The 115,343-nt window shown below is 38.7% G+C and carries 117 protein-coding genes and 2 pseudogenes (2 of these 119 cut by a window edge); 75 read left to right on the top strand and 44 right to left on the bottom strand.

The window, feature by feature from the left end:
• The 4 genes from AB1471_RS07730 to fumC all read left to right on the top strand — a co-directional run.
• Window positions 1-1,196 carry the 3' portion of an ABC transporter ATP-binding protein gene (locus tag AB1471_RS07730; RefSeq protein ID WP_367779165.1) on the top strand. The gene continues 562 nt to the left of window position 1, outside the view, so the window shows 1,196 of its 1,758 coding nt (coding positions 563-1,758); its start codon lies off the left edge, out of view; its stop codon occupies window positions 1,194-1,196.
• Window positions 1,193-3,211 (top strand): ABC transporter ATP-binding protein, encoded by a 2,019-nt coding sequence (locus AB1471_RS07725; protein ID WP_367779164.1) that lies wholly within the window; start codon window positions 1,193-1,195, stop codon window positions 3,209-3,211. The genes AB1471_RS07730 and AB1471_RS07725 overlap by 4 nt, the downstream gene beginning before the upstream one ends.
• Before the next feature lie 163 nt (window positions 3,212-3,374).
• A complete protein-coding gene (locus tag AB1471_RS07720) occupies window positions 3,375-3,953 on the top strand; it encodes a uridine kinase family protein (protein ID WP_367779184.1) in 579 nt (192 codons plus the stop codon).
• Between the two features lie 285 nt (window positions 3,954-4,238).
• Complete coding sequence (gene fumC, locus AB1471_RS07715) at window positions 4,239-5,630, top strand: class II fumarate hydratase (RefSeq protein ID WP_367779163.1); 1,392 nt, start codon at window positions 4,239-4,241, stop codon at window positions 5,628-5,630.
• Window positions 5,631-5,783: 153 nt separating this feature from the next.
• Here fumC and AB1471_RS07710 read toward each other — a convergent pair whose 3' ends face one another.
• The 4 genes from AB1471_RS07710 to AB1471_RS07695 form a co-directional block, all read right to left on the bottom strand.
• Window positions 5,784-6,926, bottom strand: coding sequence for an ABC transporter ATP-binding protein (locus AB1471_RS07710; RefSeq protein WP_367779162.1), 1,143 nt, complete (start codon window positions 6,924-6,926; stop codon window positions 5,784-5,786).
• A 128-nt stretch (window positions 6,927-7,054) separates the two neighbouring features.
• Window positions 7,055-7,954, bottom strand: coding sequence for a helix-turn-helix domain-containing protein (locus AB1471_RS07705; protein ID WP_367779161.1), 900 nt, complete (start codon window positions 7,952-7,954; stop codon window positions 7,055-7,057).
• Between the two features lie 136 nt (window positions 7,955-8,090).
• Window positions 8,091-8,273 (bottom strand): hypothetical protein, encoded by a 183-nt coding sequence (locus AB1471_RS07700; protein ID WP_367779160.1) that lies wholly within the window; start codon window positions 8,271-8,273, stop codon window positions 8,091-8,093.
• A gap of 48 nt (window positions 8,274-8,321) precedes the next feature.
• Window positions 8,322-8,543, bottom strand: a complete 222-nt coding sequence (locus AB1471_RS07695) for a DUF5342 family protein (protein ID WP_367779159.1) — start codon at window positions 8,541-8,543, stop codon at window positions 8,322-8,324.
• A gap of 286 nt (window positions 8,544-8,829) precedes the next feature.
• Here AB1471_RS07695 and AB1471_RS07690 point away from each other — a divergent pair, with 286 nt between their 5' ends.
• On the top strand, window positions 8,830-9,969 hold the full coding sequence (locus AB1471_RS07690) for a DUF445 domain-containing protein (RefSeq protein WP_367779158.1): 1,140 nt from the start codon (window positions 8,830-8,832) through the stop codon (window positions 9,967-9,969).
• Window positions 9,970-10,048: 79 nt separating this feature from the next.
• The gene (locus tag AB1471_RS07685) at window positions 10,049-10,417 is read left to right on the top strand and encodes a YlbF/YmcA family competence regulator (RefSeq protein ID WP_367779157.1); all 369 of its coding nucleotides are present in this window, start codon (window positions 10,049-10,051) and stop codon (window positions 10,415-10,417) included.
• Between the two features lie 51 nt (window positions 10,418-10,468).
• Here the strand turns inward: AB1471_RS07685 and AB1471_RS18340 are convergent, their stop codons facing one another.
• Together AB1471_RS18340 and AB1471_RS18335 are read right to left on the bottom strand one after the other, a co-directional pair.
• Window positions 10,469-10,954: a methyl-accepting chemotaxis protein gene (locus AB1471_RS18340; RefSeq protein WP_437342347.1), complete on the bottom strand. Its 486-nt coding sequence runs from the start codon at window positions 10,952-10,954 to the stop codon at window positions 10,469-10,471.
• Between the two features lie 264 nt (window positions 10,955-11,218).
• Window positions 11,219-11,647 (bottom strand): annotated as a pseudogene (locus tag AB1471_RS18335) (protoglobin domain-containing protein); the annotation flags it as partial.
• Window positions 11,648-12,116: 469 nt separating this feature from the next.
• Here AB1471_RS18335 and AB1471_RS07675 point away from each other — a divergent pair.
• Window positions 12,117-13,625 carry a coproporphyrinogen III oxidase gene (locus AB1471_RS07675; protein WP_367779155.1) on the top strand — a complete coding sequence of 503 codons (1,509 nt, stop codon included), beginning with the start codon at window positions 12,117-12,119 and terminating at the stop codon, window positions 13,623-13,625.
• A gap of 114 nt (window positions 13,626-13,739) precedes the next feature.
• Window positions 13,740-14,534, top strand: coding sequence for an enoyl-CoA hydratase (locus AB1471_RS07670; RefSeq protein WP_367779154.1), 795 nt, complete (start codon window positions 13,740-13,742; stop codon window positions 14,532-14,534).
• A 64-nt stretch (window positions 14,535-14,598) separates the two neighbouring features.
• Here the strand turns inward: AB1471_RS07670 and AB1471_RS07665 are convergent, their stop codons facing one another.
• Window positions 14,599-14,784 carry a YhzD family protein gene (locus AB1471_RS07665; protein WP_367779153.1) on the bottom strand — a complete coding sequence of 62 codons (186 nt, stop codon included), beginning with the start codon at window positions 14,782-14,784 and terminating at the stop codon, window positions 14,599-14,601.
• A 154-nt stretch (window positions 14,785-14,938) separates the two neighbouring features.
• Here AB1471_RS07665 and AB1471_RS07660 point away from each other — a divergent pair, with 154 nt between their 5' ends.
• The 5 genes from AB1471_RS07660 to AB1471_RS07640 all read left to right on the top strand — a co-directional run bounded on the left by AB1471_RS07660 (window position 14,939) and on the right by AB1471_RS07640 (window position 19,782).
• The gene (locus AB1471_RS07660) at window positions 14,939-15,838 is read left to right on the top strand and encodes an ABC transporter ATP-binding protein (protein WP_367779152.1); all 900 of its coding nucleotides are present in this window, start codon (window positions 14,939-14,941) and stop codon (window positions 15,836-15,838) included.
• Window positions 15,822-17,099 carry an ABC transporter permease gene (locus AB1471_RS07655; RefSeq protein WP_367779151.1) on the top strand — a complete coding sequence of 426 codons (1,278 nt, stop codon included), beginning with the start codon at window positions 15,822-15,824 and terminating at the stop codon, window positions 17,097-17,099. The genes AB1471_RS07660 and AB1471_RS07655 overlap by 17 nt, the downstream gene beginning before the upstream one ends.
• A gap of 169 nt (window positions 17,100-17,268) precedes the next feature.
• On the top strand, window positions 17,269-18,486 hold the full coding sequence (locus AB1471_RS07650) for an MFS transporter (protein ID WP_367779150.1): 1,218 nt from the start codon (window positions 17,269-17,271) through the stop codon (window positions 18,484-18,486).
• Between the two features lie 36 nt (window positions 18,487-18,522).
• Window positions 18,523-19,476 carry a 3'-5' exoribonuclease YhaM gene (gene yhaM / locus AB1471_RS07645; RefSeq protein WP_367779149.1) on the top strand — a complete coding sequence of 318 codons (954 nt, stop codon included), beginning with the start codon at window positions 18,523-18,525 and terminating at the stop codon, window positions 19,474-19,476.
• Between the two features lie 114 nt (window positions 19,477-19,590).
• Window positions 19,591-19,782 carry a sporulation YhaL family protein gene (locus tag AB1471_RS07640; protein ID WP_367779148.1) on the top strand — a complete coding sequence of 64 codons (192 nt, stop codon included), beginning with the start codon at window positions 19,591-19,593 and terminating at the stop codon, window positions 19,780-19,782.
• Between the two features lie 218 nt (window positions 19,783-20,000).
• On the opposite strand, the gene AB1471_RS07635 is transcribed toward AB1471_RS07640, so the two are convergent.
• Entirely contained in the window at window positions 20,001-20,885 is an 885-nt protein-coding gene (locus tag AB1471_RS07635; protein ID WP_367779147.1) for a peptidylprolyl isomerase, read from the bottom strand.
• A 201-nt stretch (window positions 20,886-21,086) separates the two neighbouring features.
• Here AB1471_RS07635 and AB1471_RS07630 point away from each other — a divergent pair, with 201 nt between their 5' ends.
• Window positions 21,087-21,176 (top strand): YjcZ family sporulation protein, encoded by a 90-nt coding sequence (locus tag AB1471_RS07630; protein ID WP_367779146.1) that lies wholly within the window; start codon window positions 21,087-21,089, stop codon window positions 21,174-21,176.
• Window positions 21,177-21,396: 220 nt separating this feature from the next.
• Here AB1471_RS07630 and AB1471_RS07625 read toward each other — a convergent pair whose 3' ends face one another.
• From AB1471_RS07625 to AB1471_RS07600, 6 genes are all read right to left on the bottom strand, one after another.
• A complete protein-coding gene (locus AB1471_RS07625; RefSeq protein WP_367779145.1) occupies window positions 21,397-21,588 on the bottom strand; it encodes a hypothetical protein in 192 nt (63 codons plus the stop codon).
• 144 nt (window positions 21,589-21,732) lie between these two features.
• The gene (locus AB1471_RS07620; RefSeq protein WP_367779144.1) at window positions 21,733-22,290 is read right to left on the bottom strand and encodes a DUF3267 domain-containing protein; all 558 of its coding nucleotides are present in this window, start codon (window positions 22,288-22,290) and stop codon (window positions 21,733-21,735) included.
• A 343-nt stretch (window positions 22,291-22,633) separates the two neighbouring features.
• A complete protein-coding gene (locus AB1471_RS07615; RefSeq protein ID WP_367779143.1) occupies window positions 22,634-23,224 on the bottom strand; it encodes an HTH-type transcriptional regulator Hpr in 591 nt (196 codons plus the stop codon).
• A 245-nt stretch (window positions 23,225-23,469) separates the two neighbouring features.
• Window positions 23,470-23,847, bottom strand: a complete 378-nt coding sequence (locus tag AB1471_RS07610) for a YtxH domain-containing protein (RefSeq protein WP_367779142.1) — start codon at window positions 23,845-23,847, stop codon at window positions 23,470-23,472.
• A gap of 327 nt (window positions 23,848-24,174) precedes the next feature.
• Entirely contained in the window at window positions 24,175-24,693 is a 519-nt protein-coding gene (locus AB1471_RS07605) for a tryptophan transporter (RefSeq protein ID WP_367779141.1), read from the bottom strand.
• A gap of 116 nt (window positions 24,694-24,809) precedes the next feature.
• The gene (locus tag AB1471_RS07600) at window positions 24,810-25,235 is read right to left on the bottom strand and encodes an HIT family protein (RefSeq protein WP_367779140.1); all 426 of its coding nucleotides are present in this window, start codon (window positions 25,233-25,235) and stop codon (window positions 24,810-24,812) included.
• 142 nt (window positions 25,236-25,377) lie between these two features.
• Between AB1471_RS07600 and AB1471_RS07595 the strand changes: the two genes are divergently transcribed.
• Both AB1471_RS07595 and AB1471_RS07590 read left to right on the top strand, forming a co-directional pair.
• Window positions 25,378-26,127, top strand: a complete 750-nt coding sequence (locus AB1471_RS07595; RefSeq protein ID WP_367779139.1) for an ABC transporter ATP-binding protein — start codon at window positions 25,378-25,380, stop codon at window positions 26,125-26,127.
• Window positions 26,111-27,334 carry an ABC transporter permease gene (locus tag AB1471_RS07590; protein ID WP_367779138.1) on the top strand — a complete coding sequence of 408 codons (1,224 nt, stop codon included), beginning with the start codon at window positions 26,111-26,113 and terminating at the stop codon, window positions 27,332-27,334. Before AB1471_RS07595 ends, AB1471_RS07590 begins: the two co-directional genes overlap by 17 nt.
• Before the next feature lie 190 nt (window positions 27,335-27,524).
• Here AB1471_RS07590 and AB1471_RS07585 read toward each other — a convergent pair whose 3' ends face one another.
• Entirely contained in the window at window positions 27,525-28,697 is a 1,173-nt protein-coding gene (locus AB1471_RS07585; protein ID WP_367779137.1) for a M20 family metallopeptidase, read from the bottom strand.
• Window positions 28,698-28,987: 290 nt separating this feature from the next.
• Here AB1471_RS07585 and liaF point away from each other — a divergent pair, with 290 nt between their 5' ends.
• The 3 genes from liaF to AB1471_RS07570 are packed head-to-tail and all read left to right on the top strand — an operon-like array spanning window position 28,988 to window position 31,487.
• The gene (liaF, locus tag AB1471_RS07580; protein ID WP_367779136.1) at window positions 28,988-29,785 is read left to right on the top strand and encodes a cell wall-active antibiotics response protein LiaF; all 798 of its coding nucleotides are present in this window, start codon (window positions 28,988-28,990) and stop codon (window positions 29,783-29,785) included.
• An 11-nt stretch (window positions 29,786-29,796) separates the two neighbouring features.
• Window positions 29,797-30,831, top strand: a complete 1,035-nt coding sequence (locus tag AB1471_RS07575; RefSeq protein WP_367779135.1) for a HAMP domain-containing sensor histidine kinase — start codon at window positions 29,797-29,799, stop codon at window positions 30,829-30,831.
• 11 nt (window positions 30,832-30,842) lie between these two features.
• Window positions 30,843-31,487 carry a response regulator gene (locus tag AB1471_RS07570; RefSeq protein WP_367779134.1) on the top strand — a complete coding sequence of 215 codons (645 nt, stop codon included), beginning with the start codon at window positions 30,843-30,845 and terminating at the stop codon, window positions 31,485-31,487.
• A gap of 141 nt (window positions 31,488-31,628) precedes the next feature.
• Here AB1471_RS07570 and AB1471_RS07565 read toward each other — a convergent pair whose 3' ends face one another.
• Window positions 31,629-32,138: an antibiotic biosynthesis monooxygenase family protein gene (locus AB1471_RS07565; RefSeq protein ID WP_367779133.1), complete on the bottom strand. Its 510-nt coding sequence runs from the start codon at window positions 32,136-32,138 to the stop codon at window positions 31,629-31,631.
• A gap of 255 nt (window positions 32,139-32,393) precedes the next feature.
• Here AB1471_RS07565 and hemE point away from each other — a divergent pair, with 255 nt between their 5' ends.
• The 4 genes from hemE (at window position 32,394) to AB1471_RS07545 (ending at window position 36,530) form a co-directional block, all read left to right on the top strand.
• Window positions 32,394-33,425 (top strand): uroporphyrinogen decarboxylase, encoded by a 1,032-nt coding sequence (gene hemE, locus AB1471_RS07560; protein ID WP_367779132.1) that lies wholly within the window; start codon window positions 32,394-32,396, stop codon window positions 33,423-33,425.
• Window positions 33,426-33,512: 87 nt separating this feature from the next.
• The gene (hemH, locus tag AB1471_RS07555) at window positions 33,513-34,472 is read left to right on the top strand and encodes a ferrochelatase (RefSeq protein ID WP_367779183.1); all 960 of its coding nucleotides are present in this window, start codon (window positions 33,513-33,515) and stop codon (window positions 34,470-34,472) included.
• Between the two features lies 1 nt (window position 34,473).
• Entirely contained in the window at window positions 34,474-35,913 is a 1,440-nt protein-coding gene (gene hemY, locus AB1471_RS07550) for a protoporphyrinogen oxidase (protein ID WP_367779182.1), read from the top strand.
• A 116-nt stretch (window positions 35,914-36,029) separates the two neighbouring features.
• Window positions 36,030-36,530, top strand: coding sequence for a FixH family protein (locus AB1471_RS07545; RefSeq protein ID WP_367779131.1), 501 nt, complete (start codon window positions 36,030-36,032; stop codon window positions 36,528-36,530).
• Window positions 36,531-36,606: 76 nt separating this feature from the next.
• Here the strand turns inward: AB1471_RS07545 and yhfH are convergent, their stop codons facing one another.
• Window positions 36,607-36,735, bottom strand: a complete 129-nt coding sequence (gene yhfH, locus AB1471_RS07540) for a protein YhfH (protein WP_367779181.1) — start codon at window positions 36,733-36,735, stop codon at window positions 36,607-36,609.
• A gap of 179 nt (window positions 36,736-36,914) precedes the next feature.
• Between yhfH and AB1471_RS07535 the strand changes: the two genes are divergently transcribed.
• The 5 genes from AB1471_RS07535 to AB1471_RS07515 all read left to right on the top strand — a co-directional run bounded on the left by AB1471_RS07535 (window position 36,915) and on the right by AB1471_RS07515 (window position 41,946).
• Window positions 36,915-37,682, top strand: a complete 768-nt coding sequence (locus tag AB1471_RS07535) for an MBL fold metallo-hydrolase (RefSeq protein ID WP_367779130.1) — start codon at window positions 36,915-36,917, stop codon at window positions 37,680-37,682.
• The gene (lplA, locus tag AB1471_RS07530; protein WP_367779129.1) at window positions 37,666-38,655 is read left to right on the top strand and encodes a lipoate--protein ligase; all 990 of its coding nucleotides are present in this window, start codon (window positions 37,666-37,668) and stop codon (window positions 38,653-38,655) included. The genes AB1471_RS07535 and lplA overlap by 17 nt, the downstream gene beginning before the upstream one ends.
• A 171-nt stretch (window positions 38,656-38,826) precedes the next feature.
• Complete coding sequence (locus AB1471_RS07525; RefSeq protein WP_367779128.1) at window positions 38,827-39,393, top strand: TetR/AcrR family transcriptional regulator; 567 nt, start codon at window positions 38,827-38,829, stop codon at window positions 39,391-39,393.
• A 297-nt stretch (window positions 39,394-39,690) separates the two neighbouring features.
• On the top strand, window positions 39,691-40,920 hold the full coding sequence (locus AB1471_RS07520; RefSeq protein WP_367779127.1) for an NADH:flavin oxidoreductase/NADH oxidase family protein: 1,230 nt from the start codon (window positions 39,691-39,693) through the stop codon (window positions 40,918-40,920).
• Between the two features lie 249 nt (window positions 40,921-41,169).
• Window positions 41,170-41,946, top strand: coding sequence for an enoyl-CoA hydratase-related protein (locus AB1471_RS07515; RefSeq protein WP_367779126.1), 777 nt, complete (start codon window positions 41,170-41,172; stop codon window positions 41,944-41,946).
• Between the two features lie 37 nt (window positions 41,947-41,983).
• On the opposite strand, the gene AB1471_RS07510 is transcribed toward AB1471_RS07515, so the two are convergent.
• Complete coding sequence (locus AB1471_RS07510; protein ID WP_367779125.1) at window positions 41,984-42,541, bottom strand: helix-turn-helix domain-containing protein; 558 nt, start codon at window positions 42,539-42,541, stop codon at window positions 41,984-41,986.
• Between the two features lie 130 nt (window positions 42,542-42,671).
• On the opposite strand from AB1471_RS07510, the gene AB1471_RS07505 reads away from it, so the two are divergent.
• Complete coding sequence (locus AB1471_RS07505; RefSeq protein WP_367779180.1) at window positions 42,672-43,385, top strand: AzlC family ABC transporter permease; 714 nt, start codon at window positions 42,672-42,674, stop codon at window positions 43,383-43,385.
• Entirely contained in the window at window positions 43,382-43,690 is a 309-nt protein-coding gene (locus tag AB1471_RS07500; protein WP_367779124.1) for an AzlD domain-containing protein, read from the top strand. The genes AB1471_RS07505 and AB1471_RS07500 overlap by 4 nt, the downstream gene beginning before the upstream one ends.
• 113 nt (window positions 43,691-43,803) lie before the next feature.
• Here AB1471_RS07500 and AB1471_RS07495 read toward each other — a convergent pair whose 3' ends face one another.
• Both AB1471_RS07495 and AB1471_RS07490 read right to left on the bottom strand, forming a co-directional pair.
• The gene (locus tag AB1471_RS07495) at window positions 43,804-44,166 is read right to left on the bottom strand and encodes a hypothetical protein (protein WP_367779123.1); all 363 of its coding nucleotides are present in this window, start codon (window positions 44,164-44,166) and stop codon (window positions 43,804-43,806) included.
• 233 nt (window positions 44,167-44,399) lie between these two features.
• Window positions 44,400-44,639 (bottom strand): IDEAL domain-containing protein, encoded by a 240-nt coding sequence (locus tag AB1471_RS07490; RefSeq protein WP_367779122.1) that lies wholly within the window; start codon window positions 44,637-44,639, stop codon window positions 44,400-44,402.
• A 209-nt stretch (window positions 44,640-44,848) separates the two neighbouring features.
• Here AB1471_RS07490 and AB1471_RS07485 point away from each other — a divergent pair, with 209 nt between their 5' ends.
• Window positions 44,849-45,448: a competence protein ComK gene (locus tag AB1471_RS07485; RefSeq protein ID WP_367779121.1), complete on the top strand. Its 600-nt coding sequence runs from the start codon at window positions 44,849-44,851 to the stop codon at window positions 45,446-45,448.
• Here AB1471_RS07485 and AB1471_RS07480 read toward each other — a convergent pair.
• Window positions 45,445-45,846 carry a YhjD family protein gene (locus tag AB1471_RS07480; protein WP_367779120.1) on the bottom strand — a complete coding sequence of 134 codons (402 nt, stop codon included), beginning with the start codon at window positions 45,844-45,846 and terminating at the stop codon, window positions 45,445-45,447. The genes AB1471_RS07485 and AB1471_RS07480 overlap by 4 nt on opposite strands.
• A gap of 180 nt (window positions 45,847-46,026) precedes the next feature.
• Here AB1471_RS07480 and AB1471_RS07475 point away from each other — a divergent pair, with 180 nt between their 5' ends.
• The 5 genes and pseudogenes from AB1471_RS07475 (at window position 46,027) to addA (ending at window position 56,765) form a co-directional block, all read left to right on the top strand.
• The gene (locus tag AB1471_RS07475; protein WP_367779119.1) at window positions 46,027-48,018 is read left to right on the top strand and encodes a S9 family peptidase; all 1,992 of its coding nucleotides are present in this window, start codon (window positions 46,027-46,029) and stop codon (window positions 48,016-48,018) included.
• A gap of 160 nt (window positions 48,019-48,178) precedes the next feature.
• Window positions 48,179-48,781 (top strand): annotated as a pseudogene (locus AB1471_RS07470) (TVP38/TMEM64 family protein); the annotation flags it as partial.
• Between the two features lie 66 nt (window positions 48,782-48,847).
• On the top strand, window positions 48,848-49,405 hold the full coding sequence (gene lepB, locus AB1471_RS07465; protein ID WP_367779179.1) for a signal peptidase I: 558 nt from the start codon (window positions 48,848-48,850) through the stop codon (window positions 49,403-49,405).
• Window positions 49,406-49,576: 171 nt separating this feature from the next.
• A complete protein-coding gene (gene addB / locus AB1471_RS07460) occupies window positions 49,577-53,050 on the top strand; it encodes a helicase-exonuclease AddAB subunit AddB (protein ID WP_367779118.1) in 3,474 nt (1,157 codons plus the stop codon).
• Window positions 53,037-56,765: a helicase-exonuclease AddAB subunit AddA gene (addA, locus tag AB1471_RS07455; protein WP_367779117.1), complete on the top strand. Its 3,729-nt coding sequence runs from the start codon at window positions 53,037-53,039 to the stop codon at window positions 56,763-56,765. Before addB ends, addA begins: the two co-directional genes overlap by 14 nt.
• A gap of 76 nt (window positions 56,766-56,841) precedes the next feature.
• Here the strand turns inward: addA and AB1471_RS07450 are convergent, their stop codons facing one another.
• The 6 genes from AB1471_RS07450 to AB1471_RS07425 form a co-directional block, all read right to left on the bottom strand.
• On the bottom strand, window positions 56,842-57,060 hold the full coding sequence (locus AB1471_RS07450) for a spore germination protein (RefSeq protein WP_367779116.1): 219 nt from the start codon (window positions 57,058-57,060) through the stop codon (window positions 56,842-56,844).
• Window positions 57,061-57,426: 366 nt separating this feature from the next.
• A complete protein-coding gene (locus AB1471_RS07445; protein ID WP_367779115.1) occupies window positions 57,427-57,840 on the bottom strand; it encodes a spore germination protein GerPE in 414 nt (137 codons plus the stop codon).
• Between the two features lie 2 nt (window positions 57,841-57,842).
• Window positions 57,843-58,019 (bottom strand): spore germination protein GerPD, encoded by a 177-nt coding sequence (locus AB1471_RS07440; RefSeq protein WP_367779114.1) that lies wholly within the window; start codon window positions 58,017-58,019, stop codon window positions 57,843-57,845.
• Window positions 58,016-58,561, bottom strand: coding sequence for a spore germination protein GerPC (gene gerPC / locus AB1471_RS07435; protein WP_367779113.1), 546 nt, complete (start codon window positions 58,559-58,561; stop codon window positions 58,016-58,018). The genes AB1471_RS07440 and gerPC overlap by 4 nt, the downstream gene beginning before the upstream one ends.
• 15 nt (window positions 58,562-58,576) lie before the next feature.
• Entirely contained in the window at window positions 58,577-58,801 is a 225-nt protein-coding gene (locus AB1471_RS07430) for a spore germination protein GerPB (protein WP_367779112.1), read from the bottom strand.
• Entirely contained in the window at window positions 58,798-59,019 is a 222-nt protein-coding gene (locus tag AB1471_RS07425) for a spore germination protein (RefSeq protein ID WP_367779111.1), read from the bottom strand. Before AB1471_RS07425 ends, AB1471_RS07430 begins: the two co-directional genes overlap by 4 nt.
• Window positions 59,020-59,113: 94 nt before the next feature.
• On the opposite strand from AB1471_RS07425, the gene AB1471_RS07420 reads away from it, so the two are divergent.
• The 3 genes from AB1471_RS07420 to AB1471_RS07410 all read left to right on the top strand — a co-directional run bounded on the left by AB1471_RS07420 (window position 59,114) and on the right by AB1471_RS07410 (window position 61,770).
• Complete coding sequence (locus AB1471_RS07420) at window positions 59,114-60,280, top strand: DUF418 domain-containing protein (protein ID WP_367779110.1); 1,167 nt, start codon at window positions 59,114-59,116, stop codon at window positions 60,278-60,280.
• A 67-nt stretch (window positions 60,281-60,347) separates the two neighbouring features.
• Entirely contained in the window at window positions 60,348-61,256 is a 909-nt protein-coding gene (locus tag AB1471_RS07415; protein ID WP_367779109.1) for a fumarylacetoacetate hydrolase family protein, read from the top strand.
• A gap of 142 nt (window positions 61,257-61,398) precedes the next feature.
• On the top strand, window positions 61,399-61,770 hold the full coding sequence (locus AB1471_RS07410) for a YisL family protein (RefSeq protein WP_367779108.1): 372 nt from the start codon (window positions 61,399-61,401) through the stop codon (window positions 61,768-61,770).
• A 405-nt stretch (window positions 61,771-62,175) separates the two neighbouring features.
• Here AB1471_RS07410 and AB1471_RS07405 read toward each other — a convergent pair whose 3' ends face one another.
• The 3 genes from AB1471_RS07405 to AB1471_RS07395 all read right to left on the bottom strand — a co-directional run bounded on the left by AB1471_RS07405 (window position 62,176) and on the right by AB1471_RS07395 (window position 65,499).
• Entirely contained in the window at window positions 62,176-63,555 is a 1,380-nt protein-coding gene (locus AB1471_RS07405; protein ID WP_367779107.1) for an ammonium transporter, read from the bottom strand.
• A gap of 84 nt (window positions 63,556-63,639) precedes the next feature.
• Complete coding sequence (locus AB1471_RS07400) at window positions 63,640-63,981, bottom strand: P-II family nitrogen regulator (RefSeq protein ID WP_367779106.1); 342 nt, start codon at window positions 63,979-63,981, stop codon at window positions 63,640-63,642.
• Window positions 63,982-64,155: 174 nt separating this feature from the next.
• Window positions 64,156-65,499, bottom strand: coding sequence for an MATE family efflux transporter (locus AB1471_RS07395; protein WP_367779105.1), 1,344 nt, complete (start codon window positions 65,497-65,499; stop codon window positions 64,156-64,158).
• Window positions 65,500-65,948: 449 nt separating this feature from the next.
• On the opposite strand from AB1471_RS07395, the gene AB1471_RS07390 reads away from it, so the two are divergent.
• The 5 genes from AB1471_RS07390 (at window position 65,949) to AB1471_RS07370 (ending at window position 72,129) form a co-directional block, all read left to right on the top strand.
• Complete coding sequence (locus AB1471_RS07390; RefSeq protein WP_437342342.1) at window positions 65,949-67,190, top strand: sugar ABC transporter substrate-binding protein; 1,242 nt, start codon at window positions 65,949-65,951, stop codon at window positions 67,188-67,190.
• A gap of 109 nt (window positions 67,191-67,299) precedes the next feature.
• Complete coding sequence (locus AB1471_RS07385) at window positions 67,300-68,601, top strand: carbohydrate ABC transporter permease (protein WP_367779104.1); 1,302 nt, start codon at window positions 67,300-67,302, stop codon at window positions 68,599-68,601.
• Window positions 68,601-69,443 (top strand): sugar ABC transporter permease, encoded by an 843-nt coding sequence (locus AB1471_RS07380; protein ID WP_367779103.1) that lies wholly within the window; start codon window positions 68,601-68,603, stop codon window positions 69,441-69,443. Before AB1471_RS07385 ends, AB1471_RS07380 begins: the two co-directional genes overlap by 1 nt.
• Window positions 69,444-69,475: 32 nt before the next feature.
• Window positions 69,476-71,014, top strand: a complete 1,539-nt coding sequence (locus AB1471_RS07375) for an alpha-amylase family glycosyl hydrolase (protein ID WP_367779102.1) — start codon at window positions 69,476-69,478, stop codon at window positions 71,012-71,014.
• A gap of 83 nt (window positions 71,015-71,097) precedes the next feature.
• The gene (locus tag AB1471_RS07370; protein ID WP_367779101.1) at window positions 71,098-72,129 is read left to right on the top strand and encodes a LacI family DNA-binding transcriptional regulator; all 1,032 of its coding nucleotides are present in this window, start codon (window positions 71,098-71,100) and stop codon (window positions 72,127-72,129) included.
• Between the two features lie 44 nt (window positions 72,130-72,173).
• On the opposite strand, the gene AB1471_RS07365 is transcribed toward AB1471_RS07370, so the two are convergent.
• Window positions 72,174-73,514, bottom strand: coding sequence for a CoA-disulfide reductase (locus AB1471_RS07365; protein WP_367779100.1), 1,341 nt, complete (start codon window positions 73,512-73,514; stop codon window positions 72,174-72,176).
• A 10-nt stretch (window positions 73,515-73,524) separates the two neighbouring features.
• Window positions 73,525-74,394: a DegV family protein gene (locus tag AB1471_RS07360; RefSeq protein ID WP_367779099.1), complete on the bottom strand. Its 870-nt coding sequence runs from the start codon at window positions 74,392-74,394 to the stop codon at window positions 73,525-73,527.
• Window positions 74,395-74,529: 135 nt separating this feature from the next.
• On the opposite strand from AB1471_RS07360, the gene AB1471_RS07355 reads away from it, so the two are divergent.
• Window positions 74,530-75,417 carry a YitT family protein gene (locus tag AB1471_RS07355; RefSeq protein WP_367779177.1) on the top strand — a complete coding sequence of 296 codons (888 nt, stop codon included), beginning with the start codon at window positions 74,530-74,532 and terminating at the stop codon, window positions 75,415-75,417.
• Window positions 75,418-75,501: 84 nt separating this feature from the next.
• Here AB1471_RS07355 and AB1471_RS07350 read toward each other — a convergent pair whose 3' ends face one another.
• A complete protein-coding gene (locus tag AB1471_RS07350) occupies window positions 75,502-76,311 on the bottom strand; it encodes a Cof-type HAD-IIB family hydrolase (RefSeq protein ID WP_367779098.1) in 810 nt (269 codons plus the stop codon).
• A gap of 619 nt (window positions 76,312-76,930) precedes the next feature.
• Between AB1471_RS07350 and AB1471_RS07345 the strand changes: the two genes are divergently transcribed.
• On the top strand, window positions 76,931-77,239 hold the full coding sequence (locus AB1471_RS07345) for a metal-sulfur cluster assembly factor (protein ID WP_367779097.1): 309 nt from the start codon (window positions 76,931-76,933) through the stop codon (window positions 77,237-77,239).
• 148 nt (window positions 77,240-77,387) lie between these two features.
• Here AB1471_RS07345 and AB1471_RS07340 read toward each other — a convergent pair whose 3' ends face one another.
• Entirely contained in the window at window positions 77,388-78,221 is an 834-nt protein-coding gene (locus AB1471_RS07340; RefSeq protein WP_367779096.1) for an undecaprenyl-diphosphate phosphatase, read from the bottom strand.
• Between the two features lie 144 nt (window positions 78,222-78,365).
• Here AB1471_RS07340 and clpB point away from each other — a divergent pair, with 144 nt between their 5' ends.
• Window positions 78,366-80,951 (top strand): ATP-dependent chaperone ClpB, encoded by a 2,586-nt coding sequence (clpB, locus tag AB1471_RS07335; protein ID WP_367779095.1) that lies wholly within the window; start codon window positions 78,366-78,368, stop codon window positions 80,949-80,951.
• A gap of 159 nt (window positions 80,952-81,110) precedes the next feature.
• On the opposite strand, the gene AB1471_RS07330 is transcribed toward clpB, so the two are convergent.
• The gene (locus AB1471_RS07330) at window positions 81,111-81,296 is read right to left on the bottom strand and encodes a YjzD family protein (RefSeq protein ID WP_367779094.1); all 186 of its coding nucleotides are present in this window, start codon (window positions 81,294-81,296) and stop codon (window positions 81,111-81,113) included.
• 238 nt (window positions 81,297-81,534) lie between these two features.
• Between AB1471_RS07330 and AB1471_RS07325 the strand changes: the two genes are divergently transcribed.
• The 8 genes from AB1471_RS07325 (at window position 81,535) to opp4C (ending at window position 90,234) form a co-directional block, all read left to right on the top strand.
• A complete protein-coding gene (locus tag AB1471_RS07325; RefSeq protein WP_367779093.1) occupies window positions 81,535-81,726 on the top strand; it encodes a ComZ family protein in 192 nt (63 codons plus the stop codon).
• A 227-nt stretch (window positions 81,727-81,953) separates the two neighbouring features.
• Window positions 81,954-82,889 (top strand): beta-ketoacyl-ACP synthase III, encoded by a 936-nt coding sequence (locus AB1471_RS07320; RefSeq protein WP_367779092.1) that lies wholly within the window; start codon window positions 81,954-81,956, stop codon window positions 82,887-82,889.
• A gap of 64 nt (window positions 82,890-82,953) precedes the next feature.
• On the top strand, window positions 82,954-84,195 hold the full coding sequence (gene fabF / locus AB1471_RS07315) for a beta-ketoacyl-ACP synthase II (protein WP_367779091.1): 1,242 nt from the start codon (window positions 82,954-82,956) through the stop codon (window positions 84,193-84,195).
• Between the two features lie 304 nt (window positions 84,196-84,499).
• The gene (locus AB1471_RS07310) at window positions 84,500-85,528 is read left to right on the top strand and encodes an ABC transporter ATP-binding protein (RefSeq protein ID WP_367779090.1); all 1,029 of its coding nucleotides are present in this window, start codon (window positions 84,500-84,502) and stop codon (window positions 85,526-85,528) included.
• A complete protein-coding gene (locus AB1471_RS07305) occupies window positions 85,525-86,538 on the top strand; it encodes an ABC transporter ATP-binding protein (RefSeq protein ID WP_367779089.1) in 1,014 nt (337 codons plus the stop codon). Before AB1471_RS07310 ends, AB1471_RS07305 begins: the two co-directional genes overlap by 4 nt.
• Window positions 86,539-86,565: 27 nt before the next feature.
• Window positions 86,566-88,305 (top strand): oligopeptide ABC transporter substrate-binding protein, encoded by a 1,740-nt coding sequence (gene opp4A / locus AB1471_RS07300; protein WP_367779088.1) that lies wholly within the window; start codon window positions 86,566-86,568, stop codon window positions 88,303-88,305.
• A 42-nt stretch (window positions 88,306-88,347) separates the two neighbouring features.
• On the top strand, window positions 88,348-89,313 hold the full coding sequence (opp4B, locus tag AB1471_RS07295) for an oligopeptide ABC transporter permease (protein ID WP_367779087.1): 966 nt from the start codon (window positions 88,348-88,350) through the stop codon (window positions 89,311-89,313).
• A gap of 15 nt (window positions 89,314-89,328) precedes the next feature.
• Window positions 89,329-90,234 carry an oligopeptide ABC transporter permease gene (opp4C, locus tag AB1471_RS07290; RefSeq protein ID WP_367779086.1) on the top strand — a complete coding sequence of 302 codons (906 nt, stop codon included), beginning with the start codon at window positions 89,329-89,331 and terminating at the stop codon, window positions 90,232-90,234.
• A 123-nt stretch (window positions 90,235-90,357) separates the two neighbouring features.
• Here the strand turns inward: opp4C and AB1471_RS07285 are convergent, their stop codons facing one another.
• Complete coding sequence (locus AB1471_RS07285) at window positions 90,358-90,714, bottom strand: DUF3899 domain-containing protein (RefSeq protein WP_367779085.1); 357 nt, start codon at window positions 90,712-90,714, stop codon at window positions 90,358-90,360.
• Window positions 90,715-90,991: 277 nt separating this feature from the next.
• Between AB1471_RS07285 and AB1471_RS07280 the strand changes: the two genes are divergently transcribed.
• The 6 genes from AB1471_RS07280 to AB1471_RS18575 all read left to right on the top strand — a co-directional run bounded on the left by AB1471_RS07280 (window position 90,992) and on the right by AB1471_RS18575 (window position 97,101).
• A complete protein-coding gene (locus AB1471_RS07280) occupies window positions 90,992-92,665 on the top strand; it encodes a peptide ABC transporter substrate-binding protein (RefSeq protein WP_367779084.1) in 1,674 nt (557 codons plus the stop codon).
• A 138-nt stretch (window positions 92,666-92,803) separates the two neighbouring features.
• Window positions 92,804-93,733 (top strand): oligopeptide ABC transporter permease, encoded by a 930-nt coding sequence (gene opp3b / locus AB1471_RS07275; protein WP_367779083.1) that lies wholly within the window; start codon window positions 92,804-92,806, stop codon window positions 93,731-93,733.
• Complete coding sequence (gene opp3C, locus AB1471_RS07270; RefSeq protein WP_367779082.1) at window positions 93,733-94,764, top strand: oligopeptide ABC transporter permease; 1,032 nt, start codon at window positions 93,733-93,735, stop codon at window positions 94,762-94,764. The genes opp3b and opp3C overlap by 1 nt, the downstream gene beginning before the upstream one ends.
• 16 nt (window positions 94,765-94,780) lie before the next feature.
• Entirely contained in the window at window positions 94,781-95,836 is a 1,056-nt protein-coding gene (locus tag AB1471_RS07265; RefSeq protein ID WP_367779081.1) for an ABC transporter ATP-binding protein, read from the top strand.
• A 3-nt stretch (window positions 95,837-95,839) separates the two neighbouring features.
• A complete protein-coding gene (locus AB1471_RS07260) occupies window positions 95,840-96,784 on the top strand; it encodes an ABC transporter ATP-binding protein (RefSeq protein ID WP_367779080.1) in 945 nt (314 codons plus the stop codon).
• Between the two features lie 53 nt (window positions 96,785-96,837).
• Window positions 96,838-97,101 (top strand): YuzI family membrane protein, encoded by a 264-nt coding sequence (locus AB1471_RS18575; RefSeq protein ID WP_496350330.1) that lies wholly within the window; start codon window positions 96,838-96,840, stop codon window positions 97,099-97,101.
• A gap of 29 nt (window positions 97,102-97,130) precedes the next feature.
• On the opposite strand, the gene trpS is transcribed toward AB1471_RS18575, so the two are convergent.
• Complete coding sequence (trpS, locus tag AB1471_RS07255; RefSeq protein WP_367779079.1) at window positions 97,131-98,120, bottom strand: tryptophan--tRNA ligase; 990 nt, start codon at window positions 98,118-98,120, stop codon at window positions 97,131-97,133.
• Between the two features lie 502 nt (window positions 98,121-98,622).
• On the opposite strand from trpS, the gene AB1471_RS07250 reads away from it, so the two are divergent.
• The 5 genes from AB1471_RS07250 to pepF all read left to right on the top strand — a co-directional run bounded on the left by AB1471_RS07250 (window position 98,623) and on the right by pepF (window position 104,072).
• The gene (locus tag AB1471_RS07250; RefSeq protein ID WP_367779078.1) at window positions 98,623-99,195 is read left to right on the top strand and encodes a GNAT family N-acetyltransferase; all 573 of its coding nucleotides are present in this window, start codon (window positions 98,623-98,625) and stop codon (window positions 99,193-99,195) included.
• 274 nt (window positions 99,196-99,469) lie between these two features.
• Complete coding sequence (gene spxA, locus AB1471_RS07245; protein WP_367779077.1) at window positions 99,470-99,865, top strand: transcriptional regulator SpxA; 396 nt, start codon at window positions 99,470-99,472, stop codon at window positions 99,863-99,865.
• A gap of 314 nt (window positions 99,866-100,179) precedes the next feature.
• Window positions 100,180-100,833, top strand: coding sequence for an adaptor protein MecA (mecA, locus tag AB1471_RS07240; RefSeq protein WP_367779076.1), 654 nt, complete (start codon window positions 100,180-100,182; stop codon window positions 100,831-100,833).
• 120 nt (window positions 100,834-100,953) lie between these two features.
• Window positions 100,954-102,204 (top strand): competence protein CoiA, encoded by a 1,251-nt coding sequence (locus AB1471_RS07235; protein ID WP_367779075.1) that lies wholly within the window; start codon window positions 100,954-100,956, stop codon window positions 102,202-102,204.
• Between the two features lie 47 nt (window positions 102,205-102,251).
• On the top strand, window positions 102,252-104,072 hold the full coding sequence (gene pepF / locus AB1471_RS07230) for an oligoendopeptidase F (RefSeq protein WP_367779074.1): 1,821 nt from the start codon (window positions 102,252-102,254) through the stop codon (window positions 104,070-104,072).
• Between the two features lie 48 nt (window positions 104,073-104,120).
• Here pepF and AB1471_RS07225 read toward each other — a convergent pair whose 3' ends face one another.
• The 5 genes from AB1471_RS07225 to AB1471_RS07205 all read right to left on the bottom strand — a co-directional run bounded on the left by AB1471_RS07225 (window position 104,121) and on the right by AB1471_RS07205 (window position 107,212).
• Entirely contained in the window at window positions 104,121-104,318 is a 198-nt protein-coding gene (locus AB1471_RS07225; protein WP_367779073.1) for a hypothetical protein, read from the bottom strand.
• A 214-nt stretch (window positions 104,319-104,532) separates the two neighbouring features.
• Complete coding sequence (locus tag AB1471_RS07220; protein ID WP_367779072.1) at window positions 104,533-105,405, bottom strand: ClpXP adapter SpxH family protein; 873 nt, start codon at window positions 105,403-105,405, stop codon at window positions 104,533-104,535.
• Entirely contained in the window at window positions 105,402-105,803 is a 402-nt protein-coding gene (locus tag AB1471_RS07215) for a globin domain-containing protein (protein WP_367779071.1), read from the bottom strand. The genes AB1471_RS07220 and AB1471_RS07215 overlap by 4 nt, the downstream gene beginning before the upstream one ends.
• A gap of 137 nt (window positions 105,804-105,940) precedes the next feature.
• The gene (locus AB1471_RS07210; protein WP_437342346.1) at window positions 105,941-106,606 is read right to left on the bottom strand and encodes a lytic transglycosylase domain-containing protein; all 666 of its coding nucleotides are present in this window, start codon (window positions 106,604-106,606) and stop codon (window positions 105,941-105,943) included.
• Window positions 106,607-106,624: 18 nt separating this feature from the next.
• A complete protein-coding gene (locus AB1471_RS07205; RefSeq protein ID WP_367779069.1) occupies window positions 106,625-107,212 on the bottom strand; it encodes a CYTH domain-containing protein in 588 nt (195 codons plus the stop codon).
• Window positions 107,213-107,344: 132 nt separating this feature from the next.
• Here AB1471_RS07205 and AB1471_RS07200 point away from each other — a divergent pair, with 132 nt between their 5' ends.
• From AB1471_RS07200 to AB1471_RS07185, 4 genes are read left to right on the top strand one after another with little or no spacing between them, the layout of a single operon-like run.
• The gene (locus tag AB1471_RS07200; RefSeq protein WP_367779068.1) at window positions 107,345-107,725 is read left to right on the top strand and encodes a UPF0738 family protein; all 381 of its coding nucleotides are present in this window, start codon (window positions 107,345-107,347) and stop codon (window positions 107,723-107,725) included.
• Window positions 107,726-107,771: 46 nt separating this feature from the next.
• The gene (yjbM, locus tag AB1471_RS07195; RefSeq protein ID WP_367779067.1) at window positions 107,772-108,473 is read left to right on the top strand and encodes a GTP diphosphokinase; all 702 of its coding nucleotides are present in this window, start codon (window positions 107,772-107,774) and stop codon (window positions 108,471-108,473) included.
• The gene (locus tag AB1471_RS07190; RefSeq protein WP_367779066.1) at window positions 108,470-109,264 is read left to right on the top strand and encodes an NAD kinase; all 795 of its coding nucleotides are present in this window, start codon (window positions 108,470-108,472) and stop codon (window positions 109,262-109,264) included. The genes yjbM and AB1471_RS07190 overlap by 4 nt, the downstream gene beginning before the upstream one ends.
• A gap of 9 nt (window positions 109,265-109,273) precedes the next feature.
• Window positions 109,274-110,167 carry an RluA family pseudouridine synthase gene (locus AB1471_RS07185; RefSeq protein ID WP_367779065.1) on the top strand — a complete coding sequence of 298 codons (894 nt, stop codon included), beginning with the start codon at window positions 109,274-109,276 and terminating at the stop codon, window positions 110,165-110,167.
• A 45-nt stretch (window positions 110,168-110,212) separates the two neighbouring features.
• On the opposite strand, the gene prpE is transcribed toward AB1471_RS07185, so the two are convergent.
• Window positions 110,213-110,956, bottom strand: a complete 744-nt coding sequence (gene prpE / locus AB1471_RS07180) for a bis(5'-nucleosyl)-tetraphosphatase PrpE (RefSeq protein WP_367779064.1) — start codon at window positions 110,954-110,956, stop codon at window positions 110,213-110,215.
• A gap of 130 nt (window positions 110,957-111,086) precedes the next feature.
• Here prpE and mgtE point away from each other — a divergent pair, with 130 nt between their 5' ends.
• The 3 genes from mgtE to AB1471_RS07165 all read left to right on the top strand — a co-directional run bounded on the left by mgtE (window position 111,087) and on the right by AB1471_RS07165 (window position 113,980).
• On the top strand, window positions 111,087-112,466 hold the full coding sequence (gene mgtE / locus AB1471_RS07175) for a magnesium transporter (RefSeq protein ID WP_437342341.1): 1,380 nt from the start codon (window positions 111,087-111,089) through the stop codon (window positions 112,464-112,466).
• A 122-nt stretch (window positions 112,467-112,588) separates the two neighbouring features.
• A complete protein-coding gene (gene fabI, locus AB1471_RS07170) occupies window positions 112,589-113,362 on the top strand; it encodes an enoyl-ACP reductase FabI (RefSeq protein WP_367779063.1) in 774 nt (257 codons plus the stop codon).
• A 111-nt stretch (window positions 113,363-113,473) separates the two neighbouring features.
• Window positions 113,474-113,980, top strand: a complete 507-nt coding sequence (locus AB1471_RS07165; protein WP_367779062.1) for a CotO family spore coat protein — start codon at window positions 113,474-113,476, stop codon at window positions 113,978-113,980.
• Window positions 113,981-114,178: 198 nt separating this feature from the next.
• Here AB1471_RS07165 and AB1471_RS07160 read toward each other — a convergent pair whose 3' ends face one another.
• Entirely contained in the window at window positions 114,179-114,694 is a 516-nt protein-coding gene (locus AB1471_RS07160; RefSeq protein WP_367779061.1) for a CotY/CotZ family spore coat protein, read from the bottom strand.
• Window positions 114,695-114,858: 164 nt separating this feature from the next.
• Between AB1471_RS07160 and AB1471_RS07155 the strand changes: the two genes are divergently transcribed.
• Both AB1471_RS07155 and spoVAC read left to right on the top strand, forming a co-directional pair.
• The gene (locus AB1471_RS07155) at window positions 114,859-115,290 is read left to right on the top strand and encodes a sporulation protein (RefSeq protein ID WP_367779060.1); all 432 of its coding nucleotides are present in this window, start codon (window positions 114,859-114,861) and stop codon (window positions 115,288-115,290) included.
• A 9-nt stretch (window positions 115,291-115,299) separates the two neighbouring features.
• Window positions 115,300-115,343: the beginning of a stage V sporulation protein AC gene (gene spoVAC, locus AB1471_RS07150; protein ID WP_367779059.1), read on the top strand. 424 nt of this gene lie beyond the right edge of the window; 44 of the gene's 468 nt are visible here — the first part of the coding sequence; the start codon lies at window positions 115,300-115,302; its stop codon lies beyond the right edge, outside the window.

Raw genomic sequence — 115,343 nt, 5'->3', positions numbered from 1 at the left:
CAAGCGCTCAAAATGCATTTGGTGATTTAAATGACCGTGTTTTAGAGTCGGTTGCGGGTGTTCGTGTCATTCGAGCATATGTACAAGAACGTGCAGATGAAAAACAATTTTTGGAGGGTACAGAGGATGTATACCAAAAAAATGTGAAGGTTGCGTTCATTGACTCTCTCTTTAATCCTTTAACAAAAATTCTAACAGGGATAAGCTACATGATTGGACTCGGCTATGGTTCTCATCTTGTCTTCACCCAAACAATCACATTAGGAGAACTTGTCGCATTTAATGTCTACTTAGGAATGTTGATATGGCCGATGTTTGCGGTTGGTGAACTTATTAATATTATGCAGCGTGGAAATGCGTCCATGGACCGTGTGAATGGAACATTAAGCTATCAAGAAGAGGTTGTCGATATCGAGAATCCAACGAATGCATCGGCATTGTCTGCCATTTCTTTTTCAAATAGTGGATTTCAATATCCGTCTTCAACAGTGAGGAATTTATCAAATGTTAATGTCACTCTTAAACAAGGAGATACACTTGGCATTGTTGGTAAAACAGGGAGTGGCAAAACGACATTCGTTAAGCAACTATTAAAAGAATATCCAGTGGGTGAAGGGGAAATCTCGATAGGGGATGTGTCTATTGATCAGCAAACAAAAGATCATGTACGTGCTTGGATCGGCTATGTCCCACAAGATCACGTGCTTTTTTCAAAAAGTGTGAGAGAAAATATTTTATTTGGATCAGATGGTGCCACAGAAAAAGATGTGATGGATGCGCTTAGAATGGCGCATTTTGGGCAAGATCTTCAGATGCTGCCAGAAGGTCTTGAGACACTTGTTGGTGAAAAGGGTGTTGCACTGTCAGGAGGACAAAAGCAACGAATTTCCATTGCTCGTGCCCTAATAAAAGATCCAGCTGTTTTAATATTGGATGATTCTTTATCTGCGGTCGATGCGAAAACAGAAGCAAATATTTTAGATAATATACGAAGAGAACGGAGCGGCAAAACGACAATCATCACTACTCATCGTCTATCTGCCGTTGAACATGCAGATTGGGTGATTGTACTTGATGAGGGTCAAGTCGTTGAAGAAGGAACTCATGATCAACTGTTAGCGAACAAGAAATGGTACTTCCAGCAATATGAGCGACAGCAGGTTCAAGAGTCACTTCTAGGGGAGGTGCGCTCATGAGTGTAGGAAAACGATTATATCAGTATGCATTATTTTTTAAGAAAACAATTATTTTGGCGCTGTTAATGCTGACCGTTTCAGTAGGAGCAGAGCTTGTAGGACCATTTATTGCTAAAAAAATGATTGATGACCATATTTTAGGGATCGAGCAGCCTTGGTTTGAATCAGATGATACAAAAGATGCTGTTTCATATGACGGTACATTTTATAAACGTGGAGATTATTTTGAAGAAGGAGAAGGTCGAGGACAAGAAGCACGAATTTATCAAATGGGTACACGATTCTTCTTTGTCGATGAGCCTGATGCTTTTTCTGGAGAAGGAGAACGATCTTTTGACAATGGTAAGCTTACTTTTTCTACTCAAGATGGTGACATCAAGTTTGGAGCACAAGAGCTTTCAGGTAAGGAAGTTTTAGCCTTTTACCAACCAGAAATACCAAGGATCATCATGCTTGTTCTACTATACTTTGTGTTAATGGTAGTGGCAGCAATTTTTCATTTTGGGCAGGGTTATACGTTGCAGCGATCAGCGAATCGTATTATTCAAAAAATGAGAACAGATTTATTCAGCCATATTCAGCGGTTGCCAATCAATTACTTTGATAAATTACCAGCGGGCAAAGTTGTAGCAAGAATTACCAATGATACGGAAGCCATTCGTGAATTATACGTTCAAGTACTGTCACAATTTTTCTACAGTGGTGTGTATATCACAGGGATTTTCGTAGCCTTGTTCATCCTTGATCCAAAGCTTGCAACGATTTGTTTATTGTTGTTACCAATACTGTATATATGGATGGTCATCTATCGTAAATACGCATCGAAATACAATCATGTTGTTCGTTCAAAAGTGAGTGAAATCAATGCATCAATATACGAATCCATTCAAGGCATGACCATTATTCAAGCGTTTCGCCGTGAACAAAAAAAACAGCAAGAATTTGAGAAAATGAACGATACACATTTTAACTATCAAAATAAGCTACTAAGCTTAAATTCATTGATGTCACATAACCTCGTCTCAATTTTGCGTAACATCACTTTTGTGACATTTATCTGGTATTTCGGTAGCGGAGCAATCGGATCAGAATCAGTTGTAACGGTGGGTGTTTTGTATGCATTCGTGGATTACATTACGCGTTTGTTCCAGCCAGTTACAGGCATTGTCAATCAACTTGCGAATTTAGAAATAGCTTTAGTTGCGGGTGAACGCGTTTTTGAACTTCTTGATGAAGAAGGAGAAGAAGTGAAAGATAGCAGAATATCTCGCTATAAAGGTCACGTTGAATTTGACCGTGTGTCATTTGCGTATAAAAAAGAAGATTATGTACTAAAGAATTTATCGTTTGAAGCAAAGCCTGGCGAAACCATCGGCTTAGTTGGACATACAGGCTCAGGGAAAAGCTCCATTATGAACTTATTGTTCCGCTTCTATGATTGCCAAAAAGGGGAGATTCGAATTGATGGAAAAAACATCAAAGAATACCCTCGACAGACCATTCGTGATCACATGGGAATTGTTTTGCAAGACCCATATCTCTTTACAGGTACAATTTCGTCCAATGTCAGTCTCAATGATTCTCGAATATCACGAGACAAAGTAGAACAAGCGCTGAAAGATGTTGGAGCGGACCGCGTATTAAAACATCTTGAACAAGGATTGGATGAGCCGGTAATTGAAAAAGGAGGCACGATGTCATCAGGGCAGCGTCAACTTATTTCATTTGCACGTGCACTAGCATTCAATCCGAGCATACTCATTTTGGATGAAGCGACATCCAGTGTCGACACAGAAACGGAATCGATCATTCAAGAAGCGATGGAGACGTTAAAAACAGGTCGCACAACTTTTATTATCGCTCACCGTCTTTCTACGATTAAGAATGCAGATCAAATTCTGGTTTTAGATCGAGGGGAGATTGTTGAAAAAGGATCGCATGATCACCTAATGGCTCTTAGAGGTAAATATTTTCAAATGTATCAGTTGCAACAAGGGAATATGCAGGTGGGGTAAACAAAAAAGCGGTCGGGATTTTTGCGGACCGTTTTTTCTTTAAGAACTCTTATCTATGTCTACAAATTTTTATCAAACGTTATTTATGGAGGAGGTACAAAATGAATATATCAGTGAAAGGTCTTTATGAAAAAATGATTGGAAAAAAAAAAATAAAAAAACGATTCTAATTGGTATAGATGGTTGTGGAGGAGCAGGGAAAAGTACTTTAGCCCAAGCCTTTAAAGAAGTTAACTCGGAGAAAGTTTCTGTAATACATATGGATGATTTTTATAAACCTTCCAAACTTAGAGGATCTATAGAAACAAACGACATTGGAGGTAACTGGGATTGTGAGCGTGTAAGGGAACAAGTATTGCTTCCTTTAAGTAAAAACCAAAATACTCAATATCAAAGATATGACTGGCATGAAGACGTGATGGCAGAATGGCATGACGTACTTTCAGGAGGCGTTTTAGTTATTGAAGGATGTTATTCTCTAGTTGAAGAACTAGAGAGTTACTACGATTTCAAAATTTGGATTGATAGTCCTAGAGATTTAAGACTGGCTAGAGGTATTGAACGTGATGGAGAACAAAAGCGTCACTTATGGGAAAAAATATGGATGCCAGATGAAGAACTTTATATAGAAACTCAAAAAACAAAAGACAAAGTAGACTTAATTATTGATGGAGCAGGTAAACAATCTAATATTAAAAAGTTAGAAATTAACGTTTTAAAAATTAATACCCCGTTCCTTTAAATTGTAGGCATGGATTTTTTAATAAAAGTGCCTATATTTCCTGCATGAAAAATTTTTATATTACCATTTTCACAAAGAACCTTTGTCTTATCAATTGACACTCATTCTGATTTAATTCAGCTTTCGCGGAAACGTTTTTTACTTTACTTTTAACATGATATAGTTATAAACGAATCAGTTTTCACCTAAGTGTGGTAGGCAGTGTAGAAAACGAAAAAACTCCCCTAGGTGGACTAATTAGGTTAAAATGTAAGCATTAAAACGTTTGTAAGGAGGAGATCAGCAGTGGATTTTCGTATTGAAAAAGACACACTAGGTCAGGTTCAAGTTCCTGCAAGCAAGTATTGGGGAGCACAAACTCAGCGAAGTAGAGAGAATTTCTCGATTGGTATTGAGCAAATGCCGATTGAAGTTACGTATGCTTTTGGTGAACTAAAAAAGGCAGCGGCTATGGTCAATTACGATCTGGGTAAATTATCATTGCATAAGCGAGATGCAATTGTGAAAGCGTGTAATGAAATTATTGATGGCGAATTAGATGATCATTTTCCTCTTGTCGTATGGCAAACAGGAAGTGGAACACAGTCTAATATGAATGCAAATGAAGTCATCGCTTATCGAGCAAATTTTTTTCTTGAAGAGCAATCGATTGGTGAGCGTGTTCATCCCAATGATGATGTTAATTTGTCACAAAGCTCCAATGACACGTTTCCAACCGCCATGCATATTGCAGCATATAAAAGTATTTGTCAAACGGTATTTCCGAGTTTAAAAAAGTTAACCGATACGTTTTTTGAGAAAGAAGAGGCGTTCAAAGAAGTAATTAAAATTGGGCGCACTCATTTACAAGATGCCACTCCACTTACATTAGGTCAAGAAATAAGTGGATGGCGTGCGATGCTTCAAAAATCGCACAACATGATTCAGGAAGCAAGTAAGCATATTTTGTGTTTAGCAATTGGAGGAACAGCGGTTGGAACAGGGATCAATGCTCATCCTGAATTTGGTGAACGTGTGGCAAAGCAACTTGTTCTACAAACAGGCTTCCCTTTCCATTCATCCGATAATAAATTTCATGCATTAACGAGTCATGATGATATTGTTCATGTGCACGGAGCGTTAAAAGCATTGGCAGCAGACTTAATGAAAATCGCGAACGATATTAGATGGTTGGCGAGCGGACCAAGAAGCGGGATAGGAGAAATCAGGATTCCAGCTAACGAGCCAGGAAGTTCCATCATGCCAGGTAAGGTCAATCCTACACAAAGTGAAGCGTTGACGATGATTAGTGCACAAGTGATGGGTAATGATGCAACGATTGGCTTTGCAGCTAGCCAAGGAAACTTTGAATTAAATGTTTTTAAACCTGTGATCATTTATAATCTTCTTCAATCCATGAGGTTATTAGGGGATGGAATGAAGACGTTCAATGATAAATGTGCAGTAGGTATTCAACCGAACGTTGATGTGATTGCAGGTCATGTGAATCATTCTCTGATGCTGGTTACAGCGTTAAATCCACACATCGGTTATGAAAAGGCAGCGAAAATCGCGAAACTTGCATTTGAAAAAGAGCTTACGTTAAAAGAAGCTGCGATTGAAACAGGGTATGTGACAGAAGATCAGTATGAGCAATGGATTCAACCGATCGATATGGTCAATCTAGATCGCACATAAAAGTGACTAAAATGAAAACGAGATGAGCTCTTCAAAGAGTCCACCTCGTTTTTTATGGTTTGCAATGTATATCCTCGACTAATTCCAGTGATTAGCCGCCTATTCATAAGACACTTCCTGCTGTGGAAAAGAACGCCCCGTTTGAAACCCGTCTTATGCTTGTTGGGCCAAAGGAGATTCTTCCACTTTTGTTTGCTGCTTATGAATACGTTGCTCGTTTTCAACATCAAAGAAGTGACACTTGTTCATGTCGAATGCAAGTTCAACTTGTTGTCCTGCTTTAATGTCGGATCTTGAATCCACACGTGCAACAAATTCTTGCTCGCCGATTTTTGAATAAAGCATAAGTTCAGCACCTGTAAGCTCAGAAACATCAATTTCAGCAAGGAACTTTGAACCAGTTGATGCTTCAAGGAAAAGAGGTTCATCATGAATATCTTCCGGACGCACGCCTAGGATAATTTCTTTTCCGACGTAACCTTGTGCACGAAGTGTTTTCATTTTACCTTCAGGAACGGCAAGTATTTGTCCTTTTACTTCAAAACCTTGATCTGTCAATGAACCGCTAAAGAAGTTCATCGCAGGTGACCCGATAAATCCACCAACAAATACATTTTCGGGGTTATCGTATACTTCTTTTGGTGAACCAACTTGTTGAATTAAGCCATCTTTCATAACAACAATACGTGTTGCCATTGTCATTGCTTCAGTCTGGTCATGTGTGACATAGATCGTTGTTGTTTGTAGACGTTGGTGAAGCTTTGCAATTTCTGCACGCATTTGAACACGAAGTTTTGCATCAAGGTTGGATAAAGGCTCATCCATAAGGAACACTTTTGCGTCACGAACGATCGCGCGTCCTAATGCAACACGCTGACGTTGACCACCAGAAAGCGCTTTTGGTTTACGATCAAGTAGCGCTTCAAGTCCAAGGATTTTTGCTGCGTTTTTAACCCGTTTTTCGATTTCAGCTTTGTCAAATTTACGAAGCTTAAGACCAAACGCCATGTTGTCATATACGCTCATGTGAGGATATAGTGCATAGTTTTGGAATACCATCGCGATATCGCGGTCTTTAGGCGCTTTATCATTTACACGCTCTTCATCAATGTAAAAATCTCCTTTTGAAATTTCCTCAAGCCCAGCGATCATACGAAGAGTTGTTGATTTACCACAACCAGAGGGACCAACGAACACGATAAACTCTTTATCTTCAATATGAAGGTTAAAATCAGATACTGCTACCACGTTTTTATCGTATACTTTGAAAATATTTGTTAGTTTTAACTCTGCCATATGCCATACCCCCAATATGTATTGTTTAACCTAAAACTAATTGTACAGAATAATGTAAGCCCTTCCAATGTGAAGTGTGCACAAAAAAAATAGAATGCCTTTCGTCAACATGACGAGCATTCTATTTGCTAATTTTGATTTTTCCATTCCTTGCATGCTAAATAGGCGATAAGACTACCGTGGAACGACTTAAGGTCAATCGCTGTTCGGTCTGAGAATTTATCGAGCCGATATTGAAGACTATTCCGGTGTAAGTACAATCGTTTCGCAGTGCTACTGACATTAGATAAGTTTTCAACAAAGGTTTGAATGACATTGGCCAGGTCAGGATCTGTTTTAAATGTGTCAAATATAGTTGAAAACAACGATCGTTTTTCTACATCTGAAAAATGTTTCAAAGCTATTATTGGAAGCATTTCTTGAGCAGTTACAACGGTCGGGCGTTTAATTTGATTTTTGCATTCGATGTACCAAGATATTTCCTGTAAAAGGGTTTCTTTTGTTTCATGATCTATAGTATGAAACGATCCTACATAAAAATGTACTTTGATATTGACGTCGGTTTCCAATGCTTGAGCAGCAGAAGAAAGTTCTTCGATAGATAATGAGTTTTCACATTGTCGGTCGATTACATAGCCATTTAACGTATCTTGATAAACGATCGTCGAATCATTAGAAAACACAAATCGCAATGGGTCATCTGTTTCTACAAGCTCTTGATTGGATGCAAAAGAAAACAACACAATACGGAGAAGTGTTCCGTCCGGTAATGGACATTCTGAAGAATCACCGAACAAATAATGGTTCCAAGCAGCTTTTTTCCCTACACTTGGAGCAATGGCAGGCTCAAGTATGAGGTCAATTAAGTCTAATTCTTTCGTGGTTATATCTTTTGTTGGAAATCCAATCGTTTCGTTTGTTTGTGGATCTCGATACCACTTAAATGGGTTATTATTTGCCGTGTATAATCGTTGATCTTCCTGTCGCGCATTTGGATAGTGCTCCAACAATTTTTGTATGACTGACATTCTACATCATCCTTTTAAGTAATGACTTAATTGTATAGAAAAAAAAGATGTGTGAAAAGATCTAGTAAGTAAATAAGTTCAAGGTAAATTAATCATCAAAAAAGCGACTGCCGGGACAATCGCTTTTTTGGGGCCTTTATGACCCAGAAGGTGGTGCTTCTTGCTCCTGATCTTTTGCTTCTTCCTCAATGTTTGCGAGGTGATGAAAACGAAATACGGATCCACCAGACATTCCTTCATTGATAAAGCGGTCAATGTCAAGATAGGCTTTATCGCGACCTTCGTGACACGTATCGGGCAAAAACGATGGCTTAGACATCATGACACCCCCTAAGAAATACTATGTGTAACTTAAAGGGAATCTATACTATTGATCATCATATACATGATAAAGCATGAGTTCATGAATTTGTTTTTTTACATTATTCTCTGCTTCTTCAGTAGAAAATGAATGGTTAGAGGTCCATTCAATGCTACCAGCCTTATGATACATACCTGAAATTTGTTGTCCTTCAAAGGTAAATGAAAAAGTCCAACCGGGCAATTGCTTATTTTCAAACATCGATTGAAAGTGAAAATGTTGAATCATGTCAAACCCCCCGTTTCGTTTGTAGTAATAGATTTAGTATATCATGCAACGAGGTAACTGTTTATTTAAAGCAGTCTAAGTTGGTAACGAAAAGATGTCTTTACAGATGAAATGAAAAAAGAGGTCGAAGAGGGATATCCAGCCTACTAATATGAACACCTTCTCACCAAAACAAATTTAATCCTAAAAGCACGAAGGGAGGACCTGATTCAACTATTTCCACACTTTCTGCTATACTGAGAAAAACGTTACAAATGTAGCGAAGTTTAGCGGAAGGTGAAGGGATATGGGAACTTTTTGGACGTTAATTATGATGATTGTGATTGGTGCTGCAATCGGTGGAGTTACAAATTCACTGGCCATTAAAATGCTATTTCGACCTTATAAAGCCGTTTTTATTGGACGATGGCGTGTACCTTTTACCCCTGGTCTTATTCCTAAAAGAAGAGAGGAATTAGCTAGACAGCTTGGTCTGATGGTCGTGAATCACTTACTGACGGCTGAGAGTCTTAAGAACCGCTTTTTAAACGATAAACAAGAGGAAGCATTGACAGGATGGTTGCAACAGAAAAGTGACCGTATATTTAAGTCAGAAGAACCAGTACAAGCTTGGCTGGATCGGTTTGACATTGACTCACCCGTACCCTACGTTGAAAAATCAATGGACACGTGGATTGAGTCACAATATGAAACAGTTAAAGAGCGCTATAAAACGAAAACGATTCGCGAAACATTGCCCAATCGTTGGATTGTTCGTTTAGACGGGAAAGTGGATGTAGTCACCTATTACATTCTGGATAAGGGAATCGAATACTTTTCATCCGAAGAAGGAAAAGACCGAGTGCGTATCATGATCGAAGACTTTTTAAAAACGCGTGGAACGTTAGGTAGCATGATCCAAATGATTATGGGAAACACATCTCTCGCTGATAAGGTTCAACCGGAAATCATAAAATTTTTGAAGCATGAAGGAACACATAAGATCCTCGAACAAGTTTTACGTAAAGAATGGGAAACCGTGAAGGACTGGCAATGGGACCGTGCATTTTCCATTGTGACAGATCAAGACTTAATTGTGCGACTTCAACGTTTATTAAAAGAAAGAATTAATCTTCATGAATGGTTGGAACGCCCACTTGGACAGGCAACCGCTCCTTTAGAAGAAGGCATTGTTCAAGGTTTAATTCCAAAGATGGTTGGGCTTACAAGAGGTATGCTGTTAGAAAAGGTAGAGCAACTTTTATCGAAAATGGAACTTCAAGAAATTGTGCGTGAGCAAGTGGATTCATTTGAAATTTCCCGTCTTGAAGATCTTATATTAGGGATCTCAAGAAGAGAGTTTAAAATGATCACGTATTTAGGTGCAGTACTTGGAGGAATAATCGGTCTCCTTCAAGGAATTCTTGTACTTTTTGTTATAGTATAATACAATTTACTAGTAACCATGTTTGATCTCCCTTTCAATGGGGAAGAGGGTAAGTGTGATTAAAAAGGAGGTTTTACAGTTGTCAATTAATCTGTACGATCATGCAAACGAAATGGAGCGTGCGATTCGTCAAAGCGAAGAGTTTACGCAATTAAAGGCAATGTATGATGCGGTGAACAAGGATGAATCCGCAAGAGGTATTTTTGAAAACTTCCGAGACATTCAGTTGGGTCTTCAAGAAAAGCAAATGAGTGGGGCAGAAATTACAGAGGAAGAAGTGGAGCAAGCACAAAAAACAGCTCAACTTGTTCAACAACATGAAATTATTTCAAAGCTAATGGAATCTGAGCAACGCATGAGCATGCTGATTCAAGAGCTAAACAAAGTGATTATGAAGCCATTAGAAGAATTATACGGATCAATGGAAAAAGACGGTAATGTGCAATAATTTCTTTCTTAATAAAAACAATCCGAGCAGGTTAAACTGCTCGGATTGTTTTTATTGTTGTTCTAATGATACAGCAGCCTCTGCAACTTCAGATGCTTCTTGTGAAATATGTTCCAAAACGGTGACAAGGCCTTTAATATCTTGATCAATTTGACCGCTTTGAGATTTTAACTTCATCATGGATTGCAAAATCTCATTAAATGACATGCTTGTTGACAAAATGCTATCCCGTTCGGCTTGGAATAAGTCTTTTAATTCTAAGATAGAATCCTCAATTGTTTTTGTCTTTACATTCGTATCTTTCAGTAAGTCATACACTTGGCTAACTGACTCTTTGGTGTGTTCAGCGAGCTTCCGAACTTCATCTGCTACAACAGCAAATCCTTTTCCATGTTCTCCTGCACGGGCTGCTTCAATTGAAGCGTTTAAGGCCAACAAATTCGTTTGATCAGCGATCGAGGTAACCATATTCGCAACTTCAGAAATTTGTCCGTTTAAATGATTGAGCTCGCGAATATTCGTTTCTGTCGTTTGCATTTTCGATGAAATTTGTTCGCTTTCCAGCTTGGTTTTTTCAAGTTTTTCTTGTTCTTTGGTTGTTTGTTGTTGTAATGTATCAGCAATTCCAGTACCACTTTGTGATAAGATTGCAAGCTGATCAAGCGATTCTTTCATGCTCCGTACGTTCGAACTTGTTGATTGGCTACTTAGAGAAAGCGTAGCAGCACTGTTTTTTAGTGTCTGAAGGAGTTCTTCTAAGCGACTTTGTTCTGTTCTAAGTAGGTGATCTTGCTGATTTTCATATGATTCAAGAACAATTTGCATTTCAAGATTTAAAACACGAGAAACCGAACGTAAAATGTTGAACTTGTCTTCTTCTGAAAAAGGAAGTTCTTCTATAATTGATATAAACGTGTTAAGTAAATCTTGAAAAGAAGCAATGTACCATTTGGGATCAAGCCCAATATGTAAATGAACGACTGCAATTCGTTCGCGCTGTTTCAAATAGGCCTCATCAATTTTCCCACTGAACATTTCTTGAATATGTACGTTTAATGTTTTCTTTAAACGTTCAATTGTAGTATGATCTTTGATGATTTTCGATAAGATTGGTTCTTGACCGATTGTGTTGTAAAATTGTTCTACAATAAAGTCTATCTTTTCAGAAACAAATGGTTGAAACACGACCAATCGTTGCAAATCTTCTTTTTTAAGTTGAATGATACTCATTTGTCTTGCAGTCGTTATTTGTGCTGGCGTACTGATTTCCACAGCATTTGCTGGCTGTTGTACGATGAGGTCGGCAAGAGAGTTTTTTTTCACGTTGTTGCTTTTTGAAGACCATGGCCATTTCATGAAGTAAATCCTCCTAAGACAAGTCTGTTTTCTTATATCGACTTCGAAGTCGTACTGCTAAAGCTTTATACCGTCTTAATTTCATTGCTTGACAACAAGCATAAGACGTGAAAAAATATCTCATTCTATAGTGGAATTGCTGAAAATCATTACCAAAAAGAAGAAATCCTTCCTCTATAATAAAGGATAACAAGAGAAAGAATCAACTACCAGAAGAGCTTTCAACTGTACTTCGTGAACTTCAAGTGACGAAACATCTTCACCAAGCAGGAAGCGACAAGAACTTTAACTTTTCCTCTTCCATATACACATAAAAAAAGCTAACACCAGAAAGGTGATAAAATTGACTATTATTGTAAAAGGGCTTAATGATCAGCGCTATGAACGAACATTACAGCTCATTGCTAACTTATTTTATGAAGATACAAAGCTTACGATTTCAGATGAGGTCGAAGAAGACGCATTGGTCGTGAGCATCAAAACGGACATAGAAGGAAATAAAATAACTGCTTATGCTGAATTGGAAGATCCTGTATTAACAGCAAAGCGTTCTGCACAGTACATTGAAAAAGAAACCGAGAAAGAAAGCTTTAAACAAAATAAAAACGCTGTTTCACACGTGTTTTTGTCTATCCTTCAAGAATATACGGGAATCACCCAAAAATGGGGTGTGCTAACAGGTATTCGTCCAACTAAGCTAATGCACAAGCAGAAAATGTTAGGCACATCTGTAATTGATACACGAACTCATTTAAAGCAACAGTACTTAATCACAGATGAAAAAATTGATTTAATGGAGCAAATTGTTGGACGCCAATTAAAGATGATCCCAGATTTATATGAGCTGCAAGATGAGGTCAGTATTTATATTGGAATCCCATTTTGTCCAACAAAATGTGCGTATTGCACATTTCCTGCTTTTGCGATCCAAGGGAAGTTAGGGAAAGTTTCTGCTTTTCTCGCAGGCTTACATTATGAAATACAAGAAACAGGTCGATGGTTAAAAGAACGTGGTGTAAAAATCACAACGATTTATTTTGGTGGAGGAACGCCCACTGCAATTACAGCAGAAGAAATGGATGCACTATATGATGAGATGTATCGATCATTCCCTGATGTAAAAACCGTTCGAGAAGTAACTGTGGAAGCTGGAAGACCTGATACGATTTCACCAGATAAATTAGACGTCTTAAATAAATGGGAAATTGATCGAATCTCAATTAACCCACAATCTTACACAGACGAAACATTAAAAGCGATTGGACGCCATCACACAGTACAAGAAACCATTGATAAGTTTCATTTATCCCGTGAGCATGGAATGAATAACATTAACATGGATTTGATTATTGGTCTTCCTAATGAAGGAGTCAGTGAGCTTCAGCATTCGTTAAATGAAACAGAAAAACTTATGCCCGAATCAGTTACAGTCCACACTCTTTCATTTAAACGTGCGTCAGAAATGACATTGAATCGTGACAAGTACAAAGTGGCGGACCGCAACGAAGTGGAAAAAATGATGAATCTTGCTCAGGAATGGACGAATGATCAAGGATATGTTCCGTATTATCTATATCGTCAAAAAAATATTTTAGGGAATCTCGAAAATGTTGGCTATGCCATGCCAGGAGAAGAAAGCCTCTACAACATCATTATCATGGAAGAGGTCCAAACGATTGTAGGACTAGGATGTGGAGCGGCAAGTAAATTCATCGACCATGCTACAGGAAAAATTACGCATTTTTCCAATCCGAAAGATCCGAAATCGTACAACGATGGGTTTATGGATTATACAAAAAAGAAGATTGATTATTTAGAAGCATTATTTCCGAAAAAAGCGCAAAAATCCTAGGTATCTTACTTAATTGGAACGAATGAGACTAAAAATTTCTAAAAAATTGCAGGAGTTTCATCATCAAACCTCGAAATAATGAATGAACATTCATTTTATAAAGGGGATGAAATCATGGCAATTAAAACAAATTATCAATCTGTAAATGTTGAAATTGAAGGAGAAGTTGGTTGGATCTCTCTAAATCGACCTAAAAGCCTAAATGCGTTGCAAAGTGATTTGATGCTTGAACTAGTCCAATCTTTAAAAGAATTAAATCGAGATCCAGCTATTAAAATTGTTGTGTTAAGAGGGGAAGGACGAGCGTTTTGTTCAGGTGGGGACATCAAGACGATGCTCTCCATGGATGGAGAAGATAATTTTCAAAAAATCATGGATGTTATTTCTGAGCTATCGATGACTCTTTATACGATGGATAAAATTACAATTTGTTCGATTCACGGTGCTGCAGCCGGACTTGGGTTAAGTATTGCCTTAGCGAGTGATATGGTCGTAGCCGAAGAAGGCAGTAAAATTGCAATGAATTTTATTGGAATCGGACTTGTTCCTGATGGAGGCGGTCACTTTTTCTTAAAAGAGCGTCTTGGTGAAAAAAAAGCAATGCAACTTATTTGGTCGGGTGAGGTTATGAACGGTCAAGAAGCATATGCAATTGGCTTAATTGATCGTGTGGTTGCAGAAAATAAAGGACTAGATGAAGTGAAAAAATTAGTACATAATTTCCAATCGAGTCCTATAAATGCAATGTTGGAAACAAAATCGATTCTTCGACTTGGACAATCACGTGAATTGAAGAAATTTCTTGAAGCAGAATTAGAAGCTCAGTGGCGTATGCGCCAAACGGAAGATCATCAAGAGGGAATTAAAGCGTTTGTTGAGAAACGCAAACCAAACTTCAAAGGGAAATAAAAATTAGGAAGGCTGCCAAATGAATAACTGGCAGCCTTTTGTTATTTAACTCAGGCTTTAGCACTTATGTATGAAACAGTAGCAGCTTACCTTTTGGCGATACTAAGCGGTGTGTTCGCTCAGACAATTTTTCTTCCTCGAAACGCTTTATTCCGATTTTCTTCGCTTGCTCATCTTTTTCAGATTCAAATGATTCTTCAAAAAGAAGTGTTCCTTTTTCATCAAATGCCGTCATTTTATAAATACCCATGGATCCCATCTCCTTGTTCATAAGTGTAAACGCTTCCCTAATATTCTTGCACACTTCATTTGAATTAGTAAAGATAGGGAGGGGAAGGAAAAAAATGAATCTTTTACCTTTTTAGTTCGTATGATATGTTAGTGAAAAGCAAGGAGGGTTTATCATGACATTACATATTAAAAACGTGACAAAACGATTTGGTGATCACGTTGCCGTTAATAACCTGTCGCTTACAATCCCAGAAAAATCGATGTTTGGCTTTTTAGGTGCAAATGGGGCGGGGAAAACAACAACATTTCGTATGATACTCGGTCTAATAGATGCATCTGACGGAGAAATCAAGTGGAATGATCAATCGATTGGGTACCACAATAGCAATGAAGTTGGCTATCTACCTGAAGAACGAGGTCTATATCCAAAAATGAAGGTAAAAGACCAAATCGTCTATTTAGCTAGATTAAGAGGAATGGACAAAAAATCTGCAGAAAAAGAATTAACATACTGGCTCGATAGATTTAATGTACCTGAGTATGAAAATAAACGTGTGGAAGAATTATCAAAAGGGAACCAGCAAAAAATTCAATTTATCGCAGCCATCTTACATAAGCCATCTTTATTAATTTTAGATGAGCCATTCAGTGGTTTAGATCCAGTAAATGTTGAAATCCTTAAAGAAGCCGTGCGTGATATCCAGCGCCAGGGTGCAACGATTGTTTTTTCAAGTCACCGCATGGAGCATGTTGAAGAGTTATGTGAAAGTTTGTGTATCATTCATAAAGGATCAACAGTTGTTCATGGCGGACTACGAGAAATCAAACGCTCATTCGGCAAGAAAAACTTGTTGATTGATACTGATTTTGACTTGACCTACTTGTCATCTTTCCCAGGTGTTGTGAAAGTGAAAGAGCGCATGGATGGCGTAGAATTACAAATCGAAAATGAAGCAGTCTCTCAAGCTATTTTAAAAGAAATAAACTCAAAAGGGTTTATTCGACAATTTTCTCTAGAAGAACCTTCACTTAACGACATTTTTATCGAGAAAGTAGGTGCTTCCTTTGAATAGGTTTGGTCTCATTATAGCTAAAACATATGTTGAAAAATTTAAGTCAAAATCATTTCTGATTACAACTTTTTTATTCATGCTGGCCATAGTAGTTGGAACGAACTTTCAAACGATTACTGATCAGTTTGGTTCAGGGAGTGATAGAGAAAGCGATGGGTGGAATATCGTCATTTATGATGAAGAAGGCCGTATTGCAGCCGCAGTAGAGCAGCAACTATCGATTGTAAATCAAGATATTACGATCGAACAAAGTGATGCCTCTCTTGCTGATCTTGAAGACCAAGTAGCTGCTGGTGAGTATGATGCTTTGCTTGCGGTATCATTACAGGATAATGGCAAGATTACAGCGGATTATTTGTCTGAGTCATTAACTTCCAGAGCTTTCTCAACTGATCTACAACTGACTCTTCAAACGATTCAGTCAAACTTCGTAGCAACAGAGCTTAATTTAAGTGCTGATGAGCTTGCTATGTTGAATATGCCAGTTGCATTTGAACAATCCTCTTTTTCTGATACAGCAAAATCAGAAACAGAACTGAATGAAGCGCGTGGTCTTGTGTATATTATGATTTTTGCTATTTACATGTCTGTACTGATTTACTCAATGATGATTGCAACTGAGGTTGCTACAGAAAAGTCATCTAGAGTAATGGAAATTTTAATCTCAAGTGTCTCGCCTGTTCAACAAATTTTCGCGAAGATTCTTGGGGTGGGATTGTTAGGATTAACTCAGCTTGCGATTTGGGGCACAGTTGGTTTTGCATCTGTTCAATTAAGCAGTGACTCGATGGAAGGAGGCTTATACAGTCTTTTTGATTTTTCAAGCAGTAGTATTGAAACGTTTCTTTTTGGGATTGTGTTTTTTCTTCTTGGCTACTTCTTGTTTGCAACGCTCGCTGCGTTTTTAGGGTCGCTTGTAAGTAGAATTGAAGACCTTCAGCAAATGCTGATGCCGGTGACTTTATTGGTTGTAACGGGAGCAATGCTGTCATTTTACGGGCTTGCTGATCCGGAAGCTAGTTTTGTTACGATCACTTCCTATATTCCATTTTTCAGTCCTTTAGTGATGCTTACACGTGTGGGTATGCTAAATCTTCCATTGTGGGAGCCACTTTTAGCTATCGGATTAACCGTCGTGACAATTATTATTCTAGGTTGGTTCGGGGCGAAGGTGTATCGCGGTGGCGTTCTTATGTATGGCAACAGTTCATCCTTTAAAGATATAAAGAAAGCATTGATGATATCAAAGAAAGAAAAATAAAAAATCGGTCCTTGTGGCCGATTTTTTTAGATTTGAATTCGGTTCTCTGATATAAAAAACAAGAATGTGCGTTCTTATTTTTGTTTGCTATACGGATGATTGTTTTGAGATAGCTGATTAAGGTATGATAGAAACATAATGTTAATAGAGAATGAAAGGAGTTGAATGAATGAAATCTGGTTCGAAAAAAAAGAGAACGAAGCAGGGACCCTTATTATTACTTAGCTTTAATTTATTTATTGTAATGGTAGGGATAGGGTTAGTTATCCCAATATTACCGTTTTATGTTGAAAAATTTAACGCAAATGCACAAACGTTAGGTTTCCTTGTTGCCGTATTTGCTTTTATGCAATTTTTATTTTCTCCAGTGTGGGGAAAGCTGTCTGATAAGATTGGACGAAAACCACTCATTACGATAGGACTCCTTGGTTTTGCAATAGCAGAATTTATTTTTGCTTTTGCTACAGGGCTTTGGATGTTGTTCATTTCTAGAATGATGGCTGGAATATTCGGTTCGGCACTTATGCCAACGGCAATGGCCTACGTCTCAGATGTAACAGATGATAAAAGTCGTGGACAAGGTATGGGTACTCTAGGTGCTGCGATGGGGCTTGGGATCGTTGTTGGACCTGGCATCGGGGGATGGTTAGCTGAATATGATTTATCATACCCGTTTATGTTTGCCGGGATAGCTGCTTCGATTGCGGCCGTAGTCTCAGTTATTTTTCTTCCTGAATCGTTTACAAAAGAACAACGTGAGGCATTAGGCCACGAGCCAAGAACAAGTCAATTTGAAAAATATAAAACGGCGTTAAGCAGTCCCGTTGGTTTTTTACTTATTCTTGTTTTTATCATGAGCTTTGGCTTAGCTAATTTCCAGTCGATATTTGCCTACTACGCGCTCGAAAGATATGGATATGGTCCGCAGCAAGTTGGTTTAATTATCCTCTTTGTTGGAGTAGTAGGCACGCTTGTTCAAGGTGTGGGCGTTGGTCGAATGACCCGCTGGCTTGGGGAAGAAAAAGTTGTTACGATTGCACTGATCATAAGTGCAGTTGGCTTTGTTATTATGACACTTGCAGAAACATTTGTTATGGTCATTGTAACGGCGAGTATCTTTTTTATCGGAAATTCATTGCTCCGTCCCTCACTTAATTCCCTCATCTCGAAGCTTGCGGGTACGCGACAAGGGATGATTATGGGGTTAAATAATTCATTTTTTAGCTTAGGAAACGTGGCAGGACCTATTGTAGCGGGAACATTATTCATTTGGAACATTCATATTCCGTATTTGTTTGGTGCTACGGTCATGATAGTAGGTCTAGTTGCCACACGAATTTGGATTGCCAAAAAAGCTAAGCATATAGTGGGTATAAGTCATAGTTAAGTTAATACATAGTTGTTTTTTAAAGGAGTGGAAAGAATGAACGGAATTACGTATCTTAATGCAGGTGACCCGGTGGAGCAATTTTTATTGATCAAACAATCTACAAAAGGTGTAACAACCACTGGTAAGCCTTTTTTAACGCTTATTTTACAAGATAGAAGTGGAGATATTGAAGCAAAGCTTTGGGATGCAGGAGAAGAGGAAGCAAAAAAATACCCTGCACAGGCAATCGTTAAAGTAGCGGGTGAAATTCATAATTACCGTGGGAAAAACCAATTGCGACTTCGAAAGATTCGACCAGCTATGCCTACAGACGGTGTGTCCATAGGTGAATTTCTAGAAACAGCACCAGTTTCAAAAGAAGATATGATGGATCAGCTCACTCAATATATTTTTGAGATGAAAAACCCAACCATTCAACGTCTCACACGTCATTTAGTGAAAAAACATCAAAAGGAATTTATGGAGTTTCCTGCAGCTACGAAGAATCATCATGAATTCGTTTCTGGGCTAGCGTATCATGCCCTTTCCATGCTTCGTATAGCTAAATCACTAACTGAACTATACCCTTCTTTAAATAAGGACTTACTCTATGCTGGCATTATTTTGCACGACATGGGGAAAGTGGAAGAGCTATCAGGACCTGTATCAGCAACGTATACTCTTGAGGGAAATCTTCTTGGACATATCACCCTCATGATTAATGAAATTGGAAAGGCTGCCGATGAGCTTGAGTTAAAAGGAGAGGAAATTCTCATGCTTCAGCATATGGTGCTTTCTCATCATGGCAAAGCAGAATGGGGATCTCCAAAACCGCCGATGATCCGTGAGGCAGAGATTTTACATTATATAGACAATCTCGATGCCAAAATGAATATGATGGATCGTGTATTAAATCGCACGAAATCCGGTGAATTTACAGAGCGAGTATTTGCACTTGAAAATCGTTCTTTTTATAAACCTTTAATGTACGATGAAGGAAATGAATAAAGAAAATGCACTCTCTTGCTATGAGAGTGCATTTTCTTTTAAGTACAAGCATAGGCTGTCCATAACCAATTAAAACAAGCGATCTATTTCATTGCTTGAAAAGGAGGAGAAAAAATGTTTCCTTTATGGATAGATTTAACAATAGTTGGCATTGTACTAAGTGCACTTATGATGGTGCGAGCAGCTTATGCTGAAAAAAAGGTTGAAAACGAATGGATCGAAGAACATGGTCAAACATATATTAAACGTATGGTAGATGAAAAGGCGAAGAGACGAAGAGGTATGCTTACAAGAGAAGAAGAGTAAATAATCATTAGAAGTAAGGACAGAAAAAGAGCTGGCGCGCTGCCGGCTCTTTTTCTGTTTAGGAACCATATTTTAAATAACTTTGATAAATACATATGGAATCATTTTTCATTCAGCACACACGGCTAACCTTCTATAGATGAAAACAAGCTATCTAGAGATTAGCGCCTTATGCTTGTCTAGGTTGAACGAGCCTCTTACTCTCTTGTTCAAGTTGTTTACTCTTCGTCATCACCTTCAACATCGTCATCATCTTCTGAAGTCCCAAGAAGAGCATCAAATGTATTAGCGAGATCTTTATCTTTTACATCAATATCAGCAGCACTTAATTCTTTTTGAATGATTACATCGATTGGATCAGCCTTACCTAATTTTAATTCAAGTTCGATTTGATCACGTATTTCTTCAAGATCAGCTTCACGCGTTTCAGTTACTTCAATAATATGCCAACCAAAGCTCGATTGTACCGGTTCACTAATCGTGTTTACTTCTAAGTCAAATGCAGCTTCTTCAAATGCAGGATCCATTTGGCCAACTCCGAAAAAGCCAAGTTCGCCACCGTTTTCTGCAGAACCATCTGTTGAATACTCTTCTGCTAATTCAGCAAAGTCGCCACCCTCTTCAAGCAACTCTTTCACTTTTTTAGCTGTTTCTTCATCTTCAACTATTATATGTCGTGCATTGACTTCTGTTTTAATGCGTTCATACTCGGCTTGAACTTCTTCTTCAGGTACTTCAATATCAGCTATACTTGCATTTGTTAGAAGTTTATTAAATCGAACCTCTTGACGGAGAGATTCTTCAGTATATTTTTCCATTGCAAGGGCTTCTTCGAATTGTTCTTCGTCGTCAAATCCTTCTTTTATCGCATTCATTTCAGCGTCTACCTCTTCATCAGTTACAGGGTATTTTTCTTGCAACACGGCTTCAGTCATCATAGTTTCAAGGGTTGTTTGACCATATGAATCCTTCATTTGTTGATACAATTCTTCTTTTGTTATATCACCCACAGATGAAGAGACAAGTACTGTTCCATCATCACTGCACGCAGCAAGACCTGTGACACCAACTGCTAACGATACTGTTGCGATCCACTTTTTCATTTAATTCCTCTCCTTATGCTGTTATGTACATGTTGAAAAAACTACAAATACTACTATACCATACATCGCCAATTCGTTGAATATTTTTACAAGGGCTCTTTTATCATTATTAATTATTTCAAATTACTTAACAATCCGTTCTGATGCCCATTCCAATGCTCCCCTGGTTGAATAGCATAAATAAGAAAGAGAGGAGGGGGAATGATGGAACAAGGTGGGGGCTTTGCGTTAATTGTTGTAGTGTTTATTCTATTGATCATTATTGGATGCTGTTGTTCTTACGAAAGATAAAAAAAGGGCTGTCGAGAATTTTTCGACAGCTGTGGTTTTCTTCAACGAACAGACTAATGGGACCCCTAAAAAGACTGGTGACAGTTTGACTGGTGTAAATATCCATTAGTCAATTAGTATTTAGAAAAAACGAACTGACTATTATAGTCAGTTCGTTTTAATTAAGATTAAATTTCACGTTTGAGGAAGCTGTTATTAAGCTTCCATTTTTGAATATTAATTATGTGTATAAAACCTCAACATATGATGAAACTAACAAGATCAAAATAAGAATATTGATCGTTCGAAAAACTTTTTGTTGCCGCTCATCGGGGATTTCTTTTTGCACACATAATTTATTGGTCATGCTATTGATCGAATAAAATATAAAAACGGTAAACAAAATAAAAAATAATACAACAACGGAGACCATTGCCCAACCCCTCCTATTCTCTAGTTACTACAATACCAAAAAATGAAATGAAAAAACAGAGTTACGTTTGTTTTATTGTGAAAGAACAAAAACCCTCTATTTATTCTACTGTAAGATCAGAAGAATAATAGAGGGATTTGCCACTTATACATGCATTTCTACATTTTTTACGGGGACTAATATTTCATAACCCTCATCATATTCTTCAATGAACGCACCCTTAGGGGACTTGATTAAGCACTTGGCGTATAAGAAGTCTACTAAACATATTCCACTATGATAGGCAGTTAACATCGTGAAATAATGCGCGTAATTTGGAAAAGTTGCAGCTCCGATTAAAAGTACTCCGTTTATCACAACAAATGGTGAAATCAGTGCCATGAGAAATGCTAACTTAGGAATTGGCTTTTTTACGCGTATAGACATGATCGGCACAAAATAAAATTGAAAACGTGTTCGAATCTGTATTTCGTTTATATACCGAATCAAAGGAAGTGCATGAAATAATTTATGGAGAGGATACATTAAAAAGAACCCAATTATAAAAAGAGAAAAATAATGATCATAAAAAACTGTGTCCCTAATGATTTGATTTACTATGTGTAGAAATGAAAAAACAGTCAGAACTAGGATCGTAGATAACATGAAGATCCGATAAAATCCATACTGTTTTTTTACATTTATTGATTTCCAACAATGCATATAATCACCCTCCAATTTCGACGATGAATGTTGTCTTTTTAAGGAAAAATTCATCTATGTAATATCAGCAATGTGGCTCAAATAACAAGTCCATCGAAGTCGTCATAAGCGAACAACCAAGTGGGCTAAAAGGAAAAAGCGCTTAATGTTGTGAGTCTTATGTTTGTCGAGAATGAAAAGCGGCTTGCGTTTTTGTTTCACCTGCAAAGATACTTTACTCCCGTTGATCCGAAAAATCAATAGCTTTTCTGATAAATTTTTAAAAAAATAAGCCACTCATTTTGAGCGACTTAGATTAGGAGTAGATAGAGTAAAAAAATCAGTAATGATAACTGGTTTCAAATTAAGAGGAAGAGGCAATATCCTCAATGGAAGAGGACTCGTTAGCTTTGAGAATTTTTCCTTCTTTTTCAGTGAATTCGCTTTCAATATTGTGGAATGATTTTTCGAAAATTTTCATAAAATCATCGCCATAAATATTTTTGATTACGGCTGTCATTTCAATCATTTCAGGGAATTTTCCATAAAGCTCGCGAAGCGGACTTGCACCCTGAAATACTGCGTGGTTCTTGGGATCAAAATTCTGCATTAGCTCAAGTAGCAGAGACTCCCCTTTTTCTGTCAACTTAATATGCGTATTTCGTTTGTCGTTTTCTCTTTTTGAGAATTGAAGAAATCCACGCTCTTCTAGTTTCTTTGAGAAATTGAAAGCTGTGGATACATGCATCACACCAAATTTAGCAACATCGGAAATCGATGCTCCTTTTAGGTGGTAAGCAATCCATAAAATATGATGCTCGTTAATATTAAGGTCGTAAGGTTTGATCCATTGTTGCCAGTCTTTTTCAATTGATTTCCACAGGGCCTTACTTAATTGTGCTATCCGTTGACTAAATAACATGGCTTCTTTCATGGTAAAGGGTTGTTCATCCAAATGTTTCACCTACTTTGCAATGAATTGGCTTAAGTATGTTTTCAATTAACTGATTAATATTATAGCAATAAAGTAAAAACAAAAAAAGTACGAATTGATTTAACTTTCCAATAAAAAAAGAAAGTTGGCTAATCATTCCTAACAAGGCATATGGCTCACAAACAAAATATAACTATTCACCTAATTTGCTTAGACCTGTGCTCAATAAAAAAAACAACCTCAAATGAGATTGTTTTTGAAAAAAGTTAAGTTGTTTGTGTGTTGTTTTGATCTTGATTGATCGTGCGTTCGAGTTCTTCCATCGTTGCTTGAATTGCAGCAAGTTCTTCTTGTAAATTGTTGATTGCGGGATCGGACTCTCGTTTCCAATCTTGAACGGATTCCTTTAGCTCACCAACCATGGTTTGGAAAGAGTCTTTTCCTTCTTTTGAAACTTGTTGAATAGACTCTTTCACCTGTTGCAGGTTCATCTGGATTTCAAGCATGTGATCAGACCAATGATCTGTAGTATGTTTGATTGTCCCGCGTAATTCTTTACCTGATTGTGGGGTGGATAAAAGTGTACTGGACGCCCCGGCAACAAAACCTACTAAGAGTCCATACGAAAGAAATTTAACATTCATTAAAAACACATCCTTTTGTGAGATTTACTCGTTTTAATAAAGAAAGATGAAACATAAGCTAGAATAATGAACCCCTTATCTAAAGGAGGAATCTACTTTGGTGATTGCAAAATGGATTTTTTTAATATGTACAATTGTACTGATAAGTTTATCATTCAAGTTGGTGATGAAAATTCAATCCAAAATGATGTACCCACCTAGACAAATAAGAATAAGAAATGCAGTGATTAGTCTTGCTGCTAGTCTTCTCTTTTTTTCTTTAACCTATTTTACATGGTAATAAATAAGAAAAAAAGAACCCGCCAATAAAGACGGGTCCATGGGATATTATGCAGCAGGTTGCATTAGGCTTGAACGCTTCATGACCGACTGAACAACGGGATACATAACCCCTATTAATAAACCATTTAACACCGTTGCAGGAAGAACTGCTGTCACAATAAGAGCCATGAATGGAGCTGGAAGCCCTACAATCAAAAAAGCGGAACCTAGGAAAAGAATTCCTGAGGTGACTGTTCCTAAAACTGTTAATAAAGCAGCTCCAATTACTGTACGAGCATATTTAGATGTAACGATCACTATGCCATAAAACAAGAATGCTGTAATTGGCTTATCGATTAGGTTTGGTAAAAAACCACCTGGAAAAGTAGTTGTTAAGCCTGCTAACACTCCAGTTGCTAAGCCTAAAAGTAGCACGTTTTTGACGCCTGGGAACAATAGAATGCCTATAAACATCATTAACAACGACATGTCTGGCTTCATATATAAACTCCCTGGAATTAACAGATGCAACGTAGCACCTATTCCTACAAATAAAGATAATACAACTAATGTTCGTGTATTCATTTCTCATCTCTCCTCGACTAGTCTCTCTCCTCCCAGCATGTCCTCGTGACTGCTAGCGAAAAGTAGCTCAATTATAACATAAAATAAATATTTGTTATAGGTCTTTGTTTAATTGATCAATCCATGATTAGGCTGGCGATCCCACTTGCAACCTCTTTTAGTTGATCGGACGTATAGGCATCATTATTTAGGTCCCATGTTGGTTTGAAGCCATCTTGCTTACCATGTCGCGGTAGAATATGTAGATGAAAGTGAAAGACTGATTGTCCAGCAAATTCACCATTGTTATTTAAAAGATTCACACCTTTCAAGTCATACGTTTCTTTCATCGCATTTGTGATTTTAGGGACAACTGAAAATAGATTAGCGGCTATTTCAGGAGTTAATTCATGAACATCTTTTTTATGTGTTTTTGGAATAACAAGAGTATGACCTTTTGTTACTTGACTAATATCCAAAAAGGCAAGGACATGGTCATCTTCATAAACTTTTGAAGACGGAATCTCACCGTCAATAATTTTACAAAAAATGCAATCACTCATCGTATTCAACCCTTTCAAAATGAAGATGAATTTATTTTACCATATGATAAATTTTACATCGACTTAAAAGAAGAGTGTCATTTAACCTCCTACAAGAAATCTGCTACAATATGGGTAATACAAATAGGAAAGGAAGAAGTCTATGTCATTGCTTCAAATAAAAGCACTGGTTGGTGGTTACACACGAAAACCAGTGCTAAACAATATTAGTTTCGAAATGGACAAGCAGCAAATCGTGGGACTGATCGGCTTAAACGGAGCGGGTAAAAGTACAACGATTAAACATATTATCGGGTTGATGGAACAACATTCAGGTACAATTTCGATCAATGGACTCGAATTGAAAGACGATCCAGATCAATACCGAAAAAGATTTTCCTACATACCAGAGGCTCCAATTTTATATGATGAGCTGACCCTTGAAGAGCATTTGAAATTAACAGCAATGGCATACGGGGTTGATGAAAGTGTTTATGAAAAAAGAATTCCAACATTGCTTCAAAAGTTCCGTATGGAAGGGAAGATGAAATGGTTTCCTTCTCACTTTTCAAAAGGAATGAAGCAAAAAGTGATGATCATGTGCGCTTTTTTAACTAATCCAAGTCTTTACATCATTGACGAGCCATTTGTTGGACTGGATCCACTAGCTATTCAATCATTGCTGGATCTAATGGAAGAAATGAAACAAGGTGGGGCAAGCATTTTAATGTCTACACATATTTTAGCAACGGCAGAGCGGTATTGTGATGCGTTTATTATTTTGCATGAAGGGGAAGTAAGGGCGTTGGGAACACTTGATGAACTACGTGTGCAATTTTCAATGCCAGGTGCGACACTCGATGACATCTATATACAGCTAACAAAGGAAGATTCATATGAAACACGTTCATGATGTATGGGTGAATCGCCTGCAAGACTATAATCGAGAGCTCCAAAAATATTTGCGCTACATTTTAAACGGACACTTGATGTTCGTCTTGGTTTTCGCCATTGGCGGAGGTGGTTATGCGTATAGTAACTGGGTAAATACCTTGTCTACAGATTTCAACGCCGCGGTTATAATGGCTTTGGTGCTTGGCATCATTGTGACGATGAGCCCGATTTATACATACTTAAAAGAGCCTGATAAAGTATACTTAACCCCGTTAGAAGGGCAAATGAAACGCTATTTCCAAAGTGCGATTGTCAGCAGTTTTTTCTTTCAATCTTATTTAGTGCTCGTTGCTTTAGCTGTTTCAATGCCGATGTATGTAAAGGTTCAAGGAGTAGCGTTTGTTGATTTTTTCTGGTTGTTAGCAATCGTTTTATTGTTGAAAATTTGGAATTTAATGTTGCGGTGGACGGTGCTTCGACACCAAGAAGTATTGACTCATCGTGTGGACATGGTCTGTCGCTTGATTTTAAATGTGACATTTTTATGGGCCATTTTTGCACAAATCCCATTATGGGTCATAATGGCGATTGGAGTGATTTTGCTCGGGTACCTTTTGGCATTGAAAAAAACATCAGCAAGTAAAACGATTAAATGGGAGTTGCTCATTGATCTTGAGCAGGCGCGTCTACATCGATTTTATCGATTCGCTAACTTGTTTACAGACGTTCCGCACTTAAAAGGACAAGCAAAAAGAAGACGTTGGCTTGACCCACTGTTAAATCGATCATCATTTGGAGCAAAGCACACGTATCGCTATTTGTTTGTGCGTACGTTCTTACGATCGGATGAATATTTCGGACTGTGGGTTCGATTAACGTTAATTGCTTCAATCATTATTATTGGATCAGGTATTGTTTGGGTGAAAGTCATGGTGGCTTTGTTATTTTTATATTTAACAGGCTTCCAACTCATGCCGATGCTTAGGAAGCACGAACTGAAAATTTGGCCAGACCTTTATCCACTATCTACTGACTACAAGTACGATTCATTTAAAGGGGTCCTGTCGAATGTTTTGATCGTTCAAGCTACGGTTTTTATTCTCGTAAGTGCATGGGGATTAGCATGGTTCGATGCGGCTGTTGTCTTGTTTGCAAGCGTAGTATTTTACGGTGTGTTCATGTATATGTTTGTGCCGAAGCAAATTAAGAAATGGTATATGCGTTGAGTTAATAATGGCTCTTACCTAGGTGTACCTCGTCAACTGGAATATACAGATACAAGGTTGAATAATGTTCCCGTACCTTATCCATATTCAAAATACCTCAAGGTTATTTAAGACACACAACGTAGTTAGGCTAATCGCCTAATGACGTTGCGTGTCTTATTTGTTCTGAGTGGGCGATCATTTTTATTCTTTACTGAGCATTGATTGCTGCTGCACCAAGTGTCTTAGCTGCAACGAGCATTGCCTTCTCATTAAAATCAAATTTCGGGTGATGGTGAGGGTAAGGAGATGTTACACCATCTTGCAGAGCACCGGTAAAAAAGAATGCACCTTTACGCTCTTCTAAATAGTAAGCAAAATCCTCGCCGCCCATTTGTGGTTCAATTTCTTCAACCATTGATACTTCAGGAACTAAGTTAGCTTGGTCAATCACGTGATTCATTTCATCTTCATGATTCACAACTGCAGGGTAGCCTCTAAAATAGGTATAATCATACTCGCAATTTGCAGCGAGACATGTTCCTTTTACGACACGTTCAATTTCTTCTTCGATCAGTGTACGAATTTCAGGGTTAAAGGTTCGAACCGTCCCAATCAATTTGGCAGAGTCAGCAATCACATTAAATGCATTGTCCGCGACAAATGACCCGACTGTTACAACAGCAGAGTCAATTGGGTTGACGCGTCTGCTGACAATTTGCTGAAGGTTCGTTACAAGTTGTGCCCCAACAACGATTGCATCTTTCGTTTTGTGTGGCTGAGCACCATGTCCACCAGTACCTTGAATCTTAATCTCAAAGCGATCCGCAGCAGCCATCACTGGACCAACGCGATATTGAATTTTACCTAGTGGTTCTGTTGCCCATAAATGTGTACCAAATACGAGGTCGACCCCATCTAAACAGCCAGCATCGATCATCGGTTTTGCGCCACCTGGAGCGTATTCCTCTGCGTGTTGGTGAATCATTATGTAGGTTCCAGCTAATTCATCCCTCATTTCGTGTAAAGCTTTGGCTAAATGAAGGAGTGAAGAGGTGTGACCGTCATGTCCACAGGCATGCATTTTATTTGGAATGGTTGATTTATAAGGTACATCTTTCTCATCTTGAATTGGAAGTGCATCAAAATCAGCTCGTAAAGCAATCGACTTTCCGGGTTTTCCTCCAACGATTTTTGCAACGACTCCATTGCCACCAACACCAGATTTCACTTCAACGCCAAGTTCATTGTAAAAGTCAGTAATAAACGCTGGTGTTTCTCTTTCTTCAAAAGAAAGCTCAGGGTGCTGATGCAAATACCGTCTTACTTCCACCATGTTTGAGTAGGATGAATCTAGCTTTGCGAATAACGTATGTAAGGACATCGTGAATCTCCTTTCGAGTGACGAAATGATAGATAACGCTGTTAGTATATCATTTTCGTGCAATTATTTCATTCTTTTGACATTGGTATAATTGAAGTATTATAGAGTGTAAAGAAGCTCAGTGTGTAAAGTGTAAGGGAATATCAATATGCCTCCGTCTCGAGTCGGAGTTGAAATCCTTCCAGTGCACCTTTTAACTGAACTGGATTTTTTTTATGATAGGCGTATTCTAGCAGGAAAATGACTATATAAAATGGAATATAATTCATATAAGGGAGAGGGCGTGTCACATGGATACAGGTAGCAGCAAACAGTGGGGCTGTGCCAGTATATTACTGATTATTGGTGCAGTATTGTTGCTGTTGAATTTAGGGTTAATCGATCTTGGGGGAACGTCATTCGTATCACTGATTATTCCAATTCTCTTATTATTATTCGGGCTGAAGCGGTTATTTCGTTTCATTCGTAATAGAAAATCAGGTCTTTTTTTTGGCGTGTTTTTCACTGTTTACGGTGGGTTGCTACTTTTGTCCTATTTTTTGGTCGTTGATTTTTCATATGGCGATTGGTGGAGGTTATGGCCGCTGTTATTTATTGTGATGGCGATTTCGATTTTTACACCTCGAGGGAAAGTGCATGTTTCTTATGGACCTAGGAAGCATTATTCACATAAAAAAAGCGCGTATGTAGATGATCACGTATCGTATAAATCGAATGTAAACGCTAAAGTGTTTAGCATTGGTGATGTGAAATATAACAGCGATAATTGGTTGTTAGAAAATATGCGCGTGCATAAAGCGATTGGTGATTATTATTTTGATTTTAGTAAAGCGTATGTGCCTGAAGGGGAAACTGTTTTGTATGTTAGCGGTTGGATCGGTGATGTAAAAATGCTTGTTCCTGAAGAATTGAGCGTACGTGTTGAAACAAGTGTAAAAGTCGGTGAAATAAAAATCTTTGATGAAAAAGCGAGCGGTACAGCAGGCAATTATTTATCATACCAATCAATAGATTATGACGATGCACATAAAAAAGTGTCAATAAAAATTGACCTTGGAATTGGTGATGCACGTATAACTCGAGTATAGGGGATCTATAAATGAAAAAAATTCATAACCTCCATTTTTGGTTTTTAGTTCAATATTTGTTGTTCACACTTTTTGGATCTATTGTTATTTTCTTGTTTTTACAACTATATATTTTACTTGCAGAGCAACCTATTATTACTTTAAAAGAATCGTTACTAGTTGTTCTGCTGATCGCGAGTGTTTTTACTACGCTCACATTTTACTTAGGAAGTCGGGCAAGTCAACTGATGAGAAAAAGGCTTGAGCGAATCACAGCTTATGTATCACGGCTAGGGAGCGGTCGTTACAATGAACGTATTGATACGGTTGATCGAGATGAAATTGCTGTTATTGAGCAGGAATTAAATCATTTGGCAAGTACAATGCAAGAGCAAGTGAAATCACTTCAACGGTTGGCAAGCGAACGCACTTCACTCGAAAAACAAGCACAACAAGCGGTGATTATTGAAGAGCGTCAACGCTTTGCACGAGATCTCCACGATTCAGTAAGCCAGCAACTATTTGCTTTAAATATGATGTCATCCGCATCTGTGCGACTACTCGACTCTAATCCGGAAGAAGCAAAGCCAATGATTGCACAAGTATCACAAATTGCTGAAAAAGCACAAGGTGAGATGCGCGCATTGCTCCTTCATTTAAGACCGATTGATTTAAAAGGTGAGTCCCTTAAAGGTGGACTCCTAAAACTGATTGAAGAGCTTGAGGAAAAGACACAGATTTCATTCCAAACCCAGCTCCAACATATGGATGATTTGCCTGAAAATGCAGATGAGCATCTATTCAGAGTCGTGCAAGAAGCCATCTCAAATATATTACGCCATGCCCACGCATCAAAAATTATCATTCGCTCAGAAATGAAGGGTAGTACATTTTATTTGTTTATTAGTGATGATGGGGAAGGGTTTGATGTGACCGCTGAGAAATGGACATCTTATGGGCTTCAAACAATGAAAGAACGATGTGAAGAAATTGGTGGACATTTTGAAGTGCGTTCGAAAAAAGGAGAAGGAACCTATCTCAATATACGAATTCATTTGGACATGTAGGAGGTTTTATGATGGATAAAGTGAGAGTAATGATTGTGGATGATCATGAAATGGTACGCCTCGGGATTAAGTCCTACTTATTAACTGAAGATAAGATCGATTTCCTCGGTGAAGCTTCGGGTGGGAAAGAAGCAGCTGAGTTAGCCCGGAAAACACAACCAGAAGTGATTTTAATGGATCTATTGATGGAAGGTGGGACTGGAATTGAAGCCACAAAAGAAATTATGTCCTTCTTACCACAATGTCGAATCATTATTTTGACGAGTTACTATGACGATGAACAAGTCTTTCCAGCACTTGAAGCGGGAGCACATAGCTATATCTTGAAAACATCTTCGGCAACAGCTATTTTAACAGCTATATATAAGGCCGCAAAAGGTGAATCGGTGATTGAGCCGCAAGTCGCCAATAAAATGATGACGAAATTTAGACCGAAGGAAAAAAGGTTGCATGAGGATTTAACAGCGCGTGAAATGGACGTGCTTCAATGCTTAGGTGACGGTTTGACGAATCAAGAAATAGCTGAAGTCCTTTATATTGGCGTTAAAACAGTTAAAACACACGTCAGTAATATTTTAAGTAAATTAGAACTAACAGATCGAACGCAAGCAGCGATCTATGCAAATCGCAATGGATTGTTACGAAAAAGTACATAACTAAAGTGTCTTTTGATCTCGTTTAAAAGGTAGTAAGTGAGCGTAAACCTAACTAATGTTAGTGAAAACGCTCTGACGTACGCATGTTCTCTCTATGAACCAACAAAAAACTAGCCATATAATTGGCTAGTTTTTTCAAATTTATTGTTCTGTTTGCCCAACATACTTTGTCACAAATGAGGAACGTGGAAACATGGTCTTTTTGTGATCGATCCCACCTTCTGTATCGTTCTTTTTATGTGCTTTGTTATAGGCTTGAGAGCTTTTCCAATTTTTGAAGGAATCCTCGTTATCCCACTGTGTTAAGACAACATACGTATCTGACTTAAGTGGCCGTAAAACGCGAATCGCCATAAAGCCAGGTTCTTTATCAATCATTCCTGCACGGCTTTTAAAGCGATGCTCAAATACTGGGCGTCCTTCGTCTGACACAGGGATGTTATTGAAAACAAAAAAACCATTATCAGTTAATTCTCCTGATTTCTCAAACACCTCATAGCTTCTTGGTTGATTAAAAATGGTCTTTCCGTTTGTTTCGTGAATTAGAAGTGATGTGTCATCCCCTTGTAGTTGTACGAATTTTTCATTAGGGTTCTCTTCAATCATCTTATGTAAGAAATCAGCTGTTCCAAAAGTCATATAAATATTCATGATTTATTCCTCCTTTTCTTATTTATTGTAAATCTATTCGTTCAGCGTGTCATTTAATCCATCTTCTATAAATGTAAACAAAAATAGTCAAATTTATGACACTTCCCCATGACCGCTATACAGTTGTCATGAAAAGGTCTATAGTTGGAAACGGTAAGTTTTAAAGTTCGGAAACCATAAGTTGTTGACACTGACAATGAGTGTTTGTTTGGTTAAAATAGAAAGAACAAGGTCGAAAGGTGGAAAGTTAAGTCGATGAAACCATTTAATGATACATTTCTGCGTGCAGCACGAGGACAAGAGGTGTCACATACACCAGTTTGGTATATGCGACAAGCTGGCCGTTCTCAGCCTGAATACCGCAAGATTAAGGAAAAATACTCTCTTTTTGAAATTACGCACCAGCCAGAGCTATGTGCCTATGTCACGCGTCTTCCAGTTGAAAATTACAATGTAGATGCAGCTGTGCTATATAAGGATATTATGACACCACTTCCTGCCATTGGTGTAGATGTTGAAATTAAATCAGGCATTGGTCCAGTCATTGAGAACCCGATTCGTTCCGTACAGGACGTTGAGAAGCTTGGCATGATTGAGCCAGAAGAAGATATTCCGTATGTGTTAGAAACGATTCGACTGCTGACAAAAGAACAGCTCTCTGTTCCATTGATCGGATTCGGAGGGGCGCCATTTACGCTTGCAAGCTATATGATCGAAGGCGGTCCTTCTAAAAATTATCATAAAACAAAAGCCTTTATGTACCAAGAGTCGAAAGCATGGTTTGCTTTAATGGACAAGCTAGCCGACATGACCATTCGTTATACAAAAGCTCAGATTAAAGCAGGAGCTGGCACGATTCAAATTTTTGATTCGTGGGTTGGAACACTAAATGAAGCTGATTATCGGACGTATATTAAGCCCGCAATGGAGAAAATTTTCACTGCATTACGTACGGAAGGTGTACCGCTTATTATGCATGGTGTTGGTGCGAGCCACTTGGCGAATGAATGGCATGATCTGCCAATCGACGTAGTTGGTTTGGACTGGCGTTTGTCAATCCAAGAAGCACGTGAAAAAGGATTAACGAAAACACTTCAAGGAAACTTGGATCCTTCTCTGTTACTTTGTGACTGGTCGATAATTGAACAGCATGTAAAACCAATTTTGGATCAAGGCATGACCCACCCAGGACACATTTTTAATCTCGGACATGGCGTGTTCCCAGAAGTTAGTCCTGATACATTAAAAAGATTAACCACTTTTGTTCACGAATACACGAGCAAATAAACATATTGAATGAGTGTAACCGTTGGAAGAGAACGAGAGGCAATGGCGAAAATAGTTGATACTACTAATTCACGAGGTGAAATGATGATGTCGAGAAAGAAAATGGGTTTACTCGTGATGGCTTACGGAACGCCATACACAGAAGAAGATCTTGAACGTTACTACACACACATTCGTTACGGACGAAAGCCGACTCCTGAACAATTAGAGGATCTACGCTCACGCTATGAAGCAATTGGTGGGATTTCCCCACTTGCTCGAATTACTCGAGAACAAGCGGATGCTTTAGCAGCTCGTTTAAATGAAGTACAAGATGAGGTCGAGTTTGTTGTGTATTTAGGATTAAAGCATATTGAACCATTCGTGGAAGATGCTGTAGAGCAAATGCACAAAGATGGGATCAAAGAGGCGGTATCGATTGTACTAGCGCCACACTTCTCTACTTACAGTGTTAAATCTTACAATGGACGCATAAAAGAAACGGCTGGAAAAATTGGTGGACCAGCGATCACTTCTGTTGAAAGTTGGTACGCTGAGCCAAAATTCATCCAGTACTGGGCTGAAAAAGTAGAAGCTACGTTTGCCGAGATGAGCGATGCAGAACGTGAAAAAGCAGTGTTAATTGTTTCCGCTCATAGCTTGCCAGAAAAAATCTTAGCAGGTGGCGATCCATACCCAGATCAACTAAAACAAACAGCTGATTTGATCGCGGAAAAGGCTGGAGTCAAGAACTACGAAATTGGCTGGCAAAGTGAAGGGAACACACCTGATCCTTGGATTGGACCGGATGTACAAGATCTTACCAGAGATCTGTACAAAGAAAAAGGCTATGAATCATTTGTTTACACTCCTGTAGGATTTGTCTCAGATCATCTGGAAGTATTATATGACAATGACTATGAGTGTAAGGTTGTGACTGATGAGATAGGTGCAAAGTATTATCGCCCTGAAATGCCTAACACTCAACCGTTGTTTATCGATGCCATGGCAGATAAAGTATTAAAGCACATTAGTAATACAATACTGGATACAGAAAGTGATGAGTAACGTGTCTTCAGTTAAACAAAAGATTGTAGTAGTTGGAGGCGGCATTACAGGTCTAGTTGCAGCGTATAAAATTCAAAATGAAAGTCAGCAAAAACAGCTGGACTTAGACATAACCGTTGTTGAATCAAGTCATCGTCTTGGTGGGAAAATTCATACGACAAAAAAAGATGGATTTGTCATTGAAAAAGGACCAGATTCCTTTTTAGAGCGTAAAAAAAGCATGTCGCGTCTAATTGATGAGATTGGATTGGCGGATCGCCTCGTACCTAATTCGACTGGGCAAGCTTTTATCTTGGTGAATGATAAGCTTCATCCAATGCCGGGTGGCTCTATCATGGGGATTCCGACACAAATCAAACCTTTTATGACGACAGATCTTGTTTCGATCCCAGGAAAATTGCGGGCAGCTGCAGACTTCGTTTTACCGCGCTCAAAACAACAGGGTGACCAATCATTGGGCACATTTTTCAGAAGACGCCTTGGAAACGAAATCGTTGAAAACTTGATTGAACCTTTGCTGTCTGGCATTTATGCAGGTGATATTGATCAACTTAGCTTAATGTCAACGTTCCCACAGTTTCATCAAATGGAACAGAATCATCGCAGCTTAATCTCAGGAATCAAAAAAACGGCACCCGCAGCTCCACCTAGAAAATCGCAAGATCAGACTCGTAAAAAAAGTTTGTTTTTAACCTTGACGTCAGGTCTCCAATCGTTAGTCGATACATTAGAAGAAAAACTTGATCAAACCACAATTCTTAAAGGGGTAAAGATCGAGAGTATTGCTGAAGCTACATCATCTCCACATCGATACTCTCTGCAAATGAATAACGGTGAAATGCTTGAAGCGGACAGTATCATCTTTACTGTACCGCATTATGTGGCAGCTTCGATCTTTCATAAACAACAGATTCTAGGTGAATTCAATGATGTGCCTGCGACTTCCGTTGCCACGGTTGCAATGGCTTTCCCGAAAGAAGCAGTAACACAAGTGCTTGAAGGAACAGGATTTGTAGTATCGAGAAACAGTGATTATACCATCACTGCTTGCACATGGACACACAATAAGTGGCCTCATACAACTCCGGATGGAAAGGTGCTTTTGCGCTGTTATGTTGGTCGAGCTGGGGATGAAGCAGTTGTAGATCTGGCAGATGATCAAATTGAAGCGATTGTGTTAGATGATCTAAATAAAATCATGAATGTTACAGCGAAGCCTGATTTTACGATCGTTACAAGATGGAAAAAAGCAATGCCTCAATATACAGTTGGACACAAACAGCGCCTTGAGAAAGTAAGAGCTGAACTTCAATCATCGTTTCCGGGAGTTTATTTAGCTGGAGGCTCGTATGATGGCATTGGTTTGCCAGACTGTATTGATCAAGGAGAAAAAGTAGCTGTTGAAACGATATCATTTTTAAAAAATGGGCATAAGGAATAGTTCTCTTATGCTCTCGTCATTTTGTTACTAAAACTACCGTATGAGATGATCTTATTTAAGATAGAATGTGAATGAGAGTGACAAACCCAACGAACATATAGGGGAGGGAACTAAAAATGAAACGATCCTTATTTGGTGTGATGATTACAAGCTTAGCGTTAGTTTTAGCAGCATGCAGTTTTGATATAAATAATTCTGAAGATGAGGAAACGCCTCAATCACTTATACCTGTTGAAGCTGAATTTAACATTGAAGAACAGGCACAACCTGGTGATGAGATAACCCTTGAGGTCGAAGTGACACAAGGGGATGAAGCAGTCGACGATGCCCATGAAGTTTTATACGAAGTATGGATGGAAAACGATAAAGAGCATTCTGAGATGATTGAATCCACACATGATGGAGACGGAATCTACTCTGCTACATATATGGTGGAAGAGGAAGCCGTGTATTTTGTACAAGTCCACATAACTGCTCGTGGTACACACGTTATGCCTCGCATGGAAGTGACTGTTGGTAATCCGGATACGACGGAGGTTGAAGAAGGTACCGACGAAAGTCAGGATCACGAAGATGGGCACGATCAAAATGATGAAGAAGATCATGATGGTCATTAAAATTTGAAAATACTCTCGCTGTACTAAAACAGACTGGCTGTTTTAGAAAGCGAGAGTATTTTTTTAGTGGTTGAACTTATTCAGGTGTTGAACATTTTTCACAAGTAGTTCCGTATGCTTCAGCTTGTTCTTCCATTTTTTCTCCGCAAGACGCACATTGTTTGGGTGGCAGGTTTCTGAAAAATTCCATTACATTTTCAAGCATTCTGATCATCCCTTCTTTTCACCTGTTATATCACTAGGTGACTCTTTTTATATTGTATTATAACAGAAATTGGTCGGTCAAGGCTTTCAGGCAAATAATTGCTCGTTAATGAAAAAATAGGTCAAATACAGTATAGTAAAAGAAGTGAATTTGTAGAGGAATTAAAGGAGGGAAATGGATTGAATGTAAAAGTTGTAGGCTTCTGGGGAGGTTATCCTAAAGTAAATGAAGCGAGTACTGGCTATTTAATTGAACAGGATGGTTTTAATCTTCTACTTGATTGTGGAAGCGGGGTCCTTAGCCAGCTTCAACGCTACCTTCCACCAGAAGAACTAGATGCACTAGTACTGACCCATTATCACCCTGACCATGTTGCGGATGTAGGCGTTCTTCAGCACGCATTACTTATCCAACAATTCCTTCAAAAGAAATCAATTCACTTGCCAGCATATGGCCATACAGAAGATCAGGCAGGTTTTGATTCGTTGGATTACAAGGAATTGATGTCTAAAAAAGCATATAGTCCAGATGAAAAATTAAAGCTTGGACCATTCACTCTTTCATTTTTAAAAACAACCCACCCTGTATCGTGTTATGCTGTGCGAATCGAAAGCGACAAGGCAACGATGGTATTTACAGCTGATTCGTCTTACCAGGAATCCTTTATTCCATTTGCGAAGGATGCAGATTTATTGATTGCTGAATGCAATTTTTATAAAGGGATGAATGCTGCTCCTGCAGGTCATATGACAAGTGAGGATGCTGCAACGATTGCCAGGCGAGCGAATGTCCAAAAGCTTATGTTAAGCCATTTACCTCATTTTGGAGATTTGAATCAACTCGTTTCTGAAGCACAAGAAACGTATAATGGTGATGTCTTACTCGCATCATCTGGATTATCTATTTTATTACCCGTAGGAGGAACACCTAGTGAAATTTATCGATAATAAAGGCATTACAGATCCACAAATCAACTTAGCGATTGAAGAATATGCATTAAAAAATCTAGACATTAACCAAACGTATTTACTGTTTTATATAAATGAACCGAGCATTATTGTTGGGAAAAACCAAAATACGATTGAAGAAATTAGTACGAATTACGTTGAGAAAAATAATATACGAGTTGTTCGCCGTCTTTCTGGTGGTGGGGCTGTGTATCACGATCTTGGTAACTTGAATTTCAGCTTTATCACGAAGGATGATGGAGACAGCTTTCATAACTTCAAAAAATTCACTGAGCCTGTTGTCAAAGCACTCCATCAAATTGGTGTACCTGCTGAATTAAAAGGTCGTAATGATCTACTTGTTGGTGAAAGAAAAATTTCGGGGAATGCACAATTTTCAACAAAAGGGCGCATGTTTAGCCACGGTACGTTAATGTTTGATTCAGAAATTGATCACGTTGTATCTGCATTGAAAGTACGCAAAGATAAAATTGAATCAAAAGGAATCAAATCAATTCGCAGCCGTGTAGCGAATATTTCCGAGTTCATGGATGAAAAAGTGACCATTGAAGAATTCAAGCAGCTTATTCTTCAACACATATTTGATGGTAGTGATCAAATTGAGGAATATGTACTCACAGATGAAGATTGGGAAAAAATCCATGAACTGTCTCGAGAACGCTACCAAAATTGGGAGTGGAACTACGGGAAATCACCAAAATTCAACTTGCAACACTCTCATCGCTTTCCTGTTGGTGGGGTAGATGTTCGATTAGATGTCGAAAAAGGATTCATTCATAACTGCAAAATCTACGGTGACTTCTTTGGCGTAGGTGAAGTTGGAGAAATCGGAGCAAAACTTACAGGCGTGCGTTACGAGCGTGAACATATTGAAAAAGCGCTTAAAGATGTGGATATGAAGCACTACTTTGGAAACATCGAAAAAGAAGAATTTATCAACTTGTTGTATTAATAAAAGTGCTGACTCTGGTCAGCACTTTTGCATTAAAAAATCATAGAGATCTGTGCATTACACTTCTTTCAACATACGTATAAAAGGGATTAAAACGGCTTGAAAAATAAGCACACTTGTGATATTTTATAATAAATTGGTTGACCAACCAAACGCTTAAGGGTGATTATTTTGAGTGAAAAAAATAAAAAACAAATCATTATCTATGCAGCCAAAAAAATAATGGCTGCAAAGGGATACGAAAAAGCATCGATAAAAGAGATTGCAAAAGAAGCAGAAATAACCTCTGGATTGATCCATTATTATTTTAAAAACAAAGAGGAAATTTTAACCGCGGTATTAATGGATGCTTGCAACCAACACGTAATTGAATTACAAAATCGACAGGAGCGAGCACCTAGTGAGGACATTTCTACAGAAGCCATTAGAGTGCCAAAGGAAAAGGTAGGGAAAGAACCCGACTGGTATAAGCTTCGCTATGAATTGTTTGCTATCGGTCTTCGGAATTCGTCGCATGCGGATGGAGTTAATACGGTTTTAGAATATGAAAGGGAAAGCATTTCAACGATTTTAACTTCTATTTTCCCTGAGTCACAAGAGATAGAATCCCTTGCTAGTATTTTACTTGCCTGTTTTGACGGACTAGCTCTTCAAAAATTACTGAATCCTGAATTTGATTTGGATAATGCGTATGATGTACTTCAAAAGTTAGTATTGACTTTAAAAGATACCCGCTAAAATAGGTATCTTTTGTTCATGTTGATATTGGTTGGTTAACCAACCAAAAAACAGAAGGGGGATATTGTAAGGAGTTTTGATAAATACGATAGAAACCCTTTCAATCGAAATTCGTTGATGATGGGCATGAAATGAGAGACCAAAAATTTGATCACATCATTGACTTTATATACACATAGCAATGGTTGGTGAAGTAATCGAAAATAGGAAGAAAAGCTTCAAACAGTATCGGGAAATTCATTCCGAAAAAAAGTTAGATTTTATAACAAAACGACTAAATAATGAGGAGTGTACGGATTGGAATCAATCTTGTTTAAAGAATTTACATTACAGAATGGAACAAAGATTAAAAACAGATTTTTTAAAGGGGCTATGAGTGAAGCACTTGCAAACGTTCATCTTCAGCCTACTGAGTCCATTTATCGATTATATGAAACATTTGCAAAAGGAGGAACCGGAATCGTTGTAACAGGCAATGTGATGATTGATAGCAAGGCATTAGGTGAACCGAGAAATGTCGTTGTTGAAAATGAAGAGATCCTGCCATTTTTAGAAAAGTGGGCGGAGAGAGGTACGATTAATAATACACAACTATGGATGCAGTTGAATCATCCAGGGAAGCAAGCATTTAAAGATGTTGTAAACGAAGCGGTTGCTCCTTCAGCGATCCCATTCCCTGGTGCTAGCAGTCGTTTTTTTCACCACCCAAGAGAGATTACTCCTACTGAAATTGTTGATTTAATTCATCGGTTTGGAAACAGTGCAAAACTTGCTCAAAAAGCTGGTTTCACAGGTGTACAAATACATGGTGCGCACGGTTATCTTATTAGTCAATTTTTATCTCCTAGTCATAATCAACGAAATGATGAGTGGGGTCGAGATATAGATGGCCGAATGAAATTTTTAATAGAAGTCTATAGAGAAATACGAAGCCAAACCGGACCATTGTTTCCAATTAGTGTGAAATTAAACTCGGCTGATTTTATGAAAGCTGGTTTTTCAGAAGAAGAAGCAATATACGTTGCTGGACAGTTAGAAAAAGAAGGTGTTGATTTATTAGAGATTTCGGGAGGAAGTATCGCAAATCTAGCAACGCCAGGTAAAGATGTGAAGGCGAGCACAAATGTTAGAGAAGCTTATTTTCTCGATTTTGCAGAAAAACTTCGCAAAACCGTTGATATGCCATTAAGCGTAACGGGAGGATTCCGTACAAAAAAAGGAATGGAAAGTGCGGTTCATTCGAATGCAACTGATTTTGTAGGGTTAGCTAGACCTCTTGCGGTTTATCCGGATCTCCCTAATTTAATAGAGGAAAACATTCTACAAGAAATCATTCTTACTCACAAAAAACTTGGTATCAAGAGTATAGACAACCAGCTCCCCCTTGACTCTATGTGGTATACACAACAATTGGATCGGTTAGGGAGAGGAAAACAAGTAAGGCCCAATCATCCAGTATGGATCTCTTTTCTTCAAGCACTTTTAAAAAATGGGAAAGAAGTATTTCAGCAGCGAAGAGCAAAATAACAAGAACGAAGGAATGGTTCTTGTAATTACTATATCCATATGGTTTTTTTGTACCTTTTTCTTTCAGTTTTTATGTCAGAAAATAGATAAGGACTCCTGTTTTCTTCGGGGATCCTTTTCCTTTTCTTGTAGTTCGGAAGTAGTCACCCCAGTAAATCAGGGAGATGCACCTTTGGTAGAGCAATGGTACAATCAATAATGAAAGGGTTTTCATTAAATAGAAAGTTGAAAAGGGGAGTACGATTATCAATGGGAACGATTTTACTTGAACAAAAAAATCACTTGGCGATTGTGACGTTAAATCGCGCTGACTCAATGAATGCATTGAACTATGATTTGTTATCAGAACTAGGAGAAGTTGTGGAGTCAATCCGAATCAATCCAGACGTTAGAGTTGTCGTTTTTAGAGGAGCAGGGGACAAGGCATTTAGTGTTGGGGCAGATTTAAAAGAGCGAAAAACATTAACAGAGTGGCAAGTAAGACGAAATGTATTTAAAATTGGTGAGGTGTTTAGTGCAGTAGAATCTTTGCCGCAACCAACGATTGCTGCGATGAATGGCTATGCGTTTGGTGGAGGGATGGAGCTTGCACTTGCGTGTGATTTCCGTGTTGCCACAGAAAATGCATTGATGGGGCTGACCGAAACAAGCTTGGCGATCATTCCGGGAGCGGGTGGAACACAGCGCTTGCCACGTTTAATTGGCGAATCAAAAGCGTTGGAACTGATTTTAACAGCCAAGAGACTGACTGCTTCGGAAGCAAAAGAAATTGGACTGTTAACGGATATAGCTCCACAAAAAGCATTTATGGATGCAGTACATAATCTAGCTAATGCCATGCTTGCTAATGGTCCAATCGCGTTAAAACAAGCAAAATATGCGATTAAAACAGGGATGAATGCCGACCTGCATACTGGTTTGCAAATCGAGAGAAAAGCGTATGAAATAACAATTCCAACTGAGGATCGAGTGGAAGCGTTGATTGCCTTTGGAGAGAAGAGGAAACCTGAGTTTGCCGGGAAATAATCAAACGGACTCCATGTTGATATGGAGTCCGTTTTGATTATCCCTCTTTATAATGAATGACCATCTGACAAACGGTTTTCGCAGTCGTTTTGTTTACATATTTATGGGCAGATCCTGCCTTAAATCGAATCGCATCACCTGTGTTCACTTCATATTCTTCCTTTTGAATCGTCATATGAAGTGTGCCTTCTGTGACGGTAATGTATTCTTCGACTTCATCTCCGTGACTGTCACTTTCATAGACACATCCAGGGGCAAGTTCGATTTTGAAATACTCCCACTGTCGCACAGGATCGAATGTGAAGATAGGGTAGACGCGATATTTTCCGTTGTCTTCTTTAAGCGCTTCAATCGATTCTGATTTAATAATGCTGACATTCTGAATCGGAAGAGATAGAAGAGAGGAGAAGGAGACCTTTAGTCCATTAGCAATTTTCCAGATCGTTCCGACCGATGGGTTTGATTCTCCACGTTCAATTTGCCCGAGCATTGCTTTGCTTACACCCGTACTTTCTGAAACCTGGTCAAGTGTCCATGCTCTTTTTTTTCGCAGGATTCTTAAATTGATTCCGATCTGCTTTTTAATTTCGTCCAATTTTTTCACCTCATGGGTTGTTATTTATAACGCACATTTGTATACTATAGTATATAAAACTAGAATAACGGTTTTCTAACTACTATAGTAAACGATTAAATGGGTTTAGAAAAGGGGTGAAGGCATGCAAATGGTAGAAGCGGTTTCGTCGAAATCAGAGTTCAAACGAGGATTACAAGCTGGCATGAGCATCGCAGTTGGCTATACGCCTGTTGCGTTAACGTTCGGACTTTTGGCAAAAACAACAGGATTGACGTTCTTTGAAGCGGTGTTGATGAGCATGCTCGTATTCGCAGGTGCTTCACAATACATTTCATTATCATTAATTGCAAGTGGCATTGGGATTGGCGTCATTATTTTTAATACATTTATCGTGAACATACGACATTTTTTAATGTCAGCTTCTTTAAATGAAAAAATGGAAGAAGACACGGTTGTAAAAAAATCCATGTATGCATTTGGCTTAACGGATGAGACATTTACCGTGATTGCTACAAAAGAAGGAAAATCTTCAACTTCCTTTGCTTTTGGTGTAGTACTAATTGCTTATGGCAGCTGGGTCATCAATTCTGGAATCGGTCATTTGATCGGCGCAAGCTTGCCATTATTTTTACAAGCAGCTATGTCGATTGCTCTATATGCGATGTTTGTTGGATTGTTAATGCCATCACTAAAAAAGAGTGCAAAGGTGCTTTTTTTAGCATTAGTTGCTGCTGCTGTAAATAGTCTGTTGACACTTACAGGAACACTGGAAACAGGCTGGTCGATTGTTGTAGCAACACTTATTTCTGCTATTGCAGTTGAAGTTGTGATTGTAACTAGAAGGAAGGTGGGGATGACATGAATACGACAATGGTGTTATTGATCGTAGGGATGGCTGTTGTCACGTATATTCCTCGCGTTCTTCCTTTAACGATTTTAGAAGGTAAAGAACCGCCACCATTCTTGCAGGAAGTATTGAGGAATATTCCGTTTGCTGTTTTGGGTGCATTGATTTTTCCTGGCATTTTATTGATACGAGAAGGGGACATTTGGTTTGGCCTCGTTGGTGCATTTGCCGCATTCGCTTTGGCGACGGTTGGAGCAAACGTGATGGTTGTCGTGATTGGGTCAATTGCGGTGCTGTCGGTGTATTTGTTTGTGTTTTAACTTTTTTTGATAGTAGTTTTTATGATGTTGTTTATCTTCTTTTGAAAGACCAATGGAAGCTTTCAACAAAAAAAGAGCGAAGAAGGCTATTAGGTTAGCTTTCTTCGCTTTTTTTATTCTTTTGCATGGGCGTGTTTCGGTTGTGCAACGGTATCTTTGATCACTTGGATACACAGCACAAGGCAAAGCATTCCCAATAGCCATAGTAAGCCCGCTACACCCATAAAAAAATGGATTTGATCGACTATGTTGGCAATAGGTGTTGTTCCGCTTGATTGATCGCCAAGACCCATCCAAAATAAAATGTGAGCTACGACCGTAAAAACTAAATGGGCAACCAGCCATAACAAAGCGCTTTTCATTTGGGGTGCGTATTTCATGGACCAAATCGTAAACGCAATGATTGCGATCACAACCACCACAAAGCCCCATTCTAAAATTGCTAAAAAAGTGTCATTCAGTTGGTATCCGTTCATTATTCAAGCTCCTTGCCACGAAATATCCTGCTATCTTCTATTATTCATGATGCACGGACGTATTGCCACCCTATTGCGTGGCGATTTATTGAATTTAGCTTATTGGTTTAGGTGAATCTTGCTACAAGGTCGAAGTTTCGTACTGGAGGGTAAAAGGTTGAGGTAGTCAAAACTGTTTTTATACACAAAAAATTGAACCCCTCCCTATAAAAGTACTGGGAGGGGGTTCAGTTCTACACACCGTGTGTATCTTCTAATGTATTTAGTTCAGTTGAATGCTTTATAAACGATGCTTGGTCTTGCTGGTCTAGCGCTTCATTGATTGCTGTTAGAAGTTGCTCTTTGCGATGTTTAACTAGTATTTCGTTGAGAACCATGTCAACGTAAATCTCCATCATCGTCATTTCGCTTGATTGCTTTTGAGGGACGTTTGACTCATTCATGAATTTTGCGAACGATTTGTTGTTTTCCATCTTCATCACCTCTACTGCTTTTTTTTATTATAGTGAATAATCCGAATAAAATCAACAGAAAAATTTTAATATTTAGATAATAATCATTTGGAACTGTAATGGGCTAGGGAGAAAGTTATAATAGTTTTTAAAAATTCTGTCATTTTTACTATACAGAAATATATCTTTTGATGTATAATAGTGTCAGATTCATAAAAAGGAGTGATTATGTGGAAAATATAACACATCCATATTTACCTCATTTGGGCACAACATACATCGTGAATGCGCAAACGATGCTACTGGAGCCTATAAATGAAGATAATAAGAAAAAAACAATAGTCTACGAAAAGGATCGTTCCCCTTTCCTTGTAGAGCACCCTCCTCAAGAAATCCTACACAACTCCTGCCTCTACTTTCTTTCTACCTATGAAGGCCGAAAGTTCTCAACTAAAACATTAACGAACATTCGACACAAACCACCAATTGTGATTGATCCTGTTACAAACGTTTATTTTTTTTCTACTCACTCAGATAAAAATGATCAAAATCGTTGGTTGTCGCTGCAGCATTTAAGGGGCTATGAAACTTATAAGAAGGAAAAAACATTAGCTACACTCTCTGGTAACGTGGAGGTGGTCCTACCCGTTTCAAAAAAATCTTTTGTTCAACAATATTTAAAGGCCTCTCATCTTTTTTGCCGAACACAATTTAACCTCGAGGAAATCCGTGAAAAAACGGATCCGTCTTACACCGTAGAAAAACAGGTCAACCGTTTATTTGTTGTGGAATACTTAAACCGCATTGAACAGACAGTTAATAAACGTTAGGAAAAAGAGATCCCTGTAGTTGGAGGGGTTGCTTCTCTTTCTTTAAGTCGTTCAAACAGATAAAACCGCAACAAGTCTTCTACATGATTTCTGAGTCTTGGGTTAAAATAATTGTGTTTTTCCTCATAACCGTTGTAGACGAATAAATAAAGTGTGAAGGCGTCATCTGACTGTAGCTTTACAACTGTCATTCCATTTTCTCGTAGGTGGCGTTTGATCCTTGCTAGGTCCCGTTGTACTGCTTTCGTTGTTTCTTCAATCAGTTCTAAATAAGGTCTATTCAACTTGAAAGAACTTTTTTCCACGATGAGACGATCCCGTTCTAATATTGTTAAAAGCATCGGTAAATAAAAAGCATTTTCCAATTTGTCGCGATCCTCTGCTGGAATCTTCGTCATATTGATCCCCCTCCGAAAAAGAACGCATGTTCGTATATTATTATTTTACACAGATTGTTAGAACATACAACAGGAATTTTTTTCTTTTGTTGCATATCACGTTTGCAATATTCTGTAAAATAACTAATAATAGAATGAGTTGGTTATCTTGATATTGTTGGCTAATTAGGAGGGGTTATCGTGTCAAAAAAACGCAAACTAACAGCAGAGGATCTTTGTTCCATTCAATCCGCGACAGATCCAAGATGGTCGCCAAATGGCAAAGAGGTCGCTTTTATTAAAACGCATATTCAACAAGAAAATACATACGTATCAAATTTATACCATTTAGATGTAACAAGTGGAGAAACGACACAATGGACATACGGTGAAGGGAGAATATCTTCTCCAAGGTGGTCACCAAATGGTGAAGAACTAGTATTCGTGTCAAATCGTAGTGGTAAAAATCAACTTCACGTACTGTCAACGCGTGGGGGAGAAGCAAAGCAAGTAACGGAAGCTGACAATGGAGCAGGCAATCCAGTTTGGTCACCATGTAGCGGCAAAATTGCTTTTACGACATCACTTAAAAAAGGCGAGATTATTCCAAAAGATGAGTCAGCAGAAGTAGAGGAAGTGAAAGGTAAGGACGAACTTAAGCCGTTTGTAACAAGTTCAATGAAATATAAAGCTGACGGCACAGGTCTTTTAGAAGAGAAGGAACAACATATTGCCATCGTGGATTTAGCAACGGAAGAAATTACACAAGTAACCGAAGGTGAACATAGCTACACGCTTTTTGACTGGTCGCCTAATGGCGAAATGATTGCGTATGCAACAAACGACGGTGTTGAAGAGAAAGATTTTTCGTTTAACAATGAGTTGTACCTTTACAACTTAACGGATAAAGTACGTGAACATATTGAAACAAAAGAAGGCTATGTGGGAGGAGCTGAGTGGTCGCCCGATGGCAAAAAAGTAGCATATGTAGCGAGTGAACGAACGTATGAAAATGCATCACACTCAAAGCTTTGGGTATACGACGCCGTTACAAAAACCCAAGAGTGCATCACAGAAGGAATTGATGCGCCAGTAGGTGATTTTGTTGTAGCGGATATTCAACAAGGAGCAGGTGTACAAAGTGTCGTTTGGAACGATAAAGAAAGCTTTTACTTTGTCATCAGTGATCAAGGTAATGTGTCATTGTATTACGGATCAATAAAGGGGGAAGTATATCCAGCGCTAGATGGTGAACACCATATCTATGGCTATGATGTTCATGGACCATCACAGCAAGTCATCTTAGCGATTAGTACGCATACAAACCCTGGCGATCTGCATTTGTTACATGTTCCAACTGGTAAAAACACGCAGGTGACGAGGGTGAATGAAAAGTGGCTAAACGAAGTTGAAATCGCTCAATCAGAATCTATTGTTGTAAAAAGCACAAATGATTGGGACGTGCATGGTTGGTTGATGAAACCGCCTGGCTATGTTAAAGGAGAAAAATATCCTCTAGTGCTTGAAGTACACGGTGGTCCACACGCGATGTACGCCAATACTTTTTTTCACGAAATGCAGTTGTTAGCAGCGCAAGGCTATGTTGTTCTTTACGTTAACCCACGAGGAAGCCACGGTTATGGACAAAAGTATGTCGATGCAGTTCGTGGTGATTACGGAGGAAATGATTACAATGACTTAATGGCAGCGGTTGATTATGCCCTTGAACAATATGATTTTATTGACCAAGAGCGACTAGGCGTAACGGGTGGAAGCTACGGTGGTTTCATGACAAACTGGATCGTTGGCCATACAGATCGTTTTAAAGCAGCCGTTACACAACGATGCATCAGTAACTGGATCAGTTTTTATGGAGTAAGTGACATTGGTTACTACTTTACCGAATGGCATATCCAAGCGGATCTAAATGATATTGATACGCTGTGGCAGCATTCACCACTTGCTTATGCCAATGACATTAAAACGCCGCTGCTCATTATGCATAGCGAGAAAGATTATCGTTGCCCAATTGAGCAAGCAGAACAATTATACATTGCGTTGAAGCGTCAGGAAAAAAAGACAACACTTGTGCGCTTCCCTGAGTCTGATCATAACTTATCTCGAACAGGTAAACCGAACCTTCGTGTTGAGCGACTGAATCATATAACAAAATGGTTTGATGAATACTTATAATAGGCAAGAATTCAACGGGTGGCACCTATATTGGTGTGGCCCGTTGTTTAATGGGAAAAAACAGGAATTATGAAGACACACCCATCGTAAGAATAGAGTGAATTATGCTATACTATAAAAACAGTAAGTTACTGGTCATTTCGATTTGAGGAGCATCAAAATGGCATTTGAAACGATTGAAGCATGGTTAACGGTTGAAAATATCCGTGAAGTGATTGAAGAATATCGATCTTTTGGACCTTTTTTAGGTTTGTTTTTGCCTATATTGGAAGCTTTTATTCCGTTTTTACCTCTCGTCGTTTTTGTAGTGGCGAATGCTAATGCATATGGATTGTTATTGGGAATCCTGCTATCATGGGCAGGAGCATCTATAGGTGCATTGCTTATGTTTTTTCTTATAAGAAAGTATGGAGACAAGCGTTTTCTAGCTTTTCTTCGTAATCAAAAACAAGTTAAGAAGTTAACAAGCTGGGTTGAACGTCATGGATTTGGTCCGCTGTTCTTGCTACTATGCTTTCCATTTACACCATCAGCTCTAGTGAACGTTGTAGCCGGATTATCGAGAATCAGTATGTTGCAATATATGCTGGCCGTTGTGATCGGAAAGCTTGTCATGATTGCGACTATCAGCTTTATTGGAGCAGATATTGTCTCGTTAATTAGAGAACCATTTAAAACCGCAATCGTTCTAGCATCCATTTTTGTTTTATGGGTTGTAGGAAAACGTATAGAAGTACGTATCAATAAAAAAATGGATCGAGACATCGTCGTTTATGAAGAGGAAAATAGCGATGATGCATCCGGGACAGTCGGAAAGGTTGGAGAGGGAATGGAATCGTGGAAAAAAGAAAGCTTCGAATGGATCAAAGCATTAGCTATCGGGGTAGTCATCGTATTAGTTGTAAGAATGTTTTTATTTTCAAGTTATGTCGTTGAAGGTATATCGATGCAACCAACACTTCAAGATGGCAACAAGCTTGTAGTCAACAAAATTGGCTATCAAATTGGTGATCCTGAACGATTTGATGTCCTCGTCTTTCATGCCGACGAAAACGAGGACTATGTAAAACGAATTATTGGTTTGCCGGGTGATGAAGTTTCATATGTCGACGATGAATTATATATAAATGGCAAGTACTACGAAGAACCTTACTTAGATGAGTTTCGTGAGCAAAGTGTTGGTGGGCGTCTAACAGGTGATTTTACTATGGAAGAATTGACAGGGGAACCTGTAGTGCCAGAAGGGATGATCTTTGTTCTTGGGGATAATCGAAAGCAAAGCTTGGATAGCCGAATTATTGGTTTTATAGACCAAGACTCCATTGTAGGAAAAGTGGGCATGCGCTACTGGCCATTAAGTGAAGTAGGTTTTAAGTTTTATGAATAGACGAAAAGACTGGTCGTAGCGACTAGTCTTTTTTCATAGGTAGAGTATGCTATGTAGGATAGATCGTGGAAGAGTTTGAAGGGAAGAAGGTTTTAGGTAGAAAACAGAACAAACGTTTCTAATGTGGTATACTAAATATTAAATGAAAGACTTCTAACGAGGAGGGGTCATGTGAGCCTCACGATTAAAATAGGAAGATCAGGATCGGGAAAAACGGCTGCAATAATGGAAGAAATTCAGCAACAAATGAAAGAAGAACCAAATGGCAGCCCGATCGTTCTTCTTGTCCCCGAACAAATGACTTTTCAATCAGAATATAGATTGGCGACAGCTGTTAACGGGATGATCCGAGCACAAGTCTATAGCTTTACTCGTTTAGCTTGGCGGGTGCTACAAGATACCGGTGGGGCTGCGAGGCAGCACGTAAATAGTGCAGGCGTAAATATGCTTATTCGTAAAATTATTAACGAGCAAAAAGAGAACCTTACATTATTTGGTCGTTCAGCAAGTAAGAGTGGCTTTATTAAACATGTAGAATCCATGCTCACAGAATTTAGACGTTACTGTGTTCAGCCTGACGATTTACTTCAACAGTCAGCAGATTTAAGTGCGATGAATGCCCCAAAATCACTTGTTGATAAACTACGCGATCTTGAACATATTTACCGTGATTTTGATGAATTGTTAACTAGTAAATATATTGATTCTGAAGATTATTTCCGTCTTCTTGCTGAGAAATTAACCCAATCTAGCTGGATTCAAGATGCCACGATTTATATAGATGGATTTCACAGCTTTACTACACAAGAATATTTAGTGCTCGGGCAGTTAATACGATCTGGAAAAGACGTTACGGTTGCTTTAACGCTTGATGAATCAAAGGCAAATACTCCCCTTTTCAGACAAACATCGGAGACATTCAACCGAATTAAGGAACTAGCAAGCGACAAAGGTGTGGCTGTAAAAGTCGAACAAGAAAGCAGACAAAGACGTTTCGCGGACGCAGGTATTGCTCATTTAGAGAAAGAGTTTGATGGTCAATCCCTTCGAGTTTATGGGGAAACGACGAATATGGTTGTACTTGAAGCAGCCAATCGACGTGCCGAAGTAGAGGGAATTGCCCGGGAAATAAGACGCATGGCTAGAGAAGAAGGATACCGCTATAAGGATATGGCGCTACTCATTCGAAATGGACAAGCCTATCACGAATTAATTGAACCTGTGCTCCGTGACTTTGATATCCCTTATTTTATTGATCAAAAAAGAACAATGCTTAATCACCCATTAGTCGAGTTTATTCGATCCTCACTGGAAATGATCGTTAAAAACTGGCGATATGAGTCTGTTTTCCGTGCAGTGAAAACAGAACTCTTTTTCCCAGATGTAACAAGAGGTATGAAAGTACGACAACAAATGGATCGCCTAGAAAACTATGTTCTATCACAAGGAATCCAAGGGGACCGTTGGATTAAACAAGATCATTTTCATTATAGGAGATTCAGAGGGCTTGATTTTGTTGACACCCCTCAAACCGATGATGAGCAGATGATTGAAAGAGAACTTAATGAGGCACGCAGTATTATTGTCGAGCCAATGGTACGACTACAAAAAAAATTGCAACGAAGTGTAACGGGGAGAGAAAAGAGCCAGGCGTTATATCAATTTCTCGATGATTTATCTATTCCAGAAAAACTTGAGCAGTTGGCCTTACAAGCGGAAGAAAGAGGGGACTTAATCCGAGCACGAGAGCATGAGCAAGCATGGAATGCAGTTATTGACCTTCTCGATCAAATGGTAGAAATGCTTGGCGATGATGAGATGAATACTACAGATTTTGCAGACCTGTTGGATGCTGGACTAGAATCACTTAACTTTTCATTAGTACCACCTTCTATTGATCAAGTGATTGTCGCTGACTTGGAGATGTCCAGATTACCCGATATCCGAGCTACTTTTATTATGGGAGTAAATGATGGAGTTCTGCCAACACGCATGCAAGATGATGGCGTTTTAGCGGAAGATGATCGAGTATGGTTGGACCGAACAGGAATGAATCTAGCTCCAAGTGCTCGAACTAAGTTGATAGATGAAGATTTTGTTGCCTATCGTGCCTTTACATCCTCTGCAGAAAGACTTTTTGTGTCGTATCCAATGGCTGATGAAGAAGGAAAAGCATTGCTAGCTTCACCATATATTAAAAAACTTAAAACGATTTTACCAAAGCATAAAAAAATGCTGTTATTAAACGATCCTGTTGAACTTGCTGCAATCGATCAACTAGATTATATTTGCCACCCTACAACGACGGCTTCCTTTATGACGACACAGTTTCAACAATTGAAAAGAAACTATCCAATGTCAAATATTTGGTGGGATGTGTATAATTTTTACGTCCAAGATGACGTATGGCGAGAATCTAGCAGACGCATATTATCTAGTTTATTTTATCGAAACAACACAAAGTCATTGTCAGAGCCGACAACAAAAGAGTTATATGGAGAATCTATCTTAGCAAGCGTGTCGAGGATGGAGCGGTTAAATAGCTGTTCATTTTCACATTTTGCTAGTCACGGGTTGAAGCTTCAGGAAAGAAGTGTCTATCGTCTGGAAGCACCGAACATTGGGGAGTTATTTCATGCGGCGTTGAAATGGATCTCAGAGCAGCTAATCATACGAGGTGTAGATTGGAAGGAAGTTACAAGGGATCTTTGCAATCAGCTTGCTCATGATGCAGTACAATATCTTGCGCCAAAACTTCAGTATGAAATATTACTCAGTTCAAATCGTTATCACTATATTGCAAAGAAACTAGAAGGAGTGATTGGTCAAGCTTCATATATTTTAAGTGAGCATGCAAGATCTAGTGGGTTTACTCCACTTCGCGTTGAAGTTGGGTTCGGACCTAGACAAGAATTGCCACCTTTACGTTTTACATTGTCCAATGGTGCGACGATGGAGCTACAAGGAAGAATAGATCGTGTTGATACAGCAAGCATAGACGAAAAAATTTATTTGCGAGTGATCGACTATAAGTCGAGTGCGAAAGATATGGATTTTACCGAAATCTACTACGGCTTGTCGCTACAAATGCTCACATATTTAGACATCGCTCTGTCTAACGCAAAACAATTAGTTAAGACAGAAGCTGATCCTGCAGGAATATTATATTTCCACCTTCACAATCCATTGATTAAAAGTAAAAAAAGGTTGTCGTTAGATGAAATTGAACAAGAGATGTTGAAACAATACAAAATGAAAGGGCTCGTTCTCGGTGATGAAGAAGCTGTAAGGTTGATGGATCAAACGCTCGAACAAGGTCAATCATCAATTATCTCAGCAGGCTTTAAAAAAGATGGTTCATTGCGTTCTGATTCGAAAACAGCTAGTAAGCAACATTTTCAACAAATGAGGCAACATACAAGAGACCTTTTTCAGTCATCAGGAGACCGTATTATGAATGGTGATGTGAAAATTGATCCGTATGAATTTAAAAAACGAACGCCATGTCAATTTTGTTCTTATCGATCAGTTTGTCAGTTTGATCCTGCATTAGAGGACAATCAATATCGCCGTTTGCAGCCCAAAAAACCTGAAGATTTATTAATGACATTGAGGGAGGAGGAATGGAGTCTTGATACCGATTAAACCTAACGACGTCACCTGGACAGATGATCAGTGGAGAGCCATTTGGGCGAAAGATCAGGATATTTTAGTTTCTGCGGCTGCTGGTTCTGGGAAAACAGCCGTACTTGTTGAGCGTATGATTCAAAAAGTAATTAACGACAACAACCCAATCAATATTGATGAACTCCTTGTTGTGACGTTCACAAACGCGTCAGCAGCTGAGATGAAACACCGTGTGGGTCAAGTACTTGATCAAAAGCTCCAAGAAAACCCTGAATCTCGTCATTTAAGAAGACAAATGAGCTTGCTGAATAAATCTTCCATTTCGACACTTCACTCATTTTGTTTAGAAGTTATTCGAACATATTATTATTTGATAGATATTGATCCTGGTTTTCGCATAGCAGACGCTACAGAAGCAGAATTGTTAAAAGATGAAGTGCTAGAGGAGTTGCTAGAAAAAGAATACGGTAAGGAAGGTAATGAATCGTTTATCGGTTTGGTTGATGCCCTGACAAATGATCGCAGTGATGATGCAATGCTCCAGCTCATTAGAAAGCTTCACACCTTTTCTAGGTCACACGCTCAGCCGGTTGATTGGTTGAACAGTATTGTGCAATTGCACGATGTTCCAGAGGACTATGACATCAATGATCACCCTCTTATTGATTACCTTCTCTCTCATATTCACCTTGAAATTGAAGGTGCGATTCAGTTAAGTGAACTTTGTTTGGAAGCTTCTAGGGAGCCAGGTGGTCCGTATCTGCGAGGGGGAAATTTCGAGGACGATTTGACGCAATTAAATGCTTTAAAAAACCTAGCGACATGGACAGATATTGATGAGCAAATAAAAGGAATCAGTTTCAAAAGACTAAAGCCATGCAAGGGTGATGATTTCGATGAGGAGCTGCTAGAACAGACCAAAAAATGGCGGGATCAAGCAAAAAAAATCATTGAAACGATCCGAGAGACATTTTTTGTTCGCAGTCCAGAAAGCTTCTTGCATGATATGAGAAAAATGACAAGACAACTTTCTTCACTCATTAAACTTGTGCAACAATTTGATGAGTCTTTCCTTTTAGCAAAAGAAGAAAGAGGGATTGTTGATTTTTCAGATTTAGAACATTTTTGCTTAGCGATTTTAATGGAGCCTGACCAAGAAGGTGAAACTGAACCATTTCCTTCGGAAGCCGCTTATCATTACCAACGTAAATTCAAAGAAGTGTTAGTTGATGAGTATCAAGATACAAATATGGTTCAGGAAACGATCCTGCAACTCGTAAAAAGAGGAAAGGAAAAAGATGGTAACCTATTTATGGTAGGGGATGTAAAACAGTCCATCTATCGATTTCGATTAGCTGAACCGAACTTGTTTTTGCATAAATACAATTTGTTTTCAACCAATCAGCAAGGACTGAAAATCGATTTGTCTCAAAATTTTAGAAGTCGACCTGAAATTCTTGATGCGACAAATTACTTGTTCCGACAAATTATGGGACAGCAAGTAGGAGAAGTAGACTATAACAAAGAAGCGGAACTTGTCAAAGGCGCTCCTTACCCAGAGGACACAAAGGTACCTGTCGAACTGGCGATTATAGATCAAGCAAATCCATCGAGTGAGCCTGAACAACCAGAGGAAGTGATGGATGAAAGGGAACTTGAGAAATCAACGATTGAAGCAAGGTATATGATCAAAAAAATTAGGCAAATGATTGACCAAGATACGCAGGTGTATGATACGAAAAAGAAAGCTTTTCGACCATTGCAGTATAGAGATATTGTCATTTTAACGCGTTCAATGACTTGGACACCAGATATTATGGAAGAATTCCGTCACGCTGGAATCCCTCTATATGCCAATGTTTCGTCAGGATATTTTGAAGCAACAGAAGTGGCGATTATGATCTCTCTCTTAAAAATCATTGATAATCCACATCAAGACATCCCATTAGCTTCTGTTCTTCGGTCACCGATTGTTAAGTGTAGTGAGGACCAGCTTGGAAACATTCGAACAGCCGCATCATCCGGTTCATTTTGGGATGCGCTTCAAGCTTTTGCAACCATAGGTGGAAAGCAAGAGGATGAAGAGTTAGCTGATAGAATGGAGTGGTTCATGCATCAGCTTTCAAAATGGAGAACAATGGCAAGAAGCGGGGCGATGTCTGAGTTAGTATGGCAACTTTACCGTGATACACAATTTTATGACTTTGTCGGAGGAATTCCAGGTGGGAAACAACGACAAGCTAATTTACGAGCCCTATACGATCGAGCGCGCCAGTATGAATCGACTTCGTTTCGCGGACTTTTCCGTTTCTTACGTTTTGTCGAACGAATGAGAGATCGTGGAGATGATTTAGGTGCTGCAAGAGCACTGAGTGAGCAAGAAGATGTTGTACGACTGATGACCATTCACTCGAGTAAAGGGCTGGAGTTTCCAGTTGTTTTCTTGTCTGGAATGGCACGTACATTTAATGAAATGGATTTGCGAGGTCGCTTTTTCTTGGATAAAGAATTTGGACTTGCGATGCCTTACATTCAACCAGAAAAACGAATAAGCTATGACACGTTACCGCAGCTTGCTTTCAAAGAAAAGAAACGACTTGAAAATTTATCGGAAGAAATGAGAGTTCTTTACGTTGCGATGACGAGAGCTAAAGAGAAACTCTATTTGATAGGAACTGTTTCTGACGCTGCAAAAGTGATGAAGAAATGGCAAACATCGGCTACTCATGCACAATGGTTGCTTCCTGACTTCACAAGAAAAGCAGCTAAATCTTATCTTGATTGGATTGGACCTGCTTTAATGCGTCATAAGGATGCTTCTGTCATTCAAAATAAGCAGCCCACAAGCTATTTGGAAGACCCTTCGATGTGGTCAATCAAGCTCTTACCTTCAGGCGATCATGAGAAAATAGAGGAAAAAGAAGAACAGCAAGCAGCGTATTTGGACCTTGTATCACAACACAAAATAGTTCCAGCTGGAAGTGACGATAAAGAAGAGATTCTAAGTAGATTAACATGGGAATATCCATTTCAACAAACAACGAAAAGACGTTCCAAGCAGTCTGTATCAGATATTAAGCGTATGAACGAGGTACGGGATGAACGAAGTGCTTTTGATTTTACGACTAATTTATCGAAAAAAGCTTTTGATCGACCACGTTTTATGCAGGAAGCAAAAATTACACCGACGGAAAAAGGGACGATCATGCACACAGTGATGCAACATATTCCTCTTGATCAGGAGCCAACAAACGAATCGCTAGAGGTGTTACTTGAAGAACTTGTAGTGAAAGAATTATTAACTTCAGAACAACAAGCTGTAGTAAACAGAAATCAAATTTTAGCCTTTTTTGAGTCCAGTTTAGGTAAGAGAGTGTTGAACGCTCAACATGTTCAGCGAGAGATTCCGTTTACATTTGTAGCAAAATCTTCAGAATTAGGAATTCTCCCCTTACAAAATGACCCTTTAGATAAAGTGCTTATTCAAGGGATTATTGACTGTTTGCTAGAGGATGAACAAGGAATCGTTCTTTTAGATTATAAAACCGACCGCATAACTGATCGATTTGAAGAAGGTTTTGACCAAGCAAAAAGGGTAATGGAAAGAAGGTATTCTACCCAAATGGGCCTTTATAAGTTAGCACTGGAGCACACTCTCAATCGAAAAATTGACCAGTCAGTTTTATTTTTCTTTGATGGTGGACATGTGCTAACCCTACCGACTAGCAAATAAGATACAATAAAAAATGACGTAGTGGGAAGACACTACGTCATTTTTTACTCTTTATACAAGAAAAAATGTTGCTTTGTTAGAGGGTTCCAGCAATGGGTTGGTTGATTCCGCTTGTAGAAATCGTTGGGTTTACACTAAAAATATTATTATTGAGAATAAATGGACCAGTGTTAAACGACCCAGAGCCAGATGAGGATTGCTCAGAACTTTTTGGAGAATTGATACCAATATCTCCAAATTGAACAGTCCCAGCTCCAACATTTATTATTTGAACGGGGCCGACTATAGCAGGCAATTAACTCACTCCTTATCCTGCGAGAATTTTTCTAGTTGACGAATATTTATTACAAGAGAGACCATTCGAATATAACATGGATTTCCTACATGCAAGACTGAAGCAGCGTCGAGATCTTTAGAGCCAAATAAATCGACCACATTCCTGCTTGGGGCGGATCAAAGTTGGCTGGCAATTTAACTGCTTTGCTGTTCGAGGGAAAATGAATTACATGGAAAAAGAGATTCAAAATTAAAGAGTTGCTCTTGTTATCGTTGAACCGCTATGATGTTCGCTAAGCTGCGGGTGTTATTCGAATCGCCAATTTGAAGAACAGATGCAGATGAAACGTTGGTAATAAAACGTTTCCGATATTTGAATACAGGATTAACCCAGTGGTTGTAGTGGTACCAATATACCGGGAACGGCCGGTTCTGCCTCCTTGTCCTGCAAGGGTTTTTCTAGTTGACGAACATTTATTACACGAGAGACCATTCGAACATGACACGTATTTCCTACATGCAAGACTGAAGCAGCGTCGAAACCTATATTGCGAAATATACCTACCGTATTCTTGCTGGGGTAGTTCAACGTTGGTGGACAACTACACCGGAAGGGCTTTGGTGGTCTAGAAAAAATGGGATACATGGAATAAGGAGCTTCAAAATTATAGAATTGCTCTTGTTGTCGTTGAACCGCGAAGACGTTTGCTAAGCTGTCGATGTTATTCGAATCACCAACTTGAAGAACAGATGAAGATGAAAAGTCGATAATAGATACGTTTCCAATTTTTGAATACATGACTAACCCTGTGGTATTAGAGGTACAAATGTACCTTCAACAACCGATTCTGCTGGAGAATCAAAGGCAGAGTCGAGTTGGATACATCCAACATCCCCCATATGAACGAGTGAGGAAGTTGACACAATTTTAACTTCGAGGTAATCAATTTTATTTTCCTGTTGCTGAACGATTATCAATGCGATCCCTCTTCTCCTGATTTAGGTTGTTGCGCACGGAGCGCATGAAGTGCATGGGCAACATCACGATTGAGTAAAGCAGTTAGTTGTTCGTTAGATAAAGGAGCTGGCCCTTTATGGTTTGCTTTTAGCTGTTCTGTTCGTTGGGGGAGCTGTTGTAGGAGTTGATCTGTCAGCTGCTCTTTTGAAATTGGTTGTCCAGCAGGGTCCACGATAGAAGAATGACCAGCGAATATAGTTGGAATTTGATTTTCAATAAACTGTCTTGTTTGTTCATACGTAGGATCGGCCGTATCGCAACAAGGTATCTCCACATTATGCTTTGCGAGTTCAGTAGGTGATAAACCGATCGATAAGGTTCCTTCGAGTGTTTCTACCTTTAACTGATCAAATTTATATTCTATTTTTTCAATGTGAATAGTGGAAGGGGATCGTTGCTCATTGGATCCATCATCGAGTTGTTGTTCGATTTTTCCTAAACGATCCATACATTGTGCAAGCTGTTGCTGTAAAATGTAGATTTGATGATACAGTTGTTGCATGACAACACCTCCCAGTTAATCAAGGTTGGTATTTGGATCGATGACTTGTGTTTTAGATGTTTCGATTTCTGGTGTAGGACCTATGAAACCACCAGTATTTGCTGTCTCTGAACATGATAGGATCGTGCCACAAGTCCCAATTTGTAAGACGGACGAATTAGACATAAATCCAATCTTGATCATATTGATACAAATTTGTTGATTAATTGAAATTTGTTGATTAATTGTTACCTTGCTCATAGTGTTAACCCTATAGGTTGATCGACTACATCATTGTCCCACGTATTTGTTGCTGATTGATGGTTCGTAACGTATAGTCCATCTCCTGTATTAAATGATCCTGCGCCTGCAAATGTTTTAGTAGCGGAGTATGGTTGGATGGAATAACAATCGCCGATATGCATGACAGCGCTTGATCCGATGTCGAGAACTTGAATGCATCCTACAATTCCAGGCATGAGAAACATCCTTTCGCAAAGTTATTCGAATGATGTTACATTATATGTTGGATACATAAAAACGTGAAAATGAGAGTGGAATGGAGGAGTCAATGTGAAACTTCAACCTATAGAACCATCGAGCAGAATCGCTTCACTTGATGTAATGAGAGGTTTTTCGTTATTAGGGATTTTTATCGTCAATATGATCGCCTTTCATTCACCGATGTATTATTACGATCCATACACATGGTGGGGAGATTCAATTAATCGTCCAGTTTATTGGTGGATAGATGTTTTTATTCAAGCAAGCTTTTATCCGATATTTACAATGATGTTTGGTTATGGACTTGCTATTCAATTCCGCCGTTCGATCGAAAAGGGAACCAATTTCATTCCGTTTGCTATGAAGAGACTATTTATATTACTCGTAATTGGAGTAATTCATGCATTTGTTATTTGGTCAGGAGATATTTTAATTAGTTATGCAATGGTTGGATTTTTATTAATATGGTTGTTGAAGTTGGATGGGAAATGGTTGCTTATACTAGGGCTTATACTATTCTTGTTACCTCAAATTTTGATCTCTGGTGTGCTTGTACTTGCTTACGTAGTTGATCCCATAAGTGTAACGTACTTCAGCGGTGTGCAAGAAATTCAATCATCAGTTGATGCATATGGAAACGGGAGTATTGGAGATATTTTTGCTCAAAGGTACAATGACTGGATGTTTGCAAACAGTCCAACTGCTTTTGTCTCGTTGATTATTGCACTTCTTCCCTTAATGATGATTGGAGCAGGCGTTTCAAAGCTTCGATTACTAGAACGAGCGAAAGAGAAGAAAAAATCACTGCTAGTGATCACGCTAATTACATTACCAATTGCATTAGTGTTAAAGACGGCTCCGTATTGGGGAGAGAAGAATCTAGCATTTTCCTTTATCCAAGACTTCGTCGGTGGTCCGTTGCTGTCCATGGCATACATGGCACTAATCGCTTTGCTGATGACGAGTACAAAGAGCGTCAAGCTATTACGTCCATTTGCACAAACGGGTCGCATGTCTTTGACAAACTATTTGTTGCAGTCTGTGATTGGAACATTAATTTTTTACAGCTATGGATTGGGGTTATACGATGAAGTGAATCTTTCAACTAGTATACTACTTGCTCTAGCAATTTTCGTCGTTCAAATGATTTTATCAGAGTTGTGGTTAGCTAGATTTCAGCGTGGTCCGATGGAATCTCTCTGGAGACGACTTTCATACGGGAAAAAAGTAAAATAACCGTACACTAAAGAGAGAAAGAATGTATAATAGAATAATAATTCAGACTTTAAGGAGTGTTCATCCAATGAAATTTCTATCTTTTCGTTTTGAAGGCGCCCTGCTGTACGGGGTGAAAGTAAAAAAAGAAGAAGCTGCTTGGAATATTGTACGAATTCATAAAGAGTTACTTCCAAATGAGTCCGTACCTGCTACTCTTCTAGAAGGTATTCAAAACGGAATGGAGCTGCAAGAAACGGTTCGTAAATGTATCAGCGCAGCAGTAGAAAGTGATCAAGTTTCACGTTACAAAGTGAAATTTATGGACCTAGTTTGGGAGGCACCCATCCCTCGTACACCTAAAAACGTTATGTGTATCGGAAAGAATTATCAAGATCATGTTCTTGAAATGGGGTCTGAGAAAGATCTACCAAAAGATATTGTTGTGTTTACAAAAGCATCGACCACAATTACTGGTGATCACGCGCCCATTCCACCTCATGAAGAGTTAACAAAAGAACTTGATTATGAAGGAGAGTTGGCTGTTGTTATTGGAAAAAAAGGAAAAAATATTCCAGAACAGCAAGCGATCGATTATGTATTTGGCTATACGATTTTAAATGATATTACAGCAAGAGATTTACAAGCGAAACATAAGCAGTTTTTCCTTGGTAAAAGCTTGGATGAAACGTGTCCAATGGGACCTTATCTTGTTTCGAAAGATGAAATTCCCTACCCTAATGAGTTAAGTATTGTGACAAAAGTAAATGACGAAATTCGCCAAAATGGCAATACACAAGACATGATTTTCTCAATCGAAGAAATTATTTCAACTCTATCAAAAGGCATGACACTCGAACCGGGAGATGTTATTGCAACGGGTACACCTGCTGGAGTAGGAAAAGGATTGAATCCACCAATCTTCTTGAAAAAAGGAGATCAAGTGAAGGTTTCGATTCAAGGGATTGGAACATTGAATAATGGAATAGGAGAATAAGTTAAAAACCGACTGCTCGATGCAGTCGGTTTTTAAATGGCTTAGGTTTATTTTCACGAAAGAGACAAGGTTTTGGCAATTAAATACGGGGAAATATGGTACGATAGAGTTGCAATCTATTTTAGTTAGTAGGAGGTTTACTATGTTTGAAACGACGCATTTACACATAACAACGTGGGTAATTGGTTTAATTCTATTCTTTGTGGCTGTTGGGTTACATAAAAGTGGACAGGTGAAGGGTAGTAAGATTTCGCATATGGTCCTACGTCTATTTTATCTATTGATTATTGGCACAGGAGCGGCACTGTTTTTTATTCATTCATCAATCGATCCAGCACTTTACGGTGTCAAGTTTTTGCTAGGAGTCTTAGTGATTGGATTTATGGAAATGGTTCTTGTGCGTAGTAAAAAAGGAAAACCAACGGGCGTAATGTGGATTCTATTAATCTTGGCACTTTTAGGAACACTATATTTAGGCTTCCGTTTGCCAGTTGGATTCAATTTCTTCATGTAAGTCTTTTAAAAGTCGCTTTCGAGCGACTTTTTGTTTTGTCCGCAAAGTCACTTACATATTACTATGAATGGTAAGTAAAGTTTAATTTTAAAAAACTTATGATTTGATTTAGGTGTAGTAGACAAAAAGATTTAGCTTACCTCACTATACCTTTCGTTTGTCGAGAATGTTGAAGAGATTAGAAATCTCAGATATTGAAAGGATCCTTAACTTTATATGATGAATTATTGGGCTACCTTGGACGAAATACGTCATAATAATTATAAAGTTTTCACGCGCTAAGTGGTGAGTTTGTTTGAAAAGAAAAACGAGTGATTGGAAGTGTTTCTCTTCCGATCACTCGTTTTGTATATAAACTACCTGTTAAGAAAACGGGAAAACGTTGGCTATATGACCTTCCAAAAATTAAACTGATTTCCTCGCTCTTTGTTTTTTCATTGACGCTCCAAGTTGATTCAATCGCTCTACTAAATCACCATTTGTATTTTCCGTTTGTGATGAGCTTGAAGATACGAGTGCTTCTTTAAATTCATAAGCATTTGAACCATGTTCAGCATAATCCAATCCAGCTAGTTCTTCTTCTCTTGAAACGCGAATACTACCAGCTGATTTCATGATGAACACGGTTGCCCCAACAGCAAGTGATGTCCACGTGATTACTGCTCCAACACCAATTGCTTGAACAGCAAGCATTTGGAAGCCCCCGCCATAAAATACTCCGTGTACTGAGTCAAACAACCCAACGGCTAGTGTACCCCAAATGCCACAAATACCATGCACAGCGATCGCGCCTACTGGATCATCGACACGTAACACGACATCAATCAATCGAATCCCTTCTGCAAGAATAACGCCTGCTACTAATCCGATGACAATCGCTCCTATCAATGAAACGTTTGCTGTTCCTGCTGTGATCCCAACAAGTCCGCCAAGAGCACCGTTTAGTGTGATAGAAGGGTCAATTCTCTTGAATCGTATTTTTGTATAAAGAGCAGACGAGATTACCCCGCCTGAAGCAGATAATAATGTCGTTGAAATAACAGTAGGCACAAGTGTTGGATCAGCAGCCAATGAACTTCCTCCATTAAAACCAAACCAACCAAACCAAAGAATAAATACTCCTAATGCGCCAATTGGAATGTTATGTCCAGGGATCGCGTTGACTCGTTTCCCATCATACTTACCAACACGTGATCCAAGAAATAGGACTGTAATAAACGCTCCAACTGCACCGGTTAAATGAACGACAGTGGAACCGGCAAAATCAACAAATCCTAATTCGGAAATCCAGCCGCCACCCCAAACCCAGTGACCAACAACCGGATAAATCGCACCTGTCATCAGAATCGTTAAGATCAAGTAACTACTTAGCTTCATGCGTTCAGCAACAGCGCCTGAAATAATGGTTGCACAAGTTGCGGCGAAAACAGCTTGGAATAAGAAGAAGCCGATGTCTTCAACTCCATTTAAAGCAAACCCACTCGTACCGATGAACCCGTTTGAACGACCAAACATTATGGCGTAACCAACCAAGAAATATAGTATAGAGCCGATTGAAATTGTTAGTAAATTTTTCATTAAAATATTTAATGTGTTTTTTGCTCGTGTAAATCCTGATTCCACCATAGCGAAACCTGCATGCATAAAAAATACTAAAATGGCAGCGATCATAACCCACATCGTATCAAGTGACAATTGAACACTTTCTGCTGTGGCGGGAGCTGCGAGTGTACTGGTTGATAATATGCTTCCTACAAGTACGATTGCTCCAATTTTCTTTTTCATTGTTGCACCTCCAAAATTAATGTTGTTGAATAAACGCTTCTAGCTTGTTTATCTAGCTATCTAAACGTCTGTCTTTGCTTTTGTTTATAACACGGCTTCTTTTCCTCGTTCTCCACTGCGAATACGTATTATTTCTTCAATGGGTGAGATGAAAATCTTACCGTCTCCAATTTGGTCTGTTCCACAAGCATCGAGAATGGTATCGATAATTTTATCCACCATGTGTTCTTCTGTTACCATCTCCACTTTAATTCGTGAAACGAGTGGGAGTTCAAAAGTGGTTCCACGGAAAGCTCCTTGTTTTCCTTTTTGGTTTCCGCATCCTGCTGCCTCAAATACAGTTAAGCCACTAATTCCGATATAAACCAAAGATTCCCGAAGTTCTTGAAACACTTCTGGACGAATAACTGCCTCGATTTTTTTCATCTGAACCGCTCCTTGTGTTAGTTTTTATAACATCAAATGAGTTATTTATCTAATAATATTCAGAAAACTAATAAAAAGCAACCGTTTTTTAAAATAAAATAATTTTAATGTTAGGTTTTATAACATGAAAAAGAGTTCACCAAGTGGTGAACTCTTTTTTTACGTTTACTTAAATTATTGTTCTCTCTGCGCGAATTGCTTTCTGATCCATATTCTTGATCGCCAACGGCGTAGCATTAAAATACCTCGGAGCCATTCATCGAGAATAAAAGAGATCCACACACCAATAAGTCCAAGACCGAAAACGATCCCTAATACATAGGAGAGAGTGGCAGCGATTCCCCACATAGAGGCAATACCAATATAAACTGGAAAGCGCACATCGCCAGCTGCACGCAATGCATTGATGATGACCAAATTAAAACTTCGTCCAGGCTCTAAAATAATGGTTAATAAGATTAGTGTTGATCCAAGTGTAATAATGTCTTGATTATCAGTAAAAAGTCCAAACAACGATCTAGATACAAACGAGAAGGCAATGGCCATAATCAAGGAAATTAAAATGGCGAGTTTTAAACTCTTAAGGCATCGCTTGTATGCTTCCTCATATTTTCCTGCACCAACCATGTGACCAATGATAATTTGTGTTCCTTGTCCGATTGCGATCGCAAATAAAAAGATAAACATCATAATATTTTGCGTATACACCTTTGTGGTGATCGCTTCCGTTCCGATCATGGCAATAAACGCAGTAATAACAAGTTGGGAAGCATTATAAGAGAGCTGTTCACCGGCAGAAGGAACGCCGATTCTAAGCAAGTTTTTAATATGTGTGTTAGGAAGAGAAAATAACTCCTTAAATGGTAAGGCATTTGGTATTCTTTTTAACAAAATAATCAATATGATGATTAGTCCAATCAATCGACTTGTCACGGTTGAATATGCAACACCTTCTACACCTAAAATAGGGAATCCCATAGGCCCGAAGATGAATAAATAGTTTCCGATCACATTTAAAATATTCATACCAAGCGTGACATACATGGCATCCTTGGTATACCCATAGCTCCGTAAAATGGCACCTGTTGTCATGATGAGTGCTTGAATAAACGAAAGTCCACCGACAATTTTTAGATAGACTGTGGATTCAGCTAGTAATTCATTGGGAATGTCCATAAGTTGTAGAATTTGTTCATTAAATATAAATATCGCCATGCTTAGTAGCACACCAAAGCCTAAATTTGCTGCTATTGAAACGACGGATATCTCAGCAGCGCTTCGATGGCGTTCAGCTCCTATATATTGTGCAACTAATATCGAGGTCCCTGTTGCAACAAAACCAAACATGACGATGATTAAAAACAAAATTTGATTTGATATACCTACTGCTGCCACGCTATTATCAGAAAACTGACTTAGCATCAATGTGTCTGCGTTTCCCATAAGCATGTGCAGAGAAATTTCAATAAAAATAGGCCAGGTTAAGGCGAAAAGGGTAAGCTTTACTGGTTTTTTCATGTGTGGTTCCTCCTTGCTGTTGAACAGCAAAGGGACTGACAAGAAATGAAAAATCCTTTGTACCAGCCCCTGAATAACTATTTAATGTATTTTCAAAATAACCCATCCGTCGGATCGATTTTAATATGACCGTTTTTCCATTTATACTTTTCGTTTGTAAGTAAGTTTGTGACAGTGCGTTTGCCGGTCTCAATTAAGAGGCTCGTACGACAAAGGGAAGTAGTAGTTTAAGAGAGGTCACGAATAGATAATGATTTTCTGAGAGAGTAATGGAAATTTTCTATTGTATTCTTTTAAAATTGGATTATAATGAAAAGTAGATTGTGCAAACGCTTTCACAACAAAATGCCAGCGATTAAGTGTTGTTAGGATTTTCTTCGACATTTTTTAAAAAGATTTTGTGCAAACGTTTGTCCAAACCAGTATAAAACCTTTGGGAGGGATGGATTTTGAAAAAGTATTTTTTGATTTTTGCTATGTTTCTGCTGTTAGTCGTTATGCTAGCAGCTTGCGCACCAGATCGTGATGAGGCAAAAGAGCCAGAAGAAGCTGAAAAGCCAGAATCATTAAAAGTATGGGTAAACCCTGTGGAAGATCAAAAAGCGGCTTTAGATGAAATTTTTTCTAAATACACAGAAGAAACTGGAATTGAAATTGAAGCAACGCCAATGAACATGCTTGATCAAATTGAAGCGTTAAATCTTGATGGTCCTGCAGGTAACGGTCCAGACCTTTTCTTCCAACCGCATGATCGTATTGGAAACATCATTCTTCAAAATCTAGCTACACCAGTAGATCTTGGGGATGCTGAAGGTGAATATTCAGAAACAGCAATAGAGGCAGTAACATTTGATGGAGAAATTTGGGGAGCTCCTCTTGTTGTTGAAACATACGGTACTTTCTACAATAAAGATTTAGTTGACGAGGCACCAACGACAATGGAAGAGTTGATGGCGATTGCTGAAGAGCAAACGGATACTTCAACAGATACTTACGGGTTCTTAATGGAAGCAGCTAATTTCTATTTTTCATATCCGTTTTTCGGGGCTAACGGAGCTTACGTGTTTAACAATAAAGGAGGAGAATATGATGTTTCCGACATCGGCCTTAACAATGAAGGCGCAGTAGCAGGTGGTGAACTAATTCAATCTTGGTACCAAAGTGGATACATTCCAGTAGAGATGGAGGCTGACGTCATGAATGGCCTCTTCCAAGACGGTAAAGTTGCTACAGTAATTACGGGTCCTTGGAGCATTCCTGCTTATGAAGAAGCACTGAACGATAGCTTAGGAACAGCTATTCTTCCCACGGTAGACGGCAATAAGGCAACATCTTTTGTAGGTGTGAAATCATGGATGCTATCTGAGTACTCAGATAATAAAGAGTGGGCAACTGACCTAATGAAATTCATTACCAATGAAGAAAACTCAACGCTTTATTTTGAACAAGCTGGTGAACTTCCTGCAAACCAAGCGGCTCTTGAAAGCGATGCAGTTACTTCAAATGAACTTATCGCACCTTTCGCTGAACAAATTCAATATGGTACACCAATGCCATCAACACCTGAAATGCAACAAGTATGGGATCCAATCAATGATGCACTCCATTTCATTGGCCAAGGTGATGATGTTCAAGAAGTGTTAGACGAAGCTGTGCAACAAATTAAAGATAACATCGCTGCATTACAATAAAAAAATATGACTTTGGTGGATAGAAGGATTCCCTCTTTCTATCCACTGTATTTTATAGGATAAATTGATTTGATTTTCTATTGATCATCCTTACTAGGGAGGCGATGACGTGTCGATTGCAAAGCCAACAGCTAAAAAACAGCACAACCCCAATAAAGCTGTACTCTTATCAATTTTACTTGCGGGTCTAGGGCAAATTTACAACCGCAGATACATTAAAGGGGTTTTATTTCTCATTTTAGAAGTGTCATTCATTTTGACATTAGGTAGTTTTTTAAACCATGGGATCTGGGGTATTTTAACGCTTGGTACATTAGAGGGCACAGATCATTCAATTATTCTTCTAATTTATGGGCTGATTTCAATTATTCTTATTGCGTTTGCGATTACGTTGTATGTAGCGAACGTTAAAGATGCAAAAAAAGATGCGATTAAAATTCGTGACGGTGTAAAAATTTTAACCCCAAGAGAAGCGTTAAAAAATGTATGGGACGTTGGTTTTCCTTATTTCTTTGTAACACCTGGATTAATTATGCTTGTATTTATCGTAGTGTTGCCTCTTCTTTTCACGTTTACATTAGCTTTTACGGATTATAGCCAATACAATCAACCTCCACGTGCTTTACTGTCATGGGTAGGGTTTGAAAACTTTGAAAGACTATTTATTGGTAATGATGGAGGTGTATGGAGAGACACGTTCGTTAGTGTATTTTCATGGACGGTTGTCTGGACTTTGGTTGCGACAACACTCCAAATTTCACTTGGGCTATTTTTAGCTTTGATTGTAAATGATCCTCGAGTTAAATTTAAACGATTGATTCGTACGATTTTAATTTTACCATGGGCAGTTCCGGCATTTGTAACTATTTTGGTTTTTTCCGCGATGTTTAATGATCGATTCGGAGCTGTAAATACGGATATTCTAGCAATTTTCAATCTTTCACTCCCATGGTTGCAAGATCCATTCTACACAAGAATTGCGTTAATCATGATACAGACTTGGCTTGGTTTCCCATTTGTTTTTGCTTTATTTACTGGCATTCTTCAAAGTGTTTCGAAGGATTGGTATGAAGCGGCGGATGTTGATGGTGCTAGCCGTATGCAAAAATTCAAGCATATTACACTCCCGCATGTACTTTTTGCAACTGCACCACTTTTAATCATGCAGTACGCAGGGAATTTTAATAACTTTAATATTATTTATCTGTTTAATGAAGGAGGACCACCTGTACGGGGGCAAAACGCCGGAGGAACAGATATCTTAATTTCATGGGTTTACAACCTAACATTTGAATTAAATCAATATAGTATGGCCGCTGCTATTACGATTATTCTCGGATTAATTGTTACTGGGTTTGCAATCTTCCAATTTACAAGAACGCGTGCCTTTAAAGAGGAGGAGAAAACTTGATGAGTCGTAAAGCAAAGTCCCGTTTAGAGGTAATGTTCATTTATTTATTCTTAACTTTTATGGCAGTTGTCATTGGTTATCCATTGCTTTGGACCGTTGGGATGTCCTTAAATCCTGGTACAAGCCTTTATTCTGCTCAGTTAATCCCTGAAAACTGGTCGCTCGTTCATTATAAGTGGTTATTCACAGATCCAAACAGCGATTATCTAACGTGGTATAAAAATAGTGTTTATGTAGCGCTTGCAAATGCGTTTTTCTCAGTTGTCATAACATCGTTTGTCGCGTACGCATTTTCTCGCTATCGCTTTGTTGGGCGGAAATATGGGTTGTATGCATTTTTACTTCTACAGATGTTCCCCGCGATCATGGCGATGGTAGCGATTTACGTGATGTTGAACATGATTGGATTATTTGATTCACTAATTGGACTTACTTTGATCTATATTGGCGGGCAAATTCCATTTAATGCTTGGCTAGTAAAGGGGTATTTTGATACAATACCACGTGAACTAGATGAAGCAGCACGTATTGATGGAGCAGGTCATTTAGGTGTGTTTTTCAAAATTATGCTCCCACTTGCAAAACCGATTCTTGGTGTGGTTGCGTTGTTTAATTTCATGGCTCCTTTCGTTGACTTCTTATTACCACGTATTATTTTGCGTGATCCAGAAAAGTTTACGTTGGCTCTTGGGTTATTCAATTTTATCAGTAACCAATTTGATAACAACTTCACTCGATTCGCAGCAGGTTCGATTTTGATCGCAGTACCAATCGCAGTAGTATACTTACTTTCCCAGCGCTTCCTAATCTCAGGTTTAACTGCTGGAGGAACAAAAGGGTAAGAATAGAGAGAGACAGAGGAGGAGGGAGAGAGATGGGAAGAGTCAATGGAGCTCTTTTTCTCATCACGATCCTCCTTTTTAATAGCGTTTTTGCCACAAGTGCGTTCGCTGTTGAAAAGGAAGAGAGAAAATGGCAGGATGAATCAATTTATTTTTTAATGGTGGATCGCTTTGCAAATGGTGATTCCTCCAATGATCAATTCATCGATACGCAAGATCCACTTGCATACCACGGTGGTGACTTCAAAGGGATTCAAGATCGTTTAGATCACATTGACGACATGGGATTTACCACGATGCTGTTAACGCCAATCTTTCAAAATGAAGAGGGCGGGTTCCATGGATATTGGATTGAAGATTTTTACGAAACCGAAGATCATTTTGGTTCAATCGATGAATTTAAACAATTAGTTGACGCGGCACATGAACGTGGAATCAAGGTAATTCTTGATTTTGTAGTTAGCTACACTGGGCCAAATCATCCATGGGTGAGTGACTCCAAAAAAGAAGATTGGTACCACGAGGAGAGCCCGATGGACAACGATTTAGATCACGTGCAAAATGAATGGATCGATGGATTGCCAGCATTGAATACGGAAAATCCGGAAGTAAGTGAGTATTTATTTGATGCGGCAAAATGGTGGATTGAAGAAACGGACATTGATGGTTACCGTTTAAATAATGTAGAGCACGTAACAGCCGATTTTTTGACCGAATTTTCACAGGAAGTAAAATCTGTTAAAGAAAATTTTTACTTGATTGGCGAAGTGTATGGCAATGAAATTGGAGAAATTGCTACTTACGCAAATCCTGGGATTGATGGCTTTCTTGATTTTCCATTAGCGGAACAAATGCGATCAGCATTCAAAAATGTCGACCAAAGCACCTCTAGCTTATTTAATTATTGGGACGATAGCCAACAGTTTATTGAAAATCCTTATTTAATGGGCAATTTTATTGATAATCAGGAAATGAGTCGTTTTACAAGGCTTGCTGCGGACGAAAATATGTTTCCGGGGACACGCTGGGAGCTTGCAACGGCCTTTATGTTCACTGTTCCAGGAATTCCAATTATGTATTACGGCTCGGAAATTGCACTGGATGGTGGAGAAGGTCCCGATAATATACCTTTAATGGACTTTAACGTTGATGAGGAGCTAAAGGATTACATAAGTGATCTAGGGAGGCTCAGACAAGAGCTGCCTGCGCTTACACGGGGTTCATTAGACGTCCTTCATAATGATCACGGCATGTTGGTTTATAAACGTGAGTATCAAGACGAGATCATTATTATTGCAATTAACAATACGAGTACAACTCAAAAGGTTACACTATCTGATGAGGAACTACGTAATGATGGTGAGTTACGTGGATTATTAGGTGGAGACCTTGTACGAGAAAACAATGGAAACTATGATATTGTGTTAGACCGTGAAGTAGCTGAAATTTATGCTCTTACCGACAAAGTAGGATTTAATTATTGGCTTTTATCAGCCGTTGCAGTTGTATGGATTTTCTTTATCAGTTTGTTTATTTACATGAAAAAACGTGGGAAAAGAAATCAGCAATAACAGTAATGAGAGCTGGTGCAGTTGATTTGTACCAGCTCTTCGCTGATGTTTTGTGAGAGCGCCATCAAGATGGGGGTGATTCGATGTCAATTACGATTAAAGATGTTGCAAAATTTGCAAATGTTGCACCTTCTACTGTTTCTCGTGTGATTGCAAACAATCCGAGAATAAGTGATAAAACAAAAGAAAAGGTTCGTGAAGCAATGGATGAGCTTGGTTATCATCCTAACTTCATTGCGAGAAGTCTGGCAAGCCAATCGACCCAAGTGCTTGGGCTCGTGACGCCTGGATCATCAGATGTGTTCTTTCAAAACCCCTTTTTTCCAACAGTATTGCGTGGATTAAGTGAAGGAGCACATGAAAAACAATATGCACTTCAACTTGTTACGGGAATGGATGAAGAAGAAATCTACAATGGTGTTGTACAAATGGTTCAAGGTGGCCGTGTGGATGGGGTTGTTTTGCTTTATTCTAAAGTAGAAGATCGTATTTTGATGTATCTTCGTGAACAGCGTTTTCCATTTGTGATGATCGGTAAACCGTTTAAGTTTGTCGATGAGATCACGCATGTTGATAACGATAATTTCCAAGCGACAAAGGACGCGACAGATTATTTGCTTAAATTGGGTCATGAACGCGTTTCTTTTGTTGGAGGGGACGTTAATTTAGTTGTGACGGTAGAACGTCTTTTAGGATACAAGAATGCACTTGAGGAAGCAGGCATTACGTATCGTAAGGATTATGTTCTCCATGAAAGCTTTTTGCTTGAAGGTGGAAAAGATGCAGTAGGTGAACTGATGGAGCTTCCATTGTCTGAACGACCGACCGCACTAGTTATTGCTGATGACTTAATGGCATTAGGCGTGTTAAATACATTAAATGAGATAGGGATTGCTGTACCAGGGGATATTTCAATTATGAGCTTTAATAACGTGCTAGTATCTGAAATGTCCAGACCACCTTTGTCATCAGTGGATATCAATATTTTTGATCTAGGATACGAAGCATCAAAACAGTTGATTAAGCGGATTGAAAAGCCAGAGGAACCGGCTAAACGAATTATCGTCCAACATAATCTTGTTAAACGATTTTCTTCCGGTCCGTTGACAAAATAAATTAACAAACCAACACCACCTGTGGTGTTGGTTTGTTAATTTATCTATTTCATAGCTTTGTATCCAATCATATTGATTGGATCTTTCGGCGAGGAATAAACTGGTGAGTAAGCAATTTCGATTTCTTGTAAATCAAAGACTGTGAGTCCTGCTGAGACAGCAGTAGCAATAATATCGATTCGCTTATCAACACCATCTTTCCCAACGATCTGTGCTCCATATATTTTGCCATCCTTTGGTGAAAAATGAACTTTTATCATTAATTTTTCGGCCCCTGGATAATACCCGGCATGTTGTTTTGATTCATGGGAAACCGTTTTAAACGAAATGTTTTTTTCACGTAATGATTTTTCGTTATGCCCAAGGAGTGCTCCAGTCACATCGAACACTTTACAAATGGCTGTACCAAGAGCTCCTTTAAACTCAATCGGTTCGCTGGCAATATGCCTTGCTGCTACATATGCTTGGCGGTGAGCAACCCATGCTAGTGGCACGCGCTTAGGTGATCCAGTGATAAAATCAATCGTTTCGATAACATCACCAATCGCATAAACGGATGGATCATTTGTTTGCATATAGCGGTTTACTTTAACTCCACCCGTTTCACCAATATCAAGCTTAGACTGTTCTGCTAGTTGTTTGTTTGGCTTCACGCCAACAGCAAGAAGTAAGAAATCTGCTTCAATTATCTTACCGTTCGCAAGATGTAGTGTTGTGCCGTTTTGATCAACCTTGTCGATCGTGGTATCCGTGTATAAATGAATACCTTGTTCCTTTAATTCATCTTCTATGGTATTTGCCAATTCAACATCTAGCATGTTTAACACATGACCAGCACGCTGCACAAGATGTACAGTTAAGCCTCGTGCTTTAAAGTTCTCTGCCATTTCCAAGCCGATGAACCCAGCGCCAACAATACAGACTGAGGATTCGGGTTTTTCTTCAACATATTCATCGATTTTGAGCATGTCTTCATATGCACGCAGAGTATAGCAATTTGCATGACTTAAACCTTCAATTTGAGGGACTACAGGTGTAACTCCAGGAGAAAGCACAAGAGAGTCATAGGTTTCATCATAACGTGTATCTTTAATGTGATCTTGAATGGTAATTTTCTTTTGATCACGATCAATTGCAATCACTTCATGTTGAATGCGAACCTCAATATTGCGATCTTTTTGAAACGACTGGGGTGTCGCTGCAATTAAGTGATCTTGTTGTTTCACAAAGCCACCTAAATAGTAGGGCAACCCACAGTTCGCGAACGCCATTGTTGCATTTTTTTCAAACACGATGATTTCAATTTTATCGTCTAGCATTCGAAGCTGAGAAGCAAACGTAGCACCGCCAGCGACGGCTCCGATAACAAGTACTCTCTTTTTCATGAGTTCCTCCTTAGTTAGTAGAAGTCGGGCGTTTATTTAAGAAGAAGATCGCAAGCGTACCTGGACCAGCATGCGCGCCGACAGCCGACCCGATCATCCCTGTATAAAATGATGTCGTACCGAATTCTTCTGTAATCATCGCTTTAATTTCATTTGCTGATGCTTCATCATCACCATGACTAATCCCGATCATTTGTTTGTCGAGCGCATCTCCACGTTCTTTCATCAGTGCAATAATACGTTTCATAAGTTTCTTTTTTCCACGTAATTTCTCAAGCGGGACAAGCTTTCCATTATCAACATGAAGTAGTGGTTTAATGTTTAACAAGCCACCGATAAATGCGGATGCTTTTGTCACACGGCCGCCGCGCGCAAGATAATCTAAATCTTCGACAGTGAAAAGGTGCTCCATGTGTTGACAGTGAAATTCAACTTCTTTTACAATAGAATCTCGTGACATTCCTGTAGCGGCTAAAGTAGCAACTTGACGAGTAATAAGACCGTATCCTAGGGATGCACATTTAGAATCTATAATAACCAAGTCTAAAGAAGGGTATTCTTCTTTTACTTGATCATGCACCATAACAGCCGTTTGATACGTACCGGATAGTTCAGAAGAAAACGCTACATAAAGTCCTTGATTTCCAGACTTAGCGAGAGCAGTGAATTCTTCCTCTATTTGCTGAGGGCTTGCCTGAGACGTTTTTGGATGTTTGTTATTTCGGATCGCATCAAACACATCCTTTGACTTAATATTGACTAGGTCCTCATATTCTTCATCTTCAATATGTACACGAAGTGGGAGTAAAGTGATATGGTGTTCTGTGAAAAACTCCATTGGTAAGTCTGAAGCGCTGTCAGCAAATAAATGCAAACTCATTTCTATCACCCTTTTTTAAAAGATTTGTCTTTTAAGTTTATCGATTGTGGGGAGAATTTACAACGAAATGTGTAGAGTAGTCTGAGTTTATGTGAATACTAAAGGATAGTTCAAGAAGAAGGGAATGAGTTGGCTATGACAAAAGGGTCATTCAAATTATCAAAAATTTCAAATGAAACACTATGGCTTGAAACGAAAAAAATTATTGTCGTCATTATTGGGGCAGTTCTAAATGCAATAGCACTTAATTTATTCCTCATTCCAGCAAATGTTTTCTCAAGTGGTTTTACCGGTCTTGCCCAGTTATTATCAAATATTTTAACCGAATTTACACCGATCGCTGTGTCCACAGGTATTTTACTACTCATTTTGAATATTCCTGCGATCATCTTAGGATGGTTACGAGTAGGGAAGATGTTTACGATTTACAGCGTGGTGTCTGTCGTTTTTACAAGTGTGTTTTTAGCGATTATACCGATTGTAGAGGTATCACCAGACATTATATTAAACGCTGTGTTTGGTGGTGTTATAGCAGGCGTAGGGATAGGCTTCACACTAAAGTGGGGGGCTTCAACTGGTGGGATGGATATTATCGCAATGATTCTATCACGTTTAAACGATAAACCAGTAGGTATATATTTCTTCACAATGAACGCTGGAATTATCCTAGCAGCAAGTATGATCTTTGGGTGGGAAAAAGGGTTATATACTCTTGTAACCTTGTATGTATCAACGCGAGTAATTGATGCGATCCACACACGCCATGAAAAATTGACTGCGATGATCGTGACAAAAAAATCAAGTGATGTAAAACAAGCTATTCACCAAAAACTTGTTCGCGGGATCACTATTGTTCCAGCAAGAGGGGCATTTACCGATGAAAGTAAAGAAATGTTGATTATTGTGATTACACGCTACGAGCTATTTGAACTTGAACGTATTATCCATAAAGCTGATCCAGACGCATTTACCAATGTCATGCAAACCACCGGAGTCTTTGGATTCTTCAGGAAAGATGAATGAACTTAAAGTAGGAGCGGCTTGTTCAACAAAAAAGACTCACCACACCTCAATTAAGGGTACGGTGAGTCTTTTAGTTTTAAGTATTTAAGCTAACTTAAGCTTTTCTTCTAAAAACAATGCGATACCATCGTCGTTATTTGATGCTGTAATTTCATTTGCTACTGTGTGAATGGAGTGAATGCCATTTCCCATTGCAACACCTGTTCCAGCAAATTCGAGCATTTCTAAGTCATTGTCTTCGTCACCAAAAGCGACGATACGGCTTTGAGGGATATTCAATGAGTCTGCAACCTTCTTTAAACCGACTGCTTTGTTTAGGCCACGTTTTACAAGTTCAATCACATGCCATGGGGCTCCCCATCTGCGGTGATCAATCACCTCAGCGTGTACATCACTCAAATGTTTTCTGATTTCTTCAACATGTTCTTCATCAGCGTGAATAAGTAAACTTGTTGGACTTGCAGGTAAATATGTCCTCAAATCACCCGTTTGCATTTTCGGGTTGCCAAAGCTAAAAATATCTAATAGCTTTTCATCGTGATAATGCAAGTACACATCGTCTAATATTTCAGCAATAATATTATGAAATTTAAAGTCTTGGCAAGCCTCTACTATCTCTTTGACAACAGTAAGGTCAAGAGGTTCATGGTGAACCCCCCATTTGTTATCTAGAGGGTGGTGCACAAATGCACCATTAAAATTAACAATAGGGGTTGAGAGCGATAGTTCTTTGTAATAAACCTCACTCGCGCGATAAGGACGGCCTGTTGCAATCATCACTTCATGACCATTTTCTTTTGCTTTGAGCAAGGTGTTTTTTGTGCGTTTTGAGATGTTTTTTTGGTCGGTTAATAACGTTCCATCAAGATCTAATACAATAAGGTGCTTTTCCATTCAGTAGATCTCCTTTAGCAATTAAGTTTAACTAATGGTTATTGTAACACTTTCTCTCATTTTTCGTATAATTGCAAATTTATAATACTTGGTATATCATAAATTGTCTGTTGTAGTGAGATTATTTATCTTGAATTTCGGGTAGACGTTAGCCTGAAATACTTGGTATATTAAAAATGTACAACCACGTTATTTAGCAGGCTCTATGGGTAGTCCCTACCCTAAAAAACAAAAAACTGGACGTTGGACTCGACATGCTCACTTACTTAGCGTGGTTTTCGCAATTTCAGCAAGCGTGAACGGTAGAACGTTGAAGATTTTACGTTAAACGAATTTCCTACAACAACCTCATATCTTCAGTTTTCAAAGAGCACTCTGGTTGCACTGGTGTTCGCAGGAATCTCCCACTTCAAGCGTAGCTAAGCGGTGAGTAGTTCAAGTGAAATTGAACAGTCTGAAGGGGCCTCATCCATGATTAGCCGAAGGACATAAGGTAACGAGAAAAGGGTTACTTCAGACGGTTACATGGTTTGGGTGTAATCGTTGAACTAAACATTTTCACTTATGGACTAAGTTTGATATGATAGACAAAGATTAGAAGGTTAGAGGAGTGATATTAATGGATAAGGATGTAAAAGAAAGCCTCATGGGCGCTCTTGAACAAGTAATCGATCCGGAGCTTGGCATAGACATTGTTAACTTAGGTTTGGTGTATGATGTAGATATGGATGACACTGGGGCTACTGAAGTGAAAATGACACTAACGTCAATGGGTTGTCCACTCGCGCCAGTTATTGTAGACCAAGTAAAAGCTGCCTTAGCAGATATTCCAGAAGTAAAAGAAGTCGATGTGAATATCGTGTGGAGCCCACCATGGAGCAGAGACAATATGTCCCGTTACGCTAAAATTGCATTGGGGATAACATGATTGAGAGTTTTATAAGGAGAGATTACGCTTGAATGCGTGGTCTCTTTTTTACTTTTTAGTAAGAGAGTGTATGTTAAGAGGTTAGAATTCGTTAATAAAGGATAAGAAAGCAGCCACGCACATATGGCGAAGCTGCTTATATACATTTCTATTGTAAGAATAATACCAATAATACAATCGGCCCAACCGTTAAACAGTAGATGGCGAAATAAACAAGATTACCTTTGGCCATTATGTTCATGAACCATTTTAAAGAAAAGTAGGATGCGATAAGGGCCCCTAGGAAAGCTATTACATATGGAATCCAAAGCTCTGCCAATTGGTCATCTTTTAAAAAGTCCGAGATACTTAGAACCATTCCACCCAAACTTACCGGGATAAATAACAGGAATGAGTAACGCAAAGCCGTTTCTTGATGAATTCCACGCGCCATTGCGGCGACAATCGTTGCACCACTGCGGCTAATACCAGGAATAAGTGCAACTGCTTGTGCAAAACCAATAATGATCGCATCTTTAATGGTCATGCCGCCTTCTCCGCGACGTCCTCGTAAATTACGAATCATAAACAGGGCAATACCTGTAACCATCAGTGCAATCGCCACTGTAGTAATACTAGAAAGATTCTCAGAGATCTTATCACTGAACAATACGCCAATCAGACCTGCTGGAATCGTTCCAATAATAAGGTAAATAATAAAATGAAACTCTTTTTTGTCCGCTGGATCTTTCGTTTTTATGTATCCTAATCCACGAACGATTAAACGCTTAATATCTTCACGATAAATCAAAAGAACAGCAATCAGTGAAGCAGAATTTACGATTAACTCAAAAGTAAATTCTTTTACTTCTATTTCAATTCCAAGAAAATACTGAGCAAGTTGCAAATGACCACTTGATGAGACCGGAATTGGTTCAGTTAACCCTTGAAATAAGCCTAAAAATAAATACTTTAAGATGATATATAACTGTTCTAGCTCCATATAAACCTCCGCCTGCTTTTTATCTAAACACTATTCCTAATTTAATCATCTAACACTAACGATGTAAAGCCAACCTTCTGTACAAGTTGATAAAGAAAATGCTACGATAACTTAAAGGTCGAGAATGGTCAAAGGGGTGATCGAGTGAAGCTAGATCAAATGACATATAAAGTACAAGATGCACTCGTTGCAGGACAAAATAAAGCGATTGAACATAAACATAATACGATTGAAGTAGAGCATATATTCTTTGCTATGATTAATGATACGGATGGTCTTGCCCAACAAATCACACACAAACTTGAGGTTGATATCCACCTTTTAAAAGAAGAAATAACGAAAATAATTGCTCGATTTGTAACCATTAGTGGAGACCAAAGTCAATATGGTTCGAGCATTTCAAATAGTACACAACAATGGTTTAAAAAGGCAATTAAAATTCAACAGGAATATGAAGATGAATACGTTTCAATCGAGCATATGATGATTGCTTTAATGAAACTTCCTTCTGTTCCAATCGTAACATACCTACAACAACAAGGGGTTGAACGAACCCAACTTAAAGAAGTGGTGGGTGTGATCAGAGGAGGACGTAGAGTGACAACACAAAATCCAGAAGAAACATATGAAGCGCTTGCTAAATATGGACGAGACCTCGTTGAAGAAGTTCGTAAAGGAAAAGTGGATCCTGTCATTGGACGAGATTCAGAAATTCGTCATGTCATACGAATTTTATCTCGAAAAACGAAAAACAATCCTGTTTTAATCGGTGAACCTGGTGTGGGGAAAACTGCGATCGTTGAGGGCTTAGCTCAGCGAATCGTCCGTAAAGATGTTCCAGAAGGTCTGAAAGATAAAACAGTTTTTGAACTCGATATGAGTGCATTGGTTGCCGGTGCAAAATATAGAGGAGAGTTTGAAGAGCGGTTAAAGGCGGTTCTTGCTGAAGTCAAAAAGAGTGAAGGGCGTATTTTACTTTTTATTGACGAGTTACACACGATTGTAGGAGCGGGTAAAACAGAAGGCGCGATGGATGCAGGCAATATGTTAAAACCAATGCTTGCGCGTGGAGAAATTCACTGTATTGGCGCTACCACTTTAAATGAACATCGGCAATATATTGAAAAAGATCCTGCACTTGAACGTCGTTTCCAACAAGTACTTGTTCAAGAACCGAATGAAGAAGACACTGTATCAATTTTAAGAGGGTTGAAAGAACGTTTTGAGATCCATCATGGAGTCAATATTCATGACAGAGCACTTGTAACAGCTGTTTCCTTATCTACGCGCTATATCACAGAACGATTTTTACCGGATAAGGCGATTGATTTAATGGATGAAGCGTGTGCGATGATCAGGACTGAAATTGATTCGATGCCATCAGAACTAGATGAATCAACTAGACGAGTCATGCAACTTGAAATTGAAGAGGCTGCACTTTCAAAAGAAAATGATCTTGCGAGTCGCGAAAGGTTGAAAAATTTGCGTCACGAGCTTGCGAATTTAAAAGAAACAAGCAATGCTATGCGAGCAAAATGGGAACATGAAAAACAGTCCATTTTAACCATTCAACAAAAGCGAGAAGAACTAGATCAATTAAGAAGAGATCTTGAAGAAGCTGAAAGTGATTATAATTTAACAAAAGCGGCAGAGTTGAAGCATGGTCAAATTCCTGCCGTTGAAAAAGAATTAAAAGCACTTGAACAACAAGTCAAAAGTGATGATAAAGGTGATCGTTTACTGCGTGAAGAAGTAACAGAAGAACAGATCGCAAACATCGTCGCGCGGTGGACAGGAATCCCTGTAGATCGTTTAGTTGAAGGAGAGCGTCAAAAACTTTTACGTTTAGAAGAGATATTAACTGAAAGTGTCATTGGTCAAAAGGAAGCAGTCGAATCGGTAAGTGAAGCTGTGATTCGAGCGAGAGCGGGGATTAAAGACCCAAATCGACCAATTGGTTCATTTATCTTTTTAGGTCCAACTGGGGTTGGTAAAACGGAGCTTGCAAAAACGCTTGCGAAAACACTATTTGACAGTGAACAGCACATGGTCCGAATGGATATGTCAGAGTACATGGAAAAGCATGCGGTAGCCAGATTAATCGGAGCTCCACCAGGGTACGTGGGGTATGAGGAAGGTGGCCAGCTTACAGAAGCAGTTCGCAGAAAACCATACTCGGTCATTTTGCTTGACGAAATTGAAAAAGCGCACCCAGAAGTATTCAATATTTTACTGCAAATGCTTGATGATGGACGAATTACTGATTCAAAGGGACGAACAGTTGATTTCCGTAATACGATCATTATTATGACATCCAACATTGGATCGTCTTATATGCTTGACCATACTCAAAATGAAAGCAATGACGTCCGAGACAAAGTTATGTTAGAACTAAGAAGTCACTTTAGACCTGAACTGCTAAATCGTATGGACGACATTGTTCTGTTTAATCCACTTACAACGGTTCATATGGCTGGAATTGTTAGGAAAATGGTGGAAGAGCTACGCGTGAGATTGGCAGAACAACACATCGATCTCATTGTTTCAGATGATGTAGCTGCTTTTATTGCTGAATCAGCTTATGATCCAGCGTTTGGTGCAAGGCCGTTGAAACGATTTATACAAAAAGAGCTGGAAACACTGCTTGCAAAAGAATTAATAAAAGGGACAATCAAGCCACATCAAAAGGTTTTTGTGAAACTAAATGACAACAAGATGACGGTAGATTGAACTACTCCCACATAGCTACGCTTGAAGTGGAGGATTACCCGAAATTCATACCCACCCAACTCATTGCACTACGCCCTTATCATTCCTTGAGGAGGGGGGTATTCTTTCGGGAAATACACTTAAAAAAACATGATCCCATTCAATATGGGATCATGTTTTTTAGTGTTGTTCTTCGACTTGAGGCTTAGGAATAATAGCTCCAATAACAAAGATGGCTACTGTTGCTATAACCGCAATAGTCGTACCTGTCACAAAATTATAAGGTACTCCATTCATTGAACTAACTACATAAGTTGCCATTTGGATCAATAGGAATGTCCAAAAAAACGTCCAAATATAAGCCATTAACGTCACCTCGTTTCACAAATATGTATCGCCTATCTTTTTACACACTCTATTTCTATATTACCACAGATCAACTGAAAATAAATATCGATAACGTGAAAATTATTGAAAATTACTAGTTGTCCGTACAGATAGATGGAACATCTTCAGTTTGTAGGGTAATATATAAATGTAAATAAATGAACCTTCATAGATCCGTTTATTCGGTTAGGTTGAAATACAAAAGGGAGTGTATCTAATGGCACAAGATAAAACAATGGAATTCATGCAAATCGCAATGAAATATTTACCAGAAGCGAAGGAGCGTATGGAGCAAGCGGGGATTGAAGTTTCAATCGAATCGCTACAACCATTCATGGGGCTTTTCGCAAAAGCAATGAACGACGCTTACGAATTAGGATGTAAAGAAGCTACACAAAAAGACGAATAAACGAACAGTAACCCACTAAGTGCCATGGCAATTATAAAAGATTAGCCAATTGGTATGAGTGGGTTTGTTTGATCATTAACAAGCGAAAGTACCTTTACATGTAGGGTCATTGTTGTAAAAAATTGAAGTTTGTTATAAAATTAGGACCAAGTCATAATAATTGATAATAGATAGAGATAGACAAATAATTTCTTTGCGGCTTAATCCAAAAGAAAGAAGGAATATGTATGCGTGCTGGAGTATTGGGGATTGGAAGATACTTACCTGAAAAAATTGTTACGAATCAAGATCTTGAAAAAATAATGGACACATCAGATGAATGGATTCGTACACGCACAGGTATTGAAGAACGGCGCATTGCGAATGATGATGTTGACACTTCTGATATGGCTTATGGTGCAGCAGTAAAAGCACTAGAGGATGCAAATGTTGATGCCGAAGATTTGGACATGATACTAGTAGCAACTGTAACGCCAGATCAGCCGTTTCCATCCGTCTCATGTATGCTACAGGAAAAGCTTGGTGCCAAAAAAGCCTCAGCAATGGACATCTCAGCTGCTTGTACAGGATTTATATATGGAATGGTGACGGCAAAGCAATTTATTGAGAATGCAGGATATACAAATGTCCTCGTTGTCGGTGTTGAGAAGCTATCAAAAATAACAAACATGGAAGATCGTAATACAGCCGTTCTTTTTGGAGATGGTGCTGGGGCGATGGTCTTGGGCCCTGTTAATGGAGAGAGAGGGGTATTATCTTTTGATCTTGGTGCAGATGGTTCGGGAGGTGAGCATTTGTATCAAGAAAATGAAAATCTCGTTATGAACGGACGCGAGGTGTTTAAATTTGCGGTTCGTCAAATGGGAGAATCGAGTATGCGCGTTCTTGAAAAAGCTGGACTTACAAAAGAAGAAGTAGACTACTTAATTCCTCATCAAGCTAATATTCGCATAATGGAATCTGCAAGGCAGCGCCTTGATCTGCCAATTGAGAAAATGTCAAAAACGGTTAATAAATATGGCAACACATCCGCAGCCTCTATTCCTATCTCGCTAGTCGAAGATATTGAAAATGGGAAGGTGAAAGAGGATGACCTATTAGTCATGGTCGGATTCGGTGGAGGATTAACGTGGGGGGCAATTGCACTTCGCTGGGGAAGATAATAAATACATTCTAATCAAATATTCTAATTAATAGTTAAAAAACGTGAAGGAGTTGACGACTGAAATGTCTAAACGTCGTGTAGTAGTCACCGGATTAGGAATGGTTTCTCCTTTAGGAAATGATGTTGAAACAACATGGAGCAACATCATCGCTGGAAAATCAGGAATCGGTGAACTAACGAGATTAAACAAAGATGATTTCCCGGCATCAGCTGTCGCAGAATTAAAGGATTTTAATATAGAAGAGTATATGGAGAAAAAAGAAGCAAGGAAAATGGACCGATTTACACAATACGCGGTTGTGTCATCGCAAATGGCTGTAAAAGATGCCAACCTTGAGATCAATGACTCAAATGCTGACCGAATTGGCGTGTGGATTGGTTCAGGAATTGGTGGGATGGAAACGTTTGAGAAGCAATTTGAAATATTTTCAAAACGTGGCTACCGTCGAGTAAGTCCATTTTTCGTACCGATGATGATCCCTGATATGGCAGCAGGTCAAGTGTCCATTGCCATTGGAGCAAAAGGGATGAATTCTTGTACAGTGACAGCTTGTGCTAGTGGTACGAATTCAATTGGTGATGCATTTAAAGTGATTCAACGAGGCGATGCGGATGCAATGGTGACCGGTGGTGCTGAAGCCCCTATTTCACAAATGGCGATGGCAGGTTTTATTGCCAACACGGCCTTAACACTCAATCAAGATGTGACAAAAGCTAGCCGTCCGTTTGATCAAGATCGTGATGGATTTGTCATGGGAGAAGGTGCAGGCATACTCGTTTTAGAAGAGCTGGAGCACGCAAAAGAAAGAAATGCTCCAATCTATGCAGAAATCGTAGGGTATGGATCTACGGGAGATGCTCATCACATTACTGCCCCAGCTCCAGGTGGAGAAGGTGGTGTCCGTGCGATGATCCAATCGTTAGAAGATGCTGGCATCAACCCAAATGAGGTGGGTTACATTAATGCCCACGGTACAAGCACACCTTACAATGATAAATATGAAACAATGGCGATCAAAGAAGTTTTTGCTGATCATGCAAAAAAATTAGCTGTTAGTTCAACCAAGTCCATGACGGGGCATTTATTAGGAGCAGCTGGTGGAGTGGAAGCAATTTTTACAGTTCTGGCTTTAAAAGAAAAAATCCTACCACCTACAATCAATTTAGATACTCCTGATCCAGAGTGTGACCTTGATTATGTACCGCATGAAGCAAGGAAAAAAGAAGTAAAAGTAGCTATGAGTAACTCACTAGGATTTGGTGGTCATAATGCTACAATTGTATTTAAAACGTATGAAGAATAAATAAAGTAAATAAGGATACCAGAGCAGGGTGTACACAGTGTACACTCTGCTTTTTTGTTTATCCATTCTATTGTAATATCATTCAAAAAAGATAGTTTGTGTTGGTTGATAACAAATATTTATAGTAATGAAACATAAGAAAGTAAAAAATACTAAAAAAACTTATTCCCGATAAATACAGAAGTATCTACGGGTCTTTGATAATTAGAATAGTGAAATTTAGATATTATCAAAAAATGTTGTAATAGTATTTTATATAAATAATATAAATTGATAGAAAATATTAAAAATTAGAGGTGTTCAAATGGCTAGACAAATCTCAGTCCAGGTTGAAACACCACTACTTGAGATTAAAAACCTCCAAACGGGCTTTAAGATTGGTAAGGGTTACTACAATGCTGTAGAAAAGGTTTCTTTTAAAGTTGATCGGCGGAAAATTATCGGAATAGTTGGTGAGTCAGGTTGTGGAAAAAGTGTCATGTCACTGTCCGTTATGCAACTTCTTCCAAATGAAATCGCGAAAGTTCGTGGAGGAGAAATTAAGTTCGAAGGCAGAAATCTTGAAAAACTTTCGGAACGTGAAATGAACCAAATTCGTGGAAAAGAAATCTCAATGATTTTCCAAGAGCCAATGACGGCACTTAATCCAGTATTTACGATCGGCTATCAGCTACAGGAAGTTTTGCTAAACCATGAAAAGATTAGTAAGAAAGAAGCAAGGCTAAAGAGTATCGCCCTTTTAAGAAGTGTAGGGATTCCTCGTCCGAAGAAAATTGTGGAAGAATACCCTCACCAACTGTCAGGTGGTATGAGACAGCGTGTCATAATTTCAATGGCCATCGCTTGTCAGCCAAAACTTTTAATTGCGGACGAGCCGACGACCGCACTTGATGTAACGGTACAAGCCCAAATCTTGGATCTTCTGAAAAATATTCAAGAAGTGAATGATATGTCAATCATCATGATTACCCACGATTTAGGCGTCGTTGCTGAAATTTGTGACGAGGTCATTGTTATGTACGCAGGTAAAATTATTGAGCAAACAGATGTAACAACGCTTTTTGAAGATCCTAAACATCCGTATACTGAGCTCTTAATGGGGGCAATACCAAAAATGGATGGGAAAAAAGACACGCTTACAACGATAGAAGGGCTTGTACCTTCCATTCAACAAATGCCGCAAGTTGGTTGCCGTTTCGCAAACCGCTGTCCAAAAGCAATGCCAGAATGCTTGACCACCACTCCACAACTTGTGGAAAATGAGCCAGGCCATGCAGTGGCATGCCTGTTTTTCAAAAACAGCACGCAAAAGGGTAGGGTGGGTGACCGATGAACACGACTAAAACAAAACGAAGCACAAAGCAAACAACGATTGTTGAAAAAGAAACATTGTTAGATATTCGTCATTTAAAAACGTATTATCCAGTCAAAGGCGGCTTTCTAAGGCGAACAATGGGTCAGGTGAAAGCGGTCGACGATATCTCCTTTGAAATAAAAAAAGGAGAAACGCTCGGCCTAGTAGGAGAGTCAGGATGTGGTAAATCCACCACTGGTCGTACGATTCTACGTTTGTTAAAGCCAACGGATGGTAAAATTCTATTTGATGGAAAAGACATCACAACGATTTCAGGGACAGAATTACGTCACGCTCGACAAAATTTTCAAATGATTTTTCAAGACCCTTATGCGTCATTGAATCCTTCACAAAGCGTCGGTGATATAATTTCAGAGCCGATTCGCAACTATAAAAAAGTCGGTAAAAAAGAATTGAAAAATGAAGTGTTAGATCTGCTTTCTCGAGTAGGGCTACCTCGAGAAGCCTATGACAAATATGGTCATGAATTTTCTGGTGGTCAGCGTCAACGAATTGGAATTGCACGAGCTCTAGCGCTTAAGCCGAAACTGATCGTTGCCGATGAACCAGTATCTGCGCTTGATGTTTCTGTACAGTCACAAGTACTTAACCTGTTAAAAGAGTTGCAAGCTGAGTTCGATCTCACCTACTTATTTATTGCCCACGATCTCAGTGTTGTTAAACATATGAGTGATCGGATTGGGGTAATGTATCTTGGTAATATGGTTGAAGTTGCGACAAATGAAAGTTTGTACGCAGGACCTTTACACCCATATACACAAGCATTGATCTCAGCAATTCCAGAAATGGACCCGAAAAAAAGAAAAGATCGCATCGTGCTGAAAGGGTATGTACCTAGTCCACAAAATCCGCCAAGTGGTTGCGCATTCCATACGCGCTGCCCGCTGGCAAAAGAAGAGTGTTATCAAGTGAAACCTACTTTAAAGGAGGTCACACCTGGTCATCGCGTAGCATGTATTCTTTACTAAATCACAAACAACTTTGGGGGGAACAGAATGAAGAAGAAGTCGTTACTATTTATGTTAACGATGCAACTAATCCTTTCTTCATTTTTAGCAGCATGTGTCTCGGATAGTGCATATCCAAGTACAGAGGAAACACCTGAAGGAAAAATAAACACTACATTTGATAAAGAAGCATCTGCTGGTGAACCTGTAGCAGGTGGAATACTAACATACGGTATGGAGGCTGCTCCAGAAGGTCTTTTCAACTGGGCATTCTATGGAAACGTTACGGATGGACAGGTACTTGACCTATTTGACGAAGGGTTGATCACATATGATGAAAATCTACAACCTCAACCAAACTTTGCTACATGGGAAACTGAGGATAACCAATCGTTCACATTTACGATTCAAGAAGGCGTAATGTGGCACAATGGTGATGAGTTAACCGTACATGACTGGGTGTTTGCACTAGAAACAATAGCTGACGCCGATTATGATGGTCCTCGTTATTCAAACGTTCAAACGATCGCAGGAGCTCCAGCATATCGTGAGGGAACAGCTGACAACATCTCCGGTATCGAAGTCATTGATGATTACAATGTAACAATTACTTTTGACGAAGCTCGCGTTAACAACTTGGTTAACGTATGGACTTATCCAATGAACCGTACTGAATTTGAAGGCATTCCTGTCGCTGAAATGTCCGCTTCTCCACAAGTTCGTCAAAATCCAGTGGGGCTTGGAGCATTCAAAGTTAAAAAAATCCTTCCTGGTGAGTCTATCGAGCTAGTTAAGTTCACCGACTACTGGCAAGGTGAGCCTAAACTTGATGGGATCATTGTTCAAATCCTAGGTAACTCAACAGTTATAGGTGCACTTGGACAAGGCGATATAGACATGATCAATCTTGCTCCAGTAAATGCTGAAGGAGCATTAAATATGGAGAACATTAAAGTTATTACATATCCAGGTAGATCTTACCAATACATTGCATTCAAACTTGGTACATTTAATGCTGAAACAAATACCATCCATGAAGACAAACAGAAGTATGCTGACGTAAACCTACGTAGAGCGATGGCTCATGCAATTAACCGTGAGGAGTGGATCGATGCATTCTTCTTCGGTTACGGCTCTCCAGTTAACGGGCCAGTTCCATCAACCCATTGGATTGCTGCGGATTCATCTGACCTTTCAACTTATGAGTATGATCCAGAAAAAGCAAAAGACCTACTTGCTGAAGCTGGCTACGAAGACATTACCGGTGACGGATTTGTTGAAGATCCATACGGAGAGCCATTCGTTGCTAAATTCTCTCATTACCAAACGTCAGATACAACATTTGAAACGCGTGCACAAGCAATCGTTCAATATTGGAATGAAGTTGGAATTAACGCAGAAGTTGAAATGATAGAAGTTAATCTTTACTACGATATGATTGAAGAAGATGACCCTGAGATTGAAACATTCTTTGGAGGGTGGAGTACTGGCTCGGATCCAGATCCAACGGGTCTTTGGGGATCTGACCAACTCTGGAACTACCCACGTTTCTTAAGCGAAGAGTCTGATCAATTACTAGCAGATGCACTAGATGTAAGCATCGTTGGTGACGATAAGGAAGCCCGTAAAGATCTGTACGTTCAGTGGCAACAACTTGTTACAGAGGAAGTTCCTATGATCTTTGTTGCTGAGCTAGACCAAATTACTGCACTTAGTGATCGTGTAGCAGGAGTAACTTATGATGTATCAGGTTCTAACTTCCCGTATGAGTGGTATGTAACGGAGTAATCGTACTTTACTTTGTAGGTATCTTAGATAAGGAGAGTATCTATGTTAAAGTATACAATTCGGCGAATAATCGGAATGATTCCAATGCTGCTCCTTATCTCCATTGTGGTGTTTCTCCTGGCGAAAGCGATGCCAGGAGATTCCCTCAGTGGAGAGATTGATCCAAACAATACTGATCCTCAGTACATCGAAGAGATGCGTGAACGACTAGGTTATAACGATCCACTTCCAGTACAGTACTTTGATTGGATTAGTGGATTTTTTCAAGGTGACTTTGGCAAATCAACAAGATACAAAATTCCCGTTTCTGAACTACTTGCGGAAAGACTGCCCAATACCATCTTTCTTGGTGTAACATCACTCGTGATTACGTATATTTTAGCCTTTGCAATGGGGATTTTTGCTGGTCGAAAACCGTATACGATTGGTGACCATGTAATCGGAGGATTAAATTATATTGGATTAGCGATCCCATCTTTTATTGCGGCTGTTTTTGCTATTTATATATTCTCCTTTAATTTAGGGTGGATTCCTTACGCTGGTTCGGTGGATATACAGCTTGAAAAAGGGACACTTGATTATTGGCTGAGTCGCTTTCACCACGTACTCATGCCGGCCGTTGTTTTAGGAGCGCTAAGTACAGCAAGTTATACTCAATTTTTGCGTAATGATATTATAGAAAATAGTCGAAAAGATTTTGTGCGTACTGCGCGTGCAAAAGGAACTGCTACATCCAAAATCTATAACGTTCACATTTTGCGTAACTCGATCATCCCATTGATCACATTTCTTGGCTTTGATATTGCGACAATTATTAGTGGAGCAATTATTACAGAGACGATCTTTACTTATCCGGGAATCGGACAACTATTCCTGAACTCCGTCTCCAGCCGTGATTATCCAACCATGATGGCGATCACCATGATGTTATCAACGTTAACACTTATTGGGAACTTGGTTGCCGATATTTTGTATGGTGTTGTTGATCCAAGAATTCGTCTAGATTAATGAGGAGGAGTACCAATGGTGAACGTAACAGTTAACAACAATAAACCGCAAATAAAAACCATTAATATGTCTCCTTTTACTATTGCTAGACGTAAATTCCTTCGTAACAAGCTAGCGATAACAAGTAGTATTTTTTTATTAATGGTTATTATCGTATCGTTTCTTGCGCCTTACATTACAACCCATGATATTGTAAAAGTAAATATTGGACAAATGTCCCTCGAGCCAGGTGGAGAGCATTTCTTAGGCACTGATAAATCAGGTCGTGACGTATGGACGCGCCTGCTTTACGGTGGGAGAATCTCTTTGCTTGTAGGAATGTTATGTACTGCTCTAGTGATCTTTTTTGGAACAGTCGTAGGATCGGTTGCTGGATACTATGGTGGCTTTGTAGATGGACTTCTTATGCGTTTTACTGATTTCGTTTTAAATTTCCCGTTCCTCGTTTTTGTCCTCGTTCTTAACTCAATCCTTCACGGAATTGTCGATGGACTGTGGGTACTAATTACCGTCATAAGCTTGCTCAGCTGGGGTGGAGTTGCTCGTGTCGTACGAAGTAAAATTCTTGCTGAGAAAGAAAATGAGTATATTTTAGCTGCCGTATCGATCGGTTGTAAACCATTTAAGGTAATAATAAAGCATTTGTTACCGAACGTTCTATCAACGATTATTGTACAAGCCACTATCTTGTTTGCTGGTTTGATCGTCGCAGAATCAGGATTAAGCTACCTAGGATTTGGTGTTCCACAGACAACACCAAGTTGGGGCAACATGCTTTCTTCAGCGCAAGAAGCGGACGTTCTACGTGACAAACCATGGATCTGGATGCCGCCTGCAATCATCCTAACCCTAACCATTCTTTCAATCAATTTTATAGGTGAAGGACTTAAGGATGCGTTTAACCCGAAATCGAATCGCTAATGATATAAAAAGTCGTTGTCTAAATTAGACAACGACTTTTTATTTTGTTAAGCGCAATCGATGGATAGGAATGAATCTTTATTAGATAGGGTGACATCAACCGAGTGATCATCTGTTTTGATTTTAACTATAGTAAAAAAATAAAGCGATGAACATTGTACCTGTAATAATCGAACCACTATATAAAAAAGGCTTAATCTCAACGACAGAAATAGCATCAGACAATGACCGCATATCTTCTACTTCCTCTTTTATCATCGGTTTGGTCATGGACAACATTTTTCTAAAGCTATTCGATACAAGATCAAAAAACCCAGTACTAAGGACAAATACCGTAAAAGAAAAAAATAAATATCCTGCTCCAATGAAGAATGAGGTGTTAATGAGGGAAAGCAGGGTGATTTGACCATAATATATGAGTGAAATCATAATACAAAGCCCATAGCCGATCACTAGTAAGGCTAAAGAAAATTTCGTCAATGGAAACACTCCTTAATTAGTATATAAACAGTTTAATTCGTAATTTGTCGTTATACAAATATAAAAAGAGTTTGCTAGATTAATTTAGATTAGTAATTTTTAATCTAGTTAGAATAATGTGTCATAATTTCATCGAAAATGCCGAATAGTATACTAATAAAGTATTAATATTAAAAAAATTTTGTAAAAATAATAAATAATATGTGTACAAAAATCTAAAAACTTGTATAATCATACTTGTAACTATTTTCAGATAAATAGAGGGAGGTCAAAAAGGATGAAGAAATACTCACAACTGTTCGTTTTAATGCTATCACTTAGTGTGGTCCTAGCAGGATGTTTCGGTGGCGACACTGATGATGACGGTGACACAAACGATGATGCTGGTACAGCATCTGATGTACCACAAGAATTAACTGTATTAGAAACATCTTCAATCCCAGGATTGGATACAGGTATTGTTGCAGATACTGTTAGTTTTTCGACAATGAATAATGTGTTTGAAGGCCTTAACCGTTTAAATGCAGATCAGGAAACTGTTCCTGCTGTGGCTGACGGAGAGCCTGAAGTAAGCGAAGATGGTACAGTTTACACGTATACACTTAAAGAAGATGCAGTATGGTCAAATGGCGATCCTGTTACGGCACATGACTTTGTCTTTGCTTGGCAGCGTGCATTGGACCCTGAAGCCGGTTCAGATTACGGCCCTTATCTAATGGAAGGTAAAATCAAGGGAGCTTCAGAAATTTTTAATGACGGTGCAGATCCAAGTACGCTTGGTGCAGTGGCGTTAGACGACAAGACGCTAGAAATTACGCTAGAGAAGCCGATTGCTTATTTTAACTCTCTTATGGCATTCCCGACGTTCTTCCCACAAAACCAAGCATTTGTTGAAGAACAAGGTGACAAATATGCATCAGATGCGTCAACTCTTATATTTAATGGCCCATTCGTTCTTGACACGTGGGCAGGAACCACGGCTTCAGAATGGGAATATGCTAAAAACGAAGACTATTGGGATGCTGAAAATGTAGCTCTAGATAAAATTACGTTTAACGAAGTAAAAGCATCACAAACGGCAGTAAATCTCTATGAAACAGGAGACGCTGAAATTACATCAAAGCTTTCATCAGAACTTGTTGCTCAATTTGAAGGAGATCCTAACCTTGTATCATGGTTAGAGCCAGTAGTGTTCTGGGTTAAAATGAACCAGACAAATGATGCACTTAAAAACGAAAATATTCGTAGAGCACTTGCGACGGCAATTGACAAGCAATCATTGACTGACAATATCTTTAACAATGGTTCCATTCCTGCAAACTATGCAGTGCCACAAGAGTTTGTTCAAAATCCAGAAACAGGTGAAGATTTCCGTGAAGCAAACGGAGACATGCTAACGTATGATCTAGAAGCTGCACAAGAATTTTGGGCAAAAGGACTTGAAGAGTTAGGGGAAGATTCAATTCAACTATCCTACCTTGGTGGAGACTCTGAAGCAGCAATGGATGCAGACGAATATATTATAAACCAACTTGAAACAAATCTTGAAGGACTTTCAATTAAGCTTGATAGTGTACCATTCAGTGTGCGTCTTGAGCGTGACAAAACTTTAGATTATGACTTGCAATTCGCAGGCTGGGGGCCTGATTATCTTGATCCGATTTCATTCTCTGACCTTTGGATTACGGATGGCGGAAACAACAAAATGGCTTATTCAAGCGAAAAATATGATTCATTGCTAAAAGATGCAGAAACAACTTATGCAAATGATCCAGCTAAGCGTTTTGAAGCGTTACAAGAAGCAGAAAAAGTATTGCTTGAAGAAGACGCTGCGATTATTCCAATCTATCAACGTAAAGCAAACATTCTTGTTAATGAAAATGTTAACAACTTTACGTATCACGATGTTGGACCTGAGTTCAGCTTTTTCCCAATTTCAAAGAGTGAGTAAGTAATAGACTCATGTAAATTTTATACGAGATTACGTATGGGAGAGAGAGTATAGTAACATGTACTCTCTTTTTCCATATAAAACAATTGTCAAAACATGTAGAATTATTCGGTATTTAAAATATGGAGGTGTCCCTTTGTGGGGAAATATGTTTTGCAGCGCATTGGTTACATGCTGATTACCCTTTTTATCATTGTATCGCTGTCTTACTTTCTAATGAAATTAATTCCAGGGTCACCGTTTTCAGCTGCTGAAAAGCTTACAGATTCACAGCTAGCGATTATGAATGCAAAGTATGGATTGGACCAGCCTGTGCCGATTCAATACCTTAAATATATGGGGAATGTCTTACAGGGTGACTTAGGTGTGTCATTTCAATTTAGCAATACACCTGTTACAGAATTGATCTCACAACGTGTTGGTCCATCTGTAACTCTCGGTTTACAGGCAATGATTTTTGGTACGATTTTCGGAATTGTTTTAGGAGTAATAGCAGCCCTTAGACAAAACACTTGGATGGACTATGGTTCAACCTTCCTAGCTATTTTGGGTAAATCCATTCCCTCGTTTGTTTTTGCAGCATTACTGCAATATTTTATTGCTGTTAAATTAGGATGGTTGCCAGTTGCTTTTTGGAGAGGTTTTGAATATTCCATTCTCCCCTCGATTGCTCTTGCCATTTTCCCAATCTCTATTGCAGCTCGATTTATGAGAACAGAAATGATTGATGTATTAGGATCAGATTATATTACATTAGCACGTGCAAAAGGTGCTACTCCGTTTGAAGTCGCTTTTAAACATGCTTTGAGAAATGCGTTAATTCCTGTTGTTACGGTTTTAGGACCGCTCACTGCAGCTTTAATGACAGGGTCACTTGTGGTCGAGCAAGTATTTGCGATTCCTGGCATAGGGGAACAATTTGTTACATCCATAAAAGTACTCGACCATCCGGTTATTATGGGTACGACGATTCTATATGCAACATTGTTTATCGTGATTATTTTTATTGTTGACATTTTATACAGTATCATTGATCCACGTATTAGACTGTCAGGAGGGAATAACTGATGGCAAATCATTCAGGTAAACGTTTCCCTAAAGAAATGTTTGAGCCCGCTCATTACGATGAATCATTGGGCGAGAAAATAGAAAAACCAAGTCTAAACTTTTGGCAAGATGCTTGGCTTCGTGTCAAGAAAAACAAGGCCGCAATCATCAGCTTAGTGCTGCTAACGATGCTGATCATCATGGCTTTTATTGGTCCTTATTTAAGCGGATATGACGGTGATGTCCAAAGGGCTGAGCATAACAACTTACCGCCAAGAATTGAGGCTATACAACACATCGATTGGCTTCCTTTTAATGGTACAATTACAAACCGTGAAGGTGAAACGTTAACGCCATACGAGGACCGTCAAGTAGAAGAATCTTACTGGTTTGGTACGGATCAATTTGGACGTGACCTTTTTACCCGTCTTTGGGAAGGGGTTCAAATCTCTTTGTTAATCGCTTTTTTAGCAACAGCGATTGATATGATATTTGGCGTATCTTATGGCGCAATTTCTGGTTATTTTGGCGGTCGCGTCGACAATATAATGCAACGCATCATTGAAATTCTCATGGGAATTCCAAATCTAGTGATCGTTATCTTATTAATTCTGATTCTGGAACCGGGTATATTATCGATCACAATTGCTTTAGCCATTACAGGTTGGACAACCATGGCAAGGGTTGTGCGTGGTCAAGTGTTAAAGTTGAAGAATGAAGAGTTTGCTCTGGCTTCAAAAACACTTGGGGCGACGAATATAAGAATTATTTTTAAACATCTGATGCCTAATATGGTTGGTGTCATTATTATTAATACGATGTTTACCATTCCAAATGCGATTTTCTTTGAAGCATTTTTAAGCTTTATCGGTCTTGGTTTACAGCCTCCCGATGCTTCACTAGGTACATTAATTGAAAGTGGATTTAAATCGTTGTTGCTATATCCATATCAATTGATCATCCCTTCAATTGTAATCAGTTTATTAATGATTACATTTAATCTGATAGCAGATGGATTACGCGACGCGTTTGATCCGAAAATGAGAGACTGAAGGCAGGTGGAATCCGATGAAAAGTATATTAACCGTTAAAGATCTAAATATTTCATTTAACACGTATGCAGGGGAAGTTAAAGCTATTCGTGGTGTCAATTTTGATTTAAAAAAAGGTGAAACACTAGCCATTGTAGGTGAATCAGGCTCAGGTAAATCAGTCACAACAAAATCTATCATGCGTTTATTACCTAAATCGAATTCCGAGATTAAAAAAGGTAGTCAAATTTTGTTTGATGGTAGAAACTTAGCTGATTTATCTGATAAGGAAATGCAGAAAATTAGAGGAAGAGATATCTCGATGATCTTCCAAGATCCAATGACATCATTGAATCCAACAATGAAAATCGGTAAACAGATTGCAGAACCACTAATAAAGCATCAGAAATTTTCAAAAAAACAAGCGATGGAACGAGCTTTGGAGCTTCTGAAACTCGTAGGGCTTCCGCAACCTGAGCGTAGAATAAAACAATACCCACACCAATTTTCTGGTGGTCAAAGACAACGTATTGTTATTGCTATTGCGCTTGCATGCAACCCGCAAGTTTTAATTGCAGATGAACCGACAACAGCTTTGGATGTAACAATTCAAGCTCAAATTTTAGACTTGATGAAGAACCTGCAGAAAAAAATTGATACCTCAATTATCTTCATAACTCACGACCTCGGTGTTGTAGCAAATGTTGCTGATCGAGTGGCTGTTATGTATGGTGGACGTATCGTTGAAGTGGGGACTGTAGATGAAATATTCTATAACCCACAACACCCTTACACGTGGGGATTGATTAGTTCAATGCCTAGCATTGATGCCAATGACGATGAGCTTTTTGTCATACCAGGTTCACCGCCGGACTTGCTTAATCCACCAAAAGGAGATGCTTTTGCAGTAAGGAACCGTTATGCCATGGCCATTGATATGGAAGAAGAGCCACCAATGTTTCAGGTTTCTGAAACTCACTATGCTGCAACGTGGCTTCTACATCCCGATGCTCCAAAGGTAGAACCGCCTGAAGCTGTAAAGCGTAGACAAAGAAAAACTCCTGGCGTGTATAACACAAAAGGGGAGGAGTAATCGATGACAGAGAAATTACTTGAAATAAAAAATTTAAAACTTTATTTTAACAAAAATAAAAGTAACGAAGTACGTGCTGTTGATGATATAACCTTTGATATATTTAAAGGAGAAACACTTGGTCTCGTTGGAGAATCAGGGTGTGGGAAATCAACGACAGGTCGAACGATTATTCGACTATATAATGCTACTGGTGGGGAAGTTCTCTATAAAGGGGAAAACGTCCATGAAGCGAAAAGTAAAGCAAAGACGCTAGAGTTTAATCGTACAATGCAAATGATCTTTCAAGATCCGTATGCATCGCTTAATCCGAGAATGAAAGTCATTGATATTATTGCTGAAGGAATCGATCTTCATGGATTAGCCAAATCGAAAGAAGAGCGCTCTAAAATGGTCTACGACTTATTGCAGACAGTAGGATTGAATCGTGACCATGCTAGTCGTTACCCACACGAATTTTCAGGTGGTCAACGTCAGCGTATCGGTATTGCACGAGCATTGGCAGTAGACCCTGAATTTATTATTGCTGATGAACCAATTTCAGCACTTGATGTATCGATTCAAGCGCAGGTTGTTAATTTGTTGAAAAAACTGCAACGTGAAAAAGGGTTAACATTTCTATTTATTGCCCACGATCTATCGATGGTCAAATATATTAGTGACCGGATTGGTGTTATGTACTTCGGGCGTATAGTGGAACTTACTACAAGTGAAGAACTATATAAAAATCCTCTTCACCCATACACGAAGTCTCTGCTGTCCTCAATCCCATTCCCAGATCCGGATTATGAGCGTAATCGCACTAGGGTGGCTTATGATCCGGCTGACCATGATTACAATGAAGGTGACAATGTAAAAATGCGTGAAGTAACACCTGGGCACTTTGTATTGTGTTCCGAAAAAGAATTTAATGAAATGAAAGCTCAGTCACTTAACACGACTGTGTAAATAGAGTAAATAGCGAAGAGGCCTGTTAAGGTTTCTTCGCTTTTTTTTGTCAAATCTTTATTTTTGGGACATACAGTAGAAAAAGGCTCTTATTTAAACGGGGTGATTGTATCATTCGTCTACTTTGTTATCTACTTGGTCTTTTTATGCTAAGTGTTGGAACGTTACATAGTGCAATCTATTTAAATTTGATTCCTTCTGGCTTTACGGTTACACAGTATTTTCAATTTATTTCAAAACACGTGGAAACTTATGGCATTCCGATTGGTGCTACACTTATTCAGCTTTCTGTTATAAGGAAAAAAAAGACTAGCTGAGAACGCACTCTCAGCTAGCATTAGGTTGATTATTTTCTTTTACGTCCAAGACCCATCGCGTTCTCCATTTTTTTCACCATTTTGCTTGCAACGAAATTTGCTTTTGTAGCACCTTGGTCTAAGATTTCGTCTAGTTCGGTGGATTCCATTAGTGCGTGGTAGCGGTCTTGGATTGGCTTGATGTGTCCAACTACGACTTCAGCAAGATCGCCTTTAAAGTCTCCATAGCCTTTGCCTTCATACATTTCTTCTATTTCTTCAATAGATTTATCAGAGAGAACCGAGTAAATAGAAAGCAGGTTTGAGATGCCTGGTTTGTTTTCTTTATCGTATTTCACGACACCTTCTGAATCGGTCACAGCGCTTTTAATTTTTTTAACGATCTTCCTAGGATCATCAAGCATTGAGATAAATGCTTTTTGGTTTGGATCGGATTTACTCATTTTTTTCAAAGGATCTTGCAACGACATCACACGAGCGCCGGCTTTTGGAATTCTGACTTCTGGAATAGTAAAGATATCATTGAATTTTTTATTGAAACGGTCAGCTAAATCACGAGTAATCTCCAGATGTTGTTTTTGATCTTCACCAACTGGCACGAGATCTGTCTTGTACAACAAAATATCTGCAGACATAAGAGGTGGATAGGTGAGAAGACCAGCTGACACGGCTTCTTTACCATGTGATTTGTCTTTAAATTGCGTCATACGCTCAAGTTCACCGATATAGGCGGTGCATTGTAGCATCCATCCTGCCTGAGCGTGTGCAGGTACTTCAGATTGAATAAACACAGTTGATTTAGAAGGATCAATTCCCACAGCCAAATACATAGCAGCTAAGGATTTCGTGTTTTGACGTAAAGTAAGGCGTTCTTGTGGTACTGTGATTGCGTGTTGGTCTACGATACAGAAAAAACAGTTGTATTCTTCTTGTAAATCAACAAACTGACGCATGGCACCGATATAGTTACCAAGCGTGATCGTGCCGCTCGGTTGAATCCCTGAAAAAATGGTCTTCATAAAAATCCTCCTTTATTAGTCATTCATTTCAAACACAAAAAACCATTCGTTCCCAAACTAAATAAGGGAAGAATGGTACGTTTCCGCGGACCGTCTTTATTGTCGTAAATGATTCGTTCATTTTAACGACTTCTGGATGGTTTATTAAATAAAATAAACCACTCTTTAACGCAAAGTTACGTCTTCAGTTTGCGATGATCTGAACGTACTATTCTTCTTGATTGCCCAATTTTTTATTATAATTTATTATAGACGATTGTTAAGATTGGAATCAAGATCTATTTAAATACATGATGCTGTTCGGTGGTTGAATGGACATATTGTAACAATATTCAACTTTTTCTAAACAGCTTGTATAATGAGTCGTCATTTTTTGTTTAATAAATAATGATAAAGGGTATATAATAGTAGTTGTACTTCATGAATCGTTTACCCCAAGACTAAACCTCATCGAATAAAATCATCATGATTGAAATGTCACTATGTTTAAAGGAGAGTTAGGATGCATTGGTATGAAAAACTAAATGAGTATTTCCCAATTCAAGAAATGAAATCAAAAGAACATATGGAAACACTTTTAAGAGAAAGAAATGACATTTATCATAAAGATGAAAGTGCTAAACACGTTTTGATGTATGCTGAGACAGATAATTTTATCTTTATTGATTATTTATTTGTATCAAGTGAAGCACGTGGAGAAGGATTAGGACGAAAGTTACTTCAACAATTAAAGGATAAGAAGAAGCCTATTATTTTAGAAGTTGAACCTTTAGATTATGATGATACGGACACTGAAAAAAGACTACGGTTTTATAAGCGTGAAGGCTTTGAACATGCCACTTCAATCGGGTATCGCCGCCGTTCGTTAGCAACGAATAAAGTGAATGCAATGGAGATTTTATATTGGGCTCCTAATAATGAGTCAGAGGCTGTCATTTTTGATGCAATGAAGAAAACGTATGAGATGATCCATACATATAAAGATAGAACTTTTTATGGCGATCGTTACGATCCAGTTGATGATGTTTTGAAAAGGGATAAAAATAATGATCGTAATATGCTTGAAGGACTATAATGTTTTCAATCAAATTTTCTAAATGAGAATTTAGCATTTGCTAAAAGGTTTATTCCTCGCGAATTCGGGAATAGTAATAGTACGGAAAGATCTTATGATTGTATAGAGTTCATACAGTAAATATGACAATTTTGTTAAAAGCCTATTTTTTTACTCGGGTATTGTGTATAATAAAATTAATATATCTTTTTAAAACAATTTTAAATAAGGTGTATTTAAAAATAGGTATGACAAGCTCAAATTTTTGATTATAAAAAGGGAGTGTGAATGGTTCATGGTAACTTTGTTCACGTCACCTAGTTGCACATCATGTAGAAAAGCTAAGGCTTGGTTAGAAGATCATGAAATTCCATATATGGAAAGAAACATTTTCTCTGAACCGCTTAGCGTTGAAGAAATCAAAGAAGTTCTTCGTATGACAGAAGACGGTACAGATGAGATTATTTCAACCAGATCTAAGATTTTTCAAAAACTTGATGTGGATCTAGATTCATTACCTCTTCAAGATTTATTCGAATTGATTCAAGCAAACCCTGGATTACTTCGCCGTCCGATTATCATGGATGAGAAAAGGCTACAGGTTGGCTACAATGAAGATGAGATTCGACGATTCCTTCCTCGTAAGGTTCGTACATTCCAGCTTCTTGAAGCCCAAAGAATGGTTAACTAGCTACCACCAATATAAAGGCTTGTCCCGCAAGTGACCCACGGGACAAGCTTTTTTTCTTGATTTACTCGTACTTGTTTATAAATTGAGACAAATCGAATACTTGAATTTACATACTGAATGGTCTACACTCTAGAAACAATAGGTTCTTAAATTATGTTTAAACAAATGGACAGAATATGATTTCCCTTTGTCTGTTCTTTGTCATACAATAAATATAGAAAGATCACCCTATCGTCAAACTCAATTCATTATGCTAGGCCTATGATTAGGGGGGGATTCCCTTCATCCAACACATAGGAAGGGAGAGTTAAATAATGGAAATAGAACGCATAAATGATCATACAGTGAAGTTTTACATTTCTTACGGTGATATTGAAGATAGAGGTTTTGACCGTGAAGAAATCTGGTACAATCGTGATAAAAGTGAAGAACTCTTCTGGGAAATGATGGATGAAGTGCATCAGGAGGAAGACTTCGCAATTGAAGGTCCTCTTTGGATACAAGTCCAGGCTCTCGAAAAAGGGTTGGAAATACTCGTTACGAAAGCTCAAGTGACGAAAGATGGACAGCGCTTTGAGTTGCCAATCCCTGAAGATAAACAACGAGATGGATCTGTAAGTGATCAAATTGAAGAGTACCTGGAAGAGCATTTTGAGATGGAAGAATCGGAGGACTATGATATTCTTGATTTCACCATGAAGTTTAAGGATTTTGAAGACTTGATTTCTTTGTCTAAGCGTTTCGACCATGAACAATTGATAACGAAATTGTATGCATTTGAAAATGTTTACTATTTATTTGTGGAATTTGCAGAAGACCTCTTTGAAGAAAACGATGTGGAAAATATTTTAAGCGTTTTACTGGAGTACGGTTTAGATACACAAGTAACCGTGCATCGCCTAGAAGAATACGGTAAAGTTGTCATGAAAGAAAAAGTGTTTGAAAACGTTCGTAACTATTTTTCATAATTCGTAACCCTTTGAGACCTTGTCTTGAAGGGGTTTTTTATTACATGCTGAGGAAATTTGAAATTTTTTTAGAAATGTTAAAGGAAATTCTCTCTACGTGTCGAATAGCGTAAAGAGGAGGTGGTCTATATTTTACAAGCCCTTAATGACCGTGAGGAATTGGTCCTGCTAGATGGGAAAAAATCTCGTGAATGCTTACGCTCAGAAAATGTTTCGACAAAATTCTATTGCCCTCAATGTCATGGTGAAGTCAGAATGAAAGTTGGTTTCGTCAAAATTCCCCATTTTTCTCACATATCACGATCCACATGCGAATCATTTAGCGAACCTGAATCGGCTATTCATCTTCAAGCGAAGCAGCAATTATACGAATGGTTAAAAGGCAGTCACATGGTAGTGGAGATTGAAAAAACGTATTGTAACCTTTCACAGCGAGCAGATGTTTCAGTGGTGCATGAAGATCACGAATATGCCATTGAATTTCAACGATCTCAGCTTGCTCAGGAACACTGGAATCATCGAACAAATGGCTACAAAACACATAACATTATTCCTTTTTGGTTACTCTCCACTGATTGCATCTCTCCCACATTAAATCAAATCACTTTATCAGCCTTTCACCAGCTATTCATTCGATATTCAGAAGCACTACATCAGTTTTTTCTCTTAACGTACGATGTTCAATCACATTCATTTGTAATCTTAGAACATTTACTGCCGCTTACAAAAAATAAATTCTTCTATACAAAATCAACATATGAGATTTCTTCTCTCGAATTCCCACAGTTTCCGTTAACTTCCCCTAAACTAACGGCTTCAACCTTATATACATTTCGTTCTTATTGCGCCAGATGGTGTGGAGATCGAGTGCGATATGGGAAAGGGCAGCGCGACCCATTATTATGTGATTTTTATAAAGAAAAACAATCGATCCAACTCATTCCTCCATGGGTAGGCTTGCCTCTGCGACAGGGGATGTATTTAAAAACCTCGCCTGTTGAATGGCAATCTTATGTTTTCCTTCTTTTACGAAAGGCACTTAAAAGGGAAAGAAGCATTCATTTACTAGAAGCGGTTGACACGATTACACAATGTCTAAATCAAAAAAAACTTGAACTGAGGGTAATGCAAACACCAGCTTATAAGGATAAAATTAGACTAGTCATAAGTGAATATTTTGACCTACTTGGAAAGCTTCATATTGTGATGAAGGAAAATGATCGATATATGTTAACGAAAAATCAGCAGTATACATGTATTGATCATATTGCCCATAAGAAAGAAGTATATTCGCAGTTTTGGAAAAATGCAGCACCGGTTGTCATCGAACATTTCAATTCAGTAAGTGAAAAAAGTTGCAAGAATAGTTAAAAAGAGAGAAGATAAAGAAAGTTTAAGAATAAACGAGGAGGGTCACAATGTCAAAAGACACAGTAGTGAAAAAATTGAAAGAACGTAGTCAAGTTCAGGAAGATCAAACGTGGAGATTGGAAGATATTTTCGCTTCGGACAAATTATGGGATGACGAGTATAAAGAACTACAAGAGGAAGCGAAGAAAGCGAAAGAAGTGAAAGGGACACTTGGTGAAAGTGCCGATCATTTTTATAATGCTTTAAAGCTACAAGATGGAATTATGGAACGTTTAAGTAGACTTTATACATATTCGCACATGCGTTATGACCAAGACACGACAAATTCGTTTTACCAAAGCTTGGATGACCGTGCGAAAAATTTAGTGACTCAGATTAGTAGTGCATTTGCTTTTATGCTTCCAGAAATTTTATCAATTGAGGAAGAAAAAATTGAATTTTTCCTTGAAGAAAAGAAAGAGCTTCAATTATATCGCCATGCATTAGAAGAAATTAACGCGCAACGTCCTCACGTGCTATCTGCAGAACAAGAGTCTTTACTCGCTAAAGCTGCGGAAGTGATGGGCGCGTCAAGCAATACATTTAGCATGTTAAACAATGCAGATCTTGAATTCCCGACGATTGAAGATGAAAATGGTGAAACAGTACAAATTACACATGGTAATTATATCAACTTTTTAGAAAGCGAAGATTCACGTGTGCGCAGAGATGCTTTCAAAGCAGTGTATAAAACGTATGGAAGTTTTCGCAATACATTTTCAACAACACTGAGCGGACAAGTAAAATATGACAACTTTTCAGCACTTGTAAGAAACTATGACTCTGCTCGTCATGCAGCACTTTCAAACAATAGCATTCCAGAAACGGTCTATGACAACTTAGTTAATACAGTAAATAAAAACCTTCATTTACTGCATCGTTATGTGAAATTACGTAAAAAGATTCTTGGTCTAGATGACCTCCACATGTATGATCTGTATACACCACTTGTAAAAGATGGAAAAATGAAAGTGCAATACGAGGAAGCAAAAAATTTAATGCTAAAAGGGCTTTCACCACTTGGGGAAGATTATAAACGCGTGGTAGAAGAAGGATTAAATAACCGTTGGGTTGATGTAGAAGAAAACAAAGGGAAACGCAGCGGGGCTTATTCCTCGGGTACTTATGGCACGAATCCATACATTTTAATGAACTGGCAGGATAATGTGAATAATTTATTTACTCTTGCGCATGAGTTTGGTCATAGTGTTCATAGTTATTATTCACGTGAAACCCAGCCTTATCCATATAGCGGCTATTCGATTTTCGTTGCAGAAGTTGCTTCTACATGCAACGAAGCTTTGTTGAATGATTACCTGTTAAATACAATCGACGATGAGAAAAAACGGCTGTATATCTTGAACCACTTCCTAGAAGGTTTTCGTGGGACTGTCTTCCGCCAAACGATGTTTGCAGAGTTTGAGCATATTATCCATCAAAAAGCTCAAAACGGTGAAGCGTTGACTGCTGATGCACTGTCAGAAGAATACTACAAATTAAATAAGAAATATTTTGGTGAAGACATTGTTATCGATGAGGAAATTGGTCTTGAATGGGCAAGGATTCCTCACTTCTATTATAATTATTACGTCTATCAGTATGCTACTGGCTATAGTGCTGCTACGGCCTTAAGTAAGCGAATTCTTGAAGAAGGAGAGCCTGCAGTTGAGCATTATGTAAATGAGTTCTTAAAAGCTGGAAGCTCTGATTATCCAATTGAAGTATTGAAAAAAGCAGGGGTAGACATGACTACGTCTGCACCAATTGAACAAGCATGCAAAGTGTTCGAAGAAAAGTTAAACGAAATGGAAGAATTATTAAGTAAATAAATTATAAAGAAAGGGATGATCACGTTGCGTAAGCAATGGTTCATCCCTTTAGTATTTTCGTTTGGAAAAAGATGAAGGACCACGATATCGCTTTCCCATTGTTATCCAAATAACAAATGAAAATAGTAAGGTGAATAAAATAAGAGAAGAAAGAATCAATGGGAAAATTTCTAACAAGGCGAATAAATGTAAAATGAATGCAGCAAAAATCGCAATCAACCATATAATTCCAAACCATTTTCTCATGAGGAATTCCTCCTTACTCTGCTATCGTCTTGCTTGTTTAATTATATTCGAGTATTCACTTGTCATACTTGTAAATACATGATAAAATGAATCTGTGAAGTTGATCACAAAAAACATATACCCCTTTGTTTAACCGTGATAATTTCTCCCATCCCCTTTGTTCGTAAAGAAAAGCCCCCATCATTGTGATGGGGGCTTTTCTGCAAATATTAATTTAAGTGGTGGGGAATTTATTTTGTGGGATGTGACGCCAAAACGTTTCATTCTTAGCATTTATCGGTTCTACTTTTTGTTGAAACATGCGCTTTTTAAGTTCTTTTTCTGCTTCTTGGATCGAAAGGTTATAAATGATAGCGACTTCTGGTGTCGCGACTACTTTAAAGCGTTCTAAAAATTGATCGATTGTTGGAAGCTCCTTTTTTTGAGGTTTCTCTAACAACATTTCTTCAACAATTTGTACATACACTTCATATGGATAAACTCCGTCGATTTTAATTCCTTCATCTTCTATGTTTTCATTGAAAAAAACAAGTGTTGGCGTTTCTTCCACATCCATTTCAGAGGCGATTTTAACATCACATTGAAAAGCTTTGGATGCTGTTACGGAATGAATATCTTGAACAAACTCATCTAGATCCAAGTTGGCTTCATTTGCACATGATTGTAATACTCGGAAATCAGAAATATCTAGTTGCTCAATAAATAATTGCTCTTGTAGAGATCGTAAAAATCGATTTCCAGCCCGTTTACCTTGAAGTTCCGCGGCTTTAATCGCAACGGAAACAATAAATGGCGAATCGATAGGGTGATTCGAAGTCCGAAGAGAGCCATTACAGTACATACCTGATCTAGTTACAGGATATTCCTCATTTCGCGCGAGTGCTGACCGTTTTTTATTTAAAGTTGAAAGTGTTCCACTTAAAACGTGTTTAATACGAATGTATGGTTCATACTCCATCATTAATTTCTTCATTATAGGTCTTAAAGCCCAGCACTTGGGGCAAATTGGGTCTACAAAGAGGTAGATTTCCAGTGGCTTTTGTTCCACTGCCTGCCTATCTGTATCCGTCCAATATTTTGCAGTCAATCTTCATCACCCTCTGCTTTACCTTGAGTATTAATCATATGCTGAGCGGTCAATGAAAGTCGATGAAACAGGGCATCTCTTAGTTCGCCTTCCAGCCCCACTTCATCCATAGCAATATCCATGCAGCTAAGCCATGCTTTTGCACGCGTAGGTGTGATTTCATGCGGGATATGCCTTGCTCGTAGCATCGGATGTCCATGTTCATTCGTATAAAGAGCTGGCCCTCCTAAGTATTGAGTGAGAAACTGCTCTTGCTTACGAATGGTTTCGGTAAAATCGTCAGGAAATATACTTATAAGTTCAGGATGATCTGCAACCTGATGATAGAAAGCATGGACTAGAGCTGAAAGCCTTTCTTCACCTATCACCTCATAAGGTGTTGGGGGTTGACCAACCATAGACAATAACTCCTTTGTTCTTGAAATGTAACTTTATTGTAGCAACGGACGATCTTTTTCTCAAATATATTGACTTAAAAAAGGTTTAATTGTAAAAAATACCACCGTTGTTCTTGCTGAGAACTAGCCAATACTGTTTATGCACGGTAGCTATCCATTACTTGACGGACGTAATTGGTTGTTTCTTTGAATGGTGGGATACCGTTATATTTATCGACATTCCCGGGACCTGCATTATAAGCTGCAAGTGCAAGCTCAGGATCTTGATTGTAGCGATTCAACATATCACGTAAATACCTAGTGCCTGCATAAACATTTTCTTTTGGATCGAATATATTTTCTACTCCTAGCCACGTTGCAGTTCCAGGCATAAGCTGCATCAATCCTGAGGCACCCGCGTGGCTAACGGCTGAGGGGTTAAAATTAGATTCATGTTTAATTACGGAACGAATAAGTTCTTCAGGGACATCGTATGTAGTAGCCGCACTAGCAATAATGTGATCAATTGAACCAGTGCTTGTCTCGCTTGTTGTTAATTCATTTACTGAATTTAGTAATGGTTGTTGAAAAAGCCCTACTTCCATTTGGTTATTAACGGTTGGCAATGTGTAAATAGGAGTTGAATTTTGTTCAATTAACGTTGCAACGGACCCAAGCTGGTTTGCGTTTGAGCCAGAATTTATTGTGTTCTGCATAATTTGGTTAAATAAATCAGGCTGGTCAAGTGTTTGAGTATTGGTATTTGATCCGAACGATCGAAGTGTTTGGATTTCAAGTATTTTTTTCATCGCATCAACATTCATCATTAGTCTCCTCATCCATTACATTTGAGTTTGTCGTATTTTTTCTTTATAAAACCTCTCTATTTTACTATCGGTTTCTCGAAGCGGAATTTTGTAGGATGAAAGTAACTTTATGAAGGACTGTTCGCCTTCAGTGCGATTCGTCACTTCATATTCAAGTTCAAAATCTTCTTCAGTGAAATAGTGGCTATGATCCATAACAAGTAGTCCGTTTTCATACGGTACCTCAACTCGCTTTGTATTTAAGCTACCGAAATGAACGATTTTATGCGTGGGGATGTTCATCAGTAAGAGCAAATCACACACTTCACCTGACACCAACTCTCCACCCATCATCATGTCATTGGCCGCGATCGAATGAATGGCTTGGTGCGTTTCTAAAATGCCTTCTTCAACAGGTTGTTTTAATGTAAGTTGATAGGTACCATTTTTTTCTCGAATACGTAGGGCAGCGCCTTTTTCTTTTAAATGAAACAAAGGCGTATCAAAGTAATGATTTTCCTGTGTAATGATTTCTTGACTCGGAAAATGAAAGGAAGTTCGCAAACGTACATATTCTTCTTTTGTCAGTAGGTTTTTAAATTCAATTTCAAGCTCTTGTGACATGTGCTTCGCTCCTTTAACTTTACCTACAACTATTATCTACTCTTTTTTCTTCTTCTGCAATGCCAAGGTGAAAGAGAAGGGGGGGATATGATAAGATGGAAAAGACGATAATTTGGAAGGGGCTTTTGGCTTATGAGAAAAAAAGTTTGGCTTAATCAAGCAGCAGTTCTTAATGATCAGCTTATTTTACAAGGTGAGGCGACCGATAATATTGGTAACCTTTCACCGAGCGGTCAAATGCTTGTAGATTCTGACGAGTTAGCATTTGTTTATCTCGCTGAAGAAGGCGATAATTATACATATTTATATATCCCTGATTTCATTTGGCAGGATATAAAAAATTCGATAGATAAAAATCAAGAAATCTTCGTTCATGTTGGAGAAAATAAAGTACCACTTATTCAAATAAAAGATGAAATCGAGTATTTAGTTTTTAATATCGAGGGTAATAGCAACTATGGTGAGACTATGGTTGAAAAGGTAGAATCAATTTTTTTAACAACACACGAATAATGTCTAAATAGATGCTCAACATTCCAAAAATGCTGAGGTGATGAGAATGAACCACTGGGATGCTTTTCTAGAACCATATAAACAAGCAGTAGATGAATTGAAGATAAAATTAAAAGCAATGAGAACACAATTTCAGTTACAACATTCTCATTCCCCAATTGAATTTGTCACAGGGCGTGTTAAGCCAATCGCAAGTATTTTAGATAAAGCAAGTGAAAAAATGGTGCCACTCGAGAGCCTTGCAACTGAAATGCAGGATATCGCAGGTATGCGTATGATGTGTCAATTTGTAGATGACATAGAACGGGTAGTGGAATTACTCCGGCAACGAAAAGATTTCATCGTAGTAGAAGAAAAAGATTACATATCACATAAAAAACAAAGTGGATACCGTTCCTATCACGTTGTTATAGAGTACCCTATCCAAACCATCGATGGTGAAAAGAGAATTTTAGCCGAAATTCAAATTCGAACACTTGCAATGAATTTTTGGGCAACGATTGAACATTCGTTAAACTATAAATATCAAGGTCAATTCCCTAAAGATATCCAGGATCGATTGCAACGCGCAGCAGAAGCGGCATTTCGTCTAGATGGAGAGATGTCAGAGATACGAGAAGAAATTCAAGAAGCTCAAGCCTTTTTTCAAGAAAAGAAAGAGGACCAGGTAAAAGAAAAACGAAAAGTACAATCGGAACGAAGGCGTGGCTATGATGATCGTCTAGATGAAGGAGGCAAACACTCGTGAAATTTGCTATTACATCCAAAGGAGACGCAAAGTCAAACGCCCTCATGCATAAAATGAGAACGTACTTAAAAGATTTTAACTTGGAGTACGATGAAGAAGAGCCTGAAATTGTTATATCTGTTGGCGGTGACGGAACGTTACTTTATGCATTTCATCGTTACAGCTCCCGCCTATCTAAAACTGCGTTTGTTGGTGTGCATACCGGTCATCTAGGATTTTATGCAGACTGGGTACCAGATGAGATTGAAAAGCTCGTTATTGCAATTGCGAAGACACCGTATCAAATTATTGAATATCCTCTTATTGAGGCTATTGTTCGGTACAAAAATGGCAGTCGTGAAACGCGTTATTTAGCGTTGAATGAATCCACAGTAAAAAGTGTAGATGGAACACTTGTAATGGATGTTGAAATTCGAGGAGAGCATTTTGAAGTGTTCAGAGGTGATGGCCTTTGTTTATCAACCCCTTCAGGGAGCACTGCATACAATAAAGCGCTAGGTGGTGCGATTATTCATCCATCATTGCCTTCAGTTCAATTAGCTGAAATGGCTTCAATTAATAACCGAGTGTTCCGTACGGTAGGGTCACCGCTTATTATGCCTGCTCACCACACCTGTATGCTAAAACCTGTGAATCGGTCAGACTTTTTGATTACGATTGACCATTTAACTTTAGTGCATAAAGATGTAAAATCGATTCAGTACCGAGTGGCGGATGAAAAAATACGTTTTGCGAGATTCAGACCTTTTCCATTTTGGAAGAGAGTACACGACTCATTTATTGATGGGTAAGGAGAAGATATGAACGAAAGATTTACCATGCAATGGGTTGTTGAAGCCAATGAAGACAAACTATTATTACGAGATTATTTAAAGCAAAAAAACATTTCAAAACGTGCGTTAACGGGCGTAAAGTTCGGCGGTGGGGAAATAGAGGTGAATGGACACGTAGCAACCGTACGAAAAAGCTTAACGCAGGGTGATGTCGTAAAAATCACTTTTCCTTGTGAAAAAAGAAGTGCAACGTTGATTGGTGAAGAGATTCCATTAAAGATTCTTTACGAAGATGAAGCGATCTTGGTGATTAATAAGCCTCCGTTTATGAATACAATTCCGTCCAGAGAGCATCCAAACGGAAGTATCGCGAATGCAATCATCGGACATTATACGAATCATAATTATCCCAGTGCTGTTCATATTGTTACGAGGCTCGACCGGAATACGTCTGGTTTAATGCTCATTGCCAAGCATTCTCACGCACACCACATCCTGAGTAAAGATCAGCAAAGAGGCGATATTATTCGTACATATCTAGCGATTGTCCACGGAGTAGTGGATCCATTAAGTGGTGTTATTAAAGAACCGATCGGACGTAAAAATTCGAGCATTATCGAACGAGAAGTACGAGAAGATGGTCAACGAGCGATCACTCATTACGAGGTGAAAAAAGTTTTTGGCGCATCATGCCTCGTCGGCTTAAAACTTGAAACAGGCAGGACGCATCAAATACGTGTTCATATGAGACATATCGGTCATCCGATTGTAGGAGATGACTTGTATGGAGGGAAAGTTGACCTTATGGCTAGACAAGCACTTCATTGTGCTGAGCTGCAACTTTTACACCCCAATACAGGTGAGTATGTCTGCTTTAGAGAGGATCTACCAGACGATATGAAAAACTTTTTGAACAATTAAAAATGTCGAAGGTCACTATTGTATAGCAGTGGACCTTCGACATTTTTAATTTAGTTCATCATCGCGAAATTTTTCTTGTACATAGGGCATAGAAGACTTTACACTTACAATCTCCATCTCAGGGTAGCGAATGGCAGTCAGTTCATTGCCAAACACTGCGCCTGTATCAATGTTGATAGTACGATTTTTAAAACGAGCTTTATGAACGGGGGTATGGCCATATACTATCCAAGCATCACCTGTGTATTCTTGTGCCCAATCTTTTCGAATCGGTAATCCTTTGGCATTTTTCTCACCTGTAATATCACCATATAGAACAAATACAGTGATGCGTTTGTTTAGTTGGCCAATGTCTTCTTGTTTTATACCGGCGTGAGCAATGACAAGTTTGCCGGCATCAAGTACATGATAAAGAGGTGCTTTTTCATATAGTTCAATGAATTTTCTGGTGTGTGAGGCTTGTTCTTTAGGAGATAATAAATTAAGCTCAGCTACAGTTGTTTCCAAGCCGTGAATAATTTTTACATCGTTTCCTTTTAAATATCGATAGAGCTTGTTGCAATGGTTACCCGGCACATAAAATGCTTTGTTTTGGGTAATTAGATGATAGACGTCATTAATAACATCGAGTGAATCAGGACCTCGATCGGTCAAATCACCAACAAAGCCAAGTATACGACCTTCTGGATGGACAGGAAGCCCGTTTGTCCATTTGTAGCCAAGTTTCTTAGATAATTCAATCCATTCCTTGCGGCAACCATGAATATCGCCGATGATATCAATGAGCATAGAAGATCTCCTTTTCTGTAGAGACATTGAAAATATTTTACCACGGAATCATTGGAATAATAAGCGACAAGCACTTCAGAATCTGCTAGTATAATGATGGATTTAGTGTCACAAGAGGAGAGTGGACCAGTTGACGGATCAAGTGCAAGATAAAGAACAAACCATGCTCGATGAAGAACTACTCGTTCGAACTCTTTCGAATCATGAAATTGAGCTCTTTCGAGAAGAATACTTTAACCTACATCCTTATGATCGCGCAAAATTTTATTTAAGATTAACACCTGAATTACGTGAACGCATATACGAGTGTCTTTCACCAGAAGAGATGGCTGATGTTTTTGAAAATTTGGATGCAGATGACGAAGACTACGAGCCTATTTTGGCTGAAATGAACTCTCAATATGCAGCGGATATGCTTGGCAAAATGTACACTGATGATGCAGTAGATGTTTTGAATGAACTGAACAAAGACCAAATGGCAAGCTATTTAACGATTATGGACGATGAATCTGCTAAGGGAATAAAGGACTTGTTACATTACGAAGAATACACAGCTGGTTCAATTATGACGACTGAGTTTGTGTCAATTCCTGAGCATTCAACTGTTCGATCTGCTATGGCAATTCTTCGAAATAAAGCGCCAAATGCAGAGACGATTTACTATACATTTGTGATTAATGATGAAAAAAAGCTTGTTGGTGTTGTTTCGTTACGGGATTTAATTACATCTAGTGATGATACTTTGATACAAGAAATCATGTCTGATCGTGTTGTTTCTGTTTCAGTTGGTGACGATCAAGAAAACGTTGCACGTACAATGAAGGACTATGATTTTTTAGCGCTACCAGTTTTGGATTTTCAAGGGCATTTGTTAGGGATTATCACAGTCGATGATATTATTGACGTGTTGGATGAAGAAGCTTCAGATGATTACTCCAAACTCGCGGGGATTTACGACATAGATTCAAAAGACCGTACCTCGTTTAGAGCAGCCAAAAAACGTCTGCCTTGGTTGATCGCACTGTTATTTTTAGGTATGTTAACAGCTAATCTGCTTGGTCGTTTTGAAGCGACATTAGAAGAATTGGCGACTTTAGCGGTTTTTATTCCACTGATCGCAGGTATGGCGGGAAATGCGGGCACACAGGCACTCGCGGTTGTGATTCGTAGTATTGCGACTGGGGATATTCGAGAAGAAAGTACGTGGAAGTTAATTGCGCGTGAAGCCGGGACAGGCTTGATTACAGGTACAACTTCTGGAATACTCGTGATTGGCATCGTTTATCTTTCGTTTGATGGGTCTATCTATTTTGGCTTGCTTGTAGGGGTCTCAATTTTAGCTTCTTTGATTGTTGCGACATTAGCTGGATCGCTCGTTCCGTTGATTATGCATAAGTTTAACATTGACCCTGCTGTTGCATCCGGCCCATTTATTACGACGATTAACGATCTTATTAGTATTCTTATTTATTTTGGAATTGCTACAGCTTTTATGAGTTATTTAGTATGAATGGAGGGGCTGATCATTTCTTTTTAAGTGATTGGTCTTTATATTGATTGTTGAGAATGATCGTGTTAAGTTAGTATCAGGTGCTAATAACATGTTCTAATACAGATACAGGAGGAAAAATTATGTCTTTATCGTTAAAAGGAAAAACATTTGTGGTAATGGGTGTTGCAAATAAACGTAGTATTGCTTGGGGAATTGCGAGGTCACTCGATCAAGCGGGCGCAACAATTGTTTTTACATACGCTGGTGAACGCTTCGAAAAAGGAGTGCGTGATCTTGCAGATTCGTTGGAAGGAAGCCATCAACATGTTTTACCTTGCGACGTCTCAAATGATGAAGAAATTAAAAAATGTTTTGAGACGATTAAATCCGAAGTAGGCGTTATTCATGGCGTTGCTCATTGTATTGCCTTTGCTCAAAAAGAAGATCTTCAAGGAGAATATTTAAATACAAACCGTGATAACTTCCTTCTTGCTCATAACATTAGTTCATATTCATTAACAGCTGTTGCAAAAGAAGCACGTACATTGATGACAGAAGGCGGTAGTATTGTTACTCTTACGTATCTTGGTGGCGAGCGCATTTTGCAAAATTACAATGTAATGGGTGTCGCAAAAGCTTCTCTTGAAGCAAGCGTTCGTTATTTGGCGGGTGATCTTGGGAAAGATGCGATTCGCGTAAATTCAATTTCTGCAGGTCCAATTCGCACACTATCTGCAAAAGGTGTTGGTGATTTCAACTCAATTTTAAAAGAAATCGAAGAAAAAGCACCACTTCGCAGAAATACTACACCAGAAGAAGTAGGTGACACAGCCGTATTCCTATTCAGTGACTATTCACGAGGACTTACTGGTGAAAACCTGCATGTTGATTCTGGTTATCATATTGTTGGGTAAGTCATCGTCAGGAGAATCACTTTTATGTGGTTCTCTTTTTTGACTTTTTATCATGTTTAATTCATCCATACATATACTGTAGCGAGACTTTTTATAAGAAAGGGGATCGTTATGACTAAAAAAGATCGGGAAAAAACTTCACATAACCCCTTACTATACATTGAGCAACCAAATTTTAAACGTGCAAAACCGTCCATGCAACAGGTGTACCAGACTAGCCGAAAAAAAGAACAAGAAAAAGAAGAAAAGAAAAAAGCTCGAAAGAGAGACCATATTAATTTTGAAGTTGAACCTTTAGGGTATGTAGAAGACGAGGAAAAAGAAATGGAAAGATCTTCAGCTAATCAGGCAAAAAGTGAATCAAATCCTGTTCAAAAAGGTGGCAGATTTCAAGAGGTCAAATCATTTAAAGAAATGGATGTCAATGAGAGACTGGATTATTTAATACCGTTTATTGGAAGGGAAGCCCCTTTTGTCTGTATGTTTGTCTTTAACGATCAAAGTCATGTGAAGGGAGTTCTTTCCCATTGTGAAGGAGATGAATTGACTATTCAAATCAAAGAAGGTGAACCTCTCCTCCGTAAACGAGGCGATCTCGCCAATATTTTTATTAGTTGAAAATACGTTAATTAAAAAGAAGCCACTCTGTATTCGATACAGAGTGGCTTTCTAGTTGTATTGATTAGAAAGATCGTGGATTTGAGCCTCTTGATCAAGCGGCTATCCCTTTGAGTTCACAGGTGTTTTTATGAGTTAGCCGCTTTTGCTCGTGCTTCCCTCTACCTACGTCAATGGCTTAATGTTTGGGAGGTCACTTCATCCGCAGTCGCAGACGTCAAGAAATACGTCTTTGATACATTGTACAGCACAGAAGCATTTTAGATCGACTGTGATGCAGCTATCCGTTGAATCAAAGTCATGAACCTTACAAAGTTGGCTAAGCTTGATCTTTGTACCGCTAGCGCTTAGTAAATCTACTTCCTTGCCTTCCTTATCTTTTGGTTCAAGTACGCGAAGAGTTGCACAGCAACCATGGAAAATCTTTTCTACACGGAAGTAAACGGAGATACAGTCATGATCTCGACGGTCTCCATCGCGATAAAACGCACTAAAAGGAGTGCCATCATCTGTTATAAGCATAAATACACGGGTGTCCGCACATTTTCTTCGAGACTTACTTGAAAGCTCTCCAAGTGGCTCTAAGAAACAGCTAGTACAGGGAGGACATTCTTCATCAACCGCATGCTCCTGAATATCCTTTACGGCACGTATTACCTCACATACACAGCCATCATAGTCTCTTTTGTTATCTTTTTTTTCATCACAACTCATTATTTCTCCTCCTTTACATTGGGTTCTATATAAGTTATTCATTATGATTACATCTGGTTTAGTCATTTGCCCGAGGTTTTATCAAAATAGGTATTAAAATTTCCAATTGAAACAAACTAAAATCAGTAGCTTTTTGAACTTGATTAAAAATGAGGGATGAAGAGATGAAAAAGTTTCGTTTTGGAATAGCTATTGTTACGATCTTGCTCCTTAGTGGATGTGCACTTTTTGAACAAGTAGGTCCAATTCAAGTCGTTATTCATGATGATCACCAAGAGATGGTTTCAACAATCAAGAAACAGCTAGAAGAGAAAAGTGAATTGTACGACACGATTGTCATTGCTGCTGAAGATAATATACTGGTTACGTACAAAGTCAATCATTTAAATCGTTTCCAAATGAAATCGATCGAAAAAACACTAAATGACTGGTTAGAAAAAGAGTATCCAGATGAAGACTTTATCTTATCGAGTGATTATAAAATTTTCTTGGAATCTTATCTTTTGTTTGAAGAGTGGGATGAAGGTAGCCTTGCTGTGGATGAAGCTGAAAAAAAACTAGAAAAAATCATTGAACTTAAAAAAGAATTGACGTGAGGTGACACAATGAAAAAACAAACAGCAAGCCAAAAATCTTATCAAGATTTAGT

This window comes from Jeotgalibacillus marinus (genome assembly GCF_040801915.1).
In the GTDB taxonomy this organism is placed as follows: Bacteria; Bacillota; Bacilli; order Bacillales; family Jeotgalibacillaceae; genus Jeotgalibacillus; species Jeotgalibacillus marinus.
The sequence above is the reverse complement of the archived record's forward strand: the minus strand, read 5'-3'. Positions and strand labels throughout refer to the sequence as shown.

Excerpts from the sequence above, each read along its gene's own strand:
- AB1471_RS07410 (WP_367779108.1), top strand. The coding sequence starts at position 61,399 with ATGTTTGAAACGACGCATTTACACATAACAACGTGGGTAATTGGTTTA.
- AB1471_RS07350 (WP_367779098.1), bottom strand. The coding sequence starts at position 76,311 with ATGGAAAAGCACCTTATTGTATTAGATCTTGATGGAACGTTATTAACC.
- AB1471_RS07405 (WP_367779107.1), bottom strand. The coding sequence starts at position 63,555 with ATGAAAAAGAAAATTGGAGCAATCGTACTTGTAGGAAGCATATTATCA.
- AB1471_RS07710 (WP_367779162.1), bottom strand. The coding sequence starts at position 6,926 with ATGGCAGAGTTAAAACTAACAAATATTTTCAAAGTATACGATAAAAAC.
- AB1471_RS07165 (WP_367779062.1), top strand. The coding sequence starts at position 113,474 with ATGACTAAAAAAGATCGGGAAAAAACTTCACATAACCCCTTACTATAC.
- AB1471_RS07595 (WP_367779139.1), top strand. The coding sequence starts at position 25,378 with ATGTCATTGCTTCAAATAAAAGCACTGGTTGGTGGTTACACACGAAAA.
- prpE (WP_367779064.1), bottom strand. The coding sequence starts at position 110,956 with ATGCTCATTGATATCATCGGCGATATTCATGGTTGCCGCAAGGAATGG.
- AB1471_RS07480 (WP_367779120.1), bottom strand. The coding sequence starts at position 45,846 with ATGACGAAGATTCCAGCAGAGGATCGCGACAAATTGGAAAATGCTTTT.
- pepF (WP_367779074.1), top strand. The coding sequence starts at position 102,252 with ATGTCAAAAGACACAGTAGTGAAAAAATTGAAAGAACGTAGTCAAGTT.
- AB1471_RS07635 (WP_367779147.1), bottom strand. The coding sequence starts at position 20,885 with ATGAAAAAGTGGATCGCAACAGTATCGTTAGCAGTTGGTGTCACAGGT.
- opp4A (WP_367779088.1), top strand. The coding sequence starts at position 86,566 with ATGAAGAAGAAGTCGTTACTATTTATGTTAACGATGCAACTAATCCTT.
- AB1471_RS07415 (WP_367779109.1), top strand. The coding sequence starts at position 60,348 with ATGAAATTTCTATCTTTTCGTTTTGAAGGCGCCCTGCTGTACGGGGTG.
- yhfH (WP_367779181.1), bottom strand. The coding sequence starts at position 36,735 with ATGCTTGAAAATGTAATGGAATTTTTCAGAAACCTGCCACCCAAACAA.
- AB1471_RS07200 (WP_367779068.1), top strand. The coding sequence starts at position 107,345 with ATGAGAAAAAAAGTTTGGCTTAATCAAGCAGCAGTTCTTAATGATCAG.
- AB1471_RS07690 (WP_367779158.1), top strand. The coding sequence starts at position 8,830 with ATGGGAACTTTTTGGACGTTAATTATGATGATTGTGATTGGTGCTGCA.
- opp4C (WP_367779086.1), top strand. The coding sequence starts at position 89,329 with ATGGTGAACGTAACAGTTAACAACAATAAACCGCAAATAAAAACCATT.
- gerPC (WP_367779113.1), bottom strand. The coding sequence starts at position 58,561 with ATGCAACAACTGTATCATCAAATCTACATTTTACAGCAACAGCTTGCA.
- AB1471_RS07340 (WP_367779096.1), bottom strand. The coding sequence starts at position 78,221 with ATGGAGCTAGAACAGTTATATATCATCTTAAAGTATTTATTTTTAGGC.
- AB1471_RS07570 (WP_367779134.1), top strand. The coding sequence starts at position 30,843 with ATGGATAAAGTGAGAGTAATGATTGTGGATGATCATGAAATGGTACGC.
- AB1471_RS07355 (WP_367779177.1), top strand. The coding sequence starts at position 74,530 with ATGACAAAAGGGTCATTCAAATTATCAAAAATTTCAAATGAAACACTA.
- mecA (WP_367779076.1), top strand. The coding sequence starts at position 100,180 with ATGGAAATAGAACGCATAAATGATCATACAGTGAAGTTTTACATTTCT.
- AB1471_RS07545 (WP_367779131.1), top strand. The coding sequence starts at position 36,030 with ATGAAACGATCCTTATTTGGTGTGATGATTACAAGCTTAGCGTTAGTT.
- AB1471_RS07660 (WP_367779152.1), top strand. The coding sequence starts at position 14,939 with ATGACATTACATATTAAAAACGTGACAAAACGATTTGGTGATCACGTT.
- AB1471_RS07320 (WP_367779092.1), top strand. The coding sequence starts at position 81,954 with ATGCGTGCTGGAGTATTGGGGATTGGAAGATACTTACCTGAAAAAATT.
- AB1471_RS07155 (WP_367779060.1), top strand. The coding sequence starts at position 114,859 with ATGAAAAAGTTTCGTTTTGGAATAGCTATTGTTACGATCTTGCTCCTT.
- AB1471_RS07250 (WP_367779078.1), top strand. The coding sequence starts at position 98,623 with ATGCATTGGTATGAAAAACTAAATGAGTATTTCCCAATTCAAGAAATG.
- fabI (WP_367779063.1), top strand. The coding sequence starts at position 112,589 with ATGTCTTTATCGTTAAAAGGAAAAACATTTGTGGTAATGGGTGTTGCA.
- AB1471_RS07625 (WP_367779145.1), bottom strand. The coding sequence starts at position 21,588 with ATGGTCTCCGTTGTTGTATTATTTTTTATTTTGTTTACCGTTTTTATA.
- AB1471_RS07305 (WP_367779089.1), top strand. The coding sequence starts at position 85,525 with ATGAACACGACTAAAACAAAACGAAGCACAAAGCAAACAACGATTGTT.
- spxA (WP_367779077.1), top strand. The coding sequence starts at position 99,470 with ATGGTAACTTTGTTCACGTCACCTAGTTGCACATCATGTAGAAAAGCT.
- AB1471_RS07310 (WP_367779090.1), top strand. The coding sequence starts at position 84,500 with ATGGCTAGACAAATCTCAGTCCAGGTTGAAACACCACTACTTGAGATT.
- AB1471_RS07670 (WP_367779154.1), top strand. The coding sequence starts at position 13,740 with ATGGCAATTAAAACAAATTATCAATCTGTAAATGTTGAAATTGAAGGA.
- AB1471_RS07700 (WP_367779160.1), bottom strand. The coding sequence starts at position 8,273 with ATGTCTAAGCCATCGTTTTTGCCCGATACGTGTCACGAAGGTCGCGAT.
- AB1471_RS07395 (WP_367779105.1), bottom strand. The coding sequence starts at position 65,499 with ATGAAAAAACCAGTAAAGCTTACCCTTTTCGCCTTAACCTGGCCTATT.
- AB1471_RS07430 (WP_367779112.1), bottom strand. The coding sequence starts at position 58,801 with ATGAGCAAGGTAACAATTAATCAACAAATTTCAATTAATCAACAAATT.
- AB1471_RS07620 (WP_367779144.1), bottom strand. The coding sequence starts at position 22,290 with ATGCATTGTTGGAAATCAATAAATGTAAAAAAACAGTATGGATTTTAT.
- AB1471_RS07600 (WP_367779140.1), bottom strand. The coding sequence starts at position 25,235 with ATGAGTGATTGCATTTTTTGTAAAATTATTGACGGTGAGATTCCGTCT.
- AB1471_RS07265 (WP_367779081.1), top strand. The coding sequence starts at position 94,781 with ATGAAAAGTATATTAACCGTTAAAGATCTAAATATTTCATTTAACACG.
- liaF (WP_367779136.1), top strand. The coding sequence starts at position 28,988 with ATGGATACAGGTAGCAGCAAACAGTGGGGCTGTGCCAGTATATTACTG.
- AB1471_RS07400 (WP_367779106.1), bottom strand. The coding sequence starts at position 63,981 with ATGAAAAAAATCGAGGCAGTTATTCGTCCAGAAGTGTTTCAAGAACTT.
- hemE (WP_367779132.1), top strand. The coding sequence starts at position 32,394 with ATGAAACCATTTAATGATACATTTCTGCGTGCAGCACGAGGACAAGAG.
- AB1471_RS07160 (WP_367779061.1), bottom strand. The coding sequence starts at position 114,694 with ATGAGTTGTGATGAAAAAAAAGATAACAAAAGAGACTATGATGGCTGT.
- AB1471_RS07505 (WP_367779180.1), top strand. The coding sequence starts at position 42,672 with ATGGTAGAAGCGGTTTCGTCGAAATCAGAGTTCAAACGAGGATTACAA.
- fabF (WP_367779091.1), top strand. The coding sequence starts at position 82,954 with ATGTCTAAACGTCGTGTAGTAGTCACCGGATTAGGAATGGTTTCTCCT.
- AB1471_RS07665 (WP_367779153.1), bottom strand. The coding sequence starts at position 14,784 with ATGGGTATTTATAAAATGACGGCATTTGATGAAAAAGGAACACTTCTT.
- AB1471_RS07585 (WP_367779137.1), bottom strand. The coding sequence starts at position 28,697 with ATGTCCTTACATACGTTATTCGCAAAGCTAGATTCATCCTACTCAAAC.
- AB1471_RS18340 (WP_437342347.1), bottom strand. The coding sequence starts at position 10,954 with ATGCAAACGACAGAAACGAATATTCGCGAGCTCAATCATTTAAACGGA.
- AB1471_RS07365 (WP_367779100.1), bottom strand. The coding sequence starts at position 73,514 with ATGAAAAAGAGAGTACTTGTTATCGGAGCCGTCGCTGGCGGTGCTACG.
- AB1471_RS07210 (WP_437342346.1), bottom strand. The coding sequence starts at position 106,606 with ATGAATGTTGATGCGATGAAAAAAATACTTGAAATCCAAACACTTCGA.
- AB1471_RS07205 (WP_367779069.1), bottom strand. The coding sequence starts at position 107,212 with ATGTCACAAGAGCTTGAAATTGAATTTAAAAACCTACTGACAAAAGAA.
- AB1471_RS07640 (WP_367779148.1), top strand. The coding sequence starts at position 19,591 with ATGTTTCCTTTATGGATAGATTTAACAATAGTTGGCATTGTACTAAGT.
- hemH (WP_367779183.1), top strand. The coding sequence starts at position 33,513 with ATGTCGAGAAAGAAAATGGGTTTACTCGTGATGGCTTACGGAACGCCA.
- AB1471_RS07260 (WP_367779080.1), top strand. The coding sequence starts at position 95,840 with ATGACAGAGAAATTACTTGAAATAAAAAATTTAAAACTTTATTTTAAC.
- AB1471_RS07515 (WP_367779126.1), top strand. The coding sequence starts at position 41,170 with ATGGGAACGATTTTACTTGAACAAAAAAATCACTTGGCGATTGTGACG.
- AB1471_RS07375 (WP_367779102.1), top strand. The coding sequence starts at position 69,476 with ATGGGAAGAGTCAATGGAGCTCTTTTTCTCATCACGATCCTCCTTTTT.
- AB1471_RS07280 (WP_367779084.1), top strand. The coding sequence starts at position 90,992 with ATGAAGAAATACTCACAACTGTTCGTTTTAATGCTATCACTTAGTGTG.
- AB1471_RS07695 (WP_367779159.1), bottom strand. The coding sequence starts at position 8,543 with ATGATTCAACATTTTCACTTTCAATCGATGTTTGAAAATAAGCAATTG.
- AB1471_RS07500 (WP_367779124.1), top strand. The coding sequence starts at position 43,382 with ATGAATACGACAATGGTGTTATTGATCGTAGGGATGGCTGTTGTCACG.
- AB1471_RS07725 (WP_367779164.1), top strand. The coding sequence starts at position 1,193 with ATGAGTGTAGGAAAACGATTATATCAGTATGCATTATTTTTTAAGAAA.
- yhaM (WP_367779149.1), top strand. The coding sequence starts at position 18,523 with ATGAACGGAATTACGTATCTTAATGCAGGTGACCCGGTGGAGCAATTT.
- AB1471_RS07565 (WP_367779133.1), bottom strand. The coding sequence starts at position 32,138 with ATGAATATTTATATGACTTTTGGAACAGCTGATTTCTTACATAAGATG.
- AB1471_RS07705 (WP_367779161.1), bottom strand. The coding sequence starts at position 7,954 with ATGTCAGTCATACAAAAATTGTTGGAGCACTATCCAAATGCGCGACAG.
- AB1471_RS07370 (WP_367779101.1), top strand. The coding sequence starts at position 71,098 with ATGTCAATTACGATTAAAGATGTTGCAAAATTTGCAAATGTTGCACCT.
- lepB (WP_367779179.1), top strand. The coding sequence starts at position 48,848 with ATGGAATCGTGGAAAAAAGAAAGCTTCGAATGGATCAAAGCATTAGCT.
- opp4B (WP_367779087.1), top strand. The coding sequence starts at position 88,348 with ATGTTAAAGTATACAATTCGGCGAATAATCGGAATGATTCCAATGCTG.
- AB1471_RS07345 (WP_367779097.1), top strand. The coding sequence starts at position 76,931 with ATGGATAAGGATGTAAAAGAAAGCCTCATGGGCGCTCTTGAACAAGTA.
- AB1471_RS07325 (WP_367779093.1), top strand. The coding sequence starts at position 81,535 with ATGGCACAAGATAAAACAATGGAATTCATGCAAATCGCAATGAAATAT.
- AB1471_RS07445 (WP_367779115.1), bottom strand. The coding sequence starts at position 57,840 with ATGTATTCAAAAATTGGAAACGTATCTATTATCGACTTTTCATCTTCA.
- AB1471_RS07630 (WP_367779146.1), top strand. The coding sequence starts at position 21,087 with ATGATGGAACAAGGTGGGGGCTTTGCGTTAATTGTTGTAGTGTTTATT.
- AB1471_RS07185 (WP_367779065.1), top strand. The coding sequence starts at position 109,274 with ATGAACGAAAGATTTACCATGCAATGGGTTGTTGAAGCCAATGAAGAC.
- AB1471_RS07495 (WP_367779123.1), bottom strand. The coding sequence starts at position 44,166 with ATGAACGGATACCAACTGAATGACACTTTTTTAGCAATTTTAGAATGG.
- AB1471_RS07360 (WP_367779099.1), bottom strand. The coding sequence starts at position 74,394 with ATGAGTTTGCATTTATTTGCTGACAGCGCTTCAGACTTACCAATGGAG.
- yjbM (WP_367779067.1), top strand. The coding sequence starts at position 107,772 with ATGAACCACTGGGATGCTTTTCTAGAACCATATAAACAAGCAGTAGAT.
- trpS (WP_367779079.1), bottom strand. The coding sequence starts at position 98,120 with ATGAAGACCATTTTTTCAGGGATTCAACCGAGCGGCACGATCACGCTT.
- AB1471_RS07380 (WP_367779103.1), top strand. The coding sequence starts at position 68,601 with ATGAGTCGTAAAGCAAAGTCCCGTTTAGAGGTAATGTTCATTTATTTA.
- AB1471_RS07650 (WP_367779150.1), top strand. The coding sequence starts at position 17,269 with ATGAAATCTGGTTCGAAAAAAAAGAGAACGAAGCAGGGACCCTTATTA.
- AB1471_RS07425 (WP_367779111.1), bottom strand. The coding sequence starts at position 59,019 with ATGCCTGGAATTGTAGGATGCATTCAAGTTCTCGACATCGGATCAAGC.
- AB1471_RS07330 (WP_367779094.1), bottom strand. The coding sequence starts at position 81,296 with ATGGCTTATATTTGGACGTTTTTTTGGACATTCCTATTGATCCAAATG.
- AB1471_RS07225 (WP_367779073.1), bottom strand. The coding sequence starts at position 104,318 with ATGAGAAAATGGTTTGGAATTATATGGTTGATTGCGATTTTTGCTGCA.
- AB1471_RS07575 (WP_367779135.1), top strand. The coding sequence starts at position 29,797 with ATGAAAAAAATTCATAACCTCCATTTTTGGTTTTTAGTTCAATATTTG.
- AB1471_RS07490 (WP_367779122.1), bottom strand. The coding sequence starts at position 44,639 with ATGGAAAACAACAAATCGTTCGCAAAATTCATGAATGAGTCAAACGTC.
- AB1471_RS07215 (WP_367779071.1), bottom strand. The coding sequence starts at position 105,803 with ATGGTTGGTCAACCCCCAACACCTTATGAGGTGATAGGTGAAGAAAGG.
- opp3C (WP_367779082.1), top strand. The coding sequence starts at position 93,733 with ATGGCAAATCATTCAGGTAAACGTTTCCCTAAAGAAATGTTTGAGCCC.
- AB1471_RS07605 (WP_367779141.1), bottom strand. The coding sequence starts at position 24,693 with ATGAATACACGAACATTAGTTGTATTATCTTTATTTGTAGGAATAGGT.
- AB1471_RS07590 (WP_367779138.1), top strand. The coding sequence starts at position 26,111 with ATGAAACACGTTCATGATGTATGGGTGAATCGCCTGCAAGACTATAAT.
- AB1471_RS07610 (WP_367779142.1), bottom strand. The coding sequence starts at position 23,847 with ATGAATGTTAAATTTCTTTCGTATGGACTCTTAGTAGGTTTTGTTGCC.